103 protein-coding genes, 1 tRNA gene and 1 pseudogene (2 of these 105 only partly in view) are annotated in these 115,343 nt (G+C 39.3%); 39 read left to right on the forward strand and 66 right to left on the reverse strand.

The genetic code is table 11. The features are described from left to right. From AC58DT_RS01425 to AC58DT_RS01435, 3 genes are all read left to right on the forward strand, one after another. Nucleotides 1-331 carry the 3' portion of a nucleotidyl transferase AbiEii/AbiGii toxin family protein gene (locus tag AC58DT_RS01425; RefSeq protein WP_497214987.1) on the forward strand. Its footprint begins 278 nt before the window's first position, so the window shows 331 of its 609 coding nt (coding positions 279-609); its start codon lies off the left edge, out of view; its stop codon occupies nucleotides 329-331. A 483-nt stretch (nucleotides 332-814) separates the two neighbouring features. Continuing rightward, nucleotides 815-4,339, forward strand: coding sequence for an FG-GAP-like repeat-containing protein (locus tag AC58DT_RS01430; RefSeq protein ID WP_497214988.1), 3,525 nt, complete (start codon nucleotides 815-817; stop codon nucleotides 4,337-4,339). A gap of 421 nt (nucleotides 4,340-4,760) precedes the next feature. Then, nucleotides 4,761-6,032 (forward strand): hypothetical protein, encoded by a 1,272-nt coding sequence (locus AC58DT_RS01435; RefSeq protein ID WP_497214989.1) that lies wholly within the window; start codon nucleotides 4,761-4,763, stop codon nucleotides 6,030-6,032. Nucleotides 6,033-6,439: 407 nt separating this feature from the next. On the opposite strand, the gene AC58DT_RS01440 is transcribed toward AC58DT_RS01435, so the two are convergent. The 6 genes from AC58DT_RS01440 to AC58DT_RS01465 form a co-directional block, all read right to left on the reverse strand. Continuing rightward, nucleotides 6,440-7,195, reverse strand: a complete 756-nt coding sequence (locus AC58DT_RS01440; RefSeq protein ID WP_497214990.1) for a hypothetical protein — start codon at nucleotides 7,193-7,195, stop codon at nucleotides 6,440-6,442. Between the two features lie 400 nt (nucleotides 7,196-7,595). Then, the gene (locus AC58DT_RS01445; protein WP_497214992.1) at nucleotides 7,596-8,753 is read right to left on the reverse strand and encodes an efflux RND transporter periplasmic adaptor subunit; all 1,158 of its coding nucleotides are present in this window, start codon (nucleotides 8,751-8,753) and stop codon (nucleotides 7,596-7,598) included. Between the two features lie 10 nt (nucleotides 8,754-8,763). Then, nucleotides 8,764-13,098 carry a CusA/CzcA family heavy metal efflux RND transporter gene (locus tag AC58DT_RS01450; RefSeq protein WP_497214993.1) on the reverse strand — a complete coding sequence of 1,445 codons (4,335 nt, stop codon included), beginning with the start codon at nucleotides 13,096-13,098 and terminating at the stop codon, nucleotides 8,764-8,766. Between the two features lie 142 nt (nucleotides 13,099-13,240). Further along, nucleotides 13,241-13,639, reverse strand: a complete 399-nt coding sequence (locus AC58DT_RS01455; RefSeq protein WP_497214995.1) for a hypothetical protein — start codon at nucleotides 13,637-13,639, stop codon at nucleotides 13,241-13,243. A 52-nt stretch (nucleotides 13,640-13,691) separates the two neighbouring features. After that, the gene (locus AC58DT_RS01460) at nucleotides 13,692-13,832 is read right to left on the reverse strand and encodes a hypothetical protein (protein WP_497214996.1); all 141 of its coding nucleotides are present in this window, start codon (nucleotides 13,830-13,832) and stop codon (nucleotides 13,692-13,694) included. Nucleotides 13,833-13,941: 109 nt separating this feature from the next. Beyond that, nucleotides 13,942-15,399, reverse strand: coding sequence for an NAD(P)/FAD-dependent oxidoreductase (locus AC58DT_RS01465; RefSeq protein ID WP_497214997.1), 1,458 nt, complete (start codon nucleotides 15,397-15,399; stop codon nucleotides 13,942-13,944). Between the two features lie 208 nt (nucleotides 15,400-15,607). Here AC58DT_RS01465 and upp point away from each other — a divergent pair, with 208 nt between their 5' ends. Then, nucleotides 15,608-16,261, forward strand: a complete 654-nt coding sequence (gene upp / locus AC58DT_RS01470; RefSeq protein WP_497214998.1) for a uracil phosphoribosyltransferase — start codon at nucleotides 15,608-15,610, stop codon at nucleotides 16,259-16,261. Here upp and AC58DT_RS01475 read toward each other — a convergent pair whose 3' ends face one another. From AC58DT_RS01475 to AC58DT_RS01550, 16 genes are all read right to left on the reverse strand, one after another. Further along, the gene (locus tag AC58DT_RS01475; RefSeq protein WP_497215000.1) at nucleotides 16,262-17,602 is read right to left on the reverse strand and encodes an MBL fold metallo-hydrolase; all 1,341 of its coding nucleotides are present in this window, start codon (nucleotides 17,600-17,602) and stop codon (nucleotides 16,262-16,264) included. It abuts the gene before it with no gap. Between the two features lie 77 nt (nucleotides 17,603-17,679). Beyond that, nucleotides 17,680-18,342 (reverse strand): peroxiredoxin, encoded by a 663-nt coding sequence (locus tag AC58DT_RS01480; protein WP_497215001.1) that lies wholly within the window; start codon nucleotides 18,340-18,342, stop codon nucleotides 17,680-17,682. A gap of 83 nt (nucleotides 18,343-18,425) precedes the next feature. Continuing rightward, on the reverse strand, nucleotides 18,426-19,238 hold the full coding sequence (locus tag AC58DT_RS01485; RefSeq protein ID WP_497215002.1) for a sulfite exporter TauE/SafE family protein: 813 nt from the start codon (nucleotides 19,236-19,238) through the stop codon (nucleotides 18,426-18,428). Between the two features lie 40 nt (nucleotides 19,239-19,278). Next, nucleotides 19,279-19,860, reverse strand: a complete 582-nt coding sequence (locus tag AC58DT_RS01490) for a methyltransferase domain-containing protein (RefSeq protein WP_497215003.1) — start codon at nucleotides 19,858-19,860, stop codon at nucleotides 19,279-19,281. 3 nt (nucleotides 19,861-19,863) lie between these two features. Further along, a complete protein-coding gene (locus tag AC58DT_RS01495) occupies nucleotides 19,864-20,889 on the reverse strand; it encodes a Tll0287-like domain-containing protein (protein WP_497215004.1) in 1,026 nt (341 codons plus the stop codon). 115 nt (nucleotides 20,890-21,004) lie between these two features. Beyond that, nucleotides 21,005-21,637, reverse strand: coding sequence for a Crp/Fnr family transcriptional regulator (locus AC58DT_RS01500; RefSeq protein WP_497215005.1), 633 nt, complete (start codon nucleotides 21,635-21,637; stop codon nucleotides 21,005-21,007). Between the two features lie 50 nt (nucleotides 21,638-21,687). Continuing rightward, nucleotides 21,688-22,674 (reverse strand): MlaD family protein, encoded by a 987-nt coding sequence (locus tag AC58DT_RS01505; RefSeq protein ID WP_497215006.1) that lies wholly within the window; start codon nucleotides 22,672-22,674, stop codon nucleotides 21,688-21,690. 4 nt (nucleotides 22,675-22,678) lie between these two features. After that, the gene (locus tag AC58DT_RS01510) at nucleotides 22,679-23,431 is read right to left on the reverse strand and encodes an ABC transporter ATP-binding protein (protein WP_497215007.1); all 753 of its coding nucleotides are present in this window, start codon (nucleotides 23,429-23,431) and stop codon (nucleotides 22,679-22,681) included. Beyond that, a complete protein-coding gene (locus AC58DT_RS01515) occupies nucleotides 23,432-24,214 on the reverse strand; it encodes an MlaE family ABC transporter permease (RefSeq protein WP_497215008.1) in 783 nt (260 codons plus the stop codon). It abuts the gene before it with no gap. Nucleotides 24,215-24,309: 95 nt separating this feature from the next. Beyond that, nucleotides 24,310-24,657 carry a hypothetical protein gene (locus AC58DT_RS01520; protein WP_497215009.1) on the reverse strand — a complete coding sequence of 116 codons (348 nt, stop codon included), beginning with the start codon at nucleotides 24,655-24,657 and terminating at the stop codon, nucleotides 24,310-24,312. 4 nt (nucleotides 24,658-24,661) lie between these two features. Beyond that, nucleotides 24,662-25,750, reverse strand: a complete 1,089-nt coding sequence (locus AC58DT_RS01525) for a DUF6544 family protein (RefSeq protein ID WP_497215010.1) — start codon at nucleotides 25,748-25,750, stop codon at nucleotides 24,662-24,664. A gap of 25 nt (nucleotides 25,751-25,775) precedes the next feature. After that, nucleotides 25,776-26,354 carry an outer membrane beta-barrel protein gene (locus AC58DT_RS01530; protein ID WP_497215011.1) on the reverse strand — a complete coding sequence of 193 codons (579 nt, stop codon included), beginning with the start codon at nucleotides 26,352-26,354 and terminating at the stop codon, nucleotides 25,776-25,778. A 92-nt stretch (nucleotides 26,355-26,446) separates the two neighbouring features. Then, nucleotides 26,447-28,975, reverse strand: coding sequence for a cation-translocating P-type ATPase (locus AC58DT_RS01535; RefSeq protein WP_497215012.1), 2,529 nt, complete (start codon nucleotides 28,973-28,975; stop codon nucleotides 26,447-26,449). A gap of 96 nt (nucleotides 28,976-29,071) precedes the next feature. After that, complete coding sequence (locus tag AC58DT_RS01540) at nucleotides 29,072-30,613, reverse strand: acyl-CoA carboxylase subunit beta (RefSeq protein WP_497215014.1); 1,542 nt, start codon at nucleotides 30,611-30,613, stop codon at nucleotides 29,072-29,074. A gap of 81 nt (nucleotides 30,614-30,694) precedes the next feature. Next, complete coding sequence (accC, locus tag AC58DT_RS01545) at nucleotides 30,695-32,134, reverse strand: acetyl-CoA carboxylase biotin carboxylase subunit (protein ID WP_497215318.1); 1,440 nt, start codon at nucleotides 32,132-32,134, stop codon at nucleotides 30,695-30,697. Next, nucleotides 32,130-32,624: an acyl-CoA carboxylase biotin carboxyl carrier protein subunit gene (locus AC58DT_RS01550; protein WP_497215015.1), complete on the reverse strand. Its 495-nt coding sequence runs from the start codon at nucleotides 32,622-32,624 to the stop codon at nucleotides 32,130-32,132. Before AC58DT_RS01550 ends, accC begins: the two co-directional genes overlap by 5 nt. Before the next feature lie 117 nt (nucleotides 32,625-32,741). On the opposite strand from AC58DT_RS01550, the gene AC58DT_RS01555 reads away from it, so the two are divergent. Then, the gene (locus AC58DT_RS01555; protein WP_497215016.1) at nucleotides 32,742-33,860 is read left to right on the forward strand and encodes a PQQ-dependent sugar dehydrogenase; all 1,119 of its coding nucleotides are present in this window, start codon (nucleotides 32,742-32,744) and stop codon (nucleotides 33,858-33,860) included. 63 nt (nucleotides 33,861-33,923) lie between these two features. Here the strand turns inward: AC58DT_RS01555 and lepB are convergent, their stop codons facing one another. The 6 genes from lepB to AC58DT_RS01585 all read right to left on the reverse strand — a co-directional run bounded on the left by lepB (nucleotide 33,924) and on the right by AC58DT_RS01585 (nucleotide 39,756). Beyond that, a complete protein-coding gene (lepB, locus tag AC58DT_RS01560) occupies nucleotides 33,924-35,483 on the reverse strand; it encodes a signal peptidase I (RefSeq protein ID WP_497215018.1) in 1,560 nt (519 codons plus the stop codon). A gap of 94 nt (nucleotides 35,484-35,577) precedes the next feature. After that, a complete protein-coding gene (gene dapB / locus AC58DT_RS01565) occupies nucleotides 35,578-36,288 on the reverse strand; it encodes a 4-hydroxy-tetrahydrodipicolinate reductase (protein WP_497215019.1) in 711 nt (236 codons plus the stop codon). Nucleotides 36,289-36,445: 157 nt separating this feature from the next. Next, nucleotides 36,446-37,027 (reverse strand): DUF5683 domain-containing protein, encoded by a 582-nt coding sequence (locus tag AC58DT_RS01570; RefSeq protein ID WP_045080081.1) that lies wholly within the window; start codon nucleotides 37,025-37,027, stop codon nucleotides 36,446-36,448. Continuing rightward, nucleotides 37,017-37,916 (reverse strand): ParB/RepB/Spo0J family partition protein, encoded by a 900-nt coding sequence (locus tag AC58DT_RS01575; protein WP_497215020.1) that lies wholly within the window; start codon nucleotides 37,914-37,916, stop codon nucleotides 37,017-37,019. Before AC58DT_RS01575 ends, AC58DT_RS01570 begins: the two co-directional genes overlap by 11 nt. Beyond that, nucleotides 37,917-38,687 (reverse strand): ParA family protein, encoded by a 771-nt coding sequence (locus tag AC58DT_RS01580; protein ID WP_497215021.1) that lies wholly within the window; start codon nucleotides 38,685-38,687, stop codon nucleotides 37,917-37,919. A 187-nt stretch (nucleotides 38,688-38,874) separates the two neighbouring features. After that, nucleotides 38,875-39,756 (reverse strand): SDR family oxidoreductase, encoded by an 882-nt coding sequence (locus tag AC58DT_RS01585; RefSeq protein WP_497215022.1) that lies wholly within the window; start codon nucleotides 39,754-39,756, stop codon nucleotides 38,875-38,877. A gap of 188 nt (nucleotides 39,757-39,944) precedes the next feature. On the opposite strand from AC58DT_RS01585, the gene AC58DT_RS01590 reads away from it, so the two are divergent. Further along, nucleotides 39,945-40,571 (forward strand): SDR family oxidoreductase, encoded by a 627-nt coding sequence (locus AC58DT_RS01590; RefSeq protein ID WP_497215023.1) that lies wholly within the window; start codon nucleotides 39,945-39,947, stop codon nucleotides 40,569-40,571. Between the two features lie 56 nt (nucleotides 40,572-40,627). Here AC58DT_RS01590 and AC58DT_RS01595 read toward each other — a convergent pair whose 3' ends face one another. The 8 genes from AC58DT_RS01595 to AC58DT_RS01630 all read right to left on the reverse strand — a co-directional run bounded on the left by AC58DT_RS01595 (nucleotide 40,628) and on the right by AC58DT_RS01630 (nucleotide 48,051). Next, complete coding sequence (locus AC58DT_RS01595; protein WP_497215024.1) at nucleotides 40,628-41,311, reverse strand: 2'-5' RNA ligase family protein; 684 nt, start codon at nucleotides 41,309-41,311, stop codon at nucleotides 40,628-40,630. Between the two features lie 10 nt (nucleotides 41,312-41,321). Then, entirely contained in the window at nucleotides 41,322-41,717 is a 396-nt protein-coding gene (locus tag AC58DT_RS01600) for a hypothetical protein (protein WP_497215025.1), read from the reverse strand. 52 nt (nucleotides 41,718-41,769) lie between these two features. Beyond that, nucleotides 41,770-43,131, reverse strand: a complete 1,362-nt coding sequence (locus tag AC58DT_RS01605; protein WP_497215026.1) for an aldehyde dehydrogenase — start codon at nucleotides 43,129-43,131, stop codon at nucleotides 41,770-41,772. Nucleotides 43,132-43,197: 66 nt separating this feature from the next. Beyond that, nucleotides 43,198-43,962: a carboxypeptidase-like regulatory domain-containing protein gene (locus AC58DT_RS01610; protein ID WP_497215027.1), complete on the reverse strand. Its 765-nt coding sequence runs from the start codon at nucleotides 43,960-43,962 to the stop codon at nucleotides 43,198-43,200. 26 nt (nucleotides 43,963-43,988) lie between these two features. Beyond that, nucleotides 43,989-44,609 (reverse strand): GNAT family N-acetyltransferase, encoded by a 621-nt coding sequence (locus AC58DT_RS01615; protein WP_497215028.1) that lies wholly within the window; start codon nucleotides 44,607-44,609, stop codon nucleotides 43,989-43,991. Between the two features lie 87 nt (nucleotides 44,610-44,696). Further along, nucleotides 44,697-46,514 (reverse strand): DEAD/DEAH box helicase, encoded by a 1,818-nt coding sequence (locus AC58DT_RS01620; protein ID WP_497215030.1) that lies wholly within the window; start codon nucleotides 46,512-46,514, stop codon nucleotides 44,697-44,699. Between the two features lie 214 nt (nucleotides 46,515-46,728). Beyond that, nucleotides 46,729-47,301 carry a non-canonical purine NTP diphosphatase gene (locus AC58DT_RS01625; protein WP_497215031.1) on the reverse strand — a complete coding sequence of 191 codons (573 nt, stop codon included), beginning with the start codon at nucleotides 47,299-47,301 and terminating at the stop codon, nucleotides 46,729-46,731. A 69-nt stretch (nucleotides 47,302-47,370) separates the two neighbouring features. Further along, the gene (locus tag AC58DT_RS01630; protein WP_497215032.1) at nucleotides 47,371-48,051 is read right to left on the reverse strand and encodes a TrmH family RNA methyltransferase; all 681 of its coding nucleotides are present in this window, start codon (nucleotides 48,049-48,051) and stop codon (nucleotides 47,371-47,373) included. A gap of 130 nt (nucleotides 48,052-48,181) precedes the next feature. On the opposite strand from AC58DT_RS01630, the gene AC58DT_RS01635 reads away from it, so the two are divergent. From AC58DT_RS01635 to AC58DT_RS01650, 4 genes are all read left to right on the forward strand, one after another. Then, nucleotides 48,182-48,856: an SIR2 family NAD-dependent protein deacylase gene (locus AC58DT_RS01635; protein WP_497215320.1), complete on the forward strand. Its 675-nt coding sequence runs from the start codon at nucleotides 48,182-48,184 to the stop codon at nucleotides 48,854-48,856. Nucleotides 48,857-48,861: 5 nt separating this feature from the next. After that, nucleotides 48,862-49,428 (forward strand): hypothetical protein, encoded by a 567-nt coding sequence (locus AC58DT_RS01640; RefSeq protein ID WP_497215033.1) that lies wholly within the window; start codon nucleotides 48,862-48,864, stop codon nucleotides 49,426-49,428. A 90-nt stretch (nucleotides 49,429-49,518) separates the two neighbouring features. Continuing rightward, the gene (locus AC58DT_RS01645; RefSeq protein WP_497215034.1) at nucleotides 49,519-49,989 is read left to right on the forward strand and encodes a hypothetical protein; all 471 of its coding nucleotides are present in this window, start codon (nucleotides 49,519-49,521) and stop codon (nucleotides 49,987-49,989) included. Nucleotides 49,990-50,020: 31 nt separating this feature from the next. Beyond that, nucleotides 50,021-50,389 (forward strand): iron chaperone, encoded by a 369-nt coding sequence (locus AC58DT_RS01650; protein WP_497215035.1) that lies wholly within the window; start codon nucleotides 50,021-50,023, stop codon nucleotides 50,387-50,389. A gap of 40 nt (nucleotides 50,390-50,429) precedes the next feature. Here the strand turns inward: AC58DT_RS01650 and AC58DT_RS01655 are convergent, their stop codons facing one another. The 3 genes and pseudogenes from AC58DT_RS01655 to AC58DT_RS01665 form a co-directional block, all read right to left on the reverse strand. Then, nucleotides 50,430-50,573, reverse strand: a complete 144-nt coding sequence (locus AC58DT_RS01655) for a hypothetical protein (protein WP_193392782.1) — start codon at nucleotides 50,571-50,573, stop codon at nucleotides 50,430-50,432. 76 nt (nucleotides 50,574-50,649) lie between these two features. After that, a complete protein-coding gene (locus AC58DT_RS01660) occupies nucleotides 50,650-51,171 on the reverse strand; it encodes a DUF421 domain-containing protein (protein WP_497215036.1) in 522 nt (173 codons plus the stop codon). A gap of 164 nt (nucleotides 51,172-51,335) precedes the next feature. Further along, nucleotides 51,336-52,400, reverse strand: a pseudogene (locus AC58DT_RS01665) (NAD(P)/FAD-dependent oxidoreductase); the annotation flags it as partial. 191 nt (nucleotides 52,401-52,591) lie between these two features. On the opposite strand from AC58DT_RS01665, the gene AC58DT_RS01670 reads away from it, so the two are divergent. Next, nucleotides 52,592-53,071, forward strand: coding sequence for a ferritin-like domain-containing protein (locus tag AC58DT_RS01670; RefSeq protein WP_497215038.1), 480 nt, complete (start codon nucleotides 52,592-52,594; stop codon nucleotides 53,069-53,071). Between the two features lie 99 nt (nucleotides 53,072-53,170). Here the strand turns inward: AC58DT_RS01670 and AC58DT_RS01675 are convergent, their stop codons facing one another. Together AC58DT_RS01675 and AC58DT_RS01680 are read right to left on the reverse strand one after the other, a co-directional pair. Next, complete coding sequence (locus AC58DT_RS01675) at nucleotides 53,171-54,178, reverse strand: T9SS type A sorting domain-containing protein (protein ID WP_497215039.1); 1,008 nt, start codon at nucleotides 54,176-54,178, stop codon at nucleotides 53,171-53,173. Between the two features lie 201 nt (nucleotides 54,179-54,379). Beyond that, the gene (locus AC58DT_RS01680; RefSeq protein ID WP_497215041.1) at nucleotides 54,380-55,762 is read right to left on the reverse strand and encodes an MBL fold metallo-hydrolase; all 1,383 of its coding nucleotides are present in this window, start codon (nucleotides 55,760-55,762) and stop codon (nucleotides 54,380-54,382) included. A gap of 141 nt (nucleotides 55,763-55,903) precedes the next feature. Between AC58DT_RS01680 and AC58DT_RS01685 the strand changes: the two genes are divergently transcribed. Then, nucleotides 55,904-56,236: a hypothetical protein gene (locus tag AC58DT_RS01685; protein ID WP_497215042.1), complete on the forward strand. Its 333-nt coding sequence runs from the start codon at nucleotides 55,904-55,906 to the stop codon at nucleotides 56,234-56,236. 17 nt (nucleotides 56,237-56,253) lie between these two features. After that, complete coding sequence (locus AC58DT_RS01690) at nucleotides 56,254-57,258, forward strand: M28 family metallopeptidase (protein WP_497215043.1); 1,005 nt, start codon at nucleotides 56,254-56,256, stop codon at nucleotides 57,256-57,258. A gap of 86 nt (nucleotides 57,259-57,344) precedes the next feature. Here the strand turns inward: AC58DT_RS01690 and AC58DT_RS01695 are convergent. The 3 genes from AC58DT_RS01695 to AC58DT_RS01705 all read right to left on the reverse strand — a co-directional run bounded on the left by AC58DT_RS01695 (nucleotide 57,345) and on the right by AC58DT_RS01705 (nucleotide 59,402). Next, a tRNA-His gene (locus AC58DT_RS01695) sits at nucleotides 57,345-57,420 on the reverse strand. 88 nt (nucleotides 57,421-57,508) lie between these two features. Then, complete coding sequence (gene bshB1, locus AC58DT_RS01700) at nucleotides 57,509-58,225, reverse strand: bacillithiol biosynthesis deacetylase BshB1 (protein WP_497215045.1); 717 nt, start codon at nucleotides 58,223-58,225, stop codon at nucleotides 57,509-57,511. Between the two features lie 10 nt (nucleotides 58,226-58,235). Further along, nucleotides 58,236-59,402, reverse strand: a complete 1,167-nt coding sequence (locus AC58DT_RS01705) for a trans-sulfuration enzyme family protein (protein ID WP_497215047.1) — start codon at nucleotides 59,400-59,402, stop codon at nucleotides 58,236-58,238. 219 nt (nucleotides 59,403-59,621) lie between these two features. On the opposite strand from AC58DT_RS01705, the gene hutI reads away from it, so the two are divergent. The 4 genes from hutI to AC58DT_RS01725 all read left to right on the forward strand — a co-directional run bounded on the left by hutI (nucleotide 59,622) and on the right by AC58DT_RS01725 (nucleotide 65,338). Beyond that, the gene (hutI, locus tag AC58DT_RS01710; RefSeq protein ID WP_497215049.1) at nucleotides 59,622-60,860 is read left to right on the forward strand and encodes an imidazolonepropionase; all 1,239 of its coding nucleotides are present in this window, start codon (nucleotides 59,622-59,624) and stop codon (nucleotides 60,858-60,860) included. After that, complete coding sequence (locus AC58DT_RS01715; protein ID WP_497215050.1) at nucleotides 60,857-61,858, forward strand: formimidoylglutamase; 1,002 nt, start codon at nucleotides 60,857-60,859, stop codon at nucleotides 61,856-61,858. The genes hutI and AC58DT_RS01715 overlap by 4 nt, the downstream gene beginning before the upstream one ends. 61 nt (nucleotides 61,859-61,919) lie before the next feature. Then, nucleotides 61,920-62,720: an MBL fold metallo-hydrolase gene (locus AC58DT_RS01720; RefSeq protein ID WP_497215051.1), complete on the forward strand. Its 801-nt coding sequence runs from the start codon at nucleotides 61,920-61,922 to the stop codon at nucleotides 62,718-62,720. A gap of 65 nt (nucleotides 62,721-62,785) precedes the next feature. Further along, a complete protein-coding gene (locus AC58DT_RS01725) occupies nucleotides 62,786-65,338 on the forward strand; it encodes a T9SS type A sorting domain-containing protein (protein ID WP_497215052.1) in 2,553 nt (850 codons plus the stop codon). A 66-nt stretch (nucleotides 65,339-65,404) separates the two neighbouring features. Here the strand turns inward: AC58DT_RS01725 and AC58DT_RS01730 are convergent, their stop codons facing one another. The 3 genes from AC58DT_RS01730 to AC58DT_RS01740 are packed head-to-tail and all read right to left on the reverse strand — an operon-like array spanning nucleotide 65,405 to nucleotide 67,779. Then, on the reverse strand, nucleotides 65,405-65,848 hold the full coding sequence (locus AC58DT_RS01730) for a hypothetical protein (protein ID WP_497215053.1): 444 nt from the start codon (nucleotides 65,846-65,848) through the stop codon (nucleotides 65,405-65,407). A 3-nt stretch (nucleotides 65,849-65,851) separates the two neighbouring features. Further along, nucleotides 65,852-67,543 carry an energy-dependent translational throttle protein EttA gene (gene ettA, locus AC58DT_RS01735; protein ID WP_497215054.1) on the reverse strand — a complete coding sequence of 564 codons (1,692 nt, stop codon included), beginning with the start codon at nucleotides 67,541-67,543 and terminating at the stop codon, nucleotides 65,852-65,854. 53 nt (nucleotides 67,544-67,596) lie between these two features. Then, a complete protein-coding gene (locus AC58DT_RS01740) occupies nucleotides 67,597-67,779 on the reverse strand; it encodes a CAL67264 family membrane protein (protein WP_068761345.1) in 183 nt (60 codons plus the stop codon). Nucleotides 67,780-68,006: 227 nt separating this feature from the next. Here AC58DT_RS01740 and AC58DT_RS01745 point away from each other — a divergent pair, with 227 nt between their 5' ends. After that, nucleotides 68,007-69,650, forward strand: a complete 1,644-nt coding sequence (locus tag AC58DT_RS01745; protein WP_497215055.1) for an acyl-CoA carboxylase subunit beta — start codon at nucleotides 68,007-68,009, stop codon at nucleotides 69,648-69,650. 85 nt (nucleotides 69,651-69,735) lie between these two features. Beyond that, the gene (locus tag AC58DT_RS01750; RefSeq protein WP_497215056.1) at nucleotides 69,736-70,233 is read left to right on the forward strand and encodes a hypothetical protein; all 498 of its coding nucleotides are present in this window, start codon (nucleotides 69,736-69,738) and stop codon (nucleotides 70,231-70,233) included. A gap of 40 nt (nucleotides 70,234-70,273) precedes the next feature. On the opposite strand, the gene AC58DT_RS01755 is transcribed toward AC58DT_RS01750, so the two are convergent. Genes AC58DT_RS01755 through menA form a run of 5 tightly spaced genes read right to left on the reverse strand, consistent with a single transcriptional unit; the run spans nucleotide 70,274 to nucleotide 75,018 of the window. Next, entirely contained in the window at nucleotides 70,274-71,329 is a 1,056-nt protein-coding gene (locus AC58DT_RS01755; RefSeq protein ID WP_497215057.1) for an AMP-binding protein, read from the reverse strand. Then, a complete protein-coding gene (locus AC58DT_RS01760; protein ID WP_497215058.1) occupies nucleotides 71,329-72,300 on the reverse strand; it encodes a CPBP family intramembrane glutamic endopeptidase in 972 nt (323 codons plus the stop codon). Before AC58DT_RS01760 ends, AC58DT_RS01755 begins: the two co-directional genes overlap by 1 nt. Nucleotides 72,301-72,336: 36 nt before the next feature. Continuing rightward, nucleotides 72,337-73,380, reverse strand: a complete 1,044-nt coding sequence (locus tag AC58DT_RS01765) for an o-succinylbenzoate synthase (protein ID WP_497215059.1) — start codon at nucleotides 73,378-73,380, stop codon at nucleotides 72,337-72,339. Between the two features lie 38 nt (nucleotides 73,381-73,418). Continuing rightward, a complete protein-coding gene (locus AC58DT_RS01770) occupies nucleotides 73,419-74,099 on the reverse strand; it encodes a metal-dependent hydrolase (protein ID WP_497215060.1) in 681 nt (226 codons plus the stop codon). A 13-nt stretch (nucleotides 74,100-74,112) separates the two neighbouring features. Further along, a complete protein-coding gene (gene menA / locus AC58DT_RS01775) occupies nucleotides 74,113-75,018 on the reverse strand; it encodes a 1,4-dihydroxy-2-naphthoate octaprenyltransferase (protein WP_497215061.1) in 906 nt (301 codons plus the stop codon). Between the two features lie 129 nt (nucleotides 75,019-75,147). Between menA and AC58DT_RS01780 the strand changes: the two genes are divergently transcribed. Next, nucleotides 75,148-75,525 (forward strand): DoxX family protein, encoded by a 378-nt coding sequence (locus tag AC58DT_RS01780; protein WP_497215062.1) that lies wholly within the window; start codon nucleotides 75,148-75,150, stop codon nucleotides 75,523-75,525. Between the two features lie 85 nt (nucleotides 75,526-75,610). Here the strand turns inward: AC58DT_RS01780 and holA are convergent, their stop codons facing one another. Beyond that, nucleotides 75,611-76,615: a DNA polymerase III subunit delta gene (holA, locus tag AC58DT_RS01785; RefSeq protein WP_497215063.1), complete on the reverse strand. Its 1,005-nt coding sequence runs from the start codon at nucleotides 76,613-76,615 to the stop codon at nucleotides 75,611-75,613. Nucleotides 76,616-76,720: 105 nt separating this feature from the next. On the opposite strand from holA, the gene AC58DT_RS01790 reads away from it, so the two are divergent. The 5 genes from AC58DT_RS01790 to AC58DT_RS01810 all read left to right on the forward strand — a co-directional run bounded on the left by AC58DT_RS01790 (nucleotide 76,721) and on the right by AC58DT_RS01810 (nucleotide 80,139). Further along, nucleotides 76,721-77,164, forward strand: coding sequence for a type I restriction enzyme HsdR N-terminal domain-containing protein (locus AC58DT_RS01790; protein ID WP_497215064.1), 444 nt, complete (start codon nucleotides 76,721-76,723; stop codon nucleotides 77,162-77,164). A 38-nt stretch (nucleotides 77,165-77,202) separates the two neighbouring features. Beyond that, nucleotides 77,203-78,195, forward strand: coding sequence for a glycosyltransferase family 2 protein (locus AC58DT_RS01795; RefSeq protein WP_497215065.1), 993 nt, complete (start codon nucleotides 77,203-77,205; stop codon nucleotides 78,193-78,195). A 106-nt stretch (nucleotides 78,196-78,301) separates the two neighbouring features. After that, nucleotides 78,302-79,162 carry an OmpA/MotB family protein gene (locus AC58DT_RS01800; RefSeq protein WP_497215066.1) on the forward strand — a complete coding sequence of 287 codons (861 nt, stop codon included), beginning with the start codon at nucleotides 78,302-78,304 and terminating at the stop codon, nucleotides 79,160-79,162. 135 nt (nucleotides 79,163-79,297) lie between these two features. Next, a complete protein-coding gene (locus AC58DT_RS01805; RefSeq protein ID WP_497215067.1) occupies nucleotides 79,298-79,633 on the forward strand; it encodes a hypothetical protein in 336 nt (111 codons plus the stop codon). A gap of 41 nt (nucleotides 79,634-79,674) precedes the next feature. Continuing rightward, nucleotides 79,675-80,139, forward strand: a complete 465-nt coding sequence (locus AC58DT_RS01810; RefSeq protein WP_497215321.1) for a nuclear transport factor 2 family protein — start codon at nucleotides 79,675-79,677, stop codon at nucleotides 80,137-80,139. Here the strand turns inward: AC58DT_RS01810 and AC58DT_RS01815 are convergent. Both AC58DT_RS01815 and AC58DT_RS01820 read right to left on the reverse strand, forming a co-directional pair. After that, the gene (locus AC58DT_RS01815) at nucleotides 80,136-80,753 is read right to left on the reverse strand and encodes an L-threonylcarbamoyladenylate synthase (RefSeq protein WP_497215068.1); all 618 of its coding nucleotides are present in this window, start codon (nucleotides 80,751-80,753) and stop codon (nucleotides 80,136-80,138) included. The genes AC58DT_RS01810 and AC58DT_RS01815 overlap by 4 nt on opposite strands. 2 nt (nucleotides 80,754-80,755) lie before the next feature. Then, nucleotides 80,756-80,974: a hypervirulence associated TUDOR domain-containing protein gene (locus AC58DT_RS01820; RefSeq protein ID WP_497215069.1), complete on the reverse strand. Its 219-nt coding sequence runs from the start codon at nucleotides 80,972-80,974 to the stop codon at nucleotides 80,756-80,758. A gap of 105 nt (nucleotides 80,975-81,079) precedes the next feature. Between AC58DT_RS01820 and AC58DT_RS01825 the strand changes: the two genes are divergently transcribed. Beyond that, nucleotides 81,080-81,949 carry an alpha/beta hydrolase fold domain-containing protein gene (locus AC58DT_RS01825; protein WP_497215070.1) on the forward strand — a complete coding sequence of 290 codons (870 nt, stop codon included), beginning with the start codon at nucleotides 81,080-81,082 and terminating at the stop codon, nucleotides 81,947-81,949. A gap of 77 nt (nucleotides 81,950-82,026) precedes the next feature. Here the strand turns inward: AC58DT_RS01825 and AC58DT_RS01830 are convergent, their stop codons facing one another. After that, nucleotides 82,027-84,345 (reverse strand): ATP-dependent helicase, encoded by a 2,319-nt coding sequence (locus AC58DT_RS01830; protein WP_497215071.1) that lies wholly within the window; start codon nucleotides 84,343-84,345, stop codon nucleotides 82,027-82,029. Nucleotides 84,346-84,492: 147 nt separating this feature from the next. Here AC58DT_RS01830 and AC58DT_RS01835 point away from each other — a divergent pair, with 147 nt between their 5' ends. After that, a complete protein-coding gene (locus AC58DT_RS01835; protein WP_497215072.1) occupies nucleotides 84,493-86,109 on the forward strand; it encodes an FMN-binding glutamate synthase family protein in 1,617 nt (538 codons plus the stop codon). A gap of 70 nt (nucleotides 86,110-86,179) precedes the next feature. On the opposite strand, the gene AC58DT_RS01840 is transcribed toward AC58DT_RS01835, so the two are convergent. The 3 genes from AC58DT_RS01840 to AC58DT_RS01850 form a co-directional block, all read right to left on the reverse strand. After that, nucleotides 86,180-86,920: a LytR/AlgR family response regulator transcription factor gene (locus tag AC58DT_RS01840; RefSeq protein WP_497215073.1), complete on the reverse strand. Its 741-nt coding sequence runs from the start codon at nucleotides 86,918-86,920 to the stop codon at nucleotides 86,180-86,182. Next, a complete protein-coding gene (locus AC58DT_RS01845; RefSeq protein WP_497215074.1) occupies nucleotides 86,917-89,697 on the reverse strand; it encodes a sensor histidine kinase in 2,781 nt (926 codons plus the stop codon). Before AC58DT_RS01845 ends, AC58DT_RS01840 begins: the two co-directional genes overlap by 4 nt. Before the next feature lie 71 nt (nucleotides 89,698-89,768). Further along, complete coding sequence (locus AC58DT_RS01850) at nucleotides 89,769-91,523, reverse strand: T9SS type A sorting domain-containing protein (RefSeq protein WP_497215075.1); 1,755 nt, start codon at nucleotides 91,521-91,523, stop codon at nucleotides 89,769-89,771. 186 nt (nucleotides 91,524-91,709) lie between these two features. On the opposite strand from AC58DT_RS01850, the gene AC58DT_RS01855 reads away from it, so the two are divergent. Beyond that, nucleotides 91,710-92,234 (forward strand): DUF7935 family protein, encoded by a 525-nt coding sequence (locus AC58DT_RS01855; RefSeq protein WP_497215076.1) that lies wholly within the window; start codon nucleotides 91,710-91,712, stop codon nucleotides 92,232-92,234. On the opposite strand, the gene AC58DT_RS01860 is transcribed toward AC58DT_RS01855, so the two are convergent. The 7 genes from AC58DT_RS01860 to AC58DT_RS01890 form a co-directional block, all read right to left on the reverse strand. Then, complete coding sequence (locus AC58DT_RS01860) at nucleotides 92,231-92,863, reverse strand: response regulator (RefSeq protein WP_497215077.1); 633 nt, start codon at nucleotides 92,861-92,863, stop codon at nucleotides 92,231-92,233. The genes AC58DT_RS01855 and AC58DT_RS01860 overlap by 4 nt on opposite strands. Before the next feature lie 39 nt (nucleotides 92,864-92,902). Beyond that, entirely contained in the window at nucleotides 92,903-93,655 is a 753-nt protein-coding gene (locus tag AC58DT_RS01865) for a sensor histidine kinase (RefSeq protein WP_497215078.1), read from the reverse strand. A gap of 649 nt (nucleotides 93,656-94,304) precedes the next feature. Then, nucleotides 94,305-94,991, reverse strand: coding sequence for a hypothetical protein (locus AC58DT_RS01870; protein WP_497215080.1), 687 nt, complete (start codon nucleotides 94,989-94,991; stop codon nucleotides 94,305-94,307). A 191-nt stretch (nucleotides 94,992-95,182) separates the two neighbouring features. Further along, the gene (locus AC58DT_RS01875) at nucleotides 95,183-96,097 is read right to left on the reverse strand and encodes a patatin-like phospholipase family protein (protein ID WP_497215081.1); all 915 of its coding nucleotides are present in this window, start codon (nucleotides 96,095-96,097) and stop codon (nucleotides 95,183-95,185) included. Continuing rightward, entirely contained in the window at nucleotides 96,094-98,157 is a 2,064-nt protein-coding gene (locus tag AC58DT_RS01880) for a M1 family metallopeptidase (protein ID WP_497215082.1), read from the reverse strand. The genes AC58DT_RS01875 and AC58DT_RS01880 overlap by 4 nt, the downstream gene beginning before the upstream one ends. Continuing rightward, nucleotides 98,157-98,636, reverse strand: a complete 480-nt coding sequence (locus tag AC58DT_RS01885) for a nucleotidyl transferase AbiEii/AbiGii toxin family protein (RefSeq protein ID WP_497215083.1) — start codon at nucleotides 98,634-98,636, stop codon at nucleotides 98,157-98,159. The genes AC58DT_RS01880 and AC58DT_RS01885 overlap by 1 nt, the downstream gene beginning before the upstream one ends. Further along, nucleotides 98,633-98,815 carry a hypothetical protein gene (locus AC58DT_RS01890; RefSeq protein WP_497215084.1) on the reverse strand — a complete coding sequence of 61 codons (183 nt, stop codon included), beginning with the start codon at nucleotides 98,813-98,815 and terminating at the stop codon, nucleotides 98,633-98,635. The genes AC58DT_RS01885 and AC58DT_RS01890 overlap by 4 nt, the downstream gene beginning before the upstream one ends. 65 nt (nucleotides 98,816-98,880) lie before the next feature. Between AC58DT_RS01890 and AC58DT_RS01895 the strand changes: the two genes are divergently transcribed. The 11 genes from AC58DT_RS01895 to AC58DT_RS01945 all read left to right on the forward strand — a co-directional run. Beyond that, nucleotides 98,881-101,427 (forward strand): DUF559 domain-containing protein, encoded by a 2,547-nt coding sequence (locus tag AC58DT_RS01895; protein WP_497215085.1) that lies wholly within the window; start codon nucleotides 98,881-98,883, stop codon nucleotides 101,425-101,427. A 534-nt stretch (nucleotides 101,428-101,961) separates the two neighbouring features. Beyond that, complete coding sequence (locus AC58DT_RS01900; protein ID WP_497215086.1) at nucleotides 101,962-104,166, forward strand: RelA/SpoT family protein; 2,205 nt, start codon at nucleotides 101,962-101,964, stop codon at nucleotides 104,164-104,166. Nucleotides 104,167-104,193: 27 nt separating this feature from the next. After that, a complete protein-coding gene (locus AC58DT_RS01905) occupies nucleotides 104,194-104,667 on the forward strand; it encodes a Fur family transcriptional regulator (protein WP_202336562.1) in 474 nt (157 codons plus the stop codon). A gap of 5 nt (nucleotides 104,668-104,672) precedes the next feature. Beyond that, on the forward strand, nucleotides 104,673-105,944 hold the full coding sequence (locus AC58DT_RS01910) for an adenylosuccinate synthase (protein ID WP_497215087.1): 1,272 nt from the start codon (nucleotides 104,673-104,675) through the stop codon (nucleotides 105,942-105,944). 29 nt (nucleotides 105,945-105,973) lie between these two features. Further along, nucleotides 105,974-107,770 carry an OstA-like protein gene (locus AC58DT_RS01915; RefSeq protein WP_497215088.1) on the forward strand — a complete coding sequence of 599 codons (1,797 nt, stop codon included), beginning with the start codon at nucleotides 105,974-105,976 and terminating at the stop codon, nucleotides 107,768-107,770. Nucleotides 107,771-107,838: 68 nt separating this feature from the next. After that, nucleotides 107,839-109,023, forward strand: coding sequence for an aspartate aminotransferase family protein (locus AC58DT_RS01920; protein WP_497215089.1), 1,185 nt, complete (start codon nucleotides 107,839-107,841; stop codon nucleotides 109,021-109,023). Between the two features lie 141 nt (nucleotides 109,024-109,164). Further along, complete coding sequence (locus AC58DT_RS01925; RefSeq protein WP_497215090.1) at nucleotides 109,165-110,565, forward strand: tetratricopeptide repeat protein; 1,401 nt, start codon at nucleotides 109,165-109,167, stop codon at nucleotides 110,563-110,565. Between the two features lie 35 nt (nucleotides 110,566-110,600). Further along, a complete protein-coding gene (locus AC58DT_RS01930; protein WP_497215091.1) occupies nucleotides 110,601-111,587 on the forward strand; it encodes a DUF368 domain-containing protein in 987 nt (328 codons plus the stop codon). 17 nt (nucleotides 111,588-111,604) lie between these two features. Next, nucleotides 111,605-112,627, forward strand: coding sequence for a DUF368 domain-containing protein (locus tag AC58DT_RS01935; RefSeq protein ID WP_497215092.1), 1,023 nt, complete (start codon nucleotides 111,605-111,607; stop codon nucleotides 112,625-112,627). Next, nucleotides 112,620-113,351 (forward strand): shikimate dehydrogenase family protein, encoded by a 732-nt coding sequence (locus AC58DT_RS01940; protein WP_497215093.1) that lies wholly within the window; start codon nucleotides 112,620-112,622, stop codon nucleotides 113,349-113,351. The genes AC58DT_RS01935 and AC58DT_RS01940 overlap by 8 nt, the downstream gene beginning before the upstream one ends. Before the next feature lie 102 nt (nucleotides 113,352-113,453). Then, nucleotides 113,454-115,343 carry the 5' portion of a DUF349 domain-containing protein gene (locus tag AC58DT_RS01945; RefSeq protein ID WP_497215094.1) on the forward strand. Its footprint extends 219 nt past the window's final position, so only the first 1,890 of its 2,109 coding nucleotides appear in the window; it begins with the start codon at nucleotides 113,454-113,456; its stop codon lies off the right edge, out of view.

Here is a 115,343-nt window from a genome sequence, read left to right on the forward strand (position 1 = left end):
GTTATTAATCGATAAAATTCGTCTGGCGTCAGTAGCAGAAATCATCGCAATGAAAATAGATGTGGTCCAGCGTGGAGGAAGAAAAAAGGATTTTTGGGATTTGCATGCGCTGTTTGAAAACTTCACTATTGAACAAATGCTAGCATTACACAAGCAGCGGTATCCATATACTCACGATGAAAAACTAATACTCCACAATTTCACTGATTTTTCACAGGCAGATGATGATTTTGATCCCATTTGTCTGTTAGGTAAATACTGGGAGTTTATTAAGGATGATATAGTTACTAATATTGAAGCTTTTAGAAATACTAAAAATGGAGTTGACTAAACTGGAAAATAAATCTATAGCTACAAATAAAGCAAAACACAATATATCCCCCGATGTCCAAGTAAATTTTAATAAGCGCAGCGAAACTATATTCATCAAAGTGTCCGAGTGAATTTCAAAAAGCACAGCGAAACTATTTTCACCACGGTGTCCGAGTGAATTTCAAAAAAGCGAAGCGGCTTTGAAATTTGCCTATGCTGAGCCTGCCTGTCCTGAGCTTGCCTGTCCTGAGCCTGCCTGTCCTGAGCCTGCCTGTCCTGAGCCTGCCTGTCCTGAGCCTGCCTGTCCTGAGCCTGCCTGCCCTGAGCCTGTCGAAGGGTCGAACGGTCGAAGGGTCGAAGGGTCGAACGGTCGAAGGGTCGAGGGATCGAAGGGTCGAAGGGTCGAAGGGTCGAAGGGTCGCAGTATATCGAGCACACCAACGCAAAAACATCATTTCCATTAACAAAATTTTAATATATTGCGTTTCAAAAAAATCATTGAATGAAAAAGTCTTTACTCTTCAATAGCTTACTGATAGGTATTTTTATTAAAACAACTGCCCAAGTGGGCTTTCTACCACATACTATTATTGACCAAGGAAGTACCAATGGTGCTAATTCTGCTTTTGCAGCCGACTTAGATGGGGATGGTCATTTGGATATGGTTTCGACTTCTCAACATGACAATAAAATTGCTTGGTACAAAAATGATGGGGCTGGCAATTTAGGTACGCAGCAAATAATATCCTTTGATGTTCAAGCCCCGAAGTTTGCCAGTGCTGTTGATCTTGACAACGATGGCAATATAGACCTTTTGGTTTCCTCTGCCGAAAACAGTAAAGTGGTGTGGTTTCGCAATGATGGTGCTGCCCACTTTGGAACTCCAAGGTTAATCACCGATAATGTTGAGGGAATTTCAAATTCCCTTGCAGCAGACATTGACGGCGATGGCGATTTAGATGTAGTTGCCACCTCTTCCAATGAGAACAAGATTGCTTGGTTTGAGAATACAAATGGACAGGGCGTTTTCGGGCCTGAAAATATAATTACCACAAATGTTGACAGAGCTATAAATATAGCTTTATCCGACTTGGATGGAGATGGCGATTTGGATATTGTAGCTGCAACACTTTATGACAACAAAACGGTGTGGTTTGAAAATTTGGATGGGCAAGGGACTTTTGGCCCGGAACTCATGATTGATGACGATCTTTTCAACACCTATTCATTATACGGTTTTGATATTGATGCCGATGGCGACAATGACATCATTACGAGTACCGGACAAGCAGATGGGTTCATGTTTTATGAGAATATGAATGGGCAAGGAAATTTTTCAGCACCCCAATCAATTAATGCCGATGATGTACGCGGTTTTCTCCTGGAAGATTTTGACTATGATGGTGATTTGGATATTGTAGCGACTATCGGAAATGAAATTGGTTGGTATGAAAATCTAAACGGTCAGGGAAACTTTGCTTCCAAACAACCTCTTATTGCCACAAAAAATCTTGCATATGTAGCAGATATCAACGAAGATGGTGCTTTTGATATTCTTACAATTACCAATGGCGACAAAATTTCTTGGTATCCAAGTACCGGTCAGGGTATCTATGGCCCTGAAGTTGTTATGAGTGTTATTGATGGTGTACAAGGTTCCTATAGCATTGAGGCAGCCGATTTTGATGGGGATGGAAATATTGATGTTGTCTCGGCAAATTCAGAAGTAGGAACGATTACTTGGTTTAAAAATTTAGATGGGCAGGGCAATTTTAGCTCCCCTAGAATGGTTGCAGAAACCCTATCCTATGTACAATCAGTTTATGCAGCCGATCTTGATGGCGATGGTGATATCGATGTTTTGTCATCTTCAAATGATGATGATACAGCCACTTGGTTTAAAAATATAGATGGGCAGGGTAACTTTGTGGAACAACAGCCTTTTTCTCTCGACCTTGATGGCTCCATGGTAGTGCATGCCGATGATCTCGATGGCGATGGCGATATGGATGTGGTAGTTTTCGACTTTAATTTGGGAATAGTATGGTTTGAAAATCTAAATGGATTGGGAACTTTTGGTCCAGCGCAAACAGTTGAAGAAAATATCGGTTACACAGAATCCATCCACACCGTTGATTTGGACGGTGATGGTGATAAGGATATTATTGTTGCCGCTTATGGCAGTCAATTATTGGCATGGTACGAAAATATGGATGGTCAAGGAAATTTTGGCCCACAGAATATAATTGAAAATGAACCTTTAAATGCGATAGACATTTATTATTCTGATTTGGATGGGGATGGGGATATGGATATTCTGAGCACTTCAATTTTGTATAGTAGCGTTATATGGTATGAAAATCTAGATGGCAATGGATCGTTTGGATCACGCAATATAATATCATCCAATTGTTTATCACCCTGGCTAATCAGAACTATGGACGCTGACCAAGATGGTGATATGGATGTGTTTGTGGGCGATTATAGCGCTGATACTATTTCTTGGTATGAAAATACCAATGGTTTGGCCACCTTTGGCCCGCAACAAATTATTGATTTAAAAATGAATGGTGCCCAAGGAATGGCTATCGCAGATGTAAATAACGATGGCACTCAGGATCTCTTCGCAAGTACCTATTTGGGAGATAATTTGAAGTGGTATGAAAACTTTGGTCGTTTGGGCAATACTATAAACGGTACCGTAACCCTCGATTTAGACAGCAACGGCTGTACAAGCAATGATGAACCCATGAGGCAGGTTATGGTAATTACCGATAATGGCACCCATAGCTTTGCAACATTTACACAACCTAACGGAGAGTATCTGCTTTATACCAATGAAGGCACTTTCACCACTACCCTAGCATCTGAACTGCCTACTTATTACAGTCCGAATCCCGCTTCGCATACTTCTTTTTTTACGGGTCAAAACAATAACGATTTAGCAGATTTTTGTGTTGAACCTACAGCTGTAATCAACGATCTAAATATTACATTTTACCCTTTGGGTGATGCACGCCCGGGCTTTGAGGCCGAATATCAAATGGTGTTCAACAATGTGGGAACTACTGTTCTTGATGGCGCTATAACCGTTAATTTTGATGATGTGCGCCTTGACTTTTTAAGCGCAAGCGAACCCCTTAGCTCACAAACTAACAGTACGATAACTTTTGATTACAGTAACTTCAAGCCTTTTGAGACAAGAAGCATTGATATTAATTTTCAAGTTGCAACCCCTCCCACCACACAGATTGATGATGTATTGGTTTATAATGCAATTATAGAACCTGTGAGCGGGGATTTAACGGAAGCTGATAATACCTTCACATTAAATCAAACAGTTATAGGCTCCCACGATCCCAATGATATTCAAGTTTTAGAAGGCGAAAGCATTTTTATAGAGGAAGCCGATGAGTACTTGCACTACATCATCCGCTTTCAAAATACGGGTACGGCGTCGGCAATTAATGTAAGTGTGAGCAATGAACTTGATTCAAATTTGGATTGGAATACCTTGCAGATTGAAAATATTAGCCACAGCAATAGAATTGAAATTACTGATGGAAACCAAGTAGAGTTTATCTTTAACAATATAAATTTGCCAGATTCCACAAGCAATGAGCCCGACTCGCACGGATATATTCAATATAAGATAAAACCAAAAAGCACTATTGCAGTGGGCGACTTTATGCTTAACAGTGCCGCTATTTATTTCGACTTTAACCCTCCCGTAATTACTAATACTGTTATCACCACTGTAATTGATAATTTGGGTGTTGAGGAAAATGCTACAAATTCCATTGCACTTTACCCTGTACCTAGCAGTGACATCTTAAATATAAAGAGCGCGCTACCCATAGTTGATGCGAAGGTGTTTAATAATCTGGGACAATTAATTTATACTGTAGCAAATCCAAAGGGTATTGAACAACTAAATATTGAACAGCTTAGTATGGGAATGTATTTTGTGAAGCTTATTGATATAGAACAGAATATTTATAGTAGGAAATTTATAAAGCAGGAATAATTAAGATTTTCATCTTTCTTGACTTCCAGTAAATTACCAATTTCATTATATATAGAAATAAAATCATATCCGCGGGTGTCCGAGTGAATTTCAAAAAGCGTAGCGAAGTGAAATTAGCGCCGGAAAACATACCGAAGACAAGGCGGTTTTGATAAATGCCGATGCCAAGGCATTTAAGGATGCCATAAAAAAACACCGCAATTGGGACCGAATGGATATTGCTGCTAAAATTCCCGCATAATGTACAGCTATCAATTGGGGAGCTACCATACTCCCCTATTTATTATATTGACACATTAAATGTGTCTAGCAACCTATAGACGTGCTTTGGAAAAAGTGTCAATTCCATTATTTTATGCTAGTATTGAATTAGTTGTTTATAATTATAATCTTTCCTTACTTTTAAAAAAAATATCCAGATTTGAAAAAAATAATACTGATTTTACTCGGCCTTATTTTATTTTTTATTGCCATAATTTACTTCTCCTTATGGAGTCATCCCGATACCGGCCACACTGATGTTTTAGTGGGGAAACAAAATGTGGAAACCTTAAATTTTGAAAATCTGGATAGCGTTAGCGTGGTTGCGGCGACCATCTATGAGGGAGCGTTGCTAAAAGAAATTATGCAAGGTGAGCAATACAGGGCAGAATGGGCAGTACCGGTAAAGGTACCTGTGCTTCTATTGGACCGGACCTATGGAGGACTAACCATACTAAAAAAAGGAGGTGGAAAACAAACTAAATCGTTACGACTTAAAAGTGTTAAAGGTCTGGTTTACACCTTACGAAGTGTTGCCAAAGATCCTGAACCCCTCATACCTGAATTCGCCAAAACATTGGGAATTGAGAATTTAATAATTGACGGCATTACCGCCCAGCACCCTTATGGGGCTATGGTTGTGGCAAAACTAGCTGAGGCGGTCCACTTGCCTCATACGCACCCACGGTTGGTATTTGTTCCTAACCAAGAGGCTTTGGGTAAATACAATGAAGGCTTTGGCAATAAACTGTACTGGCTGGAATATGAAACCGAAGGTGAAGAAAATTGGTCAGCGTTTGAAAATATTATAGCTATAATCGACACGGAGGAATTACAGGAGCAAAAATTCAAACACCGGGATAAATTACATATCGATACCCAGGCTCTGGTGAGAAATAGGCTTTTTGATATCGTAATAGGCGACTGGGATCGCCACGCCAAGCAATGGGGATGGTTCTTGCAAAAAAAGAATGACCGATATATCGCCATACCACTTGCCAGTGATCGGGACAATGCCTTTTTTACCATTGACGGCCTGTTACCCAGCATTATTGCATCCAAAAATGTACAGCCTCGATTGCGTCCATTTCAGGAGGAAGTAGATTATATGCCCGGGCTGGTATATCCTTTTGATATTTATTTTTTAAAGGGGGTGTCAAAAAAAACATTCCAGGCTCAGGCAGCATATATAAAAACCCATTTAACAGATACGGCTATAGACCACGCATTAGCCACTTGGCCAAAGGAAATTCATCAATTGCATGGCAAGGAAATAAGGGATATTTTAATTGCTCGGCGTAACAATTTGAATCGTTATGCTTTGGAGTTCTATAAGGTGCTACAAAGCAAAAATTTTCTAACCCAGCCTTTAAAGGGATCTGATGATGCTGATGTGCCCATGGAACTGCACAAATGTTTTGAATGTTTATAGCGGGTGGTGTTTACACCGCTAGAGATTGCTTCGCTACGCTCCCAATGACAATTTTTGTAAATCATCGGAAATGTCACTGCGAAGAAGCAACAAGAGGAGCGACTGCCTGTACTGAACTTGTCAAAGTGAAGCAAATCGAAGATTCAAAGGAGTTAATTTGCCAAGGTCTAGTTAAGATCATCCTCTCTTTGAAGGGGGCTAGGGGGATGTTAAAAGCAACCTCTAAAAATTGCCACGACCTATCGGCCTCGTAATCTCAGTCTTGCTCAACATTTAGCCTGCCTTGAGCTAGGGTACCCTGACCGCAGTCAAAGGAAAAACAGAAAATGAATTTATTGGAGGATAAAGCAAAATCGATTATTCAATAAATCCAAACGCACCACTCACAAATTCACCCACTCACCTATTCACCCTTCGCCCTTAACTCCCAAAACCTCCACCCCAACAGCATTAGCACTCTTAAACAAATAATAGGTACTTTCAACCTTCTGATAAAACTTCACTCCCAAAACCGCCACAGCCGTCCCTTCCACCTCAGGCAAATCCGTCTGCATCTCAAAGGAAGTCGCACTATACTCCTTGTCAATATATAGGGGCGCACTGTTCTTTAGTTGGTAGCCCAGCGTATCAAAATCAAATTGCAAAAGCCCCAATGTAAGCGCCATATGGGTTGACCCAGCAGGAAAACCAACATCCTTAATATCAAAATTTGTAACACTAAGCGTGCGGGTATCAAAATCATAGTTTAAGGAACAAGCCAATACCTCCGTAATACTACACGAAGGGGTAAAAGCAAAATCCCTTAGTAACTGCTTACCCTTAGGTGTCTCCAATCCACGCCCCACTCTCCTATTGCCTCGACTATTCATAGTGTCCAAATCCTTCAACTTGGTAAACAATTGAACCATCCGCCCATGAAGTTCTCCATCCTTGCGAACGCATAAATATGGGGCAAGCGCAATGCGAAAAACTTTCTTGGTCTTACTACACCGCCCAAACTCCGAGGCGTTTTCCATGGTTCGCACCATGCTTTCCTTGTGCTTTGAACCCTTTTGAAACCCACCTCCTGCCGCTCGCGCCAAATACCCTCCGCTTTTGGATCTGTAATAATTAATATCCCCAATGGTTCCCTTTAACTTTAATGTTCCCGTTTGTTTTGCCATTACTATAAGATTTAATTGAATACTAATATAGTAAAAATTCAAAATGAAATAAATATTAAAGTATATTTATAGCGTATATATAGTATGTTTATAGTATGTTTATAGTATGTTTATAGTATGTTTATAGTATATATATAGCGTATTAACTAAATTTAATATATTATAACATATTAATATCATCATTATACTAAGTCAATCTGCCCAACTTTAGCTCATTCAGGATGGCAAGCCCCTTGTCCATTGCAAAGGAGGCACGACTGAAACAATCTGTTGGCTAGCCTGCCTCGAGCGGAGTCGAGAGAGCCTGCCTCGAGCGGAGTCGAGAGAGCCTGCCTCGAGCGGAGTCGAGAGGTCATTGCAAAGAAGGCACGACTGAAGCAATCTCAATAACGCCCGGCTCTTAATGATCGTGCCCCCCTCCTTCTTCCTTTAAAAGCACAAATGCACCTTTGGTTAAAAATTTAGTTTCAGGTTTAAATTCTTCCGATTTCCCAATCGCTGTGAAGCCATTGTAAGTTGATCCAATTTTCACTTCTACGGGAAGGATTTCAAATTCCTCGGCACTTTCGTTTTTAATCAATAAAACATAGTTTTTACCTTCCATTTCCACAACGGCGTTTTCCGGAAGCGCCCATTGGTTTGAAGTGCCCGTAACAATCTGTGCCTCCACAAACATGCCGGCGGTAAAGTTTTGCTCGTCCTTTTCATCAATATGCCCGTGTACCATTGCAATTCGCGTGTTGGGATCAATGGAAGTCCCAACCAAATGCACCTCGCCTTTGAATACTTCTTTTGAGGCCTCGGGAACGGTAAAGAGAATTTCCTGTTCTTTTTTCAATTGCAACAGATCCTTTTCAAAAACCTTTAATTCCAAATGGATATGGTCCGTATTCATAATTTCCATAATCTTATCGGCCGGAGAAACGTAGGTGCCCGTGTTTACAAAAACCTGGGTCACGTTGCCATCAATGGGGCTGTAAATATTTACTGCTGAAACAATATTGCCAGCCTTAACAGATGCGGGGTTTATGTTCAGCATTTCAAGGTTTTTCTTTAAGCTGTTGTAACGTGCCAGATTGGATCTGTATTCGCTTTCGGCCTTCAGATAACTTTTCTGTGAAGTGATCTTTTCATCAAACATAATTTTCTGGCGCTCGTATTCCGACTTTAAATAGGAAAGCTGTTCGGCAGTCTCCAGATAATTCTGCTGCATCGTTATAAACTCAGGGTTCTCCAGCGTTACCAAACGTTGTCCTTTGGAAACTTTATTGCCAACCAATAAAGGCGTATTTTTAATATAACCGCCCGCAAAAGCACTTATCACGGCCCGGCTCTGTGGCGGTACGTCAATCATTCCGCTGGTTTGTACGGTTTCTGCAAAGGGTTTTTCGGTGAGTTGGCCTATCTCCATCTTCGCGTTTTCAAACTGGGCTTTAGTGAGATTTACAATGTCATCCCTCCCCTCTGGGGAGGTTAGGAGGGGACTTTCTTTTTCGGAATTGTTGCAGGCGGTTAAGACCAAAGCCAAAAGCAACAAAAGTGATTTTATATATTTCATAATGTATGATTTAAAGCGTTAAATAATTTAGGGCGATGACCGCCTGATTGTAGTTGTTGAGGTTTTCGAGATATTGCAGTTCAATTTCATAGGCGTTTTCAAGGCTTTGGATGTATTGAAAGAAATCTATCTCCCCATTTTTGAAACCGATGTTTGCGGTTTTCAGAATTTCCTCGGAAAGCGATTTTCCCTCAGTTTCATAATATTGAAGGGCTTCCTCATATTTTGAAACCTCGTTGAGCAACTGCGCCTTTCGCGAATTCAAATGAATTTTATAATCCTCCGCCTGCTGCTGGCTCACATCTGCCGCAATTTTCGAAGCCTTTATTCTCGAAGCATTCCCGCTGAAAAGCAAAGGGATTTTTAAACCAATTTGATAAGCATAGAGATTCTGGCTCAAGCCCGAATTGCTTCCCAAGGAATAGGAAAGACTGATATCCGGAAGTAAATGCTGTTTTTCAAGACTGCGCTTTGCATTAAAAAAATCTGTTCTATTTTCATAATAGTCTATTGCTGGGTGCTCATCCATACTGGAAAGTGAAAGTTTCAGTTTTTCCAAAGTTTGGGTTGAAACCTGCAAGCTATCCTTGGATTGAACAACTGTTTTCAAACGCTCTAGGGTAATCTGCACATCTTCCCTACTCTGCCTAAAATCGGTTTCCAACTGTCGCTGTTTGGCACGGGCAGTTATCTTTTCCAAATAATTGGTTTCCCCAAGCTCAAAACGGCGCTGGGCTGCGTGGGCGAAGTTTTGGTAAAGACTATCCAAACTTTGATAAACACGTTCCCTGTTTTTCTCAAATTGAAACTGATAATAAGCCGCGGTTACCACCCCTTCCGTTTTGCGCTTTTGAAGTTCGTATTGGCTACTTTGCATTTCAAACTGCCTTTTATTGACATTCCTTTCGGCGAAATATACCGTCGGGAAAAGAAAACCCTGCTGCACACCAAAAACTTCGAGTGGCTCATTGTTTGGCCCTAAATCATTTTCATTAAATTCATAAAAGACCGTGGTTTTATCAAAATTGAAAGCACTCCCAATTAAAGCATTTGCTTCCTCTTTTTGAAGCGAAAAAGCTTTTAATCCAGCATTGTTTTCCAAAGCCATTTGCTGTAAGTCTTCCAATGTTTTGGGATTTTGCTGTGCCACCCCAGAAAAGCCAAGCAAGAATATTACAATTACCATCGGTAAAGTTTTCTGCTTAGATTTTCGGAGTTTTATTTTCTTTTTATCTGAATCAAAAATTGAATACAAAACCGGCAAAACAACCAAAGTTAGAATAGTAGCTGTTACTAAGCCACCAATAACAACCGTTGCCAGTGGTCGTTGCACTTCCGCGCCCGCATTGGTAGAAATTGCCATTGGTAAAAAGCCAAGTGCTGCAGCCGAAGCGGTCAACAAAACCGCTCGCAAACGGTCTTTTGCACCCAATACGATAAGTTCTTTTTTATCTTTCATACCTTCTTTTTTGAGTTCCTTAAAATGTTCTATCAACACTATCCCGTTGAGTACCGCAATCCCGAAAAGCGCAATAAACCCTACGCCTGCCGAGATACTAAAAGGCATATCGCGCACCCAAAGCAACAACACGCCCCCCACCGCCGCCAAAGGAATTGCAGAATAGATCATCAGGGCCTCCTTTACGGAATTAAAGGCAAAATACAGAAGGAAGAAAATTAGCAATAATGCCACTGGAACTGCAAACAGCAGTCTGGTTTTCGCACTTTGCAGATTCTCAAACTGCCCGCCATAATCAATGGTGTAGCCCACGGGAAGTTGTATGTTTTCATCAATCAGTTTTTGAACATCGTCCACCACGCTTTGCAGATCGCGACTTCTAACGTTTATACCAACCACAATGCGCCGTTTGGTATCATCCCGTGATATTTTCGCAGCACCTTTTGTGTATTTTATTTCCGCTAGTTCACGCAATGGCACTTTTTCTCCGGAAGGGGTATCAACATATAGGTTTTGCAGGTTGGAAAGATCGCGGCGGTTGTTTTCGTCCAACCGTACCACAAGGTCAAAACGTTTTTCACCCTCAAAAATGCTCCCCAAGGATTTACCCGCAAACCCCATAGATATCATTTCATTTAAATCTTCAATGTTAAGGCCGTAGCGTGCAATTTTTGCTCGGTCGAAGCTTACATTCATTTCTGGCAGACCTACTACTTTTTCTACCGTAATATCATCTGCGCCTTCCACGTTTTCAACAAGGTTTTTTATTTCATTAGCCTTTTTGTTGAGCACTTCGAGATCCTCTCCAAAAATCTTGATGGCAATATCTGCGCGAACTCCCGTAATTAGTTCGTTAAAGCGCATCTCAATGGGTTGGGTAAATTCTACTTCCATTCCTGGAATAATTGCCAAGGCCTCCTTAAACTTCTCTGCCAATTCATTTTTGCTCTTTGCCGAAACCCATTCCTTTTTGGGTTTTAAAGTGATTATAACATCGCTCTCCTCCATAGACATCGGGTCTGTGGGTACTTCAGCAGCGCCAATACGGCTTACTACCTGATCTACTTCGGGGAAGTTTTTTATCAATATTTCTTCAATCTGTGTTGTAATGGCAATTGTATTTTTGAGGGAAGTACCCGTTTTAAGTACCGGTTGGATCACAAAATCGCCCTCGTCCAAGGTTGGGACAAACTCGCCCCCCATAGTTGAAAAAAGATATATCGTGGAAGCCAGAATTAATATTGCCACGCCCAACACCAACTTTTTAGCACCTAAGGCCCAACGAATTGTCGGTTCGTAAAAACGGTTCAGGAAAGCCATTATTCGAACTGAAATATTTTTTTCTGAAGTTATAGTAGGTTTTAAAAATAGGGAAGCCGCTACGGGAACGTAGGTAAAACAAAGCACCATCGCCCCAATTAATGCAAAGCTGAATGTAAGCGCCATGGGTTTAAACATTTTGCCTTCTACCCCACTGAGTGAAAGGATTGGAATGAAAACAATCAAGATAATAAGCTGCCCAAAGATGGCGGAATTCATCATTTTGGATGCGCTTTTTACGGTGAGTTCATCCTTAGCCAGTTGTTTTTCTTCGGAAGAAAAGGCGTTCAGGCTGGTGGCATTTTTACTTATCTGAAATGCTACAAATTCAACAATAATCACTGCACCGTCAATGATAATCCCAAAGTCGATAGCGCCAAGACTCATCAGGTTTGCATCTACACCGAAAAGGTACATCAGCGAAAGCGTGAAAAGCAGAGACAGCGGGATTACGGAAGCAACCACCAGCCCCGAACGTAGGTTTCCCAATAAAAGCACCACGACAAAAATTACAATTAGTACCCCAAAAATGAGGTTTTCCGCAATGGTAAAAGTGGTTTTGCCTATGAGCACGCTGCGATCCAAAACTGGATTGATATACACCCCTTCGGGCAGCGATTCGGAAATATTTGCTACGCGTTCTTTTACAGCTTCAATAACTTGGTTTGAGTTGCCGTCCTTTAACATCATTACTTGACCGAGGATTTTTTCGCCTTCGCCGTTTCCGGTAATTGCACCAAAACGGGGCGCGCTTCCGAATTGGACATTCGCAATATCCTTCACATAAATAGGGAAACCGTTTTCGTTTTTTACAACGATATTTCCAATATCTTCAAGAGAAGACGCCAAGCCTTCGCCGCGAATAAAATAAGCCTGGTTTTCCCTTTCAATATAGCCGCCGCCCGAAATACTGTTGTTCTTTTCCAAAGCCGTAAACACCTCTTGGGCAGTAATATTCATAGCGTTCAGCTTATTGGTGTTTATGGCGACTTCATATTGTTTTAAATATCCACCCCAAGTGTTCACCTCCACTACGCCTGGAATGCCCGAGAGTTGTCGTTTCACGATCCAATCCTGGATGGTGCGGAGTTCCGTTACTGAGTATTTATCCTCAAATCCAGGCTTTACGTCCAGAATGTATTGATAGATTTCGCCCAGACCTGTAGTTATTGGACCCATTTGTGGGGTGCCGAAACCTTCGGGAATGTTTTCGGCGGCTGACTGGATTTTTTCGGCTATAAGTTGGCGTGGCAAATAAGTGCCCAGGTTTTCCTCAAAGACAATAGTAACCACGGAGAGCCCGAATTTTGAAGTGGAACGAATTTCCTTTACACCTGGCAAATTTGCCATTTCCAACTCCACGGGATAGGTAATGAATTGTTCCATATCCTGAGTGGATAGATTGCGGGAAGTGGTAATTACCTGTACTTGGTTATTGGTAACATCTGGCACTGCACCAATGGAAAGCTGTGTGAGCGAATACACCCCAAAGCCTATCAGCAACAGCGTAAACAAGCCGATGATGAGTTTGTTTTTTATACTGAATTGAATGATTTTTGTTAGCATAACAAATTATAAGTTTATCTTTTTTCAACTTAAAATCGTTGAAAATCGAAATAATAAAAATTGATTGTGACCGCTGTGAACCGGTAAATTGTGACCCTAGAAGAAAAATGGAAATAATTATTCCCGAGAAAGGTCAATCTAGTTATGCAAACTTAGGTGGCTGAAAAATAGAGAATTTTTCAAGAGAAGAATATAAATTTTCATAGTGGAAGCTGTGCGATGGCTGTGTATTTATTTCCACTTTTACAATAGAAATATCAAAAGGAACCAGCACGACATCAGTTGAGGCATGGTGGCAGGAAATATGCTGAAAAGGGAGTTCTTCGTGCTCCTGATCTTCCTCTTTATGATTTTGTTGATGTTCCGTTTTTAGGGATCCGTAATGCTTTTCAACGAAAGTGAAGAAATCGTCTCCATAATTTTCAGAATGATATTCAGCGTGCTGCACCAAGCGTCCGAGCAGAAGAATATCCTGCATGCCAATACCTACGCTTTGGAATAAAACGAGAAAAGAAAATGATATGGCAAATAGTGATTTCATTAAAAGGTGAAATTAGTCAATAATCTTGAATCATTGGCATATAGAAATGACATTATTTATGAACTTCCCGCGTACCTCCATGACCTCCGGCCACTATTATCAATACTTTAAGACTTAAAAAAATGAATTTAAAAAATTGGATGATGGGGTTCATCATCACAAAGCGTTTGAATTTTGATATTCTCTGTGTCATTTTTTATTATTTATTTTTATTACTATTATTATTGGTTTTTGAATATTACCTATCATTCTAACTTTACTACCTACTACCTAATGCCTAATGCCTAATGCCTACTACCTAATTATTCAGGAATTAAATACCAAAAAGGTTTCATTTTGGCTTTGTAAATAAAGGCATAGTGCAGCATCAGTTTCAGCCAATGGCCTGCCAGCCCGATTTCTCCAAAGGTTTTTCCCAGTTTTCTGCCCATGGTATCTGGATATTTTTTGTAATCTGGCACAATGGGAAAGGTAGTGATACTAACCCCACTGCCCTTAGTCATCCCAAAGCCCGCAGAGGCGATACAGGCCGCGCCCATATTGCCCATAGAGCCTTTATGGTGCAAGGATTCCGTATTGTTTTTTATACTGTCTATAATATTATCGGCAACCAATTTGGCCGTAATTCCAGAGGGCATCCCCGTTCTCGGGGGTGATGGGAATATATCAGTTCCATTCGGGCTTTTACGGGGTTTGGAAATACTGTGTGGCGGTGCAAAAGCAATCCCCGGCGCAAAAATGTTTTTATAGCTTGGGTTTTGATAGGTTTCGGGCCAATCCTGCACCGTCCATTCTTCATAAGGTTTTGGCGCGTAGTCTGCATCCACGATCATAAATCCTTTAAAAAGTTTATCCGTAATGTCGTTATTGTTTTTATCGAAAGCCTTGAAACCGTGGCCCGAAAAGGATGGAATCAGCATCGCAAAATCGTATTCAATGGTTTTATATTCCCCGGTCAAAGTTTCATAATGTGCAAGTCCGTTTTCAATTTTATTCACGCCTGCGCCCAAAATCCAATCGATATTGCGATCTTCAAAAACCATCTCGACCATTTCGTGCGATTTCATAATGTTGCTGCCGTAGCTTAGCAACATACCGTCCATTCCAAAGTCTCCCAATTTATATTCGTTGGAAATCCAAGTGATTTTAGCTTTGTCGCGAACCTTTTGACGGCGTAATTCCTGCTCCACATTGAGGATATATTCAAAAGCGGCGCCCTGGCAAGTGGCCTTGGCGTGGCCTGTGCCAATAACAATTTTTGCCTCTTTACCCTTTTTCATTTCAGCAATTAGGGCCTGTAAACCTTCGTTGGCGTGGTCTGCGTGGGTATAGGTACAAACCGAATACGCTTTGTTTGTTCCGGGGTTTAATCCTTCGGTAGCTTCAAAATTGAGCTTGGGGCCTGTGGCGTTTATGAGGTAATCGTAAGTTATTCTTTCGGTTTCGCCTCTTTTTTCTGCGGAAACATATTCAGCCACCACAAATGGCTTTTCAGTTTCGCTATCGCCTTCGGGATAAAAGGAGGTAACTTTCGCCTGCTTAAAACCAATTCCTTTCTTTTTATATAAAGGTGCAAGCGGAAAAAGTATTTCCTTTGATTTCATTCGGCCAATGCCCACCCAGATGTTTGAGGGAATCCACTGATAATTGCTATTGGGCGAAACCACGATTACTTCGTGGGTCTTGTCCAGTTTTCTGCGAAGGTGTGAGGCAGCTACGTGACCCGAGATTCCTGCACCCAATATTACGATTTTTGACATTTTTCGAAGGTTTTAAATGTCTAATTTACATCAATGAATAAAACCCTAAAATGATTTTAATCATATAAAATTGAGACAATTAGACTCTTCAAAATTGATTTTATTTATTTGGAAAAACAGTAACTTTTGTTACACAGCAGAAATATTCTCAATGAAATATTCCATTCGTCATTCAGAAATTATAACTTCGTACCAAGCCTTTTAAATTATGATAGTCCACGACTTCAGCAACGAAAAATCAGTTCTTAATCAGTTTATTTTGGAAATGCGCGATGTTTCCATTCAAAAGGATTCCATGCGCTTTCGAAAAAATATTGAGCGTATTGGGGAAATTCTCAGTTATGAGATGAGCAAAACACTTCACTATAAAACGGAAGTGGTAAAAACGCCGTTGGGGGAAAAGGAAATGAAAGTACCCGAAACAGATATAGTAGTTTGTTCCATTTTACGGGCGGCCCTGCCCCTTCACACGGGGGTTATAAGTTTTTTTGACAAGGCCGAAAACGCCTATATTTCGGCATATAGACACCACACTGATGGCAGTGACAATTTTGAAGTAATTGTTAATTATTTAGCCTCCCCTTCCATTGAAAATAAAACCTTGATTTTGACTGATCCAATGTTGGCAACGGGAAGGACTTTGGAGAATGTTCTCAAAGCTTTTAAAACCCACGGTACGCCAAAGCAGATTCACATTCTCTCAATCATCGGCGCCAAACCCGGAATAGAATATATTCAAGATATATTTCCGAAAAACACACATCTTTGGATAGCGGCTGTTGATGAAAAACTTAACAGCCGAGGCTATATTCTACCGGGATTGGGCGATGCTGGCGATTTGGCCTTTGGTGTAAAACTGTGATTATTTAAAATCCTCAATATCGTCACTTAGATCATAAACTTTTTCAATCTTCAACTCTTTCTCCAGAATACTGCTGCCGGCAGCGCTGCGGTATCCTCCTGCACAATGTACCACTATGGGTTTGTCCGTAGGAATTTCATCGGCTTTCTCGCGCAATTGATGTAGTGGAATAGCAATGGCTTTGTCAAAGAATTTCTCTTCGGATACCTCACTTTCATTACGGATATCAACAATGGTGTACTTTTCTGTATTTTCTTTGAAATCCTCCAAATTGAAAGCAGCCGATTTTTCAAAACTGGCACTCCCGAGGGTAAACACTGTTTTTACATTGGCTTCATAACCAATCTTAGCCGTACGGTGAAGAATTTTGTCAGCATTTTCAATGGAATCGACAACCAAATGGAATTTTTCAGATGGCTGAACAATTGAACCCAACCAGGTTTCAAACTTTGACGTGTCGGAAGTAGCCATAATGTTTATACTTCCCGGCAAATGGTTCTTTTTAAAATCTTCTTCATCCCGAATGTCGATAATCAGCGCATCCTTTTCTGATTTATCCACATCCAATTTAAACTGAATACCTCCCAGCGCCGTACGTAAGTTTTTTGCACCATTTTTATTTACATCTACATTATATCCAAAATAGTGGGGAATGAAAGGTTGGGAATCCAGCAAATGGTTTACAAATTGCTCTTCAGTTTGTTTTTTAAATGCCCAATTGCCAATCCGTTCGTTGCCCAAAGTACTTGATGAAGCGTCCTCGCTCATTCCTTTCCCACAGAGGGAGCCTGCTCCATGGGCTGGGTAAACATAGGCTGTGTCTGGCAAATCGGTAAATTTATTTTGAATGGTATCATACATCATCTTTGCCAGTTCCTCACGTTTGGCTTTCATATGTCCTGCCTTCTCGCGCAAATCGGGACGACCCACATCTCCCACAAAAAGGGTGTCGCCTGTAAATAACGCAGTCTTGTTTTCTTCCGTGGCAACAATGGTTACACTATCGGGGGAATGACCCGGCGTGTTTATAGCCCTAAAGGTGGTATTGCCCATTGTAACTTCATCTCCATCATCAAAAGATGCATGAGGATAGTCTGCTCCTGTTTTCTCACTACAATATAATGTTGCGCCTGTTTCGTTATGAATTTGAAGGTGGGAACTCACAAAGTCGGCATGTGGATGCGTTTCAAAAACGGCAACTATCTTGGCATCGTTTTCCTCTGCATATTTATAATACTGCATCGGGTCTCTTTCAGGATCGACCAAAGCCATTTTACCATCGCTGATAATGGCGTATGAAAAATGTGAAAGGGGTTCGTATTCAAATTGTTTAATTTTCATAATCTAAAAATTCTTTTTTTTAAAAATACAAAATCAGTCTTTGGTTTAAAAACGCAAGACTGATTTTTTATAGGTAATTAAATATTTTTCTTTGCTAAATACCAAGTCACTTTTTCAACAGTATCATCTGCCAACCTTGTATTTAATTCATCTAAGGATTTTGGTGGCGGTACGATAGCTTTATCGCCTTTTTTCCAATCCAAAGGCATTGCAACCCCATATTTATCTGATGTTTGAAGGGCCTCCAAGGCGCGTAAAATTTCATCCATATTTCTACCAACATTCAATGGATAATACATCACTAAACGAATTTTCTTCTTGGGATCTATAAAGAATACGGCGCGCACTGCGGCAGTTTCACTTTCATTGGGCTGTAGCATTCCGTATAGTTTTGAAACCTTCATATCTATATCTGCAATGATTGGGAAATCAAAATACACGCCTGTAGTTTCGCGTACATTTTGAACCCAGCCTAAATGTGCGTGTATGCTGTCTATGCTTAGTCCTAAAAGCTCTGTGTTTAATGCATCAAACTCTCCTTTTCGCTGTGCGAAACCACTCATTTCGGTGGTACATACCGGTGTAAAATCGGCTGGATGCGAGAACATCACAATCCATTTGTCTTTGGCAAAGTCTGAGAACTTTATTTTTCCTTTTGTAGTAACGGCTTCAAAATCTGGAGCCATATCGCCAATTCTTGGCATTGGATTTACTTGAAGTAATTCTAAATTTGTTTCCATAATAATTAATTTCAACTATTGCTTTTAAATTTTAGATAAAATTAAATTATTAACTAGCATTGTACAGTAACATAGGTTACATACTATCCTTTTACTATAAATTCCATATAGAAAATAAATATGGCCATTACAAAAATGAAATATCCAAATGCTTTTTTCAACTTACTGCCATCAATAAAGTTGCTTATGTAACTGCCAATGAAAATTCCTATAAAAGATATGCCTGTAAAGCGTAGTAAAAAAGTCCAATCTATTGTCATGGTTAGCGCATCACCTAGAAAAAATCCAATTAACGATTTAATTGCTATAATAATTAAGGAAGTTCCAATGGCAACTTTCATCTCCACGTTAGCAAGTATTACGAGTGCGGGAATTATTAAAAAACCACCACCGGCTCCAATCAATCCTGTAACAGCCCCCACTAGCAATCCTTCAAGTAGGATTAAGGGGTAATTGTATTTTACTTCTGAACTTTTGGGTGTTAAAACTTTTTTCTTCTGTTTAAGCATTGAGAAAGCTGCGGGAATCATTAAAACTGCAAAAAGGCCAAACATCCCCATACGCCTAGTAAACTGAAAACTGCCTATTGTAACTAATATTTCCGGTAATGCAGGTATAACAAAATACCGAACCAAAGCAACTCCCGTGATAGCTGGAATACCAAATACAATCGCTGTTCGCAAATCAACATATCCTTTAAAATGTTGTTTTAAGCCACCAACCAAGGAACTTGCTCCAACAATAAATAGCGAATATGCGGTAGCCGCTTTTTCATCAATTAAAAACAAATAAGCCAAAACAGGAACAGCAAGTATTGAGCCTCCACCCCCGATGATACCCAAAGACAAACCAATTAACAAGGCACCACCATATCCGAATATTTCCAACAATTCCATTTTTTGTTTTATGGGTGAAAAGAGCTACTTATCATCAAGTTTATAGCCTTAAAAGTTTTATAAACAATTCATTCTCTGCCCTTTGCGGAATTGAATTATAAGCTGTTTCCAAGGTTTCTATTTTAAATTTTTCTTTAAAAAGTGCGAGATATTCTTCCCTATTGCCTCCAAATGGTGGCTTATCGTTATTTAAAGGAATATTGAAAAGAAGCCCTACTAGTTTCCCTCCCGGTTTAAGCAGTTGTACCATTTTATTGACATATTCTTCACGAAGTGATGGTTCCAAAGCACAAAAGAAAGTCTGTTCCAAAATAAGGTCGAAAGTATCCTCTAATTCAAAAAAATCTGAGTGCAAAAGATTTTTCTTTGGAAATGATGGTGTGCGTTTCGCAAAATTCTTTAACGGGATGGAAGAAATATCCACCACAAAAACATTAGAAAACCCCTTATTAAAAAGGTATTCCGCTTCATAGGAATTACCACCACCGGGAATCAATATTTTCAAATTTTTATCTGTAAGTTGATCAATATATTCCTTTATTGGTGTGGAAACATAGCCAATATCCCAGCCAGTATCATCACTTAAATATTTATGGTTCCAAAAAGTTTCGTAAAAATTCATGTGCTAGTTTTCAAATCGAATGCTCCAAATGCCACGTACTTCATTTTCGCCGTATCCGGTAGCTTTATCCGTTGGGTATAATTCCTGAATTTTGGACAAAGTGAGCGTTTCAAGTTCCTTACCGGGGGTGCCATGACATTTTAAGCACATGGAATTGGTAACGATTGGGTAATAGAATTCTGTTTCCACGCCCATTTTCACAATAATGGGATCTACTTCACCACCCGCAGCAACTTGTTTTTTAAAATTATCCAAATATTGCAATTCCGCAGTATTGGCCTTGTTTTTTGGGTTTCTCGGTTTATCCGTAACGCGCTTAATATATGCTTTATGGACAGTAGCCATACTGTCTGTAATAGGTAGAGCTTGGACGTTACAAAAGTCGAGGGCAGCGATAACCCCGTTTTTTTGTATTTGGCCCATCAGGTTTTTACCCAATTCGGCCTTGGTGGTCTGGGCCATTTGCATGCCGCGTTCTTTTAAAGTAGGTTGTGCATTTGCTTCTTGGTTTTTCCCCATTCCTTTACCACTGCCCATTCCGCGACCCATTTTGCCTTTCATCCGTGGTCGGTCGCCGTGCATTTGTTTGTAGTGGGCATCAAACCATTCGGGCTCTTCTATTTCATTATCAAACATATAATCTGCAATTTGCACAATAGTTTCCTCCGGGTAGAATTGATAGGGCATCAAACCAAATTTCTTGACAGCGCCCGGCATTTTTGATTTTTCTTCGGAAGGATTCTTGGCCCATTCCACCATTGCACTAATAAATTCTTCCTTTGAAGTACCTTCAGAAATATAATGCATCTTCACGGCAACCATTGGCGGGGCAATCATTGCATCTTCAGCAGTTTTTGGATTGTGGCAAACGTAACAGTTGTTTTCCATCAATTTCTTGCCGGGATGCTCCTGAATTATTTTGGTGTCGGTGTTTTCAGTATTTTCAGCAATCGCCAAATATTTGTCGCTAGGATTGGTATTGCAAGCGGTGAAAAAACTGATCAAAAAAAGTGTGGCTAAAAATTTCATATATTGAGTATAAAGTTGTGGACACTTCAAAAGTAAATTTATACAACGCAATTGACAGTAACAAAAGTTACAATTCAAACCTTTTAAAATGAAATGATTAGGTTTAACTTGAAAATTAAAGTGAAACTATCTTAATGCTGTTTCTGTAAAGTTCAATTTTTCCCATTGATTCCAGCTTTTTTAGAAGTCGTGAAACCACTACGCGCGAAGTGTGAAGCTCATAAGCAATTTCCTGATGGGTGGAATTAATTAGGGAATCCTTGGTTACCTTTTTTTTGTTTTGAAGATATTTTACCAAGCGTTCATCCATATTATAAAATGCAATACTATCAATTGTTTCAAGCATTTCGGTGAGGCGTTCGTGGTAACTTTGGAATACAAAATTGCGCCAACTTTTATACTTGCCCGTCCATTCCTCCATTTTTTGGATCGGGATCATTATCAAGGTTGTATCAAGCTCTGCAATAGCGCGAATTTCGCTTTTTGTCTGCCCTAAACAGCAGGTTAAAGTCATGGCACAGGTATCACCACGTTCCAGAAAATAGAGCAAGAGCTCATCGCCATCATCATCTTCCCTTAAAATTTTTATCGCTCCGGAAATAAGCAAGGGCATGGAGCGCACATAGTCACCAATCTCAATGAGTTTCTCGCCTTCCTTAACCTCTTTTAAAGTGCCAACTTCGTTTATTTCTTCAATAAGGGCGTCTTCAAAAATATTGGTGAAATTTTCTTTTAAATCTGTGAGCATGCAAGAAATTTTTTGGTTGGTTTTTAATGAACGAAAATACCAAATTTAAATCAGTTTTCCTTGTCTTCTCTCTTTTCCTGTCGCTCCAATTTTCTGAAATATCCGCGGAAAAGAAAATTGTGTTTTAAGGCTTCCATATTTTCGTTCAGCTTTTCGGTTGCTTCTTTTATGTTAACCATAGTAGAGTCAATATTTTTTACCAAAACCTCATCTTGAGTAATATAATTCAAGGTTCCATTTCCAGATTTAATTTCTGTGATATACTCATCCAGATTTTTGGTTATTTCATTAATATCATCGCTGGATTTTTCAAGGTTAGCAAAAACTCTTTTTATTTGGTTGGTGGAAACGGTATCGCTCAAAAGTACCGCAGCAGCGCTTTCATCATAATTAAGCTTCGAAATAATAGTATTGATTTGTGAAATTGCAGCGGAAGTTCCGGTAGTGGTTTTTTTGAGCTCGACCACCGTCTGCCTTAAATCCTGCGCCAACAAAGTATCTGTAACTAGGGCTCCAAAAGTACCTTTGCCCTCTAAAATTTTATTGGTTATTTTCAACAAATCTGCAGTCAATAAAGCAGCGTTTTCATTGGTAGTATTTAGTGTTGAGAGCATATCATCTGCTCCAATTTTACTGTAAGATTGAATGGTATCGCCCGCAATTACTGGTTGTGCATTTTGAGCTTTCCCCGGAATAATATTCACCACCATACTTCCTACCAATCCATCTGACCCGATGGAAGCGATGGCGTCTTTTTTAATAAACCTTGAGGTTTTGGCCTCAACCTTCATTTGAATGGTGATGGTTCCTTCCTCAATCATTTCAATCTTGCTCACAGTGCCCACGTTTATTCCGGAATAGCGCACATTGTTGCCCAAGGTTAACCCATTTACGTTACCGAAAGTTGCATAGAGTTCAATATTTTTACTGAACAAGTGCTGTTGATTGCCGATGAAATAAAGCGCGGCAACAAGTAAAATTGTTCCCACTACAACAAAAACACCGACTCTTACTTTTTGTGAAGTTGATTTTCCCATAACATTAATTTTTAAAGAATGCCTGAATTTGTGGATCATTTGAACTTGAAAGTTCTTCAAAAGTCCCTTCGGCATAATTAATTCCATCTACCAACAAAATCATCCGATTTGAGATTACCCGCGCACAGTCTACATCGTGGGTGATGATTAGGGAAGATGTGCGATATTTGTTTTGAATGGTTCGCATTAACTGTATAATTTCCTTGGCCGTAATGGGGTCTAATCCCGTTGTAGGCTCGTCATACATAATAATTTTTGGTTTCAGGATCAATGCTCTGGCCAAAGCCACCCTTCGCTGCATTCCGCCGGAAAGTTCGGCAGGCATCAAATCTATTGCGTGTAAGAGCCCAACATTCTCCAGAGCTTCCTTTACTAAAATTTCGGTGCCTTGAAAATCATCTATTTTGTTTTTGTGTCGCCGCAGTGGAAATTCTAAATTTTCCCGAACCGTCATAGAATCGTATAATGCGCTACCCTGAAATAGAAAGCCAATTTCGGTACGAAGCAAATCCAATTCTTTTTGTCCCATTGCCGTAATATCTTGGTCTTTAATGGTAATACTGCCGCTATCTGGCTGAATCAAGCCCACCAAGCATTTAACCATTACCGATTTTCCTGAACCCGATTTACCCATAATCACCAAGTTTTCGCCTTCAAAAAGTTTTAAGTTGAAACCTTTCAGCACCTGATTGTCACCAAAGCTTTTGTGAAGGTTTTTCAACTCTAAAACAGGTTTTATGTTTTTTTCTGAATTCATTTAAATTTCAAAAAATATATCGGTTACAAAAACGGCTATAAAATCAATTACAAATAGCAACATTGAGATATAGACCACAGCGGAATTTGAGGCCTCTCCCACTCCAACAGTTCCCTTGGAGCAGTAATAACCCTTATAACAACCCACCAACCCAATAGCAAAGCCAAAGAATACCGATTTTATAGTGGCCGGTATTATATCACTAAACTTTAAGGCATTAAAAACTTGATTAAAATAAAGTAAGTATGATACATCGCCTTTTAAATTTTCAACAAGGGCCGAGCCCAAAAGCGCTATGGCATCTCCCATGATTATCAATAACGGCAACATTAAAGTAGTGGCAACCACACGTGTAACCACCAAAAATTTAAAAGGATTAGTGCCTGAAACTTCCATAGCATCTATTTGTTCGGTAACGCGCATAGAGCCAAGCTCTGCGCCAATTCCAGAACCTATCCGACCCGCACAGATAAGAGCAATTATTACGGGGCCAATTTCGCGAACAATGGAAAGACTAACCATAGATGCCATCCAGGATTCCGCACCAAATTGCATTAAAGTGGGCCGAGACTGTAGCGTGAACACAAGCCCCAAGATAAATCCAGTTACACCCACCAATAAAAAAGAGCGGTTGCCCATATTATAACATTGGCGAAGCAGTTCCCTAAACTCAAAAGGCGGACTAAACACTTCCCGAAAAAAGCGTCCGGCAAAAAAGGTCATATCGCCAATTTCAGCGAAAAATAATTTTGTGCGGCTTAATATGGAATTTGCTTCAGGCATTTATTAAATATGCTATAAAATCAAATATAGCGTGTACAGCCACCATTTAATATGACATAAATCAGTTCATTTAGTTATTTATAATTCATTTCAAGTCAGCCAAAAGTTAATCTATAAATAACAATAATTACAGCAATGAAGAAAATAGTTGTGTAAATATGCTTATTGTACTTAGCCAACCAAATGGGAAGAAAAATATCAAAATTGCTCTTAGTTGAGTTTGAATATTTTCGGGCTAGAACCGTCAATGGACAAAACATTTTAAAAGCCAGCAAGACCAAGCCTTCTATCAAAACGAGACCTATGCAAATCCAAACCCATTTATCAATTCTGTTGGCAATAGCGGCATACAAAAGATAGAATATAACCACGTTAAAAAATAACCAAACAACTGTGTGGATGCTTTTTATAAATAGTAATTTATTATTGTGTGAAGCAGTCATTTCCTCAATGTGAATTTTTCAAATTATACTGAACTTCCTGTAAATAAAACTTTCCATAAACGAAATCGCCCTCGGGAAAGTGCCAAACGGCATCGGCAGCAATGGGCAGTTTATAGCCGTTGAGCGTGCCGTATTCTGTAACCGGGGTTGAAAACGGAACGCTTTGGTTGGAATTCACATCCACCCTGTCTTCTGAAATAAAATTGATCAATTGCCCATTCTCGTCGAATTTCAAAATCGCAGAAACTGAAACTTCTCCGTTATGGAAAACAGCTTTTACCGAATTATTCCCCAAGGTTTGCCAATCGATCCGTTTGTCAATCAAGGCTGATGGCGCAAAAAGGCACATATCGTTAAAAAAAGTGACGGTTTCGGTCTTGAACATTTCGGGTTCCGAAATATCTACCACAGAAAAAACGGAAAGCAGTTTTATGAGCATCGATGCCTTTCCCTCTTTATACCAATGGTAACCCTGTGTCGGGAAGCCTTTGAAATTGGCCTTCATAAAAAACAAGCGCGTGGGATCTTCAAAAAAATTATACTGTTCCGAAGTGAACGCAAACCAATCCTTTCCCTTTTCGCGCATTTCCCCTTTAAAAATAGCTCTTGCAGTTTTTATTTTAGGTTTGCCGATTGCACCGACGTATTTGAGATAGTTCTGAACCGGAATAGGAAGCTGGGCAACATCTGCTTCGGAGATTATTTCTTCGGAAATGTTCACATTTTCAAAAGATTGGGAAATATCCTTTTTAAATTCCCTTTCAAAATTCCAGTTCGCCATTGCCAGAAGGGCTACGAACAATACGATCAAATTGGCGAGGGTGCCAAATTTGGCGTCCTGCCAATTCACAAAAATCAAAACCTGAGATACTACTACAGCGGCTATAGCAATCCAAAACCAGAGATTGTTTTTCAACAGAAATAGAATTCCTATCGTTATAAAAGCCAAAGCGACCGCGAGCCATAAAAGACCTTGCGGTTTTGAGAAATTTTGTGACAATTGTGGAATTTCGGCGAACCCAAAAGCCTTTAATAAGCCCATCAAGTGAATTAGGCCGTGAAGGGAAAGAAGGATAGCAAATGCAATTTTCATTTAAAATACTTTTATGAATTCAGTTTTAAAAATCCCAAGCCAAACCAATTCCAAATGATATATAATCCAGGTTTAATTCAGTTGAAACATTTTCAACCGTTATATCCCTAGAAAGCGAACGGTAGCGAAGCATGGGGCGCAGCGCGAGGTTGGGAGCAAACTCATAATCTACTCCTGCAGCAACTTGCCAACCAAATCCGTGGCCAGTGTCGGCGGCAAAACTTCCGCTGTTATTCTCAATTTCTATATGATTGTAAACCGCTCCAGCCCTTGCTAAGTAAGAAAATAAGGAAGTGCCGATGGGGTGTATAATTTGAAAACCGAATGTGTATCCCGTTTCTTTGAGTGTAACATCCTCAGTTAAAAAATTATCCTCACCTTTAAATTCATTTAAGCCCCAACCTGCATAGGCAGCCAAATGTGGCATGATTTTATATGCCCCAGTAAGTTCAAAACCATAACCTATTTTGGTATCGGTATGGCCTACATCATTCGTAGGAAAATTGAGTCCCGGTCTAAACTCCACTGACCATTTCTCCTGCGCTTTCACATTAAAAGCGAATATTAGGGCAGTCGTAATTAGCAAAAAGCCACATCTCTTCATAATATTTAGGATTTAAGAATCAATCCCAAAACTACTTTGGAAATAAATTTTTTACTATGACAAAAATCAGTTTTACACTGTATATCAACAACTTAAACTTTGGGTGTAAAAAAAGAGTTTTTTGAAGTTTGTTGGCGTTTCCACAATTTTACAATTTCATACCACAATGCACTCAATACGCCAATACAAACGCTGAGAATAATTTGGTTAAGTTGAAGCCTTTCAAATTCAAAAAATTTGGTGAAAGGCGGCACAAAAAGAAGCGATAAAGTAATGGCAACGGTTATACCGATGATTAACGGCACTAAGTTGTTTTTATATTTAAAAGTGGTGAAAATGGAATAGATGAAAGAACGGTTTACGAATGTTAAGGCAATATTTGCGCTTATAAGAGCGGTAAAAACCATAGTTCGCGTTACAGCTTCATTTGCAGCATTTTGTACGGCAATTTGATAGACAGCAAGTACTCCTACGGTAATTGCCAACCCTTGGATTATACTCGTAAAAAGTTCACTCCAGTTGAAAAAAGTACTGGAAAATGGTCTTGGTTTTTGAAACATCAAATCCTTTTCCAGTGGCTCATTTTCATAAACTATTGAACAAGTGGGGCCCATAATAAGTTCCAAAAGAATGACATGCACAGGTGTAAATATATTTGGATATACCCACCCTAAAACCAACGGAATAAAAACAGTAAGTATGATGGGTATGTGTATTGAAATAATATACTGAATAGCCTTTTTGAGGTTGGAATAAATTTTTCTGCCCATCGCCACGGCATTTACCATTTTAGAAAGATCGTCATCCACCAATATCAGCGAGGCGGATTGTTTGGCTATTTCGGTTCCCTTTGTTCCCATTGCCACGCCAATATTTGCAGCTTTTAATGCGGGACCGTCGTTTACGCCATCGCCAGTCATTGCTACTATATGGCCTTGAGCTTTAAGAGCGTTGATTATTTTAAGTTTTGCTTCGGGAAACATTCGGGCGAAAATATTTTTTTCTGAAGTGATTTTTTCAAGTTCTGTATTATCCAAATTTACAAGCTCATCACCCGAAACAACTTCTTCACAACCTTTAAAGTTTACTTTTCTTGCAATGGCCGCAGTGGTTTCGGCAATATCGCCAGTGATTATTTTAACTGCAATTCCTGCGTTGTAAAAATCTTGAAATACCTTAGAGATGTTTTTCTTCGGCGGGTCGTAAAAAGCGACCAACCCTTTAAATTCAAAATTGAATTCCTGCTGTTTTTTTGGCCAATTGGTTCCATCAAATTTCGAAATTCCAACTCCCAAAACACGATAGCCTTGGGCTGCCAAATCAGTTATTTTCTTTTTTAAAGTTTCCTTTTCACTTTCGCTTAAATTTGAAACTGCCATCAATGCTTCGGGGGCACCCTTGGCAGCAATGATCCGATAGCCTTCGGCATTTTCAAAAATATGCGTCATCATTGGTGGCTTGCCCCCCAATGGATATTCGTGAACCATTTTGAAATTGGGCCTGTTATCGTTTTCAGCAATCCCTTCATAAAAACTGTGCAGGGATTGTTCCATTGTATCAAAGGGAATGGGCTCACTGGCCCACATAGCAGTGACTATAAGTTCTTTTTCACTGTTGGAAAGCGTTTCTTCAACCGAGTTTATTTTATCGGTTTCCAAAGTATAAATCTTGTCAAGACGCATTTTATTCTCTGTAATTGTACCCGTTTTGTCCACACAAATTACCGTGGCACTGCCCAAGGATTCAACGGTTTTCATCTGTTTCACAATTACGCCAAGATTCATAAGCCTCCAAGCGCCTATGGCCATAAAGGTGGTAAAGGCGACTGGAATTTCCTCTGGTAACACACTCATAGCGAGGGTTAGTGCTTTTAAAAGGCTATCCAAAAAAATTCCCGTATTGAAATAATTTATGCCCCAAACCAGCAGAAAAATAATGGTTCCAAGGATTACCATCTTTTTTACAAAATTGTTTATTTGGAGTTCAAGTGTCGATTTTTCGGAAGAAATATCTTCAATGCTTTTGCCTATCTTCCCAACCTTTGTTTGGTTGCCTATCGCAGTTATTTCAGCAATTGCAAGCCCTCCGGCTACTTGGGTTCCCATAAAAATTTCGTTGCTCGTGGAAGCAGCATTTTTTTCCACGGAAAAGGATTCTCCTGTTAAAATGGATTCGTTCACCGAAAAGTCGTTTGAATGCACAATGGTTCCATCGGCAACGATGGTAGAACCTTCATCAACCATCAAAAAATCACCGACCACAACGTCTTGGCTTTTTATTTCAACTATCTTTCCGTTCCGGATAACCTTGCAATTGGGCTGGGAAAGTTCTTTTAGTTTTTCGAGCGCATTGTGTGTTTTTGCATCTTGATACCAAGAGATGGCCGCAACCAAAACTATAGCCACTGCCAAAAATATTCCGTCGCCAGTATTACCTGTAAAAAAATAAAGTGTTGCTGCAACGAGCAACAGAATAACCATTGGCTCTTTCAATAAGCCAAGTATGGCTTCAACATAGAGGTTTTTCTTTTTTGATTCTAAAATATTGGTGCCGAATTTTTTTCGTGAAGCCAAAACCTCAGAATCCGAAAGTCCTTCTATGTTGAAGTTTTCTATGGACATTTATGGAACATTTGATTAATCAATAAATTTAAGAATTGTTAATTCTTTGATTTATGATAATTATCAACCAATCGCTCCAAATATTTCGGAAGAAATTTAGAGTGGAATATTGCCGTGCTTCCTATTAGGTCTTGCTACATTCTTCGTTTCAAGCATAGCGAAGGCTTTCAATAATTTTCTACGTGTTTCGCGCGGTTGGATAACCTCATCAATAAAACCTCTTTGTGCAGCCTTAAAGGGGTTTGCAAACTTTTCGGCATATTCAGCTTCTTTTTCGGAGAGTTTCAGCTCCGGATTTTCAGCAGCAGCAATTTCCTTTCTGAAAATAATCTCACTGGCACCCTTCGCCCCCATCACGGCAATTTCTGCCGTTGGCCAAGCATAATTCATATCTGCGCCAATGTGTTTGCTGTTCATTACATCGTAGGCGCCTCCGTAGGCTTTACGAGTAATCACGGTTACTCTCGGAACAGTCGCTTCACTTAAAGCATATAATAATTTTGCACCATTCAGAATAATGCCGTTCCACTCCTGATCGGTGCCCGGAAGAAAACCCGGCACGTCCACCAATACCAATAGTGGTATGTTAAAACAATCGCAGAAACGTGTAAATCGTGCTCCTTTTTTTGAACTGTCCACGTCGAGAACACCCGCCAAACTCATAGGCTGGTTTGCAACTATACCAATACTTCTGCCGCCCAATCTCGCAAAGCCAACTATAATATTATCGGCGTAATCTTTGTGAACTTCAAAAAAGGAATCTTCGTCTATAATTCCTTTAATTATATCGTGCATATCGTAAGGCTTGGTCGCTGAGTCTGGAACGATCGTTTCCAATTCATCACGATATTCTTCAGCAGCTTCAAAAGGCAATTTTTCTGCTACCGATTTATTGTTCTGTGGAAGATAACTGAGTAGGGTTTTAATCTGTTCCAAACAAACAATATCATTTGCTGCGGTAAAGTGCGTTACGCCACTTTTGGTAGCGTGGGTTTTTGCGCCACCCAATTCCTCCGAAGTTACGTTTTCATTGGTAACGGTTTTTACAACATTCGGTCCCGTAACGAACATATAGCTACTGTCCTGCACCATTATAGTGAAATCAGTCATCGCAGGGGAATACACCGCTCCGCCGGCACAGGGCCCCATAATGGCCGAAATCTGCGGAACAACACCCGAAGCCTGTACGTTTCTATAAAAGATATCTGCATAGCCGCCCAAAGACCGAACGCCTTCCTGAATGCGTGCGCCACCAGAATCGTTCAACCCAATCACAGGTGCGCCAACACTAATAGCGTGATCCATTATTTTACAGATTTTCTCTGCGTGGGTTTCAGAAAGTGCCCCTCCAAAAACCGTAAAATCTTGTGCAAAAACATATACCAAACGACCGTTGATTGTTCCGTAACCCGTAACAACGCCATCACCGTAATACAATTCCTTTTGCATATCAAAATCAGTGGTTCTGTGGGTTACGAGTATGCCCATTTCTTCAAAGGAGCCTTCGTCGAGAAGATATTCCACGCGTTCGCGGGCGGTAAGTTTTTTCTTTTCGTGCTGTTTTGCAATTCGTTTTTCGCCGCCGCCTTTTTTGGCTTCGGAAATTATTTCTTGCAATTTTTTATTGTTATCGCTCATTTCTTTTAATATTTTTTTCTCAGCGTCCTCTGCGCCTCTGCGGTAATTTTTTACCCCAAAGGCGCAGAGGACAGAAAGCAATTACTTCGGCAAGCGAAGTTTTTCTGAATCTTTTAAGTATTGTTTTAATGCGAAAAGTGCAGCTACTTTTGCTTCTTCCTCATTAATGGCTTTCAGCTTTTCTTCGGAATAGTATTTTTTTACAAAATTTGTGTCGAAATTTCCACTTCGGAAAGCTTCATGTTCAAAAACAAATTTTCCGAAAGGGAGCGTTGTACTCACGCCTTCAATATCGTATTCCGAAATGGCTTCCAGCATACGCTGCATCGCTTCGTTACGTGTTTTTCCATACGTAATAAGTTTTGAAAGCATGGGGTCATACTGAATTGGCACTTGCATTCCTTCAGAAAAACCGTCGTCCACACGAATGTTTTTTCCGCTTGGCGGGCGATACAATTCCAATTTGCCAACGCTGGGCATAAAATTGTTCAACGGATCTTCAGCATATACCCGAAGTTCGAAGGCATGGCCGGTGATTTTTAAATCATCCTGCTCGAAGCAAAGCTTTTCGTTATTGGCTACCTTTATTTGTTGCTCCACCAAATCGAGACCCATAATAATTTCGGTAACGGGATGCTCCACTTGCAGGCGGGTGTTCATTTCGAGAAAATAGAAATTGTGTTTGTCGTCCAAAAGAAATTCCACTGTGCCCGCACCCACATAATCGCAGGCTTTTGCAACCTTTACTGCCGCTTCGCCCATTTGTTTGCGCAATTCCGGCGTTAAAACCGAAGAAGGTGCTTCCTCCACCACTTTTTGGTGACGACGCTGAATGCTGCATTCCCGCTCAAAAAGATGGACGGTATTGCCGAAATTATCTGCTAAAACCTGGATTTCGATGTGGCGTGGCGAGGTGACAAATTTTTCAATAAAAACCGAGCCGTCGCCGAAAGCATTTTCGGCCTCGCTGATGGCGCGTTTCATCTGTTCCTCAAATTCTTTGGAATTTTCAACGATACGCATTCCCTTTCCGCCACCGCCAGCGGACGCTTTTATGAGAATTGGGAAGCCAATCTCTTTTGCAATTTCCTTTGCTGCGCCCACATCGGTAATGGCCTCATCGGTGCCGGGAACCATTGGGATATCGTATTTTTTCACGGCATCCTTTGCGGCGAGCTTGCTTCCCATGATGCGGATGGCATGCGATTTTGGGCCGATGAAAATCATGCCGCTTTTTTCGACACTTTCACCGAATTCGGCATTTTCACTTAAAAACCCGTAACCCGGATGAATGGCATCTACATCTAAATCCTTTGCAACCTTTATAATTTTATCGCCCAAAAGATAGGATTCGTTGGAAGACGGCGGGCCTATGCAAACGGCTTCATCCGCAAACTTTACGTGGGGCGCATTTCTGTCAGCTTCGGAATAAACAGCCACTGTTTTAATGCCCATGTTTCGGGCGGTTTTCATTATGCGTAAAGCTATTTCGCCACGATTGGCAACTAATATTTTGTTAATCATTTTTTTCTAATTCTATTAGCAATTTTCCTTTATCCACGGTTTCACCTTTAGCGATGTTTACAGACTTTATAATGCCATCCCGCGGTGCAGTAAGGGTATTTTCCATTTTCATTGCTTCCAAAACACATAGGAAATCTCCTTTTTTAACTTCATCGCCTTCAGAAACATTTACTTCCAAAATAATGCCCGGCATAGGTGCGTGGATTTCATCCTCAACCGAGGCATTTCCAAGGGAAAGCCCCATTTCTTTAATGAGTTGGTCCAAAGGAGTGGAAATACTCACTTCGTAAGTGTTTCCGTTAACTTTTATGAGATAGTTTCTATTAACAAAATCACTCTTTAAAAGTTCGATTGCGAAAGATATATTATTGTGAAGTAGGTGAACTTTTTGTCCCGAAAGTTCTGCTTGGTCAATCTGTTCCACGTCCTTGGCGGTTAAGGGAAACTCATAATTTTCATCTACCTTAACGTGATAGCGCTCTTCCATAATTTTAAAAATTTTGGTTAAAGATAAGGTATGTTAGAGGTTTCGGCAAAAAGGAATTGTGAATCCTTTTAGGAAATTCCTTTCAACTTTTGGTATCTTTAGCTAAAATCGAATACTATGAAAAAATATTTTTTTTTATTAGCCGCATTTGTGGTTTTTGGTTCCTGTGCCCAACAGAAAAAGAAAGATGATGTAGCGCTAAAAACCGAACCACAAACCTATAAAGTAGAAGAGATTGTAAAAGGGCTTACCATTCCGTGGGGCATGACGTGGCTTCCAGATGGCAGTATGCTCATTACGGAAAAGAATGGACGGTTGATTCATTTTAAAAATGGTAAAAAAAACGAAATAGCTAATGTTCCGAAAGTTTATAACAGTGGCCAGGGTGGATTGATGGATATTGAATTGAACCCAAATTACAATGAAAACGGATGGATTTATATTACCTATGCTTCCACAGAAGGTCCTGGAAATGGCGGACACACAGCCTTAATGCGTTGCAAACTAGAAGGTAGTTCACTAACGAATATTGAAACCCTCTACAAAGCCGAACCCAATACTACGGCCGGACAGCACTTCGGTTCGCGCATTGAATTTGACAATGATGGGTTTGTATATTTTTCTATTGGTGAACGTGGGGAAAGGGAAGTAAATCCGCAGGACATAACCCGTGATGGCGGGAAAATTTACCGTTTGAACGATGACGGCAACATACCCACAGACAATCCATTTTACAACGAACCAAATGCCAAAAAAGCGATTTATACCTATGGAAACCGCAATCCCCAGGGAATGGCAAAGCATCCCGAAACCGGAAAAATCTGGATGCACGAGCACGGCCCAAAAGGTGGCGATGAAATAAATATTGTAAAAAAAGGCGCCAATTACGACTGGATGGAAGTGACCTACGGGGTAAATTATAGCGGTACCAAAATTACGGATGAAAAAACAAAACCTGGAATTGAGCCGCCCATTTATTATTGGGTTCCGTCTATTGCGCCCTGCGGAATGGCGTTTGTTACGAGCGATAAATACCCGCAGTGGAAAGATAAATTATTAGTAGGTTCTCTAAAGTTTGCCTACGTGGAATTGCTCACTTTGGAAGATGAAAAAGTTACAAACCGAGAGAAAATTGCCCAGGATATTGGGCGGGTACGGAATGTTAAAATGGGACCGGATGGGTTGATTTATATTGCCGTGGAAGGACAGGGAATTTTTAGATTGGTGCCTGAATAAAATTAGACACGAATACACGAATAAAATTTAAAAAATATTCGTGTATTCGTGGCCTTTTATAATTTACTTTTTAGCTCCTTTTTTTCTTTTTCTCCAAAAATCAAAGGCGAACCAACCGATTACGGCAATCACGAAGTACATTAGATAAGAAACAGGTTTTCCGCTACCGCCCACGGTAGTGAAAAGTCTGTCCCAACGCACCTTTTTATTCACGCCATCCCAACTCATCCACACGAATACGGGCTTGCCCACCACGTGATTGAATGGTACAAAGCCCCACGTACGGGCGTCCTCACTGTTGTTTCGGTTATCGCCCATCATCCAATAATAATCCATTTTAAAGGTATAATCCGTAAGTGGCTGGCCATTCAACAGAACCTCGGTACCGGATTGGGTTATTTTATTGTCGATTCCAAGTTCGCTTCCTTCGTAAACCTCTATAATCCGTTTGTACAGCGGCAATGTTTCGGGCGTAATGGAAACGGTAGCGCCTTTTTTCGGAATGTATAAAGGACCAAAGAAATCGTTGTTCCAAGGGTAGTTCTGATTATTCGGAAATATCCCTTCGTCCCAAACGCCCTTATCACCACGGAAACGCGAAATATTAACCACATTTGGATTGTTCTTCAGCATGTTTAATGACTCTTCCGAAATACCTCCAAAACGGTAGGTGTTATTTCCGAAGCCATAACGATCGGTAATATCATAACGATTGTAAAGCATTTCAGGGTTTAGCTGACTATTTACCTGCACATCATAACTGAATTGTAGCTTCGCCCTATCTGGCAGTTCATTTTGTTTTCCGTTGATAAACACATAACCATCACGCACTTCCAAAGAATCTCCCGGAAGGCCTACGCAGCGCTTTACGTAATTCGATTTTTTATCAATAGGCTTATAGTAATATTTGCCGTCGCCGTACTGCTGAAAGGCATTCACCGTATCCACGGGCCAGTTAAAAACTACAATATCGTTACGTTTTATATCCTGGAATCCCGGAAATCTGAAGTACGGAATCTGCGGTTTTGACAGGTAAGATTTCGTTTTAATTACGGGAATGGTATCGTGGACCATCGGAAAGGCTATGGGCGTCATTGGCGTGCGCGCTCCATAATGGAATTTGCTCACAAACAGGAAATCGCCCACCAATAGTGTTTTTTCCAAAGAAGAAGTAGGGATGGTGAACGGTTGCATAAAATACGTATGCACGATGGTAGCAGCAACTACCGCAAAAAGTATGGAACTCACCCACTCTCCCGTGGAAGTACGCGGTTTCAGGCTTCTATCTTTTATGTGGGTTACATTTTGGGTGTAATTGATGTAATAAATATAGAGACCCAACGTAAGCAAGACCAAAACCGTATCGGTTGTGGAATTACGGCCAAAACTGCGTATGGTTTCTACCCACACCACGGGGAACATAATCAAATTTACGATGGGCACAAAAAGCAAAATGGTCCACCACCAGGGGCGGTTGATAATCTTCATCAAAACCACGGCATTGTAGACCGGCACGGCTGCTTCCCAGGCTTTTCTACCTGCTATTTGGTATAACTTCCAGGTTCCGGCAAAATGGATTACCTGAACTATCAAAAAAAATATAAACCAACCTGTCCAACTCATCGTTTATTGTTTATTGTTTATTGTTATTTTTTATTAAAAGCTGTTAATTCGGGATTCGGGATTCGCTAATTTGGGATTTGGCAATCCACAATCGTCAATCGCTAATCTTCAATCCCAGCACATCCTTCATCGTAAAAATACCTTTTTTATCCTTTAAAAATTCTGCGGCCAAAATGGCTCCCAAAGCAAACCCTTCGCGGCTGTGGGCTTCGTGTTTTAGGGATATGGTATCTATGGGAGAGTCGTAGGAAACAATATGTGTCCCTTTTACATCTTCTTCCCGTTTTGCTGTAATATTTAAAGTATTTTCTTCGAAAGTGTTTAGCTTCCAATCCTTTTTATCACTGTGTTTCAAAATTCCCTCGGCAATGGTAATGGCCGTGCCGCTGGGCGCGTCCTTCTTTTGAAGGTGATGTATTTCTTCCACGGAAACATTATAATCTTTCCACTTTGCCATCAACTTTGCGGCATATTCGTTTATGCCGAAAAAAAGGTTTACCCCCACGCTGAAGTTGGACGCATAGATAAAGCTTCCGTTACGCTTTTTACATAAGTTTACCATTTCATCATATTTATTAAGCCAGCCCGTTGTGCCCGAAATAATAGGCATTCCCGCTTTCAATGCCTTGGAAATATTCTCAACCGCAGCTTCGGGCGAAGAAAATTCGATGGCAACCTCAGCGTCCCCAAAATTTCCTTCGGAAGATTCGCTCGTACTTTTAAAAACGATGGAATGGCCCTTTTCCAAAGCTAATTTTTCAATGGTCTTGCCCATTTTTCCGTAACCAAGAAGTGCTATTTTCATAATTGGCGGGTGTTGGGCGCGGGATGCTGGGCGTGGGATGACGGATGACTGGTGAAGGAAGTATGAGAAACGCATACAAAAACTTGCATACATTCTTGTTTCATATTTCCGTGTTCTTTCATCTTTATTCTCTTTTCTTTATTCTTTATTCTTTCTTCTATTTAAACCGATATGTCAACGACATTCCGTACTGTGGTTTCGCATTGAATTGGTTGTAATCAAAATTGGGTTGTAGTGAAAGGTCCTCGCTTACTTCATACTGTCGCAAATGCGCATCCACATTGGCATCAACTACATTCAGCAAATAAAAAGCCACTGTTACAATTATGCTGATGCTCTTGTTTTTTTGTGCAGATTTTTGGGCATTTATCAATCGGTCGTCAGAAATTCCTTGGAACTCATCATCGTCATAGCCCGCAAGTCTTCGTTTGTAAGCATCTCGAAAACGATCGTATTCATCATCCTGCTGCTTATAGAAGTAAACGCCAGCCGCCATTCCTGCGTAGATAATGGGGATTTTCCAGTATTTTTTATTGTAAACCTGCCCCAGGCCCGGAACCACCGCGGAGTAAAATGCAGCTTTTGCAGGAGCCAAGGGATTGTATTCCTCTTTTGGCAGAATTGAATCATTCACCACAATAACCCTTTCTTCCTTTTTTACAGTTAAAGTATCAGAAGTCTGCGCAAACAGTGCTGTGGCGAAGATTAAAAAAAAAATATTTAGGAAATTATTTTTCACTTTTGATTAGCTTCAAAATACGTTCGAAGTCTTCTTTGTTTTTGAAAGGAACCACAAGTTGTCCTTTTCCCGATTTAGAAACCTTGACCTCTACCGAAGTCTCAAAAAGATCGGACAATTCCTTCTTTGCCTTTTTGGCGAAAGGCGGCGCAGTCGCTTTTTGTGGTTTGGTTTTTTCTTCAGGATTTTTATAACCCCGTACCAAGGCCTCGGTGTCGCGAACCGATAGGCTTTGGCTTAAAATCTTTTCGTAAATATCCAGTTGGTCGTTTAAATCTTCAACGTTTATCAACGCTCTTCCGTGGCCCATCGTGATAAAACCGTCGCGCATTCCGGTTTGGATAATTGGGTCTAGTTTCAGTAAACGTAAATAGTTGGCGATTGTGGAACGGTTCTTCCCTACCCTGTCGCTCAGCTCTTCCTGGGTAACGTTTATTTCCTCGATCAATCGTTGGTAGGAAAGCGCGATTTCAATGGGGTCCAAATCCTGACGTTGGATGTTTTCCACCAAAGCCATTTCCAAGGATTCTTGGTCATTCGCAATACGAATATAAGCTGGAATAGTTTCCAAGCCAACCAGTTTTGAAGCGCGAAAACGGCGCTCGCCACTTACCAATTGATATTTGTTGAAATCCAGTTTCCGAACCGTGATGGGCTGGATAACGCCCAATTCTTTGATAGAAGAAGCCAATTCGCGAAGCGATTCTTCGTTAAAACTGGTTCGTGGCTGAAATGGGTTTACTTCAATACTGCCTAATTCCAGCTCTACAATGCTGCCCACAACCTTGTCGGCATTCTTGTCTGCAACAGATTTTATATCGTTGGACGGGTCTTTCAAAAGTGCTGAAAGTCCGCGGCCGAGGGCTTGTTTTTTGGTCGCTTTCGCCATTTATTCTTTTTCGTTTTTCTTAATTAATTCGTGCGCCAAACTTAAGTAATTATCGGCTCCTTTGCTAGCTGCATCGTAACTGATAATGCTTTCTCCATAACTGGGCGCTTCACTTAAACGCACATTTCGCTGAATGATTGTTTCAAAAACCATTTCGTCAAAATGCTTTTTCACCTCATCCACCACTTGGTTTGAAAGGCGTAGGCGCTGGTCGTACATAGTCAACAACAGACCTTCAATATCGAGGTTTACGTTGTGAATTTTTTGGACACTTTTAATGGTGTTCAAAAGTTTTCCAAGTCCTTCCAAAGCGAAGTATTCACACTGAATAGGAATAATTACGGAATCCGCTGCTGTTAGGGCATTCAATGTAAGCAATCCCAACGATGGCGCGCAATCTATGAGAATATAGTCATAATCTGCCTTTAAGCCTTCTATGGCCCTTCTCAGCATATACTCGCGGTTTTCCACATCTACCAATTCAATCTCGATAGCCACCAAATCTATGTGGGAGGGTATCAAATCTAAATTAGGTGAATTTGTGGAAACAATGGCTTGCTTTGCCGTGGCACTGTGCTCAAGTAATTGGTATGTTCCAACTTCAACACTTTCCACATCAATACCTAAGCCTGAAGTGGCGTTGGCCTGTGGATCAGCATCTATGAGTAAAACCTTTTTCTCCAAAACGCCCAATGAGGCCGCTAAATTTACTGAGGTCGTGGTCTTGCCCACGCCTCCTTTTTGGTTTGCAATTGCAATTATTTTACCCATTAATTTGCTTGAAATTTTAGCAGTTAAAAGTACAATTAATTATGTGGATAGAAAATCATTTTTGTTAACAGGAAGTAAACAATGACCCTGCGGGAAAATTCCAAATTTTGAAATCCCAAATTCCAAATAAATATCAATATTTAAAAAACAAAATTCAACTTCCTTGGAATTTGGTGCTTGGGTTTTGTTATTTAGATTTTTTCTCTCGTATCATCGCCTCCAGCATATCCCACATTTGCTGTGGAACCTCTTCCAAAAGATTCATCTGTCCGGCACCTTTTAGCCATTCGCCGCCGTCAATTACTACTACTTCGCCATTTATATATGCTGAAAAATCGGAAACGAGATATGCTGCAAGATTAGCGAGTTCTTGGTGTTCACCGACACGTTTCACGGGAACTTTTTTTGCGGGATCGAATTTTTCTTTCAAATCGCCCGGCAGCAGTCTGTCCCAAGCGCCTTTTGTGGGGAAAGGCCCAGGAGCGATGGCGTTAAAACGAATTCCGTATTTTGCCCATTCAACGGCCAAAGACCGTGTCATTGCCAATACACCCGCTTTTGCTGTAGCACTCGGCACCACATACGCAGAACCGGTAAAAGCATACGTTGTAACAATATTCAAAACGGTTTTATTTGTTTCCTTTTTTTCAATCCAATGCTTTCCAAAGGCAAGGGTACAATTTTTTGTTCCTTTTAAAACAATATCGATAATTGTATCAAACGCATTGGCAGAAAGTCTTTCGGTAGGTGAAATGAAATTGCCTGCGGCATTGTTCAGCAATACATCAACGGTTCCAAATTCCTTTACGGAAGCTTCCACCATTGCTTCAACTTCTTCATAATTGCGCACATCGCATTGTAGCGGTAAAACTTTTCCGCCCGTTGCGGTTTCCAGTTCTTCTTTTACAGTTTGCAATTTTTCAAGGTTTCGGGAAGTGATGACCACATTGGCACCAAGTTCCAAAAAGTAGGTTGTCATTGCTTTTCCGAGACCGCTCCCACCGCCGGTTACTACAATTGTTTTTCCTTTTAGCGCATCGTCGCGAAGCATTTTTGAAGTATAATCCATGAAATAATTTTATTTGTTTGTAAAGATAAGCAGTAAAGTTAGGAATGAATAATTAGTTGGAAAGAATTAACCACATTGAGCACCTCTTCATTTTCCTAAAGTTAACAAAGCCATAAAAGATGACTTTTGGAGGGTTAAAGGTTGTGAAAAATTAGATAGTTACAGTTTAGAAAAGATATATTTAAACTATGGAAAAAATATTAGTAGCAGGTGCAAACGGCACCACGGGAAAAAAGGTAATTTCAATTTTAAAGCAATCAAAAAAATATAAGCCGGTTGCGATGGTTCGGAAAGAAGAGCAGGTTTCACAATTTCAGAATGAGGGCGTGGAAACCATTTTGGCAGATCTTGAAAAGGATGTGAGCCAAACCACAAATGGTATTGATAAGGTAATTTTTGCAGCGGGTTCCGGAGGTAAAAAAGTAAAAGAAGTAGATCAGGAAGGTGCCAAAAAGTTGATGGACGCAGCAAAGGAAAAAGGCGTGAAAAAGTTTGTTATGCTAAGTTCCATGGGGGCTGACAATCCCGAGGAAGCTGATGAAATACAGGAATACCTTAAAGCAAAACACAACGCCGATGAATATTTAAAACAATTGGGGATTCAATATAGCATAGTGCGCCCCGGATCACTGAACAACGATGACGGCAAAGGAAAAATTGAACTCGATAACAAATTGAATAAGCGCGGGGAAATTCCGCGAATGGATGTAGCCGAAACCCTTGTTGGAGCGCTGGATGATACCATCGGAAAAAACAAAACCTTTGAGATTTTAGGAGGCGAGGTTTATATTAAAGCTGCGCTGGAAAAGATTTAATAGCCGCTATTGAATATTTTAAAAAAGCACCTTTTGAAAGGTGCTTTTTTAATGAACTATTTCGATTCCCAAAGTAGTTTTTGTGCGGTACCGTGATCGCCCAGTTGGTACACACTTAAAGATTCAGCCTTAAACTGAATTGGTTTGAAAACTTGTAGTGCCAAGCTGTCCAAAAGTGTGGTTTGGGCTACTCCAAGACTAATGTGTGGATCAAAATTTTCAAAACTGTGCTTTTCTACAAATTCTGGAACGTAGCTTAAGGTAGATTCACTTATTGGGCTGCCGTCTGGGTTTTGGACAAATGATTTTTCGGAACCGTTTTTGACTATAAATGGTTTTACCAACTCGATTACTTTTTGGTGAAGCTGCAATAGCTGTTCATTTTTTTCAATAGCGATCATTGAAAAACTTTCCTCTTTTTCGCTGTAATAAAAAAGGCTTTCCGCTTTTAAGGAATCATTTTTTATGGTGTTGAAAAGACCTTCCAAAGCCCCGTTCACTTTTGGCAAATCTTCTACATTTATAAAACATTGCAACAGCGTGATGTGCGGCACATGGTTTTTATCAAGTTTTATGGTTTCGGGATTACTTTGATTTATAAGGGAATTAAGCTGAAGTGACTGTGCGTACATTTCTTCCGAAGGAATTAAGAGCATATCGATTGCGATTATGTTTTGCTTTTTTGGCGCACACGAAAAAATCCCCAAACTAGTAGCGAGTAAAATTATATATTTCTTCATAGTAAATGCTTTAATCATAATACCAAATACTTCTCTTGGATATCACTAAAGTATCTATGTCATAATATACCTCAAATGATTCCCAAGCAAAATCTGATATTTCATATTTTCCATCTGTGGAATATTTTTCGTAAAATATAAATTCTTTCTTTATAAAGTCATCCGTATAACCAATAGATTCACCTGAATTTATAGGGTTTCCTAATAGGTTTTTAACCTGTGCTTTGTTCATTCCCATTTCTACTTTATCAAAGTTTTCTATTGAAAAATCATTTGCAAACCTTGTGTCAATGTGTGGATAAAAAATATTATAATTTTCAAAACCTATAAAAAAATACAATGTGATTATTGCGGAAATAAAAAAAATAGGAAGAGAGATTGCAAGGAATAAATCGAGTTTTTTCATTCAAAAAAATAATCAAGTTCTATTATGAAAACTTAAAAATTTTAAAATTATTTCAAAACTTCAAAAACCACCGCATCAACTTCAATCGAAACGGTGTGTGTGGATAGTAACGAATTGAAGGATCCAGCCAAGTGGGTTTGTCCATCACGCTTTTATAATGGGTAAAGGCTTTGAAACCGGCTTCTCCATGATAGTTGCCGATACCGCTTTGGCCCACGCCGCCAAAAGGCAGGTTTGAATTGCTAATGTGCATCACGGTTTCATTGATTGCCCCACCGCCAAAGGATATCTCTTTTAATACTTTCTTCTTTATGGAACTACTCTTTGTGAAGAGATAACAAGACAACGGTTTGGGAAGACTATTCACTTTAACAATAGCCTCTTCAATAGTTTCATAAGTTATTACGGGCAGGATGGGGCCAAAAATTTCCTCTTGCATCACCGCATCATCCATAGTTACGTTTTGTAGAATAGTGGGCTGAATGTAGCGGGTTTCCTTGTGGGTTTGGCCGCCATAATATACTTTTTCAGGAACCAACATCTTTGTGAGGCGCTCAAAATTATCATCATTAATTATTTGAAGATAATTATCGTTTTCAAAAGCAAAGTGCTGGCTGATGATTTCCTTTTGGGCCTGTTGGAGGAATTGTTGCTCAATGCTTTTGTGGACCAGGACATAGTCCGGAGCAATACAGGTTTGGCCTGCGTTCAGAAATTTCCCCCAAACCAATCGCTTTACCGAAACTTTTAAATTACAGCTTTCAGTAACTATGGCCGGGCTTTTTCCTCCGAGTTCCAAGGTTACTGGGGTTAAGTTTTCGGCAGCGGCTTTGTAAACAATTTTGCCCACTTTGGTACTGCCGGTAAAAAATATTTTGTCAAAATTCTGCTTCAATAATTCTTGGGTTTCTTCTACCCCGCCCTCAACCACGATAAAATACGCTGGGTCGAAATTTTCCTTTACAATTTTCGCCATAGCAGCGGCAGTATTTGAGGGCAGCTCACTGGGTTTTAATATTACTGTGTTTCCAGCGGTGATTGCTGCAATAACTGGAGCGAAGGAAAGTTGGTAGGGATAGTTCCACGCCCCAATAACCAAGCATACACCCAAAGGCTCCGGAATTATATAACTGGAAGCAGGAAAATTGAGGATGCTTGTGGAAACGGGTTTTGTGCGTGCCCACTTGAAAGTATTACTGCGGGCTTCTTTAATGTCTTTATAAAGCAGTGAAAGTTCAGTAGTGTAATTGTCAAACTCAGATTTTTTAAAGTCTTTATAAATGGCTTCGTGAAGTAGGGATTCGTTTTTCTCCAAAGCCTGCTGAAGAATTTTTAATTGTTTTCTTCTAAAGTGAATATTTTTGGTGGCGTGCGTATTGAAAAAATTGCGTTGGGCAGTGATAATTTCTTTCATAGAATCAATTTTCACTAAAAATACTTTTAATGAAATTGATTGAAGTTAAAAAAAGTAGAAAAATTATTACTTCTCCCTATTTAAAATTTTGTATTCTTCGTAACAGCCACTAATGGCATCGAGAATCTGAAGGTCATTGGCGGTACGGATAAAATCTTTGGAATAGCTACATTTGTTCAGTATTTCGTCAATATCGGCACGTTCCAGTTGGAGTACCGCCATTAAGGTTTCACGGTCAAATTTGCTTTGCAGAAGGTTTCGTATTTCATCATCTTCCTTCATCTGCCGGAGTTTGCGCATTTGTTTCGGGCGCTTTCCGAAGACATTGTAGAGAAAATCTGCTGGATTGAATATGGAGCTTAAAACTTTACTGACTGCACCTGGCTGGTTGCTTCCGCCTTCGTACCCTGTATTTAGACCTGAAATTCGGTAGCGGTAATTATCGTAAATGGGGATTAGCTTTGCGTCAATCTCTACATAACCTGTAAGTTGAACCGGCTTTACCACTACTTCTTCGAGAGCGATGCCCAATTCAGTCATTTTTACCTTTATATCGCCAAATTTCAACCAGTCATTGGTAACCCGAACCCGCAGGGATTTAAAGCCCAGATAGGAAAAATATAGCGTGTCATTTACCGCAGCCTTAATTGCAAACTCACCTTTTTCATTGGTAGTTGTTCCCTTTACTTGGTTAAGGTTTACAATGTTTACATTTTCCAAAACATTGTCATTTGCATCGTTCATTACGGTACCTTTTATTATTGTATCGTCCTGGGCAAAGGAGTTTGCAACCGTAAAAACCAGGGCAATAAGTAGGAATATTTTTTTCATATAATGTTTCAATATACGGAAAAATTTCACTGAGGCGAAACCTTTCTTTCGTTTTCAATTTTAGCTTTTAATTTGTCCTTAACACAGCCAAACCATTCTTCTTTTAGGATACTGAGAACGATACTGTCCCTTCTCCCCTTTGGCGCCGCACAGTTGCTACGCAAGATGCCTTCAACGGTGCAACCTATGCTTTTCATTGCGGCAATGCTACGTTGGTTTGTGGCATCTGCACGAAACTCAACACGGTCAAGTTTTAACGTTTCAAAGGCGAATTCCAGCATTAGCATCTTACAGTGCTTATTGAGCCCTGTGCCCTGAAATTCCTTGCCGTACCAAGTGTAACCCAATTGAACAGTATTGTGGTTTTTTTGAAAATCATAAAAGCGTGTGCTGCCTGCAATTTGCAGGGTGCGTTTGTCGAAAACAATAAAGGGGTATGCAGTTTCTTCTTTTCTTCCGCGTAAGGCGAAGTCTATATAGCTTTTTAAATTCTCCAAACCATCGGCTGGTTGGAGGGAATATTTCCAAAGCTCAGGCTGTTTTTCGGAAAAGCGAAGCAGCAAATCCAAGTCTTTATGGTGTAGGGGACTGAGCCGCACACGGTCGTTTTCCAGTATGTATTCCTGCAGAAAGTTGAAGGTTTGCATAAACTTTAAAAAAACGGGCCTCGATTAAAGGCCCGTAAATATACTTATATAGACGTTAAAGTAGTGCTAAAGTTTAATTATTCAGAATTATCCTTTTCTTCGGCGTCTTCCTCCTGTGCCTTTTGCGTCTGGACGAGGCGCACCCCTTCGGCTTTTACCTTTGAATTTTGGCTTGTCGCTGCCACCTTCAAAACCGCCACTGCGCTTTTTGAAACCTCCTTTTCTTCCGCCGCCGTCGCCACGATCATTTCTATCGCCTCTTCTTCTACCGCGATCGCGTCCGCCGCCGCCACTTCTACCTTTGCTGCGGCCTGTGTCTTTGGATATCTCAATATTAATCTGTCTTCCGTCAAGTTTAAAATCCTTGAAAATACCCATCACCAATTCTTGGTGCGTGGTATCGGTATTGAAAAAAGAGAAACTATCTTTAACGTCAACTTTATAAACATCATCCTTCCCAAGTTGCAACAAATCGCGAAGAAAATCCTTAAGGCTCATCCAATCGAAATCGTCTTTGCTACCGATATTTATGAAATAGCGCGTACTGTCCTTTGCATCTTCATCAGAAAAATTGCGCTCGCCTGAAATATTTAGGTCTTTACTGTTTTTATAGTAATTCAAGAAACGTGTAAACTCTACAGAGAAAACTTTTTTAATAAGTTCTTCCTTAGAGAAATCTTCCAATACTTCGTTTATGTTTGGAAGATAAGGATTGATTTCAGGGTTAATCTCGGTATCCTTGATACTGTTCGCCAAATGAAACATTTGCACTTCGCAGATTTCCATACCTGAAGGTATTTCTTTTGCGACAAACTGCTTTTGGATAATTTTTTCAATGCTTTTTATTTTCCGAACTTCACTTTTTGAAACAATAACGATGGAAACACCCGTTTTACCGGCACGTCCCGTACGTCCACTTCGGTGGGTGTAGGTTTCAATTTCGTCTGGAAGCTGGTAATTTATAACGTGCGTAATATCATCTACGTCAATTCCACGGGCGGCAACATCTGTTGCTACAAGCATTTGAATTTGACGGTTTCTGAAAGATTTCATCACCAAATCACGTTGGTTCTGACTTAAATCTCCGTGTATTGCTGCGGCATTGTAACCATCTTCAATAAGTTGTTCCGCAACTTTCTGGGTGTCGCGTTTTGTTCGGCAAAAAACTACGGAGAAAATGTCTGGATTTGCATCAGCCAAACGCTTTAAGGCATTGTAACGATCGCGTGCGTTCACCAAATAATATTCATGCGAAACTTGGTCAGACCCCACGTTCTTTGTTCCCACAGTGATTTCCACAGGGGTATGCATAAATTTCTTTGCAATAGTAGAAACCTCTTTTGGCATAGTCGCACTGAAAAGCCAGGTACTTTTCTCCTTTGGCGAATGCGAAAGGATTTCAGTGATGTCTTCATAAAAGCCCATATTGAGCATTTCATCTGCCTCATCGAGAACGCAGTATTCAATTTTTGAAATATCTACTAGTCCGCGACCGATCATATCTTTCATTCTTCCCGGAGTTGCAACAACGATCTGCGAACCTTTTTTGATTTGGCGGGCTTGGTCTGTAATACTTGCTCCTCCATAAATGGCGGTAACGTTAAGCCCTGGCAAATATTTGCCGTAAGCAATCATTTCATTTGTAATCTGAAGACAAAGTTCACGCGTTGGCGAAAGGATAAGCCCTTGGGTCGTGCGGCTTTTCACGTCAATTTTTTGCAACATTGGAAAACCAAATGCGGCGGTTTTTCCCGTTCCAGTCTGGGCTAAGGAAACCATGTCGGTTTCACGCTCTAAAAGGATTGGGATTGCTTTTTCTTGTACTTCCGAAGGGGTTTCAAAACCCATGTCGGCGATGGCCTTTAGAAGATTTTCTTCCAAGCCGAGTGCTTTAAATGCTGTCATTTTATGTAATAATTGTTTTTATATGTGTGCTAATGGGAAGCTACTGGACATATAAAAAACGGACAGCTTCAATATAACACTCCTCACCCTGAGGATTTTTCCCGAAAAACAAAAGCTATTGGCAATTGATTTTTCAAGGGCGCAAAAGTAGGTTAAAGTTTTCAGCTGGCAGTGGCAGTTGGCATTTTTTTATGAAATATTAAAAAATCTTAAATTATTTAGAGAGATAATCAATCAACTGCCGCATGGCCTTTCCGCGGTGGCCTATTTCGCTTTTTTGGGTGAGCGTCATTTCGGCGAAGGTTTTATCGAAGCCTTTGGGTTGAAAAACCGGGTCATAGCCAAAACCTGAATCGCCACGGGATTCTTTAAGTATTTCACCCTCGCAAATGCCCAAAAACATAATTTCCTCGTGTTCCATATTTAAAGCAATTGCGGTTTTGAATCTTGCCGAACGGTCTTGTTTGCCTTCCAAATTTTTCAAAAGCTTTTGAATGTTTGCAGCAGAATCGTGCGAAACGCCAGCATAGCGGGCGCTGTAAACGCCAGGCTCGTTGTTTAGGGATTTTACTTCCAAGCCGGTATCATCCGCAAAACAGTTTAAATTGTATTTATTGCGAACGTAATTCGCCTTTAAAATTGCGTTGCCCTCAATGGTGTTTGCCGTTTCTTCAATGTTTTCGCTGCAACCAATATCATCCAAACTGAGCAATTCAATGTGGTGCGGAAGCATAGCTTTTACTTCTGCGAATTTGTTTTTGTTGTGGGTTGCGAAGACGAGTTTCATTTTGATTTACGATTTACGATTTTTTATATTTTTTATTTGTCATCCTGAGCTCAGTCGAAGGATTGAATTTTATTTGGAATTTGGGCTTTGTAAATTGGGATTTTCAGAATAATATCTTTCAATAATTTCCTCCGAAGCTTTAATTGTTTTTTTCATCCATTCCATTTCAATTTCAAATTTTTCTGCCCCGGAAAGTTGCCAGCTTACAGTGCTCTGCTTCATTTTTGAAACCACACTCTGCAGAATAATCGCTGCGGAAACCGAAATATTCAAACTCTCTGTAAAACCGTACATCGGGATTTTTAGAAAACCATCGGCGGCATTCATCACCGTATCGCTTAGTCCATCGCTTTCTTTTCCGAAGAAAAAAGCACTTTTATTTGAAACGTCAAATTCGTGAAGCATAGTAGAATTATCGTGCGGCGTGGTAGCAATAATTTGATAGCCTGAATTCTTCAGATTCTTAATGCAATCGGTAATGGAGTGGTACCGATTCAGGCTTACCCATTTTTGGGCACCCATCGCAATTTCCTTATCTACGCGTTTTCCCAAGCGTTCTTCAACTACGTGCAAATCCTGAATACCAAAAACATCACAAGTTCGCATCACAGCGCTGGTGTTGTGAAGCTGGTAAACGTCTTCGGTTGCCACGGTGAAATGTCGTGTACGCTCAGACAGCACTTTTTTGAATAAGGCGGTTCTTCGCTCGGTGAGATAGGCTTGTAAATATTGAAACAATGCTAAATCCAAGTTGGAAAAGTTATTGAGTTATTAAATTATAGAGTTTCTTTTGATTTCAATTTTGCTAAGATAAAAGTTATGGATTAATCGCCCTTTCAATAAACCACAATTTTAAATAACTTAGTACCCCAATAACTTAATAATGAAAATAACAGTATTAACAGGCGCAGGTGTGAGCGCAGAAAGTGGTATAAAAACCTTTAGGGACAGCAACGGGCTTTGGGAAGGTCACGATGTAATGGAGGTTGCATCGCCTGAAGGTTTTAAAAGAAACCCGGAAGCAGTACTGGATTTTTACAATCAGCGCCGAAGACAGCTATTAACGGTTCAGCCTAACGCTGCGCACTGTGCTTTGGCAGAACTTGAAAAAACACACGATGTTACCATTATTACACAAAATGTGGACGATCTGCACGAACGCGCCGGAAGTACAAAAGTGATTCATCTTCACGGTGAATTGTTGAAAGTGAGAAGCACGTTTGATGAAGATTTAATTTTGGACTGGAGAGAAGATTTGAATTTGGGTGATTTCTGCGAGCATAACCACCAACTCCGCCCACATATAGTTTGGTTCGGCGAAATGGTGCCCATGATTGAAATTGCTACTGAAGTTGTAGAGCAAGCAGATGCCGTTCTAATTATAGGCACCTCGATGCAAGTCTATCCCGCAGCAGGTTTGGTTCAATATGCCAAGCCAAATGCCCAGATCTATTTTGTGGATCCAAAGCCATCCATTTCTGAAAGCAAAAACATTACGGTTTTTGCTGAGAAAGCTTCTATTGGCGTTCCAAAAGTTGTTGAACTTCTGAAATAAAAATTATGCTGCCTGAAGATTTAAAACAAAAATTGATGGAGGTTGACAGCAGTCGGAATAAAAGGCACGAGGTTGCCTTTTGGATTACCAAAAAAACCCATTATGTTCGGGAAACACTGCAATGGTGCTTTACTGAGGAAAGTGAACTCTTGGTCCAATCTGCTTGGGTGTTGGAAATTATTTGTGAATACAAAGCAAAAAACTTCTTTAAATACATGCACGTGTTTTTTGAAAAACTGCCCACAATCAAAAATGATTCGGCATTGCGCTCCTGTGCAAAAATTTGCGAAATGCTTTGCCATTACCATTTTATGAAAGGCCTTGGGATATTTTATGAGGTTTTAAACAAAAATGAAAGAAAAATTATAACAGAGTGCTGCTTTGATTGGCTCATTACAGATCAGAAAGTAGCCTGCCAGGCTCCCGCTATGCAATGCCTCTATTATTTGGGATGGGATAATGACAAAAAATGGATTTATCCTGAGTTAAAAAACATTCTCATAGAAAATGCGCCGCAAAAAAGTGCTGGCTATCAGGCACGAGCCAGAAAGATCTTGAAACGTATTTCTTAATTTTTTTTTAAAGATTGTTAAAATGTTTTGGGGCAGACCAAAAAGAGTGAATATTTTTTTAGTTTTATGCAACTTTAAAATCAAAACCAAATGAATTATAAATTTCTACTTATTCCTGTTTTCTCTTTAATTATGGCGGTTTCCTGTAAAGACGCAAACAAGGAGGTTATTGAACCCACAGTACCTGCCGAAACAAAGACAACCATAGAATACAATGAAAACCGTTTGGATACTGTTTCCAAACAAACCGATGAAAATGATACCTTTAGAGGTGGGGGCACCGATCCTTTTTGGAGCGTTCAATTTTCCAAAGGAAAAATTCATTTTAAAGCGCCCGGAGCATCCTTAAAATCTTTTGTCGCTCCAATACCAGAGCCAGAAATTTCTGGAAATTCCAAAAAATATATAGCACAATCGCACAGAGTTCTTATGGAGGTTTTAATAACCGAAGAGGAGTGTATAGACACCAAAAGTTCAAAGAAAAGCTCGCACAAAGTAAAAGTTTCTATTAAACCTAAGTCCGAGACAGACTTTAACATTTTTGAGGGCTGCGGATCGTAGTTTCATAATTTCAGCAAAAGCGAAAAGAGAAATGCAACCAGGCTTTACAAATATTGAGGAGTATATTGGTCTCTTTCCCGAAAGTACCCAAAAGAAGCTTTCTCAATTATATTCCTTCATTAAAAAAATTGTTCCTACAGCCGAAGTAACAATAAGCTATGGTATGCCTGCATTTAAACTCCACGGAAAACCATTGGTATATTTTGCTGGATATAAAAACCATATTGGCTTATACGCACTTCCATCGGGAAATAAAGCTTTTCAAAAAGAAATTTCGAACTATAAAACCGGAAAGGGCTCTGTACAGTTTCCGATAAATGAGGAACTGCCGTGGCAATTGATAGAACAAATTGTAAAATATAGAGTAAACGAAGTGGAGCTCAATAAAAAAACGCCATAGAACTATAAGCTCTATGGCGTTTTTTGAAACCTAAATTTTATTAAGCCGTATCTCTCGGCTGATGTTTTTCCTTTCTTTCCTTCTCTTGGTAATTAATGTCTTTTCCTTGAGTAGCACTCTTATTTATAGCCTGCTCTTTTTTACTTTGCTTTTCCTGTTCTAAGTTTTTTTCATTCTTTTCCATAATTCTTATTTTTTGTTGAATTGATAAATTACACAACAATTGGCAGGCAATCAAAATTTTAAAACAGAATTAACAACTAACGGTCCACTCCTTTAAGTAACCAATCTTCCACCTCTACATCTTCATCTTTAGTATGAAGCACTGCAATGTCGCCAGTACATTCAAATATTACCGCGCGCACTTGTGAGAGTTCCAAAACATTGGCCTCTCTCAATTTTGAGCGTAGATCGGCTTCAGTCACGCGGGCTTTTTTCAAATTATTGTGAAGAATTTCTTTTCCATCCATTAAAAGCAGGGGTTCGTTGTCTATTAATTTTTGAACAAACTTAAACCGCCGCATCATTGCAACTGAAATCTGAAGCACATAAACCGCTGCCAGCCCCACAACGCCCTGTAACAAACTCACTGATTTTGACAAAACCGTGGTGGCGATGATGGAACCTATGGCAACCGTCATTGCGAAATCAAAACTGCTCATTTTTGAAAAACTTCGTTTACCTGCCAGTCTGGTAAATAAAATTGTTGCGATGTATATTCCAATTGCTGTTAAAACAATTGCTATTATTGATGTAGTAGATGCTTCAAACCATTTAATCATTTTTTTTGTTTTAAATTAATATTAAACTTTTATCTGTTGAATTTATAATACTCCAAATAAGGATGCGGAGTTTTATTTATGGAATGAACAATTGCGTCCATGCCCATAACGCTGAAGGTAATACCATTACCACCAAAACCTAAAATGTAATGCTCATTCTTTTTAGGATCTGGTTTTCCGAAATAAGGTAGACTATCCTTAGTTTCACCAAATGTGCCCGCCCAAGAATAATCCAACGTAAAAGGTATATTTGGGAAGCACTTTTTAAAACTTTTCACCAGCTCTTTTTCTTTTTTAGGAAGCAGGGCATCGCGACGAGCAGCATTTTTGAACTCCCTATCGCCTCCGCCCATTACAATCCGGCCATCATCAGTACTTCTGAAATATAAATAGGGAGCATCCGTGTTCCAATAAATCCTTTTTATAAATCCCTTGGGAATTTTATCAAATGCCTCTGATGCCAAAGCAAAGGTGCTTTTTAATTCAACAATATTTTCACCAACCGTTTCGGTACTCTCGTAGCCTGTGCAATGCACCACATCGTTTATTTCAATATTGAAACCATTTTTGGTTTCAGCAATTAGCTTTTCATGCTTGGATTTTATTTTCTCAATCTCGGTACGATCGTAAATTTCCAGACCTTTAGCGGCGCAATATTCCAAAAGAGCATTCGCTAATTTATATACATCCATTACCGCCCCAGATTTTGATTCAATAGCCGCATAAGCTTTTAGACCCAACTTTTCCACCTCATCTTTCGTAAGCCATTTCACCTTAAAACCATGATTCTTCCTGGCTTCAAATTCATCTTTTAAAAAAGAGATATCATTTTTTGAGGAAGCAAAATAGACGCTGTATTTTTCCTGAAAACCACAATCTGCTTTAATTTCTTTTATAATCTTCTTTAAATCGGTAATTGCCTTTTCACAGTTTTGATAACTTGAAACTGCGCAAGTTAACCCCACTTGCTCTATTAATTTATGTAATGGAACATCAATTTCATATTGCAACATAGAAGTGCTCGCAGCGGTGCTTCCGTTACACACATCGCGCCGGTCCACCATTACAACTTTTTTTTCTTCGTTGATTAGCTTATAGGCCATTAGTGCTCCCGTGATACCTGCACCTATTATTAAAACTTCGGAAGAAATATCATTTTTAAGTGAAGGATAACTTTGCGGTAATGAATTTTTAATAAGCCAAAAAGGCTCGTTAGAACGAACGTCCATAAATTTTTATTGAAATTTAATCATTATGCACTATCCAACCTTTCTCTTTAATATTTTTTTATAAGTTTTCACAAGATGTAATTCCTTAATGGGTTTAAAAATTTTCGTTAAACACTTCTCAATTGTGAAAATGATAAGAAGTTTTCTTTAAGATGAAAATTATCTTTAGTGAAATTTAAAACGAAAAAACTATGAAAACTACACACGAAAAAGCAAAAGAGCACAATCACGAAAAGTTGGTTGATAATCTACAGGAGCTTTTAGAAAAAAATTATGATGCCGAAAAAGGTTTTACCAAGGCAATGAAAGACGCAAAAAACAATAATTTAAAAAAGTTTTTACAACAACAAGCTTTACAGCGCAATAGATTTGCAACTGAACTTGATCAACAAATTAGAAACCTAAATGAAACACCTAAAGAAAGCGGAAGCTTTACGGGTGATCTTCATAGAACTTGGATAGACATTAAAAGTGCAGTTGCAGGTAATACTGATGAAGCAGTATTGGAAGAGTGCATAAGGGGTGAAAAGGCAAGTTGGAATGAATATGAAAAAAAATTAAAAGAAAATAATTTTCCTCCTACAATTTCTAATGTACTTCAAAAACAGGCATCAGAAATCCATACAACACTTAACAGTGTAAAAACATTGGAAGATCTTGCCGATGATTAATAATTTTTAATCTAATCTTTGAAAAAGAAAAATGGTAAGGAAAAAGCCCTGGAATATTAAATTCACAGGGCTTTTCAATTTAACAGAAGTTTGTCTTTATTAATTTTTGACAAATTTCTTACTAACCACTACGTTATTTCCGTCAAATATTGTAAGGTTGTAAACACCTTCACTAAGATAATTTACATCAATTGAATTATCAATATTTATTGCATTGTTTGAAACAATACGTCCGAGCATATCTGTTATCGCTACAGAAAATTGACTTAAATCTACTCCGGAAGCACTACTAATATTGATTCTTTCGGTAGCAGGGTTTGGATAAATTGCAAATTGTGAAGAATCAAATTCAGAGACACTTAATGGCACAGATGGAAGTGCCAACAAAGCACCACCAGCAGGACTGGCCACATATAGTCCAAAACCTGGACCATTTGAATTTTGTGAAGGATCTAAAAATCCTGATGCCAACACAGTCAGTGCAGCTCCGTCAAGACCCAAAGTTGCCAATGGCGCTTGGTATCGTGCTACAGTTACAGTGCCAGTGGCATCTGTAATATCAAGCACGTAATCTGCAGTTGGAAGTTCTAAATAGCCCTGAAATTCTGTATATGAAATATCATCTACAACAGTTCCAGCTCCCACACCAGTTTCAACAACATCTACGGTCGGGGCATCAGTCGAACCATGATGTACGAGTACATCTACATTTGCAGGGTCTGCTGCCATTTCACGCGCCATTGGAAATACTTGCAAACTTAGTGGCGGAGCTGGATTGTAACCCGTTGGGCTTACTATTCCGTCGGCAACCACGATATACTTCTCATCGGCAGTAAGTGTAACTGGAACAGTTAATAGTACATCGCCTACGCCAGTACTATTTCCTGGAGCAATCCCAATATTTATTTCAACACCTGCAGGTAAATCTAAAAAGGGAGTTGCTGTTCTAAAGGCAAAATCGTCTAATGCTAAATCAGAATTGATATAAACATCTACTTCTGCTGCAGCCGCATCGGCTGAGTTGTGTATTACTTGTACACGAGCTGTTTGTGCAAATAAACTACCTGTAAATAAGGCAATTGTGAGAATTAGTAATAATTTTTTCATAATATATAGAGTTTTTAGTTCGAAGTAAAACTAATAAATAAAATATTTTGTTTAATCTTTTTTCTGAAAAGTTTAACAGAATATATTTATGTATTGATTTTCAATGACTTAAAAACTCAACAAAAACACATATAACAGAAATATACTATAAAAAAAACCCTCATATTGATGAGGGTCTATTATAAAGACTATGCTTTAAAATTATGAAACTGGGATACCTGCGTTTTTAATTGCTGCAAAACCGCCAGCAACATTTACAACATTATGAATACCCCTACTTTTTAAAATTGATGCGGCAATTACAGAGCGATATCCACCAGCGCAATATAAATAACTCTTTTCTTTTTCTGGGAATGCTTTTAAGTATTGATTCAGAAATGCCAAAGGAGTGTGTTCTGCAGAAGACAAACGTCCATTGGAATATTCCCCATCATTTCGTACATCAAAGACATTGATATTGCTTTCCAATTTTTCTTTGAATGTTTCGGCTGCGATAGATTCCAGGGTATCTATTTCCTTTCCGGCTTCTTTCCAGGCGTCTATTCCTCCCAGTAAATAACCCAATGTTCTATCAAAACCCACTCTTGATAATCTGGTAACGGCCTCTTCCTCCCTTCCCGGAGAAACAACTAAAAGTATTTTTTGTTCTACGTCTGCCAAAAGCGCACCGACCCACGGGGCAAATCCGCCATCCAATCCAATAAAAATAGACCGGGGAATATGGCCGTCTATAAATTCAACCTGATTGCGCACATCCAAAACGATCGCACCGGTTTCATTCGCTATTCTTTCGAAAGTTTCGGGATCAAGAGGGGTTATACCCCGTGAAATTACTTCATCAAAAGCAGTGTAGCCCTCTCGATTCATTTTAACATTCATAGGAAAATATAATGGGGGCGGTGCCAAACCTTCGGTAACTTCCTTTATAAATTCTTCCCGCGTCATATCGGCACGTAGGGCGTAATTCATTCTCTTTTGATTGCCCAAGGTGTCCACGGTTTCTTTCATCATATTTTTTCCACAGGCCGAACCCGCGCCGTGGGCCGGATAAACAATTACATCATCTGCCAAGGGCATAATTTTATTCCGAAGGCTATCAAATAGAATATCCGCAAGGTCTTCTTGCGTTATTTCATCACTTTTTTGGGCAAGGTCGGGACGGCCCACATCTCCCAAAAAAAGTGTGTCACCACTAAAAATTGCATAATCTTTACCATTTTCATCTTTTAACAAATAAGTGGTGCTTTCCATAGTGTGTCCCGGAGTGTGAAGGGCGGTTATGGTAACATTCCCCAATTTATACACCTCTTCATCTTTTGCCACAATTGCATCAAAGGAAGGATTGGCGTGCGGACCAAAAATTATAGAGGCTCCGGTTTGTTCGGCAAGGGTTAAATGCCCACTCACGAAATCTGCATGGAAATGGGTCTCAAAAATATATTTGATTTTAGCATTATCATTTTTTGCACGCTCCAGATAAGGATTGGTTTCACGCAAAGGGTCTATAATAGCTGCCTCTCCAGCGCTTTCAATATAGTACGCTCCATGCGATAGGCATCCGGTATAAATTTGTTCGACCTTCATTCTTTCTGTTTTTCGCAAATATAAGCATTGTAATTTCTAAAGTTTAAGTGAAAATATTCAAAGTGTCATTTTTCACAAATAATTTGCATTAAGCCTTAGAACTTATTTTATCTTTACCCATTAACCTTATAAAAGTGTCTTATGAAAAAATTAATGTTAGTTATGATTTCATTGTTTGTTCTTTCTTGCGCTACGGAAAACAAACAAGAAGAAGTGGTCCGCGAGTTGGCAAAAAAAGATGCCATTGAAAAATTACAGTTGCCAGAGGGCACAAAGTTTAACGATGAAAACATTGAAGTAACGGAAACAAAAAATGAAGAGGGTTCCCTTGGTGTAACTTATTTAGTGAAAGTAACTATAAAATCTCAAGATAGAGAAGGCAACGAAGTTATAAAAACCCACACCTTCAATTATAAAAAAACGGGTGAAAGTGGTTCGAACGCCACAGATTATGAACTTACCTCTTTTGAATAACCATTCGTACCCATTTTATGAAAATATTATTTATCGCAATCTTTTCGACATTAACTTTTTCGTGTAATTCTGCGCAAAACACGACTAACCCAAAAAAGAAAAATGTTGAATACGCAAATTCCATTAACGCACAAGACCTTAAAAAGCATTTATATATTTATGCAGGTGACGAAATGGAAGGCAGAATGACGGGCTCCAAAGGCCAAAAAATGGCTGTGGAATATATCCGCAACTTTTATAAAAAAGAAGGAATTGCCGCTGCTCCAGGAACTACTGATTATTTTCAGGAAGTTCCTCAAAGCTATTTCGCAGGAAAAAGAGAGCCACGGTCTTCTGAAAATGTAGTCGCTTTTATAAAAGGCTCAGAAAAACCTGAAGAAATAATAGTGATTTCTGCACATTTGGACCATGTGGGCATGGACAAAGAAGGAAATGTTTTTAATGGAGCGGATGACGATGGTAGTGGAACTGTTTCTATCCTCGAAATTGCACAAGCATTTCAACAGGCTGTAAAAGATGGATATCCGCCAAAAAGATCAATTCTTTTTCTGCACGTAACAGGTGAGGAAATCGGCCTGTATGGCTCGCGGTATTATACCGAAAACCCATTGTTCCCTTTGGAAAACACCGTGTGCAATCTCAATATTGACATGATTGGCAGGATTGATCCTGAAAAAAAAGAAAACCCCAATTATATTTATTTGATAGGAAGTAACAAGTTAAGCCAGGAATTGCAGGATATTTCTTCGGAAGTGAATGAAAAATATACCCAATTGGAATTGGATTACAAATATGACGATCCAGATGACCCAAACCGTTTTTACTACCGAAGCGACCATTATAACTTTGCTAAAAATAATGTTCCAATTATATTTTACTTCAACGGGGTCCACGAAGATTATCACAAAATAACGGACACTCCCGATAAAATAGAATATGATTTGATGGCAAAACGCGCCCAATTGATCTTTTACACCGCTTGGGAAGTCGCCAATCGAGAAAACAGAATAGTTATAGATTAAAGGTAGAATTTAAAAGCAATTCTAAGAATCAATAAAACCTTCGGTAAACGAAAAAATCCTCCCTTTTTGGGGAGGATTTTATTTTCGGGTGGAAGACCGGGTTCGAACCGGCGACCTCCTGAACCACAATCAGGCGCTCTAACCAGCTGAGCTACAACCACCATTTATTGTGCATTAAAACACAACTTCGCTAAGCGGACGCAAATATAAATCAATTATAACGGTTGCGCAATACTCTTATTGAAGAAAATTAAATTAAATCGAAAATTGAATTTACCGCAGGATATCGTTCAACAGTGAAACCTTCTCCGAATTCGGTGCCTATCAATCTTCCCAAATCCTGCGCTCTGTATGTTATGCTATCCCTAAAATTGGTTGAGGAGATTGGCGTTTCCGGTTCATCTGCTTCCTTTTTGTGAAACTGACTTTTATAGGCAAAAACGGCTTCCAGTTTTTTCTCCAAAAAACCCGTTACATCTACCACAAAATCGGGTTCAATATTTTTCCATTGAATATAATGGTAAACGTGCTTTGGCCGCCATGCCTTTTGATGATTGCCGTCCTGTATCGTTTCAATTTTCTGCAAGCCACTCAAAAAACACGCATCGCTGGCAAGCTTGCTGGCTTTTCCGTGATCAATGTGACGGTCGTCTATGGCGTTACAAAGAACGATTTCTGGTTGATATTTTCTAATGATTTTAATTATTTCAAGTTGTGATGCAGCATTATTAACCAAAAAACCATCAGAGAATTCAAGGTTATGCCGAAGCTTTACTCCTAAAATTTCTGCCGCGTTTGCAGCCTCTTCATCGCGAATTTCAGCTGTGCCTCGGGTTCCAAGTTCGCCTCGTGTAAGGTCTAAAATCCCAACTTTTTTTCCGTTGCTTATTTCCTTTGCCAAAGTTGCCGAACATCCCAATTCCACATCATCCGGGTGTGCGCCTATAGCAAGTATATCAATTTTCATAAAATCTGTTTTAAATTTTTTCCATTTTTGAAACGCTTTGAAAAGCACCTTCCAAATCAGCAATAATATCTTCAGTTTCCTCAATTCCCACTGAAAAACGCAGCAAACCATCGTTTATATTTTGACGTTTCCTCTCTTCCGCAGAAAGTAGCGCGTGCGAAGTTTTTGTAGGCGAAAGAATGGTAGATTCCACTCCCGCCAAACTCATTGATGGTTTTATAATTTGCAGTGCTTTTAAAAAATCATCAACATTTAATGATTCTTTTATTTCAAAAGAAAGCATTCCTGTGTAGCCGCTCATTTGCTTTTTTGCAAGCTCGTGATCGGGATGGCTTTTTAGGCCTGGATAGTAAACTTTTTCAACCAACGGATGTTTATCAAGCCATTTCGCCATTTTTTTGGCGTTCTTGTTTTGGGCTTTAACGCGAAGAACCATTGTTTTCATACTGCGTTCTAAAAGCCAAACTGTATAATCGCTCAAGCTTCCGCCCAAATTTTTAGCAAGGTTCCAAATTATTTTTATGTCTTCTTCACTTGCGGCAACCGCGCCAGCCAAAATATCACTATGTCCACCCATATATTTCGTGGCGCTGTGAATCATAATATCAATTCCGAAATCGGCCGGGGTCTGATTTACTGGGGAAGCAAAGGTATTGTCTATCATCGTTACAATTCCGCGAGATTTTGCCAATTTTGAAATCATCTCCAAATCGGTTATTCGCATCAATGGATTTGAAGGTGTCTCAACAAAAATCACTTTGGTGTTCTTCTGAATTTTTTCAGAAAAATCAGCTTCGGAAAAACCTTCAGCAAAGGAATATTCTATTCCGAATTTATGAAACTCTTCAACCACAAAATTATAGGTGCCGCCATACAATGTCTGCGGAAGCACAACGTGATCTCCTTTATGCAAAAAAGCCAACATTGTAGTGCTCACAGCTGCCATTCCACTTCCGAAAATTAGCGCGGATTCACATTTTTCAAGCATCGCTATTTTTTTGGAAAGTGCCTCTTGATTCGGCGTGTTGAAATATCGTGGGTATCTCTTCACATCAACATCTTCATAAGCATAGCTGCTGGACATATACAAAGGCGAAACAGCGCCTTTAAACTGTTTGTCCTCAACCTCGCCAACGTGTGTACAGATGGTGTTAATTCCTATATTTTTTGATTTCATTCTATAAAATTTTTCAAGGTGCTTAAAGGTATAAATAACTGGGAAGAAAATACCAGATTTCAAAAATCAAATCCCAAATAAATCTCATATTGGAAATTTTAAAGCAACCATTTTCAATATTGGTTTTTTAGGATTTGCTTTTTAATTGGAATTTGGGATTTCAGTATTGGGATTTTCTTTTCCTATCTTTATAAAAATTTTTGCTCTTAAATTATTATAATGAAATTACTGCTCACACATATAAAAGAATTGCTCCAAGTCCGTGAAAACTGTCCCGAAAAGTTAAGCGGAAAAGAAATGAAAGAACTCCCAACAATAAAAAACGCCTGGGTTTTTATAAATCACGGAGTAATTGAAGATTATGGAACAATGGACAAAATGGGGCCACATCAAGGTTTTAAAACTTTGGATTGCAGTGGGAAAATAGTGCTGCCAGCGTGGTGCGATAGTCACAGCCACATTGTTTACGCTGGAAATCGGGAACAGGAATTTGTAGATAGAATTAACGGTTTAAGCTACCAAGAAATCGCTGAAAAAGGTGGTGGAATTGTGAACAGTGCAAAAAAATTGCAAGAAACTTCGGAAGAGGATTTATATCATCAATCCGCCGCACGTTTGGAGGAAGTGATGCGTCTCGGAACGGGTGCTATAGAAATAAAAAGTGGTTATGGACTTACGACTGACGCAGAATTGAAAATGCTTCGGGTGGCGAAAAAGCTTTCCGAAGAATACCCCATTACAATCAAAACTACATTTTTGGGAGCGCACGCAATTCCAACGGAATATAAAGGTAATAAAGATGGTTATCTGGATTTGTTGTGCAACGAAATGCTTCCAAAAATTGCGGAAGAAAAGCTCGCTGACTACGTGGACATTTTCTGCGAAGAGGGTTATTTTTCGGTTACAGATATGGAACGGATTCTTTCCGAAGGGAAAAAACACAACCTAATTCCAAAAGTTCACGTAAACCAATTCAACAGTATTGGCGGAATTGCAGCCGCAGTAAAACACAACGCTTTAAGCGTGGACCATTTGGAAGTTTTGACCGATGAAGATTTGGAAGCATTGAAAAACAGTAAAACTATGCCGGTGGCACTTCCCTCCTGCTCTTACTTTTTGAGCATTCCATATACACCAGGCAGAAAAATTATTGATGCAGGTTTGCCATTGGCGCTCGCCACAGATTACAACCCAGGTTCCACGCCCAGCGGCAATATGAATTTTGTAGTTGCAACAGCCTGTATAAAAATGAGACTCACGCCAGAAGAAGCCATAAACGCAGCAACCGTGAATGGCGCATACGCAATGGGCTTGAGCAAAACCCACGGCAGCATTACAAGGGGTAAAAAGGCCAACCTCATCATTACAAAACCAGTTCCGTCCTATGGCTATTTGCCGTATGCTTTCGGCAGTAATTTGATCGATTCTGTAATCATTAATGGCAAAGAAGTGAAATGAGTTTACTGAAAATTTATTCTGAAAAAAATGTAGCTTCTTTCCTAAAAAAAAGAGCTGGGGAAACCAAATTTGGTGAAAAAGTAAACTTTGTTGAAACGCTCGAAGATATAAAAAATCACCCTGCAAAATATGTACTTTTAGGAATTCCCGAAGATATTGGCGTTCGTGCAAATTATGGAAATCCCGGAACTTCAAAAGCTTGGGAAGCTGCTTTGGGAAGTCTTTTGAATATTCAGCACAACCATTTAACGAATCCTGAAAATGTGATTCTTTTGGGAGAAATAGACTGCGACACTCAAATGAAACAGGCGGAAAATATTTCCAAAGAAGAAAATCATTACGCCGAAGAACTAGGCGAATTAGTTACCCAAATTGACCATAAAGTTTCTGAAATTATAAAAACAGTTGTTGAAGCTGGCAAATTCCCAATAATCATTGGTGGCGGGCACAACAACAGTTTTGGAAATTTAAAAGGAACTTCAGAAGCCTTGCAAAAACCCATAAATTGCGTCAATTTTGATGCGCATACAGATTTTCGTGCTTTAGAGCATAGACACAGCGGCAATGGGTTTTCGTATGCTTTTGAGGAAGGTTTCTTGGATAAATATTTTATCTTCGGACTTCATAGAAATTATACTTCGGAAGCGGTTTTCAATACAATCGAAAAAAATTCAGAAAGAGTAAAATTCAACCTTTTTGAAGATATTTCTGTAAAACAAAAACTGTCTTTTTCCGATGCAATGAAAGATTCTGAAAATTTCTGCTGCAAAAATAACTTTGGAATTGAGCTGGATATGGACGCTATAGAATTTATGGGCAGCAGTGCCATTTCACCCAGCGGATTTACTTTGACTGAGGCCCGACAATTTGTTTCTTATTTTTCAAAAATTGAGAATGCTAGCTATCTTCACATTTGTGAAGGATCGCCTTCTGCAGGAATTTTTACGAATCAAGTGGGTAAGGCAATTGCTTATTTGGTGAGCGATGTTATTTCTTAAAAAAAATGCAAAAGAACTCAGCAACTATTTCTTTCTTAGTATCTTCAAAAAAAACACTTAAATGAAACAATTTACTTTTCTACTAATTTTAACAATTGCATTTACAGCTTGCAAAAACACTTCAGAAAAAACCGAAACCGAAGCAATAATTGATACTCCTATGGAAGAAGTTGATGGCGGGGAAGCCGCAACTGAAAAGGGTTTTACCATAAACCCTATAGAGCACGCCAGTATGGTTCTCAATTGGGATGGAACCATAATTTATGTAGATCCTGTGGGCGGAAAAGAAGCATTTTCTGATTATACAGAACCAGATATGGTTTTGGTTACAGACATCCACGGTGACCATATGGATATCTCCACACTTGAAGCTATTGCTACTTATAAAACCGTGATTTTTGCACCAAAAGCTGTTTTTGATAAAATGCCCGAAAGCCTTGAAAACAAAACGAATGTAATCGCGAATGGACAAATGAGTGAGGATTTTGAAATGACAATTGAGGCAATCCCAATGTATAATCTTCGTCCCGAAGCTTTAAAGTTTCATGAAAAAGGAAGAGGAAATGGTTACGTTCTTGAAAGAAATGGAAAACGTATTTACATTTCCGGCGACACCGAAGATATTCCCGAAATGCGAAACCTTAAAAACATAGACATTGCTTTCGTTTGTATGAATCTCCCCTATACAATGACTGTTGAAAAAGCTGCGGAAGCGGTTTTGGCTTTCAAACCAAAAACAGTTTACCCATATCATTATCGTGGCACGGAAGGTTTAAGCGATGTTTCAAAATTCAAATCTTTAGTTGGAGCAGGAAATCCTGATATTAAGGTTACTCAATTGGATTGGTATCCAAAAAAATAATAACGATATTTACAATAACGAACTAAATTGTATTCTTTTAAAACCCAAATTCTAAAACGCCATTGATGAAAAACTACAAACCACGCCTTAACTTAATTGCACTTATAGCATTTTCCGCGCTACTATTTATTGGATGCAAAAACAATTCTGAAGAAAATTCCGAAGAAAAAGAAATTGGAAAGATGGAATATCCAGCAGAATGGATGTACAACCAACGCGCTTATCCAAATAACTACATAAACAAAGAAGCTTATAAAGAAGCCATTCTGCAATCAAAACAAATTCTTGCCAATAGATCTCCCGAGCAAGCTGGGGAATGGACTTTTATCGGACCATTGAACACTGGTGGACGCGTTACAGATGTTGCGATTTCACCAGATAACGATGACCATCTTTATGTGGCTACGGCAACGGGAGGAATTTTCAGAAGCTACGATGGCGGTACAAACTGGACTTCTATTTTTGATGAAGTAACCAAACCGTCTATTGGAGATATCGCTATTTCACAATCAAATCCACAAAGAATTTATGCAGGAACCGGGGAAGCAAACGGAAGCGCAACAGACGGAGCCTATTTTGGCGATGGAATCTACCGAAGTGATGACGCTGGCGATACTTGGACAAACGTCGGTCTTCCCGAAAGCAACCACATAGGCCGAATTGTAGTTGACCCCACAAATCCCGATCGTGTTTTTGCTGCTGCTACTGGGGAATTGTATGGTAAAAATGTGGAAAGAGGAATTTATAGAACAACTAACGGCGGAACAAATTGGGAAAAAGTATTATTTGTAACAGACTCAACTGCTGCAATAGATGTGGCTATGAATGTTGCAAATACAAACATCATTTATGCCGCAATGTGGGAGCGTACTCGTAAACCTTGGCAACGGGATTATGGCGGAGTAACTTCAGCGATTCATAGATCGATGGATGGCGGAACTACTTGGACAGAGCTCGGTGCTGCCAACGGCTTACCTGCTCCAAATGCACAAACAGGAAGAATAGGCATCGCGGTTTCAGAATCAGATCCTTCAACGGTTTATGCACGTTTTACAACTAATGAAATTACCAATGAATTCAATGGCCTTTACAAATCAACAGACAATGGCGATAACTGGACCCTAGTAACATCGGCAGGAGCTTTGAGTGGGATAGACGCAAACTTTGGCTGGTACTTTGGAAACGTTCGCGTAAACCCAACAAATTCATCCGAAGTTTATATTGTAGGATTCGACATTGCGAAATCTACCAATAGCGGTTCGTCTTGGAATACGCTGAACGGAATGCACGTTGATCATCACGCGTTAGATTTTTCACGAACAAACAGCAGTTTTATGCTCGCCGGAAACGATGGTGGGGCATATATTTCCAATAACGGCGGAAACAGTTGGACGCATTTTGAAAATCTTCCGATTACCCAATTCTACAACATAGAAGTTGATTATCAGCATCCTGAAAGACTTTATGGGGGAACTCAGGATAACAATACAATACGCACACTCACAGGTAGTGCAAATGATTGGAATTCTATTATTGGGGGTGATGGTTTTCACGTAAATGTTGACCCAATTGATAATAATTATGTTTATGGCGAATCGCAATATGGAAACCTTCGTCGTTCAACAAATGGAGGAACATCTTTTCAAAATGGAACTAACGGAATAAGCGGAAGTGATCGTGTTAACTGGAATACCCCTGTGATTCTTTCGCCGTTCAATCCAGAAATGATGTTTTACGGAAGTAACAAATTATACACCTCTAGTAGAGCGGTTTCTTGGACCGCAATTAGCCCAGATTTAACAGACGGCCTTCACCCAAGCGGTTCTTTGGCTTTTGGAACGCTTACTGCAATTGCAGCATCCTATAATAATCTAGATGTAATTTACACTGGAAGCGATGACGGAAACGTGAACGTAACGTTTGACGGCGGAACAACTTGGACGGACGTAAGCGCAGGCTTGCCAGATCAATATATCACTTCCATCGCAATGGTTCCGAGTGATGATATGATTGCTTATGTTACCGTTTCCGGGTTTAAATATTTAGATTACACGCCGCGTGTATTCAAAACCACTGACGGTGGACAAAATTGGACAGATATTTCATCCAATCTTCCTAATATTCCTGTAAACGATATTATTACCTATCCAGCTGAGAATATACTATTCGTGGCAACAGATTTAAACGTTTGGTATTCCAAAAATGATGGTGTCAATTGGACTATTTTAGGAAACAATCTTCCGTATACTGTGATTATGGATTTAAAATTCCACGAACCCACCAAAACGCTTTATGCGGGAACTTTTGGAAGGGGAATGCACAGTTATGACGTGAGTGATATTTTAAATGTGGGTGAGAATGAATTGGCTTCAGATTCCATCAAAATTTATCCAAATCCTGCGACTTCAGAATTTACTATTTCGCAAAATCTTTCTGCGGAAGGAACGGTTCAACTTTATGATATTTCGGGGAAAAAAATAAAGAATTTATTCAGCGGAAATTTTGGAACAAATAAAAATATCACAGTAAAAACAAATGGAATTGCGGCGGGAATTTATTTAGTGAAAGTGAATAGCGGAAAACAATCTGTTACGAAGAAATTAGTAATCAATAAATAAAATGATTTAGAAATAAAAAAACCCGATTCAAGAATTGAATCGGGTTTTTAGTTTAAAACTTAATTTTTATTGCTTTTCACAAACCAAACCCCACATTGAAAGGGTGTGTTTGTCAGTATTTATTTTAACAATTTTATCACTAATAATTTGAATACCCTGGTCCTTTCTTGAATCAAAAACTCCATTTGCTACAAAATCCGGATGGGTAAAAGTTAATGTTTTCCAACCGTCAGTTTCAGTAGAAGTATAGTTTCCTTTATAAACCAATTTTACTGGATCATCCTGCCCTACCGGCGCTTCTAGGGTTTTGAAGTTTAACTGAAAGGATCCATTCTTTTTTAAATAAAGCTTTACCTCTGCAACATCATTTCCCAAGCTTTCATAAGCAACATTTGCATCCTTTTCATTTACAACTTCTTTTGAATCTTTTGAAGCATCAATCACATTTTTCTTACTTCCGCAGGAAGAGATGGTTATTACCAATAAAAGTATCAATATATTTTTCCACATAAATTATCGTATCAATTTTTTGTATTTGATTCGTTTTGGCATTAAATCGCCACCCAAACGTTTCTTTTTATTTTCTTCGTAATCACTGAAACCGCCCTCAAAATAATACACTTCACTATTTCCTTCGAAAGAAAGAATGTGCGTACAGATTCTATCCAAAAACCAACGGTCGTGACTAATTACCACGGCGCAACCCGCAAAGTTTTCAAGACCTTCTTCCAAAGCTCGAAGTGTGTTTACGTCCAAATCGTTTGTTGGCTCATCCAGCAAAAGCACGTTTCCTTCTTCCTTTAAAGTCATCGCCAAATGCAAACGGTTTCGTTCCCCACCGGAAAGCATCGAAACTTTTTTGTTTTGCTCACTTCCGCTGAAGTTGAAACGGCTCAAATATGCCCGGGAATTTACTTGCCTGCCTCCCATCATAATCAATTCCTGGCTATCACTGAAGTTTTCCCAAATGGTTTTGTCAGGGTTTATATTGGAATGCGCTTGGTCAACGTAGGCAATTTTTGCAGTTTCGCCCACTTCAAAAGTTCCTTTATCCGGCGTTTCCTCGCCCATAATCATTTTGAAGATAGTGGTTTTACCGGCACCGTTCGGGCCGATAATCCCAACAATTCCCGCTTGCGGAAGTTTGAAGTTCAAATCCTCATAAAGTAATTTATCGCCAAAAGCTTTTGAAACTCCTTTCGCTTCAATAACATTTGTTCCCAAACGTGGACCGTTCGGGATGTATATTTCCAACTTTTCGTCGAGTTGTTTTTGATCTTGACTTAAAAGTTTATCGTAATTCTGTAAACGCGCCTTTTGTTTTGTCTGTCTTCCTTTTGCTCCTTGACGAACCCACTCAAGCTCTCGCTCCAAAGTTTTTTGACGCTTTCCAGCGGTTTTCTGTTCCTGCGCCAAACGTTTCGATTTTTGATCCAACCAAGACGAGTAATTCCCTTTCCAAGGAATGCCTTCTCCCCTGTCCAATTCCAAAATCCAACCTGCAACGTTATCCAAGAAATATCTATCGTGGGTTACGGCAATCACCGTTCCTTTGTATTCTGAAAGGTGATGTTCCAGCCAATGCACGCTTTCCGCATCCAAGTGGTTTGTTGGCTCATCAAGCAGCAACACATCTGGTTCTTTAAGAAGTAATCTGCAAAGCGCAACCCTTCTTTTTTCGCCCCCAGAAAGTACGCTGATTAGTTTATCTGGCTCGGGCGTACGCAGCGCATCCATTGCAATTTCAAGCTTAGTGTCCAATTCCCAAGCGTTTGTAGCGTCTATTTTATCTTGGAGCTTGGCTTGCTTTTCCATCAATTCGTCCATTTTTGCCGGGTTTTCATAAACCTCGGGCAAACCGAACATATCGTTTATTTTGTTGTATTCGTCAAGAATATCAACTACTTCCTGCACGCCTTCCTTTACTACTTCCAAAACTGTTTTGGTTTCGTCCAATTTTGGTTCTTGTTCAAGATAGCCAACTGTATAGCCTGGCGCGAAAACTACATCGCCTTGATAGTTTTTTTCTTCGCCTGCAATAATTCGCAATAAAGTGGATTTACCACTTCCGTTAAGACCAAGAATACCAATTTTGGCACCGTAAAAGAAGCTTAAATATATATTTTTAAGGACTGGAGTCTGGGCACTTTGATAGGTTTTGGTCAACCCAGACATTGAAAAAATTACTTTTTTATCGTCGGACATTTCGAGTATTAATTAAGGTTTTTGTAGAAAATTTTATTTTGTAGAATTGGTTTTTATACCCTTCCTTTTAAAGCATTAAAAACCCAAGCAATGGCGAAGAAGCCAATACCTACGGCAGCAAACCCCCATCCAGCAACATCGTCATAGCGGAAGGCGCCCATCCCAATGAGTACGACCCCTACAACAATCATAATAAACGTGGCCCAGGCAAGTACAGTGTTTTTATTCATTCCCATAATTTATTTTTGTTTTGTTGATTTTTTTCAAGTCGCAAATTTACGAGCAAAAACAAATATCGGTATTATAAAATAGATTTTCGTTAACAAAATGTCATAGTTTTTAAAGGAGTTAGCGAAAAGTAAATTGCTAATAGTTTTAATAAATCAGCTTTCAACTTTAAACTTTGAACTTTCAACCCAAAACTTTGAAGCATTTTGTATTTTAGCGCAAATATACTTTTTAGATGGATTTAAACTTCAACAAAAACGAAGATCACAATAAACTGCTGGTTTCTGATTTAAGAAATAGACTGGCAAAAATAAAACTAGGCGGCGGGCAAAAACGTATTGACAAACAACATAGCCAAGGCAAACTTACTGCCCGAGAGCGCATAGCTTATTTATTGGATGAAAAAAAACCAAGTATTGAAATCGGCGCTTTTGCTGGGGATGGAATGTATGAGGAACAAGGCGGTGCCCCCAGTGGTGGTGTGGTTGTAAAAATTGGTTATGTGAAAGGAAAACAGTGCATAGTTGTGGCGAATGACGCTACCGTGAAAGCGGGCGCTTGGTTTCCTATAACTGCGAAAAAGAATCTTCGCGCGCAGGAAATTTCCATTGAAAACCGTTTGCCTATAATTTATTTGGTGGATAGCGCTGGCGTTTATTTGCCTATGCAGGATGAAATTTTCCCCGATAAGGAACACTTCGGAAGGATTTTTAGAAACAATGCCGTAATGAGCAGTATGGGCATCACCCAGATTGCAGCGGTGATGGGCAGTTGCGTTGCTGGCGGCGCGTATCTTCCAATTATGAGTGACGAGGCTTTGATTGTTGACAAAACCGGAAGTATTTTTCTTGCTGGAAGTTATTTGGTAAAAGCCGCCATTGGCGAAAGCATTGATAACGAAGAATTAGGGGGCGCGACAACGCATTGCGAAGTTAGTGGCGTTACCGATTACAAAGCAAAAGACGACAAAGATGCTTTGGATAAAATAAAAAATATAGTCTCCAAAATTGGCGATTTTGACAAAGCTGGTTTCAACAGAGAAAAGTCTTTAAAGCCAAAGGAAAAACAAGAAGACATCTACGGAATTCTTCCAAAATCTCGCGCTGAACAATACGATATGCGGGAAATTATAAAACGCCTTGTGGACGATAGCGATTTTGAAGAATACAAAGAAGGCTACGGACAAACAATATTAACGGGCTATGCACGAATAGAAGGTTGGGCCGTTGGAATTATTGCCAATCAGCGTACTTTGGTAAAAACCACAAAAGCCAAAACTAAGCCGAGCGAAATGCAATTTGGCGGCGTGATTTATAGCGATAGCGCTGATAAAGCAACTCGATTTATTGCAAATTGCAACCAAAAGAAAATTCCGTTGGTATTTTTACAGGATGTTACCGGTTTTATGGTTGGCAGCAAAAGCGAGCACGGGGGGATTATAAAGGATGGAGCAAAAATGGTGAATGCCGTTAGCAATAGCGTTGTTCCAAAATTTACAATTGTTATTGGAAATAGTTATGGCGCAGGAAATTATGCAATGTGCGGAAAAGCTTACGATCCGCGATTGATTGTGGCGTGGCCAAGCGCTGAACTTGCGGTTATGAGTGGAAACAGCGCTGCAAAAGTGTTGCTTCAAATTGAAACTGCTTCGCTTAAAAAACAGGGAAAAGAAATTTCCGAAGAGGAAGAAACTGAACTTTACAACAAAATAAAAGCACGTTACGACCGACAAATTTCGCCATATTACGCAGCTTCCAGAATTTGGACAGATGCCGTAATTGATCCATTGGACACCCGAAAATGGATTTCTATGGGAATAGAAGCTGCAAACCACGCGCCTATTGAAAAGCCTTTTAATATGGGCGTAATTCAGGTTTAGAATTAAAGAGCAATAAATCATAATTAATTGATTTTGATTACATTTGGTTTATAGAGCAATTTAATAATCTTTAAACCAACTCATTATGGAACTCAACTCTACCACACTCCGCAAAATGGGCTGGCGTTGTTTCGCACTTATGTGGATTCCGTTTATTACATTATTTGTAGGTATGTGGGGAATGCCAGCAGGTTCCTATAGTTTTGACGAAATACCAAAACTTACGCAGTATTCGCTTATTGCACTGTCAATTTTTTTTGCACTTACCTTCATCTTTTTCATTAGCTCTGTAGTAACTACATCCACCACTAAAAACAAATTGCTAAAAAGAGGAAAAGAAGCACCTGCTAAAATAATCAGCGTTTATGAAACCGGAACCACCGTTAACAATTCGTATATGGTAGGTTTTGAACTGGAAGTAATACCCAAAAATGCTCCAAAATTCAATACCACGAGTGAGCAGCTCATTTCACGTTTGCGTATCCATGAGTTTGAAGTGGGAAACAATGTACTGGTGGCTTATGATCCTAAAACTCATGCAGCAATCATTCTTGGCGAAATTGAAGGAAAATTGACCGTTTAGTCTGAATAGAATGAATTGATTTTAAAACACAGTATTTGTTTTATATTGTTTCCAAAGTTGCCGCTCGTAGTATCTTCCCGGTTTCCGTATAAATAAATTGGGGCGTAGTATAAACTTTTTTGGGTTTCTCGTAAGTTGAAAGCATTTCAAAAGTTTCAGAATAATCTTCCAATTGTAATTGCTTTTCACTTTCAATTATCAGAATAACACGTTCCCCAAGAGCTTCATCCTTTTCAGAGGCTATAAAAAATGGTTGGTTTATATGAAGCGAAAGCTTTTCTTCCAAAATTTCGGGATGCACTTTTATGCCCCCCGTATTAATTACATTGTCAATCCTTCCTAAAAATTTAAAGGAAGTTGGTGAAATAAGCTCCACAACATCATTAGTCAAAACGGTTTCTTCTGAAATTTCGGGAGCGTGAATTTGAAGGCAATTATTTTCGTTCTGTGTAAAGTTCACTTTTGGAAGCGCCATAAAAACGGAAGATTTTTCAATTCCGTTTAATGGACGTACTGCAATATGGCTGATGGTTTCCGTCATTCCGTAGGTCGCAGAAATTTTAGCTGAAACTTCCTGAAGCTGTTTTTCCAATTTCCGTGACACTGCCCCGCCACCTATAATTAGCTTTTTCACTTTGTGCAAATCTGCCAAAGAATGAAAAACCTGATAGGGAACCATTGCCGTAAAATCGAAGTTATCTTCAAAACTTTCAAAAGGATTTTTTTCAGGGGCAACGGTATGTAAATCCCAACCAGCCGTCATTGCTCGCACAAGCATCATTTTTCCTGCAATATATTCCGAAGAAAGGCAGAGTAATGCTTTGGTATTCTCTTTTAAATCAAAATAATTCACAGTAGCTTCAGCACTGTTGAAAACATGTTTTTTTTGAAGTTTTAATTTCTTTGGAATCCCCGTGGAACCGGACGTTTTTACGGTAATAAAATTATTTTCATCCAGCCATTCCAAAATAAATTTTCCAATAGCCGGTTCATCATTCTTTTCTTTTTCAACTAAATGATTCGCCCGTTCCTTTAACCCTTCAGCAGAAGAAAACGCTTCGCCATTTAATTTGAAATTGGAGTGCAGCAGCTTCACTATTCAACAAATGTTTGGTTTTGAGTATTTTTATCTGAAATATTAATTGGCTCTTCCACTTTTCCGAAGAGCTTTCCGCTCCAATCGGTCCATTTGTAACGCAACGCCATAATTAGTAGAAAGATAGGATATAAAATAAGTACGGGCGCAATTACATCAAAGCCTGCGGAAGGTTCAGAAATATCTTTTAAAACGGAATTGGTTTTAAAAACCGTCCAATCTGCGGTCACCAAAAGTGCTGCAATTAAATTGTTACCGGCGTGAAAACCAAGGGCGAGCTCCATGCCTTCGTCCATCAACGTCATAATTCCGAGAAAGAAACCGGTCCCGATATAATAAATCATTATTATATTCCCAAGTTTGTCAACCTCTGGATTTGCCATATGAAGCGCTCCAAATATCACAGATGTAACAATCAATGGCAACCATCTGTTTTTTGTTAAAACGCCAATTCCCTGCATTAAATAACCACGGAAAAGATATTCCTCAAAACTGGTCTGCAACGGAATCATGATTACTGCAATTACTGCAAGAATAATAAATGGCACCAAATCGAACTGCAAAACATAGTTCTCTGGATTGTTATAAAAATCTAAGCTTGTAACAACAATGGTTGTTATGGCAATAAGTGCAAAGCCAAAAAAGACTCGCCCCCAATCCGTTTTTTTTCTTGACGTAGTAAGTGCAACAAACGGTTGTTTGTGCAAAAATTTCACCACAAGATAAACCCCTAACAAACCTATGGCAAAACTGAGCAGCATCAAAAACAGGGTGAGATTCGAGTCTAAAACGGTCATCATCACATTTGGATCCTGAATGGACTCTATATTTCCACCTTCTGCCATTACTTTAAACATTACTGCAATTAATAGTGGAATAGAGCCTAACTGACTGGCAAGAAAAATAATGATAAAACCTACCAAATAGCGCCACCATTCGTGCAGGGATTTAAAGGCTTGTTGTATGTACATTTTGGGTTTTTAAATTATAAAATAAGTTGTTCAAATTTAAATCTGAAAATTCCAATTAACAGATGGATTGTAATGCAACTCACCATTTGAAACTTCCAGCGGACTATCAATATTATTTGTGTAAAGGCTGCCCGTGCCCAAACCTTGCGGCAATTTACTGTTTTTTGTGAAGGTATATTGCGAAATGGCGTTTAAACCCACATTGCTTTCCAAAGCGGAAGTAATCCACCAACCTGCCTTATGATTTTCTGCTAGTTTTATCCAAGTATCGCATCCGCGGAAACCGCCAATCAATGAGGGTTTTAAGATTATAAATTGTGGTTTTATGGTGTCCAAAAGTATGTTCTTTTTTTCTTCGGAAAAAACACCGATTAATTCTTCATCCAAAGCGATCGGTAATGGAGTTTCCTCACAAAGTCTTGCCATTTCCTGCCATTGGCCTTGTTTAATGGGCTGCTCTATGGAATGTAATTGCAAATCTGAAAGCACTTTTAGTTTTTCCAAAGCTTCTTTTTGGGAAAATGCACCGTTAGCATCAACGCGCAATTCTACTTCTGAAGCGGAAAATTCCTTTCGGATTGATTTCAAAAGTTCAATTTCAGTTTTGAAATCGATTGCGCCAATTTTCATTTTTATACAAGTAAAACCCTGTTTCAGTTTTTCTGAAATCTGTTGTTTCATAAAACTTTTATCGCCCATCCAAACCAAACCGTTTATTGGGATTGAAGCTTCTCCACGCGAAAATTCCGAAGGAAATAATTCGAAAGGATTTTTTGAGCGCAAAGACTTGAAAGCTGTTTCAATCCCAAATTGTATCGAGGGAAATTCCTGTAATGCTTCGTATAAATCTGCTTCACTAACGCCCAGCTCCACGTTTTCACAAACCCCTGCAAGTTCTTCTTCGTAATCGGGGCGATCGTCCACACTCAATCCACGGAGCAGACCGCACTCGCCCACTCCGAAACTTTCTTCAGTTTTGAGAGTAAGAAAATAGGTTTCTTTTGAATTCATAACGCCTCGGGAAGTGCCGCTTGGGCGTTTGAAGTTTAGGAGGTATTTTTTATATGAAGCTGTAAGCATTTAAAAACCCTTCGACTGCGCTCAGGGTGATATTTGGTTTATAATTCAATAGATTCTCCAATTTCCAAAAGCATCAAATCTTTATTGGCATCATAAAATTTACGTTTTGCCTCTTCGTGGTCTATTTCAATGTATCCGAAAGTATCGTAATGCACGCCCAAAACCTTATCGCACTGCACAAAATCGCTAGCAATAATTGCATCATCAATTCCCATTGTGAAATTATCGCCTATGGGTAGAATTGCCAAATCCAGCTTTGTATGCATTGGGATGAGCTTCATATCCATAGTTAAGGCTGTATCGCCGGCAATGTAAATGTTTTTATGTTCGCCCTCAATCACAAAACCGCCTGGTTGACCGCCATAGCTGCCATCGGGAAAAGAACTTGTATGGTGTGCAATCACATATTTCACTTTTCCAAACTCAAACTTCCAGCTTCCACCGTGGTTCATTGGGTGAACTTCAATGCCTTTTGCTTCGTAATGATTTGCAATTTCAAAATTACTGACTATTATTGCTCCTGTTCTTCTTGCAATTGCCGCAGCATCGAGTGTGTGGTCTTGGTGTGCGTGGGTTAAAAGGATATAATCTGCTTTTAAATCGTTGATGTCAATTTTGTCTTTTGCAAGATCGTTTCCCGTAATAAAGGGATCTACCAGAATGTGCTTTCCCTTAATTTCAATACCAAGACTGTTCTGTCCGTAAAATGTAATTTTCATAACTGTTTTTTTATCACATAAATATACTAAACAAGATTGCAAACAAAAAAGTGCTTAAGGCAACCTTTTTCAATTCGCCGTCGAGAAGCCTTGGCACTGTGTTCTTAAAAACAGTCTTTATGTTTAATAGAAAAGGAATAAAAGCGATAAAGTATAAAAATTGCCACGGCTCACGATAATTTAAGGCCGTATAGACAATTGCGCAAGCCATTCCGAAAAGCAATAAAAAAGCATGGTACTTTTTTGCTTTCTGTATTCCCAGTTTTACAACCAGCGTGTTTTTATTGGCAGCTGTATCGCTTTCAATATCGCGCATATTATTTAAGTTTAGCACTGCTGTGCTAAAACATCCAATCGCAATTGCGGGTAACAATAAAAGCCAATTTAAATTATGGGTGAATAAATAATAACTTCCCAAAACGCTCAACAATCCAAAAAACAGAAACACAAAAACATCTCCCAAGCCCGAATAGCCATAAGCTTTTTTACCAACGGTGTATTTAACCGCAGCGATTATTGAAACAATAGTGAGGTTGAAAAAAATAAAGGAAATGATGAAGTTTTCGTTTCCGAAAGCGATAAAAATTAAAAAGGTAGCGAGAAAAAAAGTTATAACTCCCGTAACAATCATCCCGATTTTCATCTGTTTGGGTGAAATAATACCCGATGCAACCATGCGTTTTTCGCCCTGTCTTTTGGCATCGGTGCCGCGTATGCCATCGCCGTAATCGTTAGCAAAATTGGAAAGCACTTGAAAACCTATGGTAACCAATATTGCGAGCCAGAAAAGGCTGGATTGCCAAATGCCTGATTCTCCTAGATTTGTAGTTCCTAAGGAAGCCCCAACTATTATTCCAGAAACCGAAAGCGGCAATGTTCGCAATCTCGCCGCGGCAAACCAAGCTTTAATTTTTTTCATTCACATATTTTTTGAAGCCCAAAAATACGTTTTAAAAAGGGCTGCGCCAATTTTTTGAAATGAAGGTTATTGCTAAATGTGAATGAAATGTTTTCTATATTCGCTTTTCTAAAATTTAAAAGGACAGAAATGAACAACACGACCAATTATAATTTAGGATTACTGCTGCTTCGCGTGGGCTTTGGTGGAATGATGCTTACCCACGGAGTGCCCAAACTTTTAAAAATGCTATCGGGCGATTTTTCATTTGGAGACCCCATTGGCATTGGCGAAACCGCTACCTTAATTTTAGCCGTGCTATGCGAAGTGCTTTTTCCCCTACTTGTAATTATTGGTTTTAAGACGAGGTTAACCGCAATTCCCGTGATAGTAACAATGGCGGTGGCAGCATTTGTGGTTCATGCGGCAGATCCGTTAGCAACTAAGGAAAAAGCAATTCTTTTTTTAGTTGGTTTTATTGCGATAGCACTTTTGGGAGCTGGGAAGTATTCTGTAGATAGGAGATAGTTGATTGTTGATTGTTGATTTTTGATTGTTGATTGTTGATTGTTGATTGTTGATTGTTGATTGTTGATTGTAAAATAATACTACCTCAATTAAAAATCTTCACCAACAATTCCTTTAGCAAATCGCCCTGCGGAAGATTTGCGGCACCTACGCCTTTACTTTTCATATCCACTTCACGAATTGCAGCTATAATGGCACTAACCTTTTTCATCGGATAGTTTCGTGCTGCGGTTTGATAATCTTTTATGAAATAAGGGTTCACACCTAACGCCTTTGCAGCATCGCCTTTGTTGGCGAGTGCATGATATTTCAGCAATTTTGAAAAGAAACTGTACAACAAAGCTACCGTCATCACTAACGGATTGTTTTTGGGGTTTTGCGAAAAATATTGAATGATTGCAAAAGCCTTTTTTATATCTTTTTCTCCAATAGCATTTTGAAGTTCAAAATTGTTGAAATCCTTACTGATACCTATATTTTCCTCAATAATTTGAGGTGTAATCTGCTCGCCAGGTTTTAGGATTAATTGCAGTTTTTCAAGCTCGTTGTTTACTTTGCTCAAATCATTCCCAAGAAATTCTACCAACATTTGCGCGGCCTTTGGGGTAATTGTATAGCCTTTTCCTGCCAGCACACGTTTAATCCAATCGGGAACCTGGTTTTCATAGAGTTTTTTGCTCTCAAAAACAACGCCTGTTTTGGCAATCTCCTTAGCCAATTTTTTGCGTTTATCCAAGGTTTTATATTTGTAGCAAAGCACCAAAACGGTTGTGGGCTGCGGATCCTTAGCATAAGGCACCAACTTTTCGATGGTGCGCGAAAGGTCCTGCGCTTCTTTTACAATTACCACCTGTTTTTCCGCCATCATTGGGTAACGTTTGGCGTTGCTAATGATATCTTCTACAGAAACATCACGGCCGTAAAGCAACATTTGGTTGAAGCCTTTTTCCTCTTCACTCAAAACGTTTTCCTCAATATATTTCGAAATACCGTCAATGTAATACGGCTCCTCGCCCATCAAAAAATAAATGGGTTTTGTGTTTCCGTTTTTAATATCGTTAATAATGGTTTTTACTTTGTCGAGCGGCATGGAAAAGTTTTTGTTGCTTGTTGTTTGTTGTTTGTTGCTTTTTGAAAATTGAGATTTATTTGGAATTTGGTGCTTGAAATTTGGAATTTAATAGATATTTGTTTTATGCAAAAACTCAACTTCCCCGAATATTCCTTTCGCTTCAAAAGTAGCGAAAATAAAACGTTGGTTTTTGATGAAATCCGAAAAAAATTTGTGGTGCTCACACCCGAGGAATGGGTTCGGTTGCACGTGGTCCAATTTCTTCTAAAAGAAAAAAACTATCCCAAAAGCCTTATAAATGTTGAGAAACAGCTAAAACTCAACAATACTGTAAAACGATATGATGTGGTCGTTTTCAATAATGACGGCAGCATTTTCTTGATTGTGGAGTGCAAAGCGCCTTCCGTAGCAATCACTCAGCAAACATTTGACCAAATTGCACGGTACAATCTCGCTCTACAAGCTGAATATTTAATGGTCAGCAACGGTTTGGAACATTATTATTGCCAAATGGATTTTGAAAATGAACAGTATATTTTTCTGAAAGATATTCCAAATTATAAATAAGTCCTGAAAAAACACTTCAAAAATCTATCTTTACACCCGTGAAAGTAGCTGTAGTAATCTTAAATTGGAACGGAAAGGATTTGCTGGAAAGATTTCTGCCATCTGTAGTGAAATTTTCTTCCGAAGCCACTGTGTATATTGCCGATAATGCTTCCACAGATAATTCTGTCGCATTTGTTTCAGAATTTTTTTCAACGGTAAAAATCATTCAAAACAAAGAAAATGGTGGTTATGCAAAAGGTTACAATGATGCTTTAAAAAACCTCTCCGAAGATATTTTCATTCTATTGAATAGCGATGTGGAAGTGACCGAAAATTGGTTGCAGCCAGTAGTTTCTGAATTTGAAAAAGATTCCTCCGTTGTTGCCGCTCAGCCTAAAATTCTGGATTACAAAAACAAAGAATACTTCGAATATGCCGGTGCTGCTGGCGGTTTTATTGACAAATACGGCTACCCCTATTGCCGTGGAAGAATTTTCAATACCTTGGAAAAAGATATGGGTCAGTACGACGATGTTTCACAAATATTTTGGGCTTCCGGGGCATGCCTCTTCGTAAAAGCAGAAGCTTTTTGGCAGGCTGGCGCGCTGGATGAAGACTATTTTGCGCACCAAGAGGAAATTGACCTTTGCTGGCGACTTCAATCAAAAGGCGGAAAAATAGTTTATGTGGGAGCTTCGAAAGTTTACCACGTTGGCGGGGCAACCCTTGCGGCATTGAACCCGAAAAAGACTTTCTATAATTTTAGGAATTCGCTTTTAAATCTTCTTAAAAACACCGTAGGAACAAAAGCTTTCACGGCCTTGCTTGCACGAATGCTCTTGGACGGGGTGGCAGCTTTTCAATTTTTAATTCAAGATAAACCGAAACATTTCTTTGCAATTTTAAAAGCACATCTAAGCTTTTATGCATTGCTACCAAAATTTCTTAGAAAGAGGAAGGTGTTTTCTTCAACTTTAAAGTATTACACCTTAAAATCTATTGTATTTCAGTACTTTATAAATAACAAAAAAAAATTTAACCGACTTTAGTTTATTTTACTTAAAGTATTGTTAATCGTTTTTTGAGCGACTGCTATTTTAATAATTTTGGTTCAGAATATTTGAACAAACAATCTAATATAACACTTAACAAATTATGAAAAAACTATTGATTCTAGCAGTATGTTCAAGTTTAGCTTTTACTTCTTGCGTTTCCAAGAAAAAATATGCGGAACTTGAAGCAAAACAACAAAACACTCAGGATTTGCTTAATACGGCAACTGTAAAGCTTAATGACTGTCTTACCGAAAGAGCAGCAGCAACAGCCCGCGCTAAACAACTTGAAGAGCGTTTGGCAGATATGAAAAAGACCAACGAAGACCTCATTCAAAGTTCAAAAGAACTTACCATGTTGACTTCAAAAGGGGCTACCAATCTTGAGAAATCTTTGGAAAGCCTAAAAGAAAAAGACCTGAAAATTACCCGTTTGCAAGATGCGCTTAACAAAAAAGATAGTGTTACCCTTGCACTCGTTACCAGTCTTAAAAGAGAAGTTGGTGTAAACGACCCAGACATTGAGGTAAATGTTGAAAAAGGAGTGGTTTACATTTCACTTTCAGACAAAGTAATTTTCAAGAGCGGAAGCTACCAAATTTCAAACAGAGCTAGTGAAATCTTAGGGAAAGTTGCTAAAGTAATCAATGGTAAGCCAGAGTTTGAGGCTATGGTTGAAGGCCACACAGATAACGTTCCGTACAGCAATGGATTGTTGCTTGACAACTGGGATTTAAGTGTAAAAAGAGCTACCGCAATTGTACGCGAACTGCAAAAATTAGGTGTAGCACCATCTCGTTTGGTTGCAGCCGGTCGTGCAGATTACGTGCCGTTGGTTCCAAACACCACTGCTGAAAACAGAGCTACCAACAGACGTACACGTATTTTGGTACTTCCTAAAATCGATCAATTCTATGATATGATTGAAAAAGAAATGAAAAACTTAGAAGCCGGAGGAAACTAATTTCCAAAAAGCAGAATAACCTTAAAACCCGGTCCCTATGGCCGGGTTTTTTTATTGCTGCCCACAAAACAATCTTTTGAAAGGTTTTTGTATCTTAGATAGGAATATAAAACCTTTAATAATATATACTTAAAAATGGAAGAATTCAAAACCAATTGGACCCGCGAAGAGCTAAAAGCATATATATTACTCTACTGTGCCTATGCCAACTTTGTTGAGACAAAAGCCGAAAAGGAATATATAAAATCAAAAGTTGGTGAAGAAAAATATCGTCAGGTCCATAAAGAATTCGACCAAGACAATGATTACCAACGTATCCAAAAAATTCAACACACAATATCTCGTTACGATTATTCCAAAAATGAAATAGACCGACTTTTTGAAAATATTAAAAAAATGTTTCTGGCAGACGGTTCCATCGATATCCTTGAGAAAAACATTTACCGAGGCTTGCAGCATTTATTGAAATAATTTTCAATTCAGAAATTATCAGCAACACTGAATTAAATATTATTGAAAAATTCTACGAAGCCTTTGCAAACTTAGACGCAGAGCGCATGCTCGAATGGTATCACGATGATGTTACCTTTGAAGATCCGGCCTTTGGAGTTTTAAAAGGAGAAGAAGCCAAAAACATGTGGCGAATGCTCTGTCACAGCCAGCAGGGAGAAGATTTTAAAGTAATAACCTCAAACATAGAATATACTCCTGAAGCGGGAAAAGCCCGTTGGGAAGCGTATTACACATTTAGTAAAACAGGAAGGAAAGTTCACAACGTAATTAACGCAACTTTCAAATTCAAGGACGGAAAAATTATAAACCACGTTGATAAATTCAGCCTTTACAGATGGTCCAAGCAGGCATTGGGTTTAAAAGGGTTTTTGGTTGGATGGACAGCTTTTTTCAGAAAAAAACTCAATCAGCAAACAGGATTTTTGCTTTCAGAATTTCAGAAAAAACAATCTACTAAAAGTTAAATTTCCAAACTTCCTTTCCCTTCCCGCATTACTACCGGTTCTGTCCCCGTAAGATCAATTACAGTGGAAGCAATATTGCCACCATAGCCACCATCAATAACTAAATCTACCAAATTGTCCCATTTCTCGAGAATAAGTTCGGGATCGGTAGTGTACTCAATTACCTCGTCTTCATCCTTAATAGAAGTGGAAATGATAGGATTGCCCAGTTCCTGCACAATAGCTCTCGTTATGGAATTATCTGGTACACGAATACCAACTTCCTTTTTCTTTTTAAAAACCGTTGGAAGATTATTATTCCCCGGAAGAATAAAGGTGTAGGGTCCCGGAAGATTTCGTTTTAATATTTTAAAAGTAGGAGTGTCTATCTGCTTTACATAATCGCTGAGATTGCTCAAATCTTCGCAAACAAACGAGAAATTGGCTTTTTCCAGCTTCACTCCCCTAAGTTGTGCTACGCGTTCCATTGCGCGATTGTTGTTTATATCGCAGCCCAGCGCATATACCGTATCGCTGGGATAAATTATTACCCCGCCATCGCGAAGTATTTTTACAACACGTTTAATTTCTTTCGGGTTTGGATTTTCCTCGTAAATCTTAATAAATTCAGCCATTTTTAATCTTTAGTTTTTCTGTTTACTTCATTTTCAAGCTTTAATACCTTATCTCCATTTGCTTGCTCAATATAGAGGGCTTCGTTGTCTTTTTCACCTTTTCTTGTAATTTTGCTCCCTTTTATTGTTTTGGTAATTTTTGTGGAAAAAGTATCGATTACTTTTCCTTCGGCCTCACCACTCCCCCATTTCCACATTACTTTTGAACCTTTTCGAATCATATTTTTTATTTAAAGTTACTTACAATTTTTATAAATGGAAGATTTCTTTAAAATTCTTAACATAAATCCACTTTTCAACCGTTATTGAAAAAACTAAATTTTTATATGAAAAAAATCCTCATTATAATTCTTCTTTTCGGAATTCAAATCAATTTCATTTCCTGTTCGGAAGATAACGATACTACAGCGAATGAATCTTTAGCTGAAGAAACCATGTTGAATGTTTCCTACGGAAATGATCAACAACAAAAATATGACCTTTATCTGCCCGCAAATCGATCTTCCACTAAAACCAAAGTTATCATGCTGGTTCACGGCGGCGGATGGACGGGTGGCGATAAGGCCGATATGGACTTCTTTATTTCCTATATAAAACAGCGACATCCTGACCACGCAATAGTAAATGTAAATTATGTGCTTGCAGATATTGACACGCCGGCCTTTCCCAACCAATTTTTGGATTTGGATGCGGTAATCGATAAATTGACTTCAGAAAAAAACGAGCTACAAATCCTGCCTGAATTTGCCTTGGTAGGCGCCAGCGCGGGCGCGCACATTTCTTTAATGTATGATTATGTTTACGATACGGACGACCAGGTAAAAATAGTTGGTGATATCGTAGGGCCCACTGATTTCACCGATCCCTTTTATAGCAACAATCCAAATTTTCCAGCGCTAATGGCCGCTTTGGTAGATGAGAGTGCATATCCACAGGGAACAAATTATGCAGAAGTTTTGAGTCCAGCATTGCGCGTTTCTAATGCTAGCAGCCCAACGCTTCTTTTCTACGGAAACGCTGACCCCTTAGTTCCTCTCACTAATGGAACAACTTTAAATACAGCGCTGAATAATTCCCAGATTGACCACATTTTTACAATTTATGATGGCGGTCACGGCGATTGGGCACAAAGCGATATCGAAAATATGAAAGAGCAAATAAGTATTGCTGTTGATACTTATTTGGAAGTCAATTAAAATATGTGGAATTTGGGATTCGTAAATTTTTTTTTGCTAATAGTCTTCGGTTGATCAAGTAACGAATTCCAAATTCACTAATCGACCACTTTCAGTTTAGCAAAACGAAGAAGTAATTTTTTTAAACCACCGTTTTCGAAATCTATTTCAGCTTTTGTATCAGCACCTATTCCCTCGATTTTGAGAATTTTACCTTTTCCGAAGCGAACGTGCTCCACCATTGTTCCCTCGCTTAGATTGGTATCTTCCACACTAAAATTTTTATCGGTATCGCTTGCTACGGGTTTCAATCTTCGCAATTTGCGAAGCTGTGCTTCCGTTGGTCCCATTGGAGCTTTGCCCGCAACAGGTTTTCGCAAACGCAGTTTACTGTGGTCAACCTCATCAAAAATATCGGCATCCAAAAGCGGTTTGTAGCGGTTTTCGGTAATTGGGGTTAGATATTCCAAAAAGCTCTCGTCAATTTCCTCAATAAAACGGCTTGGCTCGGCATCAATCAATTTTCCCCAACGGTAACGCGATTGGGTGTAGGTTAAATACGCCTGTTTTTCGGCTCGCGTGAGCGCAACGTAAAAAAGCCTCCGCTCCTCTTCCAACTCACTACGGGAATTCATATTCATCCCGCTGGGGAACAGGTCTTCCTCCATCCCCACAATGTAAACGTAGGGAAACTCCAAACCTTTCGCCAAATGTACCGTCATTAAAGCTACGCGGTCACCATCACCCTTGTCGTTGTCCAAATCAGTGGCGAGCGCCACATCTTCCATAAATTCCGAGAGCGAACCTGTGGCACCTGCAATTTCCTTTTGCTCTTCCACAAAATCGCGCATTCCGTTCAATAGTTCCTCTATATTTTCGATACGTGCAATACCTTCAGGGGTGCCGTCTTTTTTTAATTCCTGAAGCAATCCGGTCTTTTTTGAAACGTGTTCGGTAATAGTAAAAGCATCATAATTTTGATTCAAAACCTGGAAACTTTCAATCATCGTCACAAAATCCTCCAATTTGCTTTTGGTACCGGCATTTATTTTCAAATCAATTTTATCAATGTTTTTCATCACCTCAAAAATCGATCGGTTGTAATGATTTGCAGCAACAATTAAACGTTCCATCGTTGTATCGCCAATGCCACGTGCGGGATAATTTATAACGCGTTTCAGCGCTTCTTCATCCTTCGGGTTCAATACCAACCGCAAATAAGCTAGTACATCTTTTATTTCTTTTCGCTGATAAAAACTAAGCCCCCCGTAAATTCTATACGGAATGTCCTTTTTCCGAAGCGCATCCTCAATAGCACGGCTTTGTGCGTTTGTTCGGAACAGAACGGCAAAATCGCCATCATTTAATTGATGGTTCATTTTATTTTCAAAAATGGAGCTGGCCACAAAACGGCCTTCGTCACCATCGGTCATGGTTCGGTTTACGAGGATTTTATTGCCTTCGTCATTTGCCGTCCAAACTACTTTTTCAAGTCTGGTTTTATTCTTTTCGATGATGTTATTTGCCGCGTTTACAATATTTTTCGTGGAGCGGTAATTTTGTTCCAAACGGAAAACTTTTACATCGTCATAATCTTTCTGGAAATTTAAAATATTATTGATGTTCGCTCCGCGGAAAGCATAAATACTCTGCGCATCATCGCCCACAACACATATATTTTGAAACCTATCGGAAAGCGCGCGAACGATCAAATACTGACTGTGGTTGGTATCTTGGTACTCGTCCACCAAAATGTAGCGGAACCGGTTTTGATACTTTGCCAAAACATCTGGAAAACGCGTTAGCAATTCGTTGGTTTTCAGCAGAAGATCGTCAAAATCCATTGCGCCAGCCTTAAAACACTTGTCAACATAGGCTTTGTAAATATCGCCAAGACGAGGCATTTTCGCCATGGCATCAGCTTCAATCAATTCCGGATTGTTGAAATATGCCTTTACGGTAATCAAACTGTTTTTATAGGAAGATATGCGCGAATAGACCTGCTTGTATTTATACACATCTTTATCCAGGTTCATCTCCTTTATCACCGCACGAATTACACTGTGTGAGTCTTGGGTGTCATAAATTGTGAAGTTGGAAGGATAGCCCAATTTATCGGCTTCAAACCGAAGAATTTTCGCAAAAATACTGTGGAAGGTTCCCATCCAAAGATTTTTGGCTTCACTGGCCCCCACGATTTTTGAGATACGCCCTTTCATTTCTCTTGCGGCCTTATTGGTAAAAGTAAGCGCCAAAATATTGAAAGGATCCACGCCCTGACTCATCAAATATGCAATGCGAAAAGTTAGCACGCGCGTCTTGCCCGAACCAGCCCCGGCAATTACAATCATTGCGCCGTCTTTTTGCAGCACTGGCGCACGCTGCGCATCGTTGAGTTGTTTTAAATACTGTTCCAAAACTTCATTTTCTTCAAGCTGTGAAAATAACTATTATCAAACTTTTATAGGAAGTGTTTTTGGGGAAATTATAAACAATAATCACCTTCTTCATTATTCTTTCCAAATGAGATTTATTTTAAATACCTTTATCAAAAATGTATTTTTATGGAGGAGTTTCTATCTTTCTTAGGTCAAATACCTTGGTGGGTATGGGTTCTTATTTTTCTTTTAATCGTTGCCATTCGGGACATTTTTTTCAACAAACACCACACGATAAGCCACAACTTTCCAGTTATTGGCCACATTCGGTATATGCTGGAAGGCATCGGGCCGGAGCTTCGGCAGTATATTGTTGCCAACAATCGCGAGGAGCTTCCCTTTAATCGTATTGAGCGGGGTTGGATCTATGCTTCGGCGAAAAACGAAAACAATTATGAAGGTTTCGGCACCGACCGTGATATTTATGAACCGAATTATATATTCATAAACAATTCTCTTCTACCATTCAAAGTTGAAAAGGAGAACCCAAATTACAAGAACCCATATTTTTTACCGTGTGCAAAAGTAATGGGCAGTTATCACAAGCGCAGGCGTCCATATCGTCCAACATCGGTAATTAATGTTTCAGCCATGAGCTTCGGATCATTATCGGCAAGGGCTGTTGAATCCTTAAATAGAGGATGCGCGCTAGCCTACGCATATCATAATACAGGTGAAGGTGGTCTTTCTCCATATCACAAAACTGGCGCAGACGTTGTTTTTCATTTTGGAACCGGATATTTTGGGGTTCGGGACGAGCAGGGAAATTTCTCCATGGAAAAAATTGTGAAGCTCGTTAACGAAAACCCGCAAGTTAGAGCTATTGAAGTAAAACTTTCCCAAGGTGCAAAACCAGGTAAGGGGGGTGTTTTGCCAGGGTCTAAAATTACTCAGGAAATTGCTGATATAAGACACGTACCCTTAGGAAAAGATGTGCTATCGCCACCTAATCATTCTGCTTTTGAAGGAGTTAAAGGAATGGTTGAATTTGTGGAAAGTATAGCTGAAGCAACCGGTTTGCCCGTGGGCATTAAATCTGCTGTAGGCCGCTTGGGAGAATGGGAACAACTTGCAAAAATAATGAAAGAAACCGGCAAAGGGCCAGATTTTATAACAATTGACGGTGGTGAGGGAGGCACCGGTGCGTCGCCCCCAAGTTTTGCCGACCACGTGTCCCTGCCGTGGCTTTTTGGTTTTGCTGAAGTTTATAAAATTTTCAAAAAGCACGAGATGTGTGATCGAATTGTTTTTATAGGAAGTGGAAAGTTAGGGTTTCCTGCCAAAGCAGCTATGGCATTTTCAATGGGTGCCGATTTAATCAACGTTGCACGAGAGGCGATGATGAGCATTGGTTGTATTCAAGCTCAGCAATGCCATACCAACAAATGCCCTAGCGGGGTTGCTACCCAAAATAAATGGCTGCAACGCGGTATTAATATTGAAGACAAATCAGTGAGGGCGCATTTCTATTTTAAAAATTTCTGTAAGGAGCTGCTAGAAATGACACACGCCTGTGGTTATGAACACCCCTGCCAATTCACCATGGACGATGTGGACCTAACCGTAGGCGATAAAAACTTAATCAAAACCTTATCACAATCTTTTATGTACCATAAATGTGCAGTACCTTTTGAGAGCATGAAAGCTTTATCAAATTGCCAGTATCTGGGCGGAAATTATCACGAAAAAGAAGCTAAAAAAGAAGTGAAAGCGATGCGCAAGGAAAATAAGGTAAGGTATTAGCCCCTAACTCCCAAAGGGGAACTGTTAAGATGTGCTGCATTGCCGAACACTGAATACTGAATAAAAAACCTCAACGGAACATTTCCAAAAATGCTTTTCGGTTGGTTTTTGAAATGGGCACACGGTTACCGTTTTCCAGTACCAAATAACCTTCATTTTCAAAACTGCGCACTTTTTCGAGGTTTACGATATGCGATTTGTGGCATTTGAAAAATATTCGCCCCAAGGAAGGTTCAAATTTCCCGAGGTTATAACTGCTTAAAAGTTCTGTATTGTTGCTTAAATGAAATTTGGTATAACCCTGAAAACCTTCCAAATGCAGCACCTCGTCCTGAGGGATAAAGGATAGCCCTTTTTCGGTAGGCACGATAATCTTGTTTCTTTTTGAAATGGTTTCCGTGAGAACTTCTATGAGTTTGTTGCTGCTTTCCAATTGTTGTTTTTCCCGTATTGTGGTTATGGATTTTGTAATTGCATGTTTCAGATCGTCATCATCCACAGGTTTTAAAATGTATCCAATTGCCGATTTTTTTAACGCTGCCACGGCATATTCGTTGTAGGCGGTTACAAAAATGACCTGAAAATCCAATCCGTCCAGTTCCGAAAGCAGTTCAAAGCCATTCAAACGTGGCATTTGTATATCGAGAAATAGAATTTCGGGAGGATCATTTTTTATAAACGCTATGGCGTCTTCGGGTTTTTGAAAGGTAGCGGTTATTGAAATCTCGGGAAAAAACTTTTCCACCTTTTGTTGCAGTCCCTTTAGGGCAGAAAATTCATCGTCTATCAATATGGCCGTTATAGTCGTCATCGCACTTTCTTAATTTTAAAGGTAGTAATATTGCCTGTATCGATTTTCTCCGGAAATACTTCAGCATTAAAAAATTGTATTTCCCATTGTTTGGAACGGTTTAAGACCGCAATTCTATTTTCAAGTACTGCGGAAGAATTTACCTTGCCGTTGGGTTTCTTTCTTGAGTTTGAAAAGCCCACGCCGTCATCCATAATTTCCACCATAAATTCCTGCTCGTCAATGCTACGAAAATACAGATTGATATTGCCCTCTTTTTCTTTATTGAAGATACCGTGGTTCACAGCATTCTCTACAATGGGCTGGAGCAGCATACTGGGAATGGTGGTTTCGGGTAAATTTAACGTAGAATCTATATGTATCTGATAGCCCAATTTCTCCTTAAAACGGAGCTTTTCAATATCCAAATAGTTTTTCAGCAATTTAATTTCAGTTTCCAGGGGAATTTCACTTTCTTTTGAAAGCTCAAAAAACTGGCGTATCAATTTTGAGAATTTCACCAGATATTTTTCTGAAGTTTCAAAGTCGTTATTGTTGATATAATACTGGATAGCAGCAAGCGAGTTGAAAACAAAATGCGGGTTCATCTGGGCGCGCAGGGCATATAGCTCATATTCAGCCATCTTTTTCTGTGCGGTAATCTTGGCGGTTTTTTTTGAAACTTCCTTGTTTCTGAAATAATAGAGCACTCCGCCTAAGAGCGAAATGCCCGCTAGCCAAAACACGGCTTTTGCCAAAGGCCTTTGCCTCCATAATGGCAAAATTGTGAAATTGGCGGTTTCCATTAGGTTTCCGGTTTTCAATTCCAGGGTGTATTTGTCTGGTGGCAGATTTGAAAAATTAAGGTTTGAAGCGGTTGTAGTTGTCCAATCTTTTTGAATGGGCAGCAAACGGTACCTGTAGCTCAGTTGGTTTTGGGCGGACGAAAAGTCTATGGTGGCAATGGAAAAATCTACGCTATTGTCGGTGGTGTAGCGCATTGCAGGTTCGGAGGCTGGGATAGGACTTTGATTGAAAAGTGCCTTTTCAACGTAAATTTTCGAAAGTTGGGGCTGCTTATAAAGAGCTCTCGGAAGAATGGCAACCCCATCGTCCGTTGATACAAGCAAATCATCGCCCACCGGCAGAATAGCATTAACCTTTTTCGAAGGCAATCCGTCGTTTTCGTTTAAAGTGCCTGTATAGTAATAATCGGGACCTGCTTTTTTATATTGTAAAATTCCGCTTTCAGAAGCCAGCCAGATAAAATCCTTGTTTGCAACAGCGCTTTCAACACTCAAAAATTCTGAATTCGGCAATAGTGATACCTCCTTGAGGTCTGTGAGATAAGAACCGTGCCCGTCAGTATTGACCAAAAATTGGGAGTCCGTAACCTTAGTAAGGCTCAAGATAGGTTTCTTCAAAAGATTATCGGCAAGGGTTACGGAGGTTATGTTTCCGTCAGATAGTATTTTTAAACCATCAGAAGTTGCCAAGAGCAGGGAATCGCGAAACTTCAATAAATCCCTAACGCCATAATAATCGTAGGTTTTGATTCGCTCAAAGGTTTCTGGGTCTATTTTTATTACCCCTGAGGATATATTTCCGTATAAAAAACCGTTGAGATAGACCAAGCTCCTTACGCCACCAATTTTATTGAAATGATCAACTTGGTGCCGGCTGGCTGCTTCATTCGCAATTTGGATGGTTTTCTTTTCAGAACAGAAAAATGAACTTTCAAGGGAATCTAAATATACCGCGTTAAAAACAAAACTTTTATCCGTTATAAATGTCCTAAACTTTTTTTGAAGTGAATCGTATTCATAAAATCCTTTATTGTACACATTGGCCACTATCCGTTTACCCACTCTGGCCAGTTGATCTACTTTTTGATGCGGAAGCACGTAGGTACACTGGCGCTTTACCTGCGGCAACATAAAGATTCCACGCGAAAAAGTGGCGCACCAAATGTTCCCACTTTTATCTATCATTGAAAAATAGGCCTTTAGATTGGGGGGTATCTTAACCACCTTATCGATCTCAAAATTCTCGTCCAGTATGCCCACAAAGTCAAATCCCGTTATCTGGATTTGATCGTTCACAAAATGGTTGCGAATAAAATTGGGGTTTTGGTGACTCGCGTATTTTTTAAATTCCCTTTCATAAATTTTCCCGCTAAGCAGGTTTATTATGCTAAAACCTTCGTTGTAGAGCATTACCATGATAGAATCGCGGTTTCTGAACCGTGTTACGGACTTTTCTTTAAAAACGGGAAGCTCTGCCAATTGTACCGCTTTTTTATGAAGCTTTTTAAAATGGTATTTTGAGGTATCCTGTACCTCTGAAAATGTGAGGTTTTTCCAACATCCGTTTTCCAGATAAAACCATTGCCCGCTATTTCCGACTATAAAGGTGTTACTATAAACATTGGTAGATGCCGGAAACATTACGACCCCCGCCTGGCAATTGGGAAAGGTATGCACCTTCTCATTTTCAATATACCCCAGCAAAGTTGATTTTGAGAAGAACCAAATCCTATTTTCGGCATCAACCCGTAGGTCCCAAATGTCGTTGGTTGGCAATCCATTGCTGGTATTGAAAACCTTAAATTCCCTTCCGTTGAATTTTGCCATACCCTTATCGGTAATGGCCCAAATAAAACCTTCGTTATCTTGAGTCAATCGGTAGATTCGGTTGCTGGGCAGGCCATCCTTTATGGTGTAATTCACAAATTCCTGGGCAGCACACAAATTCCACATCACAATAAATACAATGATATGGAATTTTGTTCTGCTCATATTAAAAGGGAGAGTATCAATCTTTTTTCCAATAACTAAGGTAAGGAAAATATGGCGCAAGAAGGAGGGTGCTACTCTTTAATGAGCTTAAAGGTGGTAGTATTTTTTCCGTTGGAAATTTCAACAAAGTACAGGCCAGCCGCAAGCTCAGAAACGTCCATTTGCCGTTCATTATTAAGATATTGTTGCGATACAATTTTCCCTGAAGCATCCATAATAGTAACGTCAAGGGCATCAACTCCGGTAAATGAAATTTGCTGTATGGCTGGGTTTGGAAACATTTTTATTTTTTCCATCGAATGTTCTTCGACAGCCAATTCGCGCACGCAGAAATCCTCGGTATAGGGCATTGCCGTTGCCGTAAGATTTATAGGAAAAGCATTAGTCGGCACGTGTGCCGAGGTAACCGGCACCGACTGCTTGGTCAAGGACAAATGGTTGGGATTAATAATTTTACTGTCGCAGGTATTTCGTTTTGCGGTATCTACTTTAAAAAGTTCCAGACTTACATCGGTCACCGTAGGATCAATAGCACGGTATCCCGCTAAATAATAGTGGTTATTGTTGCTGTTGTCCGTTTTTGGAAAGGCCATATCGGGGTAATAGATGGTGGGCATCTGAAAATCCCAAAGGTTAAAATCCTCGGTACCGGGCTCTACGTTTGGCACAAGGTATTGATAGTTCGTCGCAACAGGATTTCCAGTGTTTTTGTCAAATTCATAAAGAAAGACATTGCTTTCGCCATAATATGAATTGGCGCCAATGTTCCAGCTTTCATCTCTATCATAGCCTGCAATTACAAGGTTATTCGCACTGTTGAAGGATGGCATCAGCGCAAAACCGTAAATGTTCAGGTTGTTGGGATCGTCGGCATACCAGGAGCGGGCACTATCATAGGTTCCATTATTGTCAAAAACCGATATTCCAAAATAATGCGAGAAGGAATAATTGGTAAGCATATAGATTTTACTGGTCGTACTATCAAAATAGGCATCAACACTTACATCATTTGCATTTCCAAAAACATAACTTTGGTCCCATTGCATAGTTCCCTGAAAGTCCAATTTGTGCGCCAATACTATTTGTTGGGCCGTATTGTTTGATAGGTCTTGCCAGGTTGCGCTTCCGGTAAGAAAAAACCCATCACTGGTTTCGGCCACACCATTTACAAAGTCGTATTCTAAGGTATTTACCGTGTTGGGAGCATCGGTTTCTGCGGTCCATAATACGTTTAAACCCGAATCAGTACGTAGCACAAAACCAATGTTGTTAAAAACACAATTGATATCAAGGCTGTAACAATCACTGAAATACCCGGCAATTACGAAACCAGGATCGGCAATACTGTCGCCATTGGCATCGCTGTTTGAAAAACTGATGTGCAGGCCGGTGCTATTAAAATTGGGGCCCACCACATCATAATAATTGGCTTGGAGAAAGTTTCCGCTCAGTGCCTCAAATTGTGCCAAGAACACTTTTCGTTTGCCGCCAATGTCTATATAGCCCGTAGCAAAAATAAGATCCAAATGGCTCACTATATCCAGAATACGCAAATGGGGTGAAGTTGGTTCCTGATAGGCGATATTCCAAATTACGGCGCCATTTTCATCCACTTTTTTTAGAAACGCCCGTTCAGATTGCAGGGCCGTGTCAAAGAGATTGCCAGCCACAATATAATCTGTAGTTTGCGGACTATTAAATGAGAGGGGCTCGATACATACATCGTGATAGACCATAGTAGCTGCCGAAACATTTGTTTGAAATTGACACCAACCGGATACGGCAAAGGTCAATAAAAACAGGGCTATGAGTAATTTTCTTTTCATTGGTGAAATATTTAATAATTAATACGTAGTTGAAATTTCTTCCCTAAGGTCAATGCTTTTACTTAATTTTAAAACCTCCATTTATTGGCACGAGGGTTTGAGCCGATCTATTATAGGTTTGATACAAAGAACTAATAGTTGTACAACTATTAAAAACGACTTAAGTTTGTCAAAAAATTAAATTCTATGGAAGAAGCAACCCAAATTATTAGTTATGTAGCCTATCTGTTACCCGCAATGGTTGTAGGCATAATTGCTTATTTTTTCTTTAAAGGCCACACTGCCAATGAGGAAGGCCGCAGAAGATATTTGGTTCAAAAAGAAGCTCAAAAACAAGTTTTACCCCTCCGGCTTCAAGCATATGAACGTATTACTTTATTTTTGGAACGAATAGATCCCAATAAGTTATTGGTACGGGTGAAACCATTTTCAGATTCTAAAGACGATTACGAAAATTTATTGGTAAAAAATATTGAGCAGGAGTATGACCATAATTTAACACAACAAATTTATGTAACTCCTGAATGTTGGAACTTAGTGAACGCTGCAAAAAATGCAACCATACACGTAATTCGTCAAGGAGCAATGCACGAAAAGGACGGCAATGTAGACAAAATGCGGGAATGGTTACTACAGAATTTTATGGAAGAAGTTACACCATCGCAAAAAGCCATGGCATACGTTAAAAAAGAGGTCAGCGAACTTTTTTAGGGTGTAAATAAATTGTGGTGAATTGCAAAAAGCACGAGCCCAATTCTATTTTTTACCTTTAGTTTTTTGTGGACTGAATCCCGGTAACCCTCAACAGTTTTATAGCTACAGCACATGGCTTCGGAAATTTCTTTATAGCTCATATCGGTGCAGGCAAGTTTTATAAACTCAATTTCTTTTTCTTTTAGCTCAGTATCAATTTCATTCTCCAAAGAGTCCACAAGGATTTGTGATATTGTATTGGTATAATAATGACCATTTTCCATTACTTGAATGAGAGCTTCTTCAAGAATATTTTTTTTTGTGTCTTTTAACAAATAGCCGCAGGCACCTGCCCTGAGCATTTTCAAAATAGTGTATTCATCTTCTTCTATGGAAAGAGCGAGCACTTTTACGTTAGGAAATTCTTTTCTAAGAATTTCAGTTGTTTCAATTCCGTTAAGTATGGGCATCTTTATATCCATAAGTACTAAATCGGGGATGTTTTTCTTATTATTAAACTTATCAAGCAGCTCACGCCCATTTTTACATAGGTATAGTACTTTAAATTTCTTAAAGTCTTGAACCAATCCGCCAATGGCTTGGGAAAGCAAGAAATGGTCGTCTACTACTACTACGGAATAATTCATTTTATAACATGTTTTCTATCTATGGAATTAATTTAAAATTCACATATAATTATATTTAAGGTGCAATGCAGTTCCGTGGTCTTTTACGGAATTGATTTTCAACGTTGAATTGATCAATTGGGCACGCGTTTTCATATTTTTAAGTCCAATTCCCATAAAGTTGTCTGTTTTATCGAAACCCACTCCGTTGTCTTCCGCAGAAATAGTCAAGAGTTCATCAGAATAATTTAAAACTACCTTTAGGGTCGAGGCTTTGGAATGTTTTATTGTGTTTGAAAAAAATTCCTGCAATATCCTAAAAAGAATGATCTGGGTATTACTCTCAATGGGCCTTACATTACCCTGCACTTTTAATTCAGCAGCAATAAATTTAAGTCTATTGAATCGTTCTATTTCTAGACTTACAGCTTCTTGCAGACTCAAGCTTTTTAATGCTTCAGGATTAATCAATTTTGATAGCGCCCGCAACTCATCAATGCCTGTGCCTATGGTTTCAGAAACTTCGTTTAACAATTCGGGTCTTTCCAGCGCCATTTGGGCTTGAATTTTGGCCAATGTCATCAACTGGCCAATATTATCGTGCAATTCCCAACTAATATTTCGCAAAGTTTCCTCACGAATCTCTATTTGTGATTCTGCCAATTCACGGTCGAACGCTTTTTTCGCTTTCTCCTGCTCTTGTAACAATCGGTTTTTTCTACGAGAAAAAACACTGAAGAGCACGATAACAATAATTACTAATGTTACGGGAATGGCTATTGCCGCAATTATTATGATCTCTTTTTCATCCATAGAAATCCTGTTAAAAAGAACAAATACATAATGATTATGAGCGACGACTGTATTACAAGTAAAATCTCAAAGAAGCTGTCCGGTTTGTAAAACCAAGTTCTGATGATTTTTATGGGAATATAACCAATATAAAATAAAAATAGCCCTACACTTACCCAAAACAATAAATCGTTTTTTATTACCAATACTAGTGATGATTGTAAAATATTGATATAATATAAGGTTATGCAAAAAATCAGAATCGCGGCTCCAGCTATGTATGTTCTAGCAAAAGAATTCTCAAAAATACCTGTAAATACTACATCACTTAAAAAAAACAGCCAAAAAACAACTAAGCCTATTTTAATATTCTTTTTGAATCTATCGTTTTCAATCATCCTCATAAAAATGTAGAAGAAAAATGAAAAATGAATCAGATAATATAAATTGTAAATAAACTTATTAAGGGGAATATCATATATAATGCCCTTTAGGAAATAGCCCAAATATTCCGTAACCATGGTAAGAAACAAAATAATGGGCAATAGTCTTAAGGTTGTATGCTTATAAAGCGGAAATTTTATTAGCGATATTAGAAAAACACCGACATATAATGTCAAATATGTATTTTTAAGTATGTCTAAAATTGTTTCCACTAATTAAGTGTGCTCTAATTGCTGTCCCCAAAATCATTAGTACCGGGCGGAGGCGCTACTCCTCCGTCATTCAAAATAACACTTGTGGTTCCATTTCCCACGGCTGCGGAATTGGTTGAACTGAAAAATCCAGCCTCATTCACACTACCTTGGGGCTCATCCTGTGTCTGATTTTTGTCGTTTTTGTTTAGTCTATTTCTATTGATAGGCAAGGCAGTATACACACCGTCTATTTCTTCAAGATAAAAACCAACATTCTGGCCTTCATAAGCCATTGTAGGCACTACGAAAAAACTATTTCTTTTTGGATATTTAACCGTATCGCCATTTGGGAATTTATCACTATCGGGATAATTTGAGAGATAAAAACGCAATGTTTTAATATCCACATTGGCTTCTTTGGCCTCATGCTCAATATACGCTATATATTGTTTTATGGTTTCCAAATCATATTCCGCATAGCGGGTAGGGGTAAATTTTGAACCGTCAGCTGCAATGCTGTCCTCATATCTTTTGATTATCGGCACGCGTCTTTGCAAATAGGCATCATACATTTCTTGAGCGCGATCAACCGATATTATATGGTCTTTCGGCGGACCCTCATATGGTGGCTCGGTATGGGTTGTGGGATCTTGACAGCTAAAAAGCATTAAGTTGATACAACTTAATAACAGTAAACGTTGAATAGTCTGTGTTTTCATATTTAATTTGGTTTTAAAGTTATGGTATCAATTTAGTTACATTAAGAGGGATTCTAAAATGACCTTTCCCTAAACGCAGAGTGAAGATAAACCAAAAGAGTTGATTAGTAGCACTCTATTATAACTTACGATGAAAAAACAGGGAAAACACTGAAAGTATAAGGGAAATACCCCAGCTAGATGTAGGAATATCAATCGTCTTTTGTACGAATTTCGTTTAATTCATTATTCTTCTGATCAGCATATTGGAAACCTAGTTCCCACCACTTTGTCATCATTTTCTTATCAAATATCAAAGAGTTTGTCGTCAAAACCGTAGGAGTATAATAAAGATTTATAATAACATCTTTATTTGTCGCGACAAATTTCCCAATGCGGATGTTCTGTTTCTCAATACGATCCGCCATATAATTGTGCATATTGGTAAGCAATGAAAATACATTTTTTGAGGGAAGCCGATTGTAATAGGTAATTTCGGTTTCCAACACAATTACATCAATATGTGTTGCGCCACGGTTTATAGCCTCTTCAATAGGGACCATGCTTCCAAAACCGCCATCGGCATATTCACAGCCATCTTTTTTTACAAGACTCATAAAAGGAGTGAAATTTGAAGAAATCCAAATCCAGTCCAAAAAATCCTGATACTCAAAATCGTTTATCGACTTATATTCTACTTGATTCAATGAAAGATTTGAAACCGTTACAACCACTTCTTTTTCAGAAGCTTTTAAATTATTGAATTCTATTTCGGTCAGGGTATTTGCTATCAGTTTTCGTAAATTTAAACTCTCGCCAAAGGTTTTTTTTCCTTTTATGAAATTGCGAAGCACCGTATAATGATCAATAGCGATCTGTTTTCCGCCAAATTTATTTTGCTTAATTACAAATGGACAACTGCTGAATATGCTTTTTTGATTAACGGAGGTATAAACCTCTTTAATTTTCTCAACCTTATCCAAAGCCAAATGTGAAATAAGCAAACTGCCCGTTGAAGTTCCCACAAAAAGGTCATAATTATGATGAAGCTCTTCCATTAAATACTGCGCCACGCCGCCCGCAAATGCACCCTTACTTCCGCCGCCCGAAATTACCAACGCCCTCATTCCTTTATAATTGAGTTTAAATAATTAGCCGCTTTTTCTGAGACTTGTCTGCCCAAAACCTTTATTTGCTCGTGATATTTTTTATTCTGAAGTAATTCATTCAACATTTCTTTTGAAGGTTTTGAGAAGCGCCAAGTGGGATGCACGCAGGCTTCCGCTAAATTTTTAAGTGTTTCCAAATCCCAAAGCTGGAGTTCGTTTACATATTCAAACGCCTTTTCACGTATCTCGAAACTATAAGCTGTGGAAGTATAATTTTTCAATTCCTTTAAATAATTCTCCTTTTCAGATTTTTCATAATCTTCTGTAATTAAAGCCAACGTCAACCAGAGTTGCCGAATGTTTTTATTCTGAAAACCCTCAATTCCTTTTGTTTTGTTGAGATATTCTGTTCTTTTCTGCGGAAACTGCATCCATAATTGATAAAGTGCGTTTTCCAGGGTTACATAAGAATTATCGTTTAAAAGGGTTTCATATTCGGTTTGGAGTTCCTTTGGAATGGTCTGCAACGAAAGCGCCACAGCTTGGCGAACATACAGATTATTGCTCCCGAAAGCGGTTTTATAAAGCGGAAGGGTTTCAGAAAGTGGTTCATCCACCAATTGATAGACTGCTTCCTGCCCAATAAAATCATTTGGAAAGGTTAATGCAGTTTTTAACTGAAGTTTTTTATCTGCCAAAGGCGTTGCCCGAAGCGCGGAAACCTCAAAATACTTTTTAATAAACGGTGATTTCAACAAAGATTGATACGCTTCTTCCCCTTTAAAAGCACTTTGACGAAGCCAATTCCTTTCAAAATCTGCAATATCAACTTGCGAGACTGCTTTCACTTCATTCAAAAAATCTTCGGTAGAAACATTTTTGAATTTATATTTCTCCAAATAGTTTTTGATTGCCGCTTTAAAGGCCTCGTCGCCTATTCGCTCTCGTAAAATATGAAGCGCCCAAGCTCCTTTTTGATAAAATGTAAGTGAACTTGCTTTTGGATTTAACAATGATTCGCCCTTGCCCTCATCGCTCATTGCCTTTAATTGCTCGGCGGTTTGGTATAATTGCCAGTAATAATAATCTTCACCAAAAATTTCTTTTTCTGCTAGCAAAGCATAATAAGTCGCAAACCCTTCCTGCAACCAATGGTCTTCCCCTGCTTTTTCCGTAACCAAATTGCCAAACCATTGGTGGGCCAGTTCGTGGGCGTTTACGTTTATGTAGTTTCTATCGTTAAAGCTTGTGGAATCTACCACAAACGCTTCGGAGAAAAATGTGGCGGTTGTGTTTTCCATTCCGGCATAAAGAAAATCGCGAACGGGAACTTGCTTGTAGTTTTGCCACGCATACGGCACGCCGATTTCAGTTTCCAGAAAGTCGAAAATCTGTTTGCTGTAGCGGTAGGTTGGTTCTACTTTTAGTGAATCTGAACGATTATAATATAATTCCAAAGGAATCCCTGAATTTGAAAGGAGTTCTTTTTTATGGAAATCGCCAATTGCGAAGGCTACCAAATAGCTGGACATGGGTTTTTTCATGTCGAAGTGCCAATAATTTTCATTTATATCATTTTCAACATTTAAAAGTTTTCCGTTAGCAATTACTGTCTTATCATCAGGAGCTAATATTGTAATATCAAATTCAATTTTCTCATTTACATCGTCAATACTGGGAAGCCAGTAAGATGTGTATTTGCCTTGCCCTTGCGTCCAAATTTGGTCTCCAAAAAAATATAAAGTTTGTTTTGGCTGCACCATACAATTGAATTGAGCAGAATAAATTTTCCCTGCTTCATACTTTTTTGAAGAAAGCCAAATTTTATCATCTTTATAATTTACTGAAATGTTTTCATTTATTGTATCTACCCCAACTTCCATATTCTTAGCATCCAAAAAAATAGAATCTGTTGGTTTTAATATTCTAAAGGAAGTATTTAAAGCAATCTGAGTTTTACCCATAAAATATGGATAAACTTTTGCCTCAATCCTCAAAAAATCCACAACATCAGTTTGCTGTGAAAAAAGTTGAATGGAAAATAAAAAAAGTGAAAACGTTAAAAAAAATTTGACCATTATTTTTTATCTAAATTATTTTTGGTGCGTTGCAGTTCTTGAATATCCAATAAATCCTTAGGGCGTCCAGCTTTAATCTTGCTAATAATTAAATCTTCAAAAGACAAAACACGCCATTCCAAACCATCCTTTTTAACTTGTACAGCCTCTTCAAAAGCTTTAGCAAAAGGCTTATTCACAGAGAAATTGGTGATAATCTCCAAATTAAGAATACTTGGGGTGAATTTAATTGAAATATTTTGTCGCTGCTTTTTTACTTCTTCGGGAAAATCATCAATATCATAACCCATTTCTTTAAAAACCAGTAATAATTTTTGGAAGTTTTCGGAAACAGGTTCCAACCAAAAATCTACATCCGCAGAATGCCTTTGATAACCGTGAAAATTTACCGCGCCACCACCGACCATAATTATTCTAACTTTATGCTTATCGCTAAGTTTAATAAAGTCACGAATGTTTTTATCCCAAGTTTCAATCATCTATTCTTAAACTCAATAATGAAATTATCCTTTTTGTCAGAAGTTTCCTGAGAAGGAAAATCCCGCATTTCATAACATAACTTGAAGAAGGCAAATACTCTTTCAGCTCCCGAAAGTGCTAAAAAATCTGCTTCTTGCAGCCTTTTGCTTTCTTCCTTGGTAGTAAAATTAATTTCCATAGTATAAAGATAATAATTCTATAATGGGATTCCTTCACTTCGTTCGGAATTAGTAAATTCGTTTTATGAATGCCAATTTCCTGCAAACTCCAATAGATTACTTAAAAGGCGTCGGCCCAAACCGGGCGGATTTGCTGAAAAAGGAGCTTGGCATCCACACTTTTCAGGATTTGCTGAATCTTTTTCCGAATAGATATTTAGACCGAACTCAGTATTATAAAATTACACAATTGCAACAAACGAATGCCGAAGTTCAGATTATTGGAAAAATCACCCACATTAAAACCGTAGAACAAAAAAAAGGAAAGCGACTCGTTGCCACTTTTATTGACGAAACCGGTACGATGGAACTCGTTTGGTTTCGCGGCCAAAAATGGATTCGGGAGAATTTAAAGCTGAATGTTCCCTACGTAATCTTCGGAAAAACGAATTATTTCAACAACAGTTTTTCCATGCCGCACCCCGAAATGGAATTGCTGGATGCGCACGAAAAAAGTATCCGTTCTGCCATGCAACCCGTGTATCCTTCCACCGAAAAATTAAACAACAGCGGCATCACAAATAGGGTGATAAATGGCCTGATGCAACAGCTGTTTTTGGAGAGCAAAAACGCCTTTGTCGAGACCCTCTCAAAACCCCTTTTGGAACAATTGAAATTGGTCTCAAAAAAGGAGGCACTTTTCAACATACATTTTCCAAAAAGTCAGGCACATTTGGCACGCGCACAATACCGATTAAAATTTGAGGAATTATTCTATATTCAACTTCAATTAATCCGAAAAAATCTCATCCATAAATCGAAAATTAAGGGTTATACTTTTGATAAAATTGGTCATAATTTCAACACCTTTTTTTCGGAACATTTACCCTTTGATTTGACCGAAGCACAGAAACGCGTACTCAAGGAAATCCGCAACGATTTGGGAAGCAACGCACAGATGAATCGACTTTTGCAGGGCGATGTGGGTTCGGGGAAAACAATAGTAGCGCTAATGTCAATGTTAATAGCACTTGACAACGGTTTTCAAGCCTGTTTAATGGCACCTACTGAAATTTTGTCAGTTCAGCATTATAACGGTTTAGTTGAAATGTGTAAAAGACTGAACACCAGTATTGAATTATTAACAGGTTCAACCAAAACTTCAAAAAGAAAAGAAATTCACAAAAAGCTTGAAAATGGTGAATTGGATATCTTAATTGGCACCCATGCCCTGCTCGAAGATAAGGTAAAATTTAAAAATTTAGGGCTTGCAATCGTGGATGAGCAACACCGTTTTGGCGTGGAACAACGCAGCAAATTATGGCATAAGGGAGGCCCACCTCAATCCTCCCTGAGGGAGGAAGCAGCAAGAGTGCGTAAAAAATATATGACGGCTAGGCCATCTGCTTATAAATTACTAAAAGAGCTCCAGCAAAAAAACAAAAAACAACCCACCCAAGCCGAAGCAATTTTATGGGAATGTTTACGAACCAAAAAACTTGATTATAAATTTAGACGACAACATATTATTGATGAGTTTATTGTCGATTTTGTCTGTCTCGAAAAAAAGCTGATAATTGAAGTAGATGGGGGATATCACAACCATCCGCAGCAAAAAGAAGCTGATGAGCTGAGAACGCAAATTTTAAAAGAACTGAAGTTTAATGTGATACGGTTCACAAATGAAGAAATAATAGGCAATATCGATGCATCGCTAAAAACAATTGAAACAACTTTAAAAAGCCTCCCCTCCGGGGAGGTTGGAGGGGCTGGGACCATTCCCCCACACATCCTCGTTATGACTGCTACCCCCATCCCCCGTACCCTTGCAATGAGCATTTATGGCGACTTGGATATTAGTGTAATTGATGAGCTTCCGCCGGGCAGAAAAGACATTAAAACCGTGCACCGTTTTGATGCAAATAGACTCAAAGTTTTTCGCTTTATAAAGGACGAAATTAGCAAGGGCCGGCAGGTGTATATTGTGTACCCATTAATACAGGAAAGTGAGACCATGGATTACAAGGATTTGATGGACGGATACGAGAGTATTGTGCGCGAATTTCCTATGCCAAAATATCAAGTTTCCATCGTTCACGGACAGATGAAACCAGCCGATAAGGATTATGAAATGAATCGATTTATAAAAGGCGAAACACAAATTATGGTCGCCACCACGGTAATTGAAGTTGGGGTAAACGTGCCAAATGCCAGCGTGATGATTATTGAAAGTGCAGAACGTTTTGGACTTTCGCAATTACATCAATTGCGCGGAAGAGTTGGCCGCGGTGCGGAGCAGAGTTACTGCATTTTAATGACCGGCCACAAACTTTCGGCAGATGCAAAGACCCGTTTAGAGACCATGGTCCGTACCAGCGATGGTTTTGAAATTGCGGAAGTAGATTTAAAACTTCGCGGTCCCGGCGATATGATGGGCACCCAACAAAGTGGCGTGCTAAACCTTCGAATTGCCGATATCGTAAAGGATTCCGAAATATTAAAAATTGCCCGAAGCTATGCCGCCCAAACTCTAAAAGCGGACCCCAACCTTGCTTCGGAAGAAAATATTCCTATAAAATACGCCTATGCGCAACTTGTTAAGTATCGGAATATTTGGAACTATATTTCGTAGCTCACCCACTGACTTTAAATATTTCTACTATTCTAGGTGGCAAACACGAAATAAGATAAAATTATAATACATGATATTTTACCTGTTGTTAACACTGTAAAAGTATGATAAACAATGATTTGCCCTCACCTAAACCCAGTCCGGTTAGATAGCCTTGAATTTGTAGGAAAAAATGGCTGTTTTCTTACGTTTTAATGACTTTGCTATGGCTTTGCTATGGCTTTGCTATGGCTTTGGTGTGGGGTAGCTATTTTAGGACAAGACAAGGACAAGACACTTCGGGAATAAAAAAACTACCATTCTGCTTCCCTTGCATTTCAAGACAACCTAACCGATGTAAACTGTTTAAGCAGTTTGAGATTTTTTCGATGCCTTAGAGGATGCTCTACAATTCTAATAGGCTATTTTAAATGAAACGCCTGTTGCGAGAAACTTAGTCCTCTATTTTGTGATTTCGTATTGTTAGAGGCCGTGCCAAACCCTAAGCCAATTAATTTCTTGCCAATTCAATTACTTTTCAATACTTTTAGGTTTATGACAGAAGCCGCATTAGAAGAAGAGAAAAAAGAGCTCGCCAAGCATTACAAACAGCTGCTCAAGATCAGTTATCGCACCCTTACCAAGGAAGATAAAAAACTGATTCGCAGTGCGTTTGACCTTGCCGTGGACGCCCATAAAGAGCAGCGCCGCAAAAGTGGCGAGGCCTACATTTTTCATCCTATTGCGGTTGCAAAAATTGTAGCATCAGAGATTGGTCTTGACGCCACCAGCATAGCCGCAGCACTTTTGCACGATGTGGTTGAGGACACAGAATATTCCTTGGAGGATATCGAGCGTATGTTTGGCACTGTTGTAGCCCGCATTGTGGACGGGCTTACCAAGATTGCCCATATAAATATGTCTGAAGACGTTTCCATGCAGGCGGAAAATTTCAGAAAAATGCTGCTTACCCTCAATGAGGACATTCGCGTAATCATCATAAAAATTGCGGACAGGCTGCACAATATGCAAACCATGGACAGCATGCCTCCAGACAAGCAACGAAAAATTGCTTCTGAAACACTTTACATCTACGCCCCCCTTGCCCATCGCATCGGGCTTTACAATATAAAAACCGAACTCGAGGATTTAGGTTTGAAATTCACTGAGCCAGAAGTGTATGCAGATATTTTAAGCCGAATAAAGGAGAGCAAAGAAGAGCAGGATGCTTATATTGAAGCTTTCAATAAAGTGATAAAAAATTCACTTGATGCCGAAAATCTTGAATACGAAATAAAAGGCCGTCCAAAATCCATCTTTTCAATAAGAAGAAAAATGCTGGCGCAAAACGTGAGCTTTGACGAGGTTTATGACAAATTTGCTGTGCGGATTATTTACAAAAGTGCTCCAGAAAACGAAAAATTCTTTGCCTGGAAGATTTATTCAATTGTTACAGATCATTTTCGTCCAAACCCAATCCGTTTGCGTGATTGGATCTCTTCACCCAAATCAACGGGTTACGAAGCGCTTCACATTACAGTTATGGGACCCAAAGGCCGTTGGGTAGAAGTGCAAATCCGTAGCGAGCGCATGAACGAGATTGCCGAAAAAGGTTTTGCTGCCCACTACAAATACAAAAACAAGGAAAAAGACGACGGCGGCCTCGAAAACTGGTTGAACAAACTTCAGGACACGCTTGAAAATTCAGAAATAAGTGCTGTGGATTTTGTGGAAGAATTCAAGTTGAACCTATATGCTAAGGAAATTTTTGTCTTTACTCCCAAAGGAGATTTGTACTCACTTCCCAAAGGCGCAACAGCATTGGATTTCGCCTTTCATATTCACACTGAAATTGGTATGCACACCCGCGGCACAAAGGTTAACGGCAAACTGGTTCCGTTGAGCCACGAATTGAAAAGTGGCGATCAGGTAGAGATTATAACTTCGGAAAACGCAAAACCTACAGCCAACTGGCTAAATTATGCAACAACAGGCCGGGCACGATCCAAAATTAAGTCTTCGCTGAAGGATGAAAAGAAACAGCTGGCAGAAGAAGGTAAGGTCGTTTTAGCAAGAAAATTAAAATCTTTAAAAATAAATCTGGACGACACTACGATCAATCAGCTTGTGGTTTTCTTTAAAGTGAAAACGAGTCTGGATTTGTTTTATCGCGTGGGTGCGGGGATTATTGACAACCAAAAACTTAAGGATTTTGCCGCTTCGCGAAGCAATGCCTTTATCAGTTTCTTCAAAAATAGAATCAGAAAGCCCGACAAGCCCGAGGATGTTAATAAGGAAGAGATTACAGAAAAGTTTGACCAACTTGTTTTCGGCAAAAACGAAGACAAACTGGATTATAAAATGGCAAACTGCTGCAACCCCATTCCCGGTGATGATGTTTTTGGTTTTGTAACCGTAAACGAAGGTATAAAAGTGCACAAGACCAACTGTCCAAACGCATTGCAGCTTCAGAGCAATTATAGCTACCGCATCATGCCTGCCAAATGGATTGATAGCACACAGCGCGAATTTAAAGCTGTGCTGAATATTTCGGGGATTGACACTATTGGATTGGTAAACGAAGTCACGAAAGTGATTTCAAACAATCTTCACATAGATATGAAAAGTGTTCACTTTGATAGTAATGATGGGGTTTTTACAGGTAAAATTGTAGTTGTGGTAAAAAACAAATCCATTCTTAACAACCTTGTAGAAAACATCAAAAAAATAAACGGAATTGATAAAGTTACTAGAGCATAAATTTTAAGTAACTTTGCAACCTTAATTATGAGTTCAAAAACAGATATAAACAATCAGGCTATTGTAAAGAACGTTTTTACGGGTTTTCTTGAGGAAAAAGGACACCGAAAAACGCCGGAACGCTATGCCATTCTTCAGGAAATTTATGACCACGACGATCATTTCGATATTGAATCGCTATACATAAATATGAAGAACAAAAATTACCGAGTAAGCCGCGCAACACTTTACAATACCATTGAGTTGCTTTTGGAGTGCGGTTTGGTACGAAAACACCAATTTGGTCAGAATCAGGCGCATTACGAAAAATCATACTTTGATCGCAACCACGACCACGTTATTCTTTCCAATGGAGAGGTGATTGAGTTTTGCGACCCGAGAATACACAGCATCAAAAAAACCATCGAAGAGGTTTTTAATATAGAAATAACCAACCATTCACTTTATTTTTACGGAAATAAAAAAACACCCGCCACAAACGATGACGGGAACAATCAATAAAAATTATGGCAGTAGACTTACTACTTGGATTGCAATGGGGCGACGAAGGCAAAGGAAAAATTGTTGACGTTCTTACAAAAAACTATGATATAATCGCACGTTTTCAGGGCGGGCCAAACGCGGGCCACACCTTGGAATTTGACGGCCACAAGCATGTGCTTCATACCATTCCCAGTGGAATTTTTCACGAAGGAACCATCAATTTGGTTGGTAATGGGGTTGTAATTGATCCCGTGATTTTCAAAAGGGAATTGGACAACCTCGCAAAATTCAATTTAGATCTTAAAAAAAGCCTATTGATTTCGCGTAAGGCGCATCTTATCTTACCAACACACCGCTTGCTGGACGCTGCTTCCGAAGCTTCAAAAGGAAAGGCAAAAATAGGTTCAACCCTTAAAGGCATTGGTCCAACCTATATGGACAAGACAGGCCGCAACGGAATACGCGTGGGGGATCTGGAATTGGACAACTGGCAGGAAAAATACCGCGCTCTGGCTGATAAGCACGAAGCGATGATAGATTTTTACAATGTAGATGTGCAGTATGATTTAGCAGACCTGGAATCCGAATTCTTCAAAGCTGTTGAAGTATTGAAATCCCTAACTTTTATTGATAGTGAGGAATATCTTCACCAAGCCCAACAAAAAGGTAAAACCATTCTTGCTGAAGGTGCACAAGGCTCATTGCTAGATATCGATTTTGGAACTTATCCTTTCGTGACCTCCTCAAACACTACTGCTGCTGGTGCTTGCACAGGTTTAGGGGTAGCTCCAGGAAAAATAAAAGAAGTCTTTGGAATATTTAAGGCTTACACCACCCGCGTGGGTAGTGGCCCCTTCCCTACTGAACTTTTTGACGAAGCTGGCGAAACAATGGGCCGCGTGGGAAATGAATTTGGTGCAACCACAGGCCGTCCGCGCCGTTGCGGCTGGTTGGACTTGGTAGCACTTCGCTATGCAGTTCAAGTAAATGGCGTGACTCAATTGATTATGATGAAAGGCGACGTTTTGAGCGGTTTTGATACACTTAAAGTATGTACTGCCTATAATTACAAAGGAGAAACTATTCAGCATTTTCCATATAATATTGAAGCTGAAAATGTAACCCCAGTTTATACCGAAATGAAAGGCTGGCAGGCAGACTTGACCAAAATGACCGACGCCTCACAAATGCCCCAAGCTTTGAACGATTACATCAATTTCTTGGAAAAGGAACTGGAAGTGCCAATCAAAATTGTTTCCGTAGGGCCGGACAGAAAGCAAACCATTCATCGGTAATCAATTTTTTGTTGATATTTTCGTTGCTAATGACAAATAATTCTTTTTTGAAAATATCATCTTTCATAATTGTAGTCATCGTTTTTCTCTTCGGAATTAATCTTTCCGCACAGGAAAAACAAAAGGTGGATATACAGTCCGGTTACCTTGAAATAAGGCCCGAATTTCCCGATGCCGCCATTTACACCAAAGACGAAACCGGGCAGGTGTACATCGTGCACGAAGGTGTGGAAATGTGGTGCGACCAAGCTTTTGTTTATCTAAAAAATAATTTCGTAAAAGCCTATGGCGATGTGCGGATTACGCAAGGCGATACCGTCTCGATGAACAGCAAATATGCCGAATACAATGGAAACACCCAATTTGCCTTTGCCAGCGGCGATGTGGTTTTAACGGAACCCAAAACCACCCTAAAAACAGACACCCTATATTTTGACAGAATAAAACAGCAAGCATATTACAGAACGGGTGGTACGGTGCAGGATACCGCCAGCGTTTTAACAAGCCGTTCGGGGAGGTATTTTGCCGAAAGCAAGAAATATCAGTTTCTTCAAAATGTAAAAATCGTAAACCCGAAGTATACCGTTAATAGCAACCAACTCGATTTTTTTTCAGAGACGGGAGATGCTTACCTCTACGGCCCTTCCACGATTGTAAGTGAGACCAGTACGGTATACTGTGAACGCGGATATTATGACACACGTGGCGATACGGGCTATTTTGTGAAAAATTCAAAAGTAGATTATGAAAATCGGACGCTTTACGGCGACAGCATCTATTTTGACCGAAACAAAAGTTTTGCCTCTGCCACCAACAATATTCGGGTTCTCGACACAATCAATAAAAGTGTTATCCGCGGTCATTATGCCGAAGTTTACCGCGAAAAGGATTCGGTTTTTATTACGAAAAGAGCTGTGGCAATCACGGTTCGTGACGGCGATTCCATTTATGTACACGCAGACACGCTGCGCGTTACGGGCAAACCCGAAAATAGAATTGTAAAAGGATTTTATCGTGCCCGACTTTTCAAACCCGGAAAAGTAGGCGACGACCCCACCAGCGGAAAATGTGATAGTATCTACGTCAACGAAATAAGGGGAATTACAAAACTCTTACGAAACCCAGTTTTGTGGAGCGGCGAAAACCAAATGATTGGCGATACCATCCACATTCTTTCAGATACGATAACGGATAAACTGGATACGCTCAAGGTTTTCAATAATGCTTTTTTAGTGCAAAAAGATAGCCTGGGCTTCAACCAGGTGAAGGGCGAACGGCTTATTGGGTTATTCACAAATAATGAACTGGACACGGTAAACATCAATAAAAACGCACAGGTAATTTACTATTCCCGTAATGACAAAGAAGAATTGGTCGGCATCAACAATACCGTTTCCAGTTCCATTCAAATGTATTTGGAAGAGCAGCAGGTTACTGGAATTCGGTTTATAAAAAAGGCAGATGGGAAAGTTTATCCGCCGTCAATGCTGCCTGAGAATGCGAGGATTCTCCCCGGATTTCAATGGCGTGGCGATGAACGATTGTATTCCGTGGAAGATTTATTTAAAGGAAAGCCGGCACCCGTGCTTCCAAAAATTACGGGAATCCCACTGCCGAAGGACGAGGGCGAATTTTTTGAGGATATTCCCGAAGATGAAATAGAGCTTCCCGAAGAGTCCAAGCTTTCTCCGAAAGATTTACAAAACCGACCCGATGACCCAAAACCCGAAACCTTGGAAAGCGAGGCGAAACGGGATTCCATTCAGCAGAAGGTGATTGACTCTATTGAAAAGGGTAATGATTCTGTCCCAAAAAATAATCAATAATATCCGTTCGAGTGCAGTCGAGAACTTATGATTAAGCTTCGGCTGCGCTCAACCTGACAACGAATTAAATGAAAAACGAATTCTTCAAATATCAGGCGCAAACCACTCCGCATCCGTTGGCATTGGAGATTTCGCATGCTGAAGGAAGTTATATTTACGATACTTCGGGTAAAAAACATCTTGACTTTGTAGCAGGAGTTTCGGCCTGCACGCTTGGGCATTGCCATCCGCGAGTTATTTCAGCTATAAAAAATCAAGCTGAAAAATATCTGCACGTCATGGTTTACGGTGAATATATTCAGGAACCTTCCGTGGAACTTGCAAAACTGCTAGCTGAAAATCTTCCGCAAAACCTTAACACAACCTATTTGGTAAACAGCGGCACCGAGGCCATTGAAGGCTCTTTGAAACTTGCGCGACGCGCAACAGGCAGAACGCAAATTCTCTACGCAATCAATGCATACCACGGCAACACCATGGGCTCTATGAGTGTGATGGGCTACGAAGAACGCAAGAACGCTTTCAAACCCCTAGTGCCGGATTGCTTTCCCGTGAATTTCAATAGCGAAGCAGATCTTCAAAGGATAACTTCGGAAACCGCTGCGATTATTTTGGAGACCATACAAGGTGGTGCGGGCTTCATTCAGCCTGAGAATGATTATCTCAAAAAAGTCCGCCAACGTTGCGATCAAACGGGAACGCTTTTGATTTTGGACGAAATTCAACCAGGCTTTGGAAGAACCGGAAAACTTTTCGCCTTTGAGCATTTCGGCATCGCTCCCGATATTTTGGTAATGGGTAAAGGTATGGGCGGCGGTTTACCGATCGGCGCATTTACCGCCTCGCACGAAGTTATGACATTATTGCAGGACAACCCCAAGCTAGGGCATATTACCACTTTTGGCGGAAATCCTGTAATTGCGGCTGCAGCTTTGGCAACACTTCGGGAACTGACGGAAACTGATATTATTGAGCAAACACTTCAAAAAGAAAAACTTTTTAGAAAACTTTTAGTGCATCCGCTAGTTAAGGAAGTACGAGGAAGGGGCTTAATGCTAGCAGTAATAATGGAAACGCCCGAAATCGCTTCCGAAGTAATACTCGCTTGCAAAGAACTGGGATTAGTGCTTTTTTGGCTACTTTTTGAAGGTCGCGCCATTCGTATTACCCCACCGCTCACAATAAGCAATGACGAAATTGAGGAGGGGTGTAAATTACTGACAGACGTTCTAGACATCCTTCAAAAGAAGTAATTTTCACACAAAGCCTTTATTGACAAGGAGTTATAGTCAAAAGCCCTGTTAATAAGTCCGTTAACAATAAACGCGGCATAACAATTGAACTTATTTATACAATATTATCTTTAAAATAGAAGAAACCGTTAAACCGTGCGTATGCAATTAAGTTCAAACGAGCATAACAACTTCTCGCTGGAAAAATTTGAATCTATGCTGAAAACCAACAGCGTTCTATTTTTCGATTCAGAGGAATTTGAAGAAATAGTGCACCACTACCTTGAAAACGGAAAGATTGCACTTGCCAAGAAAGCGACCAAGTTGGGACTGGAACAACATCCTTCCTCTACAAACCTCAAGCTTTTCCAAATAGAAATGTACATTTTTGAAAACCAACTAGACATCGCTGATGAACTTTTGGACGAGTTGTACCAATTGGAACAAAGCAACGAGGAGATTTACATTCAAAAAGCAAATATTTTCTCTCGTCGCGATAAGCACAAAGAGGCAATTTCCCTTTTAGAGCAGGCATTGGAGATTACAGCTGATGAGGCCGATGTGCTTTCTTTGCTGGGAATGGAGTATTTATTTCTTGAAGATTACGAAAATGCCAAACACTATTTTATGAGATGTTTGGAAGAAGACGAAGAAGATTATTCAGCGCTTTACAATATTATTTACTGCTTTGAATACCTTGACGAATACGAAGCAGCGATTGATTATTTAAACGATTTCCTTAATAAAAATCCATATTGCGAAGTAGCTTGGCATCAAGTAGGCAAACAGTATTATGAACTGAAAGACTACAAAAAGGCTCTTGCAGCATTTGATTTCGCAATTATTAGTGATGACCGCTTTATCGGTGCATATCTCGAAAAGGGAAGAGTATTGGAGAAACTTAAAAAGCACGAAGAAGCAATAGAGAGCTACTCCATAACCTTAGGGTTGGACGATCCAACTTCCTATGCATTGTTGCGAATTGGGAAATGCTATGAGAAGTTGGGCAATGCCGAAATGGCCATCCAATTCTACACCAAATGTGTAGAGGAAGATTCTTTGCTGGACAAAGGCTGGATAGCTATTACTGATTTTTATACTAAAAACAAACAGTTTCAGAAAGCGCTTTATTACATAGAAAAAGCTATCAATATCGACAGCGAAAATGTGCTCTATTGGAAGCGCTACGCAAAAATAAATAATAAGCTAAACCATTTTGAGGAAGCAGAGGTAGGTTTTCGAAAAGCTTTGGAGTTGGGGAATTACGAAATTGAATCTTGGTTGACTCGCGGTGATATTTTAACCAATCTCGGTGAATTTGAGGCCGCAGTGAATAACTTCAACCAAGCCTTGGAATTTTATCCAGAACATGCTGAGATAGAATATCGCCTTTCGGGTTTATATTTCACATTAAATGAAAACGATAAAGGCGCATTTCACCTTAGAAATGCCTTAAAGTCTGAACCTGAATATTTAATGATCATTGAAGAACTTTTTCCACAAGTTTATCAAATGGAACAGGTTATTGAAATAATCAAACAACACAAAAATCCTTCGCTTTAATTTCTGTATTTTTGGGGTTTTAGCAACATAGACCTATGCCTCAAAGAAATTTTCTTCAATATTTAACAGTAACTGCTAAAGGCCTCGCTATGGGTGCTGCCGATGTAGTGCCAGGTGTTTCTGGCGGAACTATCGCCTTCATTTCCGGCATCTATGAAGAGCTGATAGAAACCATTCACAACTTGGATCTCGGCTTTTTCAAAATATGGAAAAAGGAAGGTTTTTTAAAGGCTTGGAAGCACTACAACCTTGGATTCCTTTTAGCGTTGTTTTCAGGGGTTTTCATCAGTATTATTTCGTTGGCAAAATTGATTACTTGGCTATTGGAGGTTTACCCAATTATGGTCTGGTCGTTCTTTTTTGGGTTGGTAATTGCCAGTATTGTGTATGTAGGCAAACAAATTACCAGTTGGAGATTGGCTGTGATTATAGCGATGATCATAGCTTCGGTGGCATCCTATTTAATAACCATCGCAGACCCCGTTGGCTCTCCGGAAAGTACGTGGTTTCTCTTTTTCGCAGGTTTTATAGCAATTATTGCAATGATACTTCCCGGCATTTCCGGTGCATTTATCCTTCTGCTTTTGGGTGCATATACCACAGTAATTGGAATTGTAACCCAATTGGGTGAAGGAATCACAACCTTGAACAGTTCGCTTTTCCTGGGCGCCTTAGGCAAACTTTTAATTTTTGCCGTTGGCGCCGTTATTGGTTTAAAAGTTTTTTCCAGAGCTCTAAACTGGATGTTCAAACATCACAAAAACCTAATACTTGCGGTGCTTACCGGTTTTATGATTGGTGCCCTAAATAAAATTTGGCCATGGAAGGAAGTTCTGCAGTATAGAATGAACCATGCTGGGGAACAAATTCCTTTTATTGAAAGAAGCATCCTTCCGCAAAATTATGACGGCAGTCCACAGATTTTGTATGCAATGCTTTTTGCAATCATAGGCTTTTTAACAATTTTTTTGTTAGAAAGAGTTGCCGGGAGGAAAGTAATCAGTAGTCAAAATAACCAATAACTCAATAACCCAAATCTGTGTACGAGAACCGTTCCTTTTCCGATAAAACTTGGCTGGTCTTAAAAGGACTCGGGATGGGCGCTGCCAATAAAGTGCCCGGCGTTTCAGGGGGCGTTGTAGCATTTGTAGCTGGTTTTTATGAAGAATTTATTTATTCCCTTCAGAAAGTAAACAGAAAAGCGTTCAAGCTTTTAATTAACGGGCGTTTTAAGAGTTTTTACAGATATACCAATGGGCAGTTTTTAAGCCTGTTGATTCTGGGAATGGTCATAAGTTATTTTAGCGTTTCAAAACTTTTGGATTATTTGATTGAACATTACGAACTCTTTGTTTGGAGTGCTTTTTTCGGAATGATTATCGGCTCCATTTATTTTATTGCGAAAGATTTTGGCGATTGGAATCGCAAATATGTTGGCTATTTGCTCTGCGGTGTCGCTGCAGGGGTTGCGATCAGTTTTTTGGAACCCGCGAAGGAAAATAGCAACTTGCTATTTGTCTTTTTCTGTGGAATTATAAGCGTTTCAGGGATGACTTTGCCGGGACTTTCGGGGTCTTTTATACTTATGCTTTTGGGAAATTACGTTCTACTTTTAGTAGATTCAGTAAATTCACTTTTTGATACATTTGCTGATGTTTTTCAAGGAGATTTCAGTTGGGTTTATGATGCAGAGCGCATAGAGCTTTTAAAGGTTCTGGCAGTTTTTTCGTTGGGTTCATTGGTAGGCTTGGTCTCGCTGTCGCATCTTTTAGCATACGTTTTAAAGAGGTTCAAAAAAGCTACCTATGCCGTAATAATTGGTTTTATTGCAGGTTCGCTGGGCGTGGTTTGGCCCTGGAAAGAAAAAAAATATGAATTGGACGCTCTGGGCCAAATTCAATTTGATGCCAACGGAAGAGAAATCATACGGGGTTACAACCGCTTTTTTCCTTCCGAATTAAGTTTTGAAACCATACTTGCAATTATTTTTATAATTGTTGGAATAGCGATTGTCCTCAGTTTGGACTGGTATGATAACCACAAAAAGAAACAAGGTGTCTAAATTTGGATTGATAGGTAAAGACATTGATTATTCCTTTTCAAAGAAATTCTTTTCAGAAAAATTTGAAAGAGAGAACCTACCGCATACTTATGAAAATTTTGATATTTCCTCAATTGAAAAATTTCCAGAAATAATTAACAAAACGCCCAATTTAAAAGGCCTAAACGTTACTATTCCCTATAAGGAAAAAGTAATTCCTTTTCTAGATAGTTTAGCTCCCGATGCTGAAAAAATTGGAGCTGTAAACACTATTGAAATTTCTAAAAATGGAAAACTCACTGGCTACAATACGGACCATTTTGGTTTTCAGAAAGCACTTGAACCATTTTTACCACTTCAAAAAAATACTGCCCTAATTTTGGGTACGGGCGGAGCTTCCAAAGCGATAGCGTATGCCCTGCAAAACTTAAATTTCGATTTTAGATTTGTAAGCCGAAAAAAAGGACCCAAAACTTTGGATTATTCTTCTTTAGATAAATTATTTATTGAAAATAATCTGTTAATTATAAACAGTACACCTTTGGGCACCTTCCCAAACATCGATGATTGCCCGCCCCTTCCCTATCAATTTATTACTGAAAATCATTTGCTTTTCGATTTAATCTACAATCCCGCCGAAACCGAATTTTTAGAACGCGGAAAATTGCAAGGCGCCCAAACCAGTAATGGGTTGAAAATGTTAGCGCTACAGGCAGAGAGCGCTTGGGCAATCTGGAATTCATAAAATTCATATAAAAAAAATCAAAAAAACGCTGTGTGCTTTGCCAATTGCGCAGTTGTTAGTATCTTGACCGTCCAAGAAAAACGAACCTAAACATTGAAACAAATGTCTGACGAAAAATTGCCTCAGGAAGAAAACGAAAAAGAAATTCCAGCTACCGAAGCTATGGAAGAAACAAATGTTACATCTGTAACTCCAGAAGAATCGGCCCAAGAGAACACATCCGAAACCGAGACTGAAGAAGTGCAACAGGAAAAAAGCACTTCCGAAGAAAATTCAGAGAGCGAGGCTGTTGCTGATGAAAAATCTGGGGAAGAAAACATTGTAGAGGAAGCCATGGTCGCCGAAAAGGAAGCAGTTAAAGAAAAAGAAACGATAGAGGCCAGTTCAAACGAAAAGATTGAAGCCTCGGAGAACAATGAAACTGAAGAAGATGAGGAAGAAGTAGCATCTTCCGAAGATGAGGAAGATGAAGAAGACCACGAGGAAAAGGCACAAAAAGATTACAGCACACTTTCAGAAAAAGAATTAGTTGCTGAGTTTGACAAACTTTTAAAAACTAAAAAGATTCAGGAGTTAAAGCATGATGTTGAGGAAATCCGTTCGGAATTCAACAGTAAGTTTAATGAAGAACTGGAACATAAAAAGGAAGAGTTTCTTGCAGAAGGCGGAAATATAATCGATTTCCACTACACTACCCCGCTAAAAAAAGAATTCAACTCCCTCTATTTTGACTACAAAGAAAGGCGCAACAATCATTATAAAAACCTTAAAAAAGACCTACAATCAAACCTAGACAAGCGCTGGGAATTGATAGAAGAACTAAAAGGTCTTTTGGGCGCCGAGGAAAATATAAACACTACTTATAAGCACTTTAAGGAAATTCAGGAAAAATGGCATGTTGCCGGCGCTATTCCGCGCGACAAGTACAATACCGTTTGGAATACCTATCACCACCACGTGGAGAACTTTTATGATTTTCTGCATTTAAACCGCGAGTTTCGTGATCTGGATTTTAAGCACAACCTCGACGCCAAACTTAAATTAATTACCCGCGCAGAAGAACTTGCACAGGAAGATAATATTAATAAAGCATTCCGCGAATTGCAGATGCTCCATAAAATGTGGAAAGAAGATGTAGGACCAGTTGCCAAGGAATATCGCGATGAAGTTTGGGACAAGTTCAGCGAGGCCACAAAGGTAATCCACGACAAGCGCCAAGCGCAATTGGCCGAAATGGAAAAAGACTTTGAAGCCAACCTTGAAAAGAAGAAAGAAATAGTAGAAGAAATAAAGACAGCTACCCAAGAGGCCAAACCAAGCCACCAAGGTTGGCAGAACGCAATCAAGAAAGTTCAGGAACTTCGGGATTCTTTTTTCAATACCGGTAGAGTTCCACGTGCCAACAATAAGGAAATTTGGAAAGCTTTTAAAGATGCTACGGGTAACTTCAACCATCAAAAAAACAGTTTCTACAAAAACCAGAAAAAAGAACAATATACTAATCTGGAGAAAAAACGCGAACTTATTAAAATTGCGGAAGAGAATAAGGACAGTGAAGATTTTGATGCCACAACCTCGTTGATGAAAAAAATCCAAAACGATTGGAAAAACATTGGCCATGTGCCAAGAAAAGACAGTGACAAAATTTGGAAGCAGTTCAAAAAAGCTTGTAACCATTACTTTGACAGACTGCACGCACAGAAAAACGAGGCCAACAAAGAGGAAATGGAGCATTTTGAAGCCAAACAACAAATGTTGGAAAAATTATCCTCGTTTGAATTGAGCGGAGACCATAAAGCCGATGTTAAAGCGATAAAAGAACATATTACCGCTTGGAAGGAAATTGGAAGAGTACCTTACAATAAACGCAATATTGAGCAGAAATTCAATAAAACATTGGACGGTCTTTTCGGCAAATTGGATTTAGGCAAAAAAGAAACCGAGCTTATAAAATTTGACAATAAATTGAATACGCTTGTAAACCGTGAAGAT

This window comes from Aequorivita sp. CRS11, assembly GCF_059693805.1.

Coding starts and splice junctions, on each gene's coding strand:
- bshB1 (WP_497215045.1), bottom strand. CDS start 58,225: ATGAAAATTGATATACTTGCTATAGGCGCACACCCGGATGATGTGGAA.
- AC58DT_RS01845 (WP_497215074.1), bottom strand. CDS start 89,697: ATGAGCAGAACAAAATTCCATATCATTGTATTTATTGTGATGTGGAAT.
- AC58DT_RS01575 (WP_497215020.1), bottom strand. CDS start 37,916: ATGGCGAAAGCGACCAAAAAACAAGCCCTCGGCCGCGGACTTTCAGCA.
- ettA (WP_497215054.1), bottom strand. CDS start 67,543: ATGTCCGACGATAAAAAAGTAATTTTTTCAATGTCTGGGTTGACCAAA.
- AC58DT_RS01555 (WP_497215016.1), top strand. CDS start 32,742: ATGAAAAAATATTTTTTTTTATTAGCCGCATTTGTGGTTTTTGGTTCC.
- AC58DT_RS01685 (WP_497215042.1), top strand. CDS start 55,904: ATGAAAAAATTAATGTTAGTTATGATTTCATTGTTTGTTCTTTCTTGC.
- AC58DT_RS01840 (WP_497215073.1), bottom strand. CDS start 86,920: ATGACGACTATAACGGCCATATTGATAGACGATGAATTTTCTGCCCTA.
- holA (WP_497215063.1), bottom strand. CDS start 76,615: ATGCCGCTCGACAAAGTAAAAACCATTATTAACGATATTAAAAACGGA.
- hutI (WP_497215049.1), top strand. CDS start 59,622: ATGAAATTACTGCTCACACATATAAAAGAATTGCTCCAAGTCCGTGAA.
- AC58DT_RS01850 (WP_497215075.1), bottom strand. CDS start 91,523: ATGAAAAGAAAATTACTCATAGCCCTGTTTTTATTGACCTTTGCCGTA.
- AC58DT_RS01715 (WP_497215050.1), top strand. CDS start 60,857: ATGAGTTTACTGAAAATTTATTCTGAAAAAAATGTAGCTTCTTTCCTA.
- AC58DT_RS01740 (WP_068761345.1), bottom strand. CDS start 67,779: ATGGGAATGAATAAAAACACTGTACTTGCCTGGGCCACGTTTATTATG.
- AC58DT_RS01835 (WP_497215072.1), top strand. CDS start 84,493: ATGGAGGAGTTTCTATCTTTCTTAGGTCAAATACCTTGGTGGGTATGG.
- AC58DT_RS01880 (WP_497215082.1), bottom strand. CDS start 98,157: ATGGTCAAATTTTTTTTAACGTTTTCACTTTTTTTATTTTCCATTCAA.
- AC58DT_RS01680 (WP_497215041.1), bottom strand. CDS start 55,762: ATGAAGGTCGAACAAATTTATACCGGATGCCTATCGCATGGAGCGTAC.
- AC58DT_RS01585 (WP_497215022.1), bottom strand. CDS start 39,756: ATGGATTATACTTCAAAAATGCTTCGCGACGATGCGCTAAAAGGAAAA.
- AC58DT_RS01670 (WP_497215038.1), top strand. CDS start 52,592: ATGAAAACTACACACGAAAAAGCAAAAGAGCACAATCACGAAAAGTTG.
- AC58DT_RS01455 (WP_497214995.1), bottom strand. CDS start 13,639: ATGAAATCACTATTTGCCATATCATTTTCTTTTCTCGTTTTATTCCAA.
- lepB (WP_497215018.1), bottom strand. CDS start 35,483: ATGAGTTGGACAGGTTGGTTTATATTTTTTTTGATAGTTCAGGTAATC.
- AC58DT_RS01580 (WP_497215021.1), bottom strand. CDS start 38,687: ATGGGTAAAATAATTGCAATTGCAAACCAAAAAGGAGGCGTGGGCAAG.
- AC58DT_RS01485 (WP_497215002.1), bottom strand. CDS start 19,238: ATGGAATTGTTGGAAATATTCGGATATGGTGGTGCCTTGTTAATTGGT.
- AC58DT_RS01885 (WP_497215083.1), bottom strand. CDS start 98,636: ATGATTGAAACTTGGGATAAAAACATTCGTGACTTTATTAAACTTAGC.
- AC58DT_RS01445 (WP_497214992.1), bottom strand. CDS start 8,753: ATGAAATATATAAAATCACTTTTGTTGCTTTTGGCTTTGGTCTTAACC.
- AC58DT_RS01650 (WP_497215035.1), top strand. CDS start 50,021: ATGCAACCAGGCTTTACAAATATTGAGGAGTATATTGGTCTCTTTCCC.
- AC58DT_RS01540 (WP_497215014.1), bottom strand. CDS start 30,613: ATGAGCGATAACAATAAAAAATTGCAAGAAATAATTTCCGAAGCCAAA.
- AC58DT_RS01855 (WP_497215076.1), top strand. CDS start 91,710: ATGGAAGAAGCAACCCAAATTATTAGTTATGTAGCCTATCTGTTACCC.
- AC58DT_RS01890 (WP_497215084.1), bottom strand. CDS start 98,815: ATGGAAATTAATTTTACTACCAAGGAAGAAAGCAAAAGGCTGCAAGAA.
- AC58DT_RS01645 (WP_497215034.1), top strand. CDS start 49,519: ATGAATTATAAATTTCTACTTATTCCTGTTTTCTCTTTAATTATGGCG.
- AC58DT_RS01500 (WP_497215005.1), bottom strand. CDS start 21,637: ATGCTCACAGATTTAAAAGAAAATTTCACCAATATTTTTGAAGACGCC.
- AC58DT_RS01730 (WP_497215053.1), bottom strand. CDS start 65,848: ATGTGGAAAAATATATTGATACTTTTATTGGTAATAACCATCTCTTCC.
- AC58DT_RS01620 (WP_497215030.1), bottom strand. CDS start 46,514: ATGACAGCATTTAAAGCACTCGGCTTGGAAGAAAATCTTCTAAAGGCC.
- AC58DT_RS01770 (WP_497215060.1), bottom strand. CDS start 74,099: ATGAAAATTACATTTTACGGACAGAACAGTCTTGGTATTGAAATTAAG.
- AC58DT_RS01895 (WP_497215085.1), top strand. CDS start 98,881: ATGAATGCCAATTTCCTGCAAACTCCAATAGATTACTTAAAAGGCGTC.
- AC58DT_RS01430 (WP_497214988.1), top strand. CDS start 815: ATGAAAAAGTCTTTACTCTTCAATAGCTTACTGATAGGTATTTTTATT.
- AC58DT_RS01595 (WP_497215024.1), bottom strand. CDS start 41,311: ATGAAGAAATATATAATTTTACTCGCTACTAGTTTGGGGATTTTTTCG.
- AC58DT_RS01780 (WP_497215062.1), top strand. CDS start 75,148: ATGAACAACACGACCAATTATAATTTAGGATTACTGCTGCTTCGCGTG.
- AC58DT_RS01510 (WP_497215007.1), bottom strand. CDS start 23,431: ATGAATTCAGAAAAAAACATAAAACCTGTTTTAGAGTTGAAAAACCTT.
- menA (WP_497215061.1), bottom strand. CDS start 75,018: ATGAAAAAAATTAAAGCTTGGTTTGCCGCGGCGAGATTGCGAACATTG.
- AC58DT_RS01475 (WP_497215000.1), bottom strand. CDS start 17,602: ATGAAAATTAAACAATTTGAATACGAACCCCTTTCACATTTTTCATAC.
- AC58DT_RS01870 (WP_497215080.1), bottom strand. CDS start 94,991: ATGAAAACACAGACTATTCAACGTTTACTGTTATTAAGTTGTATCAAC.
- AC58DT_RS01530 (WP_497215011.1), bottom strand. CDS start 26,354: ATGAAGAGATGTGGCTTTTTGCTAATTACGACTGCCCTAATATTCGCT.
- AC58DT_RS01600 (WP_497215025.1), bottom strand. CDS start 41,717: ATGAAAAAACTCGATTTATTCCTTGCAATCTCTCTTCCTATTTTTTTT.
- AC58DT_RS01765 (WP_497215059.1), bottom strand. CDS start 73,380: ATGCTTACAGCTTCATATAAAAAATACCTCCTAAACTTCAAACGCCCA.
- AC58DT_RS01860 (WP_497215077.1), bottom strand. CDS start 92,863: ATGAATTATTCCGTAGTAGTAGTAGACGACCATTTCTTGCTTTCCCAA.
- AC58DT_RS01865 (WP_497215078.1), bottom strand. CDS start 93,655: ATGGATGAAAAAGAGATCATAATAATTGCGGCAATAGCCATTCCCGTA.
- AC58DT_RS01640 (WP_497215033.1), top strand. CDS start 48,862: ATGCTGCCTGAAGATTTAAAACAAAAATTGATGGAGGTTGACAGCAGT.
- AC58DT_RS01815 (WP_497215068.1), bottom strand. CDS start 80,753: ATGGCTGAATTTATTAAGATTTACGAGGAAAATCCAAACCCGAAAGAA.
- AC58DT_RS01925 (WP_497215090.1), top strand. CDS start 109,165: ATGCAATTAAGTTCAAACGAGCATAACAACTTCTCGCTGGAAAAATTT.
- AC58DT_RS01535 (WP_497215012.1), bottom strand. CDS start 28,975: ATGTCCATAGAAAACTTCAACATAGAAGGACTTTCGGATTCTGAGGTT.
- AC58DT_RS01490 (WP_497215003.1), bottom strand. CDS start 19,860: ATGAATTTTTACGAAACTTTTTGGAACCATAAATATTTAAGTGATGAT.
- AC58DT_RS01920 (WP_497215089.1), top strand. CDS start 107,839: ATGAAAAACGAATTCTTCAAATATCAGGCGCAAACCACTCCGCATCCG.
- AC58DT_RS01525 (WP_497215010.1), bottom strand. CDS start 25,750: ATGAAAATTGCATTTGCTATCCTTCTTTCCCTTCACGGCCTAATTCAC.
- AC58DT_RS01610 (WP_497215027.1), bottom strand. CDS start 43,962: ATGAAAAAAATATTCCTACTTATTGCCCTGGTTTTTACGGTTGCAAAC.
- upp (WP_497214998.1), top strand. CDS start 15,608: ATGATAGTCCACGACTTCAGCAACGAAAAATCAGTTCTTAATCAGTTT.
- AC58DT_RS01615 (WP_497215028.1), bottom strand. CDS start 44,609: ATGCAAACCTTCAACTTTCTGCAGGAATACATACTGGAAAACGACCGT.
- AC58DT_RS01760 (WP_497215058.1), bottom strand. CDS start 72,300: ATGTACATACAACAAGCCTTTAAATCCCTGCACGAATGGTGGCGCTAT.
- AC58DT_RS01625 (WP_497215031.1), bottom strand. CDS start 47,301: ATGAAACTCGTCTTCGCAACCCACAACAAAAACAAATTCGCAGAAGTA.
- AC58DT_RS01915 (WP_497215088.1), top strand. CDS start 105,974: ATGACAAATAATTCTTTTTTGAAAATATCATCTTTCATAATTGTAGTC.
- AC58DT_RS01745 (WP_497215055.1), top strand. CDS start 68,007: ATGGATTTAAACTTCAACAAAAACGAAGATCACAATAAACTGCTGGTT.
- AC58DT_RS01440 (WP_497214990.1), bottom strand. CDS start 7,195: ATGGCAAAACAAACGGGAACATTAAAGTTAAAGGGAACCATTGGGGAT.
- AC58DT_RS01930 (WP_497215091.1), top strand. CDS start 110,601: ATGCCTCAAAGAAATTTTCTTCAATATTTAACAGTAACTGCTAAAGGC.
- AC58DT_RS01900 (WP_497215086.1), top strand. CDS start 101,962: ATGACAGAAGCCGCATTAGAAGAAGAGAAAAAAGAGCTCGCCAAGCAT.
- AC58DT_RS01505 (WP_497215006.1), bottom strand. CDS start 22,674: ATGGGAAAATCAACTTCACAAAAAGTAAGAGTCGGTGTTTTTGTTGTA.
- AC58DT_RS01675 (WP_497215039.1), bottom strand. CDS start 54,178: ATGAAAAAATTATTACTAATTCTCACAATTGCCTTATTTACAGGTAGT.
- dapB (WP_497215019.1), bottom strand. CDS start 36,288: ATGAAAATAGCACTTCTTGGTTACGGAAAAATGGGCAAGACCATTGAA.
- AC58DT_RS01450 (WP_497214993.1), bottom strand. CDS start 13,098: ATGCTAACAAAAATCATTCAATTCAGTATAAAAAACAAACTCATCATC.
- AC58DT_RS01495 (WP_497215004.1), bottom strand. CDS start 20,889: ATGAAATTTTTAGCCACACTTTTTTTGATCAGTTTTTTCACCGCTTGC.
- AC58DT_RS01515 (WP_497215008.1), bottom strand. CDS start 24,214: ATGCCTGAAGCAAATTCCATATTAAGCCGCACAAAATTATTTTTCGCT.
- AC58DT_RS01690 (WP_497215043.1), top strand. CDS start 56,254: ATGAAAATATTATTTATCGCAATCTTTTCGACATTAACTTTTTCGTGT.
- AC58DT_RS01905 (WP_202336562.1), top strand. CDS start 104,194: ATGAGTTCAAAAACAGATATAAACAATCAGGCTATTGTAAAGAACGTT.
- AC58DT_RS01520 (WP_497215009.1), bottom strand. CDS start 24,657: ATGACTGCTTCACACAATAATAAATTACTATTTATAAAAAGCATCCAC.
- AC58DT_RS01805 (WP_497215067.1), top strand. CDS start 79,298: ATGGAAGAATTCAAAACCAATTGGACCCGCGAAGAGCTAAAAGCATAT.
- AC58DT_RS01465 (WP_497214997.1), bottom strand. CDS start 15,399: ATGTCAAAAATCGTAATATTGGGTGCAGGAATCTCGGGTCACGTAGCT.
- AC58DT_RS01720 (WP_497215051.1), top strand. CDS start 61,920: ATGAAACAATTTACTTTTCTACTAATTTTAACAATTGCATTTACAGCT.
- AC58DT_RS01825 (WP_497215070.1), top strand. CDS start 81,080: ATGAAAAAAATCCTCATTATAATTCTTCTTTTCGGAATTCAAATCAAT.
- AC58DT_RS01750 (WP_497215056.1), top strand. CDS start 69,736: ATGGAACTCAACTCTACCACACTCCGCAAAATGGGCTGGCGTTGTTTC.
- AC58DT_RS01550 (WP_497215015.1), bottom strand. CDS start 32,624: ATGGAAGAGCGCTATCACGTTAAGGTAGATGAAAATTATGAGTTTCCC.
- AC58DT_RS01875 (WP_497215081.1), bottom strand. CDS start 96,097: ATGAGGGCGTTGGTAATTTCGGGCGGCGGAAGTAAGGGTGCATTTGCG.
- AC58DT_RS01655 (WP_193392782.1), bottom strand. CDS start 50,573: ATGGAAAAGAATGAAAAAAACTTAGAACAGGAAAAGCAAAGTAAAAAA.
- AC58DT_RS01590 (WP_497215023.1), top strand. CDS start 39,945: ATGGAAAAAATATTAGTAGCAGGTGCAAACGGCACCACGGGAAAAAAG.
- AC58DT_RS01480 (WP_497215001.1), bottom strand. CDS start 18,342: ATGGAAACAAATTTAGAATTACTTCAAGTAAATCCAATGCCAAGAATT.
- AC58DT_RS01910 (WP_497215087.1), top strand. CDS start 104,673: ATGGCAGTAGACTTACTACTTGGATTGCAATGGGGCGACGAAGGCAAA.
- AC58DT_RS01800 (WP_497215066.1), top strand. CDS start 78,302: ATGAAAAAACTATTGATTCTAGCAGTATGTTCAAGTTTAGCTTTTACT.
- AC58DT_RS01660 (WP_497215036.1), bottom strand. CDS start 51,171: ATGATTAAATGGTTTGAAGCATCTACTACATCAATAATAGCAATTGTT.
- AC58DT_RS01605 (WP_497215026.1), bottom strand. CDS start 43,131: ATGAAAGAAATTATCACTGCCCAACGCAATTTTTTCAATACGCACGCC.
- AC58DT_RS01790 (WP_497215064.1), top strand. CDS start 76,721: ATGCAAAAACTCAACTTCCCCGAATATTCCTTTCGCTTCAAAAGTAGC.
- AC58DT_RS01705 (WP_497215047.1), bottom strand. CDS start 59,402: ATGAAATCAAAAAATATAGGAATTAACACCATCTGTACACACGTTGGC.
- AC58DT_RS01820 (WP_497215069.1), bottom strand. CDS start 80,974: ATGATTCGAAAAGGTTCAAAAGTAATGTGGAAATGGGGGAGTGGTGAG.
- AC58DT_RS01725 (WP_497215052.1), top strand. CDS start 62,786: ATGAAAAACTACAAACCACGCCTTAACTTAATTGCACTTATAGCATTT.
- AC58DT_RS01460 (WP_497214996.1), bottom strand. CDS start 13,832: ATGACACAGAGAATATCAAAATTCAAACGCTTTGTGATGATGAACCCC.